This window comes from Plantibacter sp. VKM Ac-2876, assembly GCF_015350715.1.
GTDB lineage: Bacteria > Actinomycetota > Actinomycetes > Actinomycetales > Microbacteriaceae > Plantibacter > Plantibacter auratus.
Genome location: NZ_JADKSI010000001.1, coordinates 1058987 through 1173580, shown reverse-complemented (window position 1 = coordinate 1173580; position 114594 = coordinate 1058987). Strand labels below are relative to the sequence as shown.

Annotated in this window: 109 protein-coding genes and 3 tRNA genes (2 of these 112 only partly in view); 71 read left to right on the top strand and 41 right to left on the bottom strand. The window is 68.1% G+C overall.

Features of this window, described 5'->3' with window-relative positions; all coding sequences use genetic code 11:
* On the bottom strand, positions 1-34 hold the 5' portion of the coding sequence (locus ITJ62_RS18955; protein ID WP_228497837.1) for an efflux RND transporter permease subunit. The gene continues 3563 nt to the left of window position 1, outside the view; 34 of the gene's 3597 nt are visible here — the first part of the coding sequence; the start codon lies at positions 32-34; its stop codon lies beyond the left edge, outside the window.
* 256 nt (positions 35-290) lie between these two features.
* Here ITJ62_RS18955 and ITJ62_RS05615 point away from each other — a divergent pair, with 256 nt between their 5' ends.
* Positions 291-671 (top strand): hypothetical protein, encoded by a 381-nt coding sequence (locus ITJ62_RS05615; RefSeq protein WP_064294055.1) that lies wholly within the window; start codon positions 291-293, stop codon positions 669-671.
* A 19-nt stretch (positions 672-690) separates the two neighbouring features.
* On the opposite strand, the gene ITJ62_RS05610 is transcribed toward ITJ62_RS05615, so the two are convergent.
* The 3 genes from ITJ62_RS05610 to ITJ62_RS05600 form a co-directional block, all read right to left on the bottom strand.
* Positions 691-1263, bottom strand: a complete 573-nt coding sequence (locus ITJ62_RS05610) for a hypothetical protein (protein ID WP_194600015.1) — start codon at positions 1261-1263, stop codon at positions 691-693.
* Between the two features lie 9 nt (positions 1264-1272).
* Positions 1273-3315, bottom strand: a complete 2043-nt coding sequence (locus ITJ62_RS05605; protein WP_194600014.1) for a primary-amine oxidase — start codon at positions 3313-3315, stop codon at positions 1273-1275.
* Positions 3316-3376: 61 nt separating this feature from the next.
* Positions 3377-4855 (bottom strand): APC family permease, encoded by a 1479-nt coding sequence (locus ITJ62_RS05600; RefSeq protein WP_194600013.1) that lies wholly within the window; start codon positions 4853-4855, stop codon positions 3377-3379.
* A 212-nt stretch (positions 4856-5067) separates the two neighbouring features.
* On the opposite strand from ITJ62_RS05600, the gene ITJ62_RS05595 reads away from it, so the two are divergent.
* The 7 genes from ITJ62_RS05595 to trxA all read left to right on the top strand — a co-directional run bounded on the left by ITJ62_RS05595 (position 5068) and on the right by trxA (position 14647).
* A complete protein-coding gene (locus ITJ62_RS05595) occupies positions 5068-6558 on the top strand; it encodes an APC family permease (RefSeq protein WP_194600012.1) in 1491 nt (496 codons plus the stop codon).
* Positions 6555-7280, top strand: coding sequence for a helix-turn-helix domain-containing protein (locus ITJ62_RS05590; protein ID WP_194600011.1), 726 nt, complete (start codon positions 6555-6557; stop codon positions 7278-7280). Before ITJ62_RS05595 ends, ITJ62_RS05590 begins: the two co-directional genes overlap by 4 nt.
* 76 nt (positions 7281-7356) lie before the next feature.
* A complete protein-coding gene (locus ITJ62_RS05585) occupies positions 7357-9036 on the top strand; it encodes a DHA2 family efflux MFS transporter permease subunit (RefSeq protein WP_194600010.1) in 1680 nt (559 codons plus the stop codon).
* Positions 9037-9170: 134 nt separating this feature from the next.
* Complete coding sequence (locus tag ITJ62_RS05580; RefSeq protein WP_194600009.1) at positions 9171-11510, top strand: DUF6049 family protein; 2340 nt, start codon at positions 9171-9173, stop codon at positions 11508-11510.
* Entirely contained in the window at positions 11503-13119 is a 1617-nt protein-coding gene (gene murJ / locus ITJ62_RS05575; RefSeq protein WP_194600008.1) for a murein biosynthesis integral membrane protein MurJ, read from the top strand. The genes ITJ62_RS05580 and murJ overlap by 8 nt, the downstream gene beginning before the upstream one ends.
* Before the next feature lie 151 nt (positions 13120-13270).
* On the top strand, positions 13271-14281 hold the full coding sequence (trxB, locus tag ITJ62_RS05570; RefSeq protein WP_194600007.1) for a thioredoxin-disulfide reductase: 1011 nt from the start codon (positions 13271-13273) through the stop codon (positions 14279-14281).
* Between the two features lie 45 nt (positions 14282-14326).
* Entirely contained in the window at positions 14327-14647 is a 321-nt protein-coding gene (trxA, locus tag ITJ62_RS05565) for a thioredoxin (protein ID WP_064294045.1), read from the top strand.
* A gap of 251 nt (positions 14648-14898) precedes the next feature.
* On the opposite strand, the gene ITJ62_RS05560 is transcribed toward trxA, so the two are convergent.
* From ITJ62_RS05560 to rpmH, 8 genes are all read right to left on the bottom strand, one after another.
* Positions 14899-15957, bottom strand: a complete 1059-nt coding sequence (locus ITJ62_RS05560) for a ParB/RepB/Spo0J family partition protein (protein WP_194600006.1) — start codon at positions 15955-15957, stop codon at positions 14899-14901.
* Complete coding sequence (locus ITJ62_RS05555; RefSeq protein ID WP_079704317.1) at positions 15957-16937, bottom strand: ParA family protein; 981 nt, start codon at positions 16935-16937, stop codon at positions 15957-15959. Before ITJ62_RS05555 ends, ITJ62_RS05560 begins: the two co-directional genes overlap by 1 nt.
* 2125 nt (positions 16938-19062) lie before the next feature.
* Positions 19063-19704: a 16S rRNA (guanine(527)-N(7))-methyltransferase RsmG gene (gene rsmG / locus ITJ62_RS05550; RefSeq protein ID WP_192019790.1), complete on the bottom strand. Its 642-nt coding sequence runs from the start codon at positions 19702-19704 to the stop codon at positions 19063-19065.
* A 30-nt stretch (positions 19705-19734) separates the two neighbouring features.
* A complete protein-coding gene (locus ITJ62_RS05545; RefSeq protein WP_064294041.1) occupies positions 19735-20238 on the bottom strand; it encodes a R3H domain-containing nucleic acid-binding protein in 504 nt (167 codons plus the stop codon).
* A gap of 8 nt (positions 20239-20246) precedes the next feature.
* Positions 20247-21230, bottom strand: coding sequence for a membrane protein insertase YidC (gene yidC, locus ITJ62_RS05540; protein ID WP_064294040.1), 984 nt, complete (start codon positions 21228-21230; stop codon positions 20247-20249).
* A 9-nt stretch (positions 21231-21239) separates the two neighbouring features.
* A complete protein-coding gene (gene yidD, locus ITJ62_RS05535) occupies positions 21240-21551 on the bottom strand; it encodes a membrane protein insertion efficiency factor YidD (protein ID WP_192003999.1) in 312 nt (103 codons plus the stop codon).
* Entirely contained in the window at positions 21548-21910 is a 363-nt protein-coding gene (gene rnpA / locus ITJ62_RS05530) for a ribonuclease P protein component (RefSeq protein ID WP_194600004.1), read from the bottom strand. Before rnpA ends, yidD begins: the two co-directional genes overlap by 4 nt.
* 7 nt (positions 21911-21917) lie before the next feature.
* Positions 21918-22055: a 50S ribosomal protein L34 gene (gene rpmH, locus ITJ62_RS05525; protein WP_056010217.1), complete on the bottom strand. Its 138-nt coding sequence runs from the start codon at positions 22053-22055 to the stop codon at positions 21918-21920.
* A 327-nt stretch (positions 22056-22382) separates the two neighbouring features.
* Between rpmH and dnaA the strand changes: the two genes are divergently transcribed.
* The 11 genes from dnaA (at position 22383) to ITJ62_RS05470 (ending at position 34298) form a co-directional block, all read left to right on the top strand.
* On the top strand, positions 22383-23804 hold the full coding sequence (gene dnaA / locus ITJ62_RS05520; protein ID WP_064294038.1) for a chromosomal replication initiator protein DnaA: 1422 nt from the start codon (positions 22383-22385) through the stop codon (positions 23802-23804).
* Between the two features lie 468 nt (positions 23805-24272).
* Positions 24273-25424: a DNA polymerase III subunit beta gene (dnaN, locus tag ITJ62_RS05515; RefSeq protein WP_194600003.1), complete on the top strand. Its 1152-nt coding sequence runs from the start codon at positions 24273-24275 to the stop codon at positions 25422-25424.
* A gap of 17 nt (positions 25425-25441) precedes the next feature.
* On the top strand, positions 25442-26332 hold the full coding sequence (gnd, locus tag ITJ62_RS05510) for a phosphogluconate dehydrogenase (NAD(+)-dependent, decarboxylating) (protein WP_064294036.1): 891 nt from the start codon (positions 25442-25444) through the stop codon (positions 26330-26332).
* Between the two features lie 160 nt (positions 26333-26492).
* Positions 26493-27713, top strand: a complete 1221-nt coding sequence (recF, locus tag ITJ62_RS05505) for a DNA replication/repair protein RecF (RefSeq protein WP_194600002.1) — start codon at positions 26493-26495, stop codon at positions 27711-27713.
* Positions 27706-28230, top strand: a complete 525-nt coding sequence (locus ITJ62_RS05500) for a DUF721 domain-containing protein (protein WP_137242931.1) — start codon at positions 27706-27708, stop codon at positions 28228-28230. Before recF ends, ITJ62_RS05500 begins: the two co-directional genes overlap by 8 nt.
* 123 nt (positions 28231-28353) lie before the next feature.
* Positions 28354-30363 (top strand): DNA topoisomerase (ATP-hydrolyzing) subunit B, encoded by a 2010-nt coding sequence (gyrB, locus tag ITJ62_RS05495; RefSeq protein WP_079704323.1) that lies wholly within the window; start codon positions 28354-28356, stop codon positions 30361-30363.
* A 127-nt stretch (positions 30364-30490) separates the two neighbouring features.
* Positions 30491-33115 (top strand): DNA gyrase subunit A, encoded by a 2625-nt coding sequence (gene gyrA / locus ITJ62_RS05490; protein ID WP_079704324.1) that lies wholly within the window; start codon positions 30491-30493, stop codon positions 33113-33115.
* Positions 33105-33512 (top strand): DUF3566 domain-containing protein, encoded by a 408-nt coding sequence (locus ITJ62_RS05485; protein WP_056010202.1) that lies wholly within the window; start codon positions 33105-33107, stop codon positions 33510-33512. Before gyrA ends, ITJ62_RS05485 begins: the two co-directional genes overlap by 11 nt.
* 87 nt (positions 33513-33599) lie before the next feature.
* A tRNA-Ile gene (locus ITJ62_RS05480) sits at positions 33600-33673 on the top strand.
* Between the two features lie 55 nt (positions 33674-33728).
* A tRNA-Ala gene (locus ITJ62_RS05475) sits at positions 33729-33801 on the top strand.
* A gap of 74 nt (positions 33802-33875) precedes the next feature.
* On the top strand, positions 33876-34298 hold the full coding sequence (locus ITJ62_RS05470; protein WP_079704326.1) for an NUDIX hydrolase: 423 nt from the start codon (positions 33876-33878) through the stop codon (positions 34296-34298).
* A 70-nt stretch (positions 34299-34368) separates the two neighbouring features.
* Here the strand turns inward: ITJ62_RS05470 and ITJ62_RS05465 are convergent, their stop codons facing one another.
* The gene (locus ITJ62_RS05465; protein ID WP_079704327.1) at positions 34369-34893 is read right to left on the bottom strand and encodes a hypothetical protein; all 525 of its coding nucleotides are present in this window, start codon (positions 34891-34893) and stop codon (positions 34369-34371) included.
* A 104-nt stretch (positions 34894-34997) separates the two neighbouring features.
* Here ITJ62_RS05465 and ITJ62_RS05460 point away from each other — a divergent pair, with 104 nt between their 5' ends.
* Together ITJ62_RS05460 and ITJ62_RS05455 are read left to right on the top strand one after the other, a co-directional pair.
* Positions 34998-35555 (top strand): peptidylprolyl isomerase, encoded by a 558-nt coding sequence (locus ITJ62_RS05460; protein WP_064294028.1) that lies wholly within the window; start codon positions 34998-35000, stop codon positions 35553-35555.
* Positions 35556-35720: 165 nt separating this feature from the next.
* Positions 35721-36413, top strand: a complete 693-nt coding sequence (locus tag ITJ62_RS05455) for a rhomboid family intramembrane serine protease (protein ID WP_228497834.1) — start codon at positions 35721-35723, stop codon at positions 36411-36413.
* Positions 36414-36758: 345 nt separating this feature from the next.
* Here ITJ62_RS05455 and ITJ62_RS05450 read toward each other — a convergent pair whose 3' ends face one another.
* The gene (locus tag ITJ62_RS05450; RefSeq protein WP_064294026.1) at positions 36759-37004 is read right to left on the bottom strand and encodes a cell division protein CrgA; all 246 of its coding nucleotides are present in this window, start codon (positions 37002-37004) and stop codon (positions 36759-36761) included.
* A gap of 78 nt (positions 37005-37082) precedes the next feature.
* Here ITJ62_RS05450 and ITJ62_RS05445 point away from each other — a divergent pair, with 78 nt between their 5' ends.
* From ITJ62_RS05445 to ITJ62_RS05435, 3 genes are read left to right on the top strand one after another with little or no spacing between them, the layout of a single operon-like run.
* Positions 37083-37889 carry a class E sortase gene (locus tag ITJ62_RS05445; protein ID WP_138945750.1) on the top strand — a complete coding sequence of 269 codons (807 nt, stop codon included), beginning with the start codon at positions 37083-37085 and terminating at the stop codon, positions 37887-37889.
* Between the two features lie 2 nt (positions 37890-37891).
* Positions 37892-38053, top strand: coding sequence for a hypothetical protein (locus ITJ62_RS05440; protein ID WP_194600000.1), 162 nt, complete (start codon positions 37892-37894; stop codon positions 38051-38053).
* Positions 38050-38685 (top strand): aminodeoxychorismate/anthranilate synthase component II, encoded by a 636-nt coding sequence (locus ITJ62_RS05435; RefSeq protein ID WP_194599999.1) that lies wholly within the window; start codon positions 38050-38052, stop codon positions 38683-38685. Before ITJ62_RS05440 ends, ITJ62_RS05435 begins: the two co-directional genes overlap by 4 nt.
* A 114-nt stretch (positions 38686-38799) precedes the next feature.
* Here ITJ62_RS05435 and pknB read toward each other — a convergent pair whose 3' ends face one another.
* The 7 genes from pknB to ITJ62_RS05400 all read right to left on the bottom strand — a co-directional run bounded on the left by pknB (position 38800) and on the right by ITJ62_RS05400 (position 47729).
* Positions 38800-40491 carry a Stk1 family PASTA domain-containing Ser/Thr kinase gene (gene pknB, locus ITJ62_RS05430; protein ID WP_194599998.1) on the bottom strand — a complete coding sequence of 564 codons (1692 nt, stop codon included), beginning with the start codon at positions 40489-40491 and terminating at the stop codon, positions 38800-38802.
* Positions 40492-40593: 102 nt separating this feature from the next.
* Positions 40594-42345 (bottom strand): protein kinase, encoded by a 1752-nt coding sequence (locus tag ITJ62_RS05425; RefSeq protein ID WP_194599997.1) that lies wholly within the window; start codon positions 42343-42345, stop codon positions 40594-40596.
* The gene (locus tag ITJ62_RS05420; protein ID WP_194599996.1) at positions 42342-43817 is read right to left on the bottom strand and encodes a penicillin-binding protein 2; all 1476 of its coding nucleotides are present in this window, start codon (positions 43815-43817) and stop codon (positions 42342-42344) included. Before ITJ62_RS05420 ends, ITJ62_RS05425 begins: the two co-directional genes overlap by 4 nt.
* Positions 43814-45211, bottom strand: coding sequence for an FtsW/RodA/SpoVE family cell cycle protein (locus ITJ62_RS05415; protein WP_194599995.1), 1398 nt, complete (start codon positions 45209-45211; stop codon positions 43814-43816). The genes ITJ62_RS05420 and ITJ62_RS05415 overlap by 4 nt, the downstream gene beginning before the upstream one ends.
* Positions 45201-46445 carry a Stp1/IreP family PP2C-type Ser/Thr phosphatase gene (locus ITJ62_RS05410; RefSeq protein WP_194599994.1) on the bottom strand — a complete coding sequence of 415 codons (1245 nt, stop codon included), beginning with the start codon at positions 46443-46445 and terminating at the stop codon, positions 45201-45203. Before ITJ62_RS05410 ends, ITJ62_RS05415 begins: the two co-directional genes overlap by 11 nt.
* A gap of 4 nt (positions 46446-46449) precedes the next feature.
* Complete coding sequence (locus tag ITJ62_RS05405) at positions 46450-46986, bottom strand: FHA domain-containing protein (RefSeq protein WP_194599993.1); 537 nt, start codon at positions 46984-46986, stop codon at positions 46450-46452.
* Positions 46983-47729: a DUF3662 and FHA domain-containing protein gene (locus ITJ62_RS05400; protein WP_079000378.1), complete on the bottom strand. Its 747-nt coding sequence runs from the start codon at positions 47727-47729 to the stop codon at positions 46983-46985. The genes ITJ62_RS05405 and ITJ62_RS05400 overlap by 4 nt, the downstream gene beginning before the upstream one ends.
* 238 nt (positions 47730-47967) lie before the next feature.
* On the opposite strand from ITJ62_RS05400, the gene ITJ62_RS05395 reads away from it, so the two are divergent.
* The 6 genes from ITJ62_RS05395 to ITJ62_RS05370 all read left to right on the top strand — a co-directional run bounded on the left by ITJ62_RS05395 (position 47968) and on the right by ITJ62_RS05370 (position 51704).
* Positions 47968-48054, top strand: a tRNA-Leu gene (locus ITJ62_RS05395).
* A 207-nt stretch (positions 48055-48261) separates the two neighbouring features.
* Positions 48262-49338 (top strand): ABC transporter permease, encoded by a 1077-nt coding sequence (locus ITJ62_RS05390; protein WP_194599992.1) that lies wholly within the window; start codon positions 48262-48264, stop codon positions 49336-49338.
* Entirely contained in the window at positions 49335-49757 is a 423-nt protein-coding gene (locus tag ITJ62_RS05385) for a hypothetical protein (RefSeq protein ID WP_194599991.1), read from the top strand. Before ITJ62_RS05390 ends, ITJ62_RS05385 begins: the two co-directional genes overlap by 4 nt.
* Positions 49754-49978, top strand: a complete 225-nt coding sequence (locus ITJ62_RS05380) for a helix-turn-helix transcriptional regulator (RefSeq protein ID WP_194599990.1) — start codon at positions 49754-49756, stop codon at positions 49976-49978. Before ITJ62_RS05385 ends, ITJ62_RS05380 begins: the two co-directional genes overlap by 4 nt.
* Positions 49975-50934 carry an ABC transporter ATP-binding protein gene (locus ITJ62_RS05375; protein WP_194599989.1) on the top strand — a complete coding sequence of 320 codons (960 nt, stop codon included), beginning with the start codon at positions 49975-49977 and terminating at the stop codon, positions 50932-50934. The genes ITJ62_RS05380 and ITJ62_RS05375 overlap by 4 nt, the downstream gene beginning before the upstream one ends.
* Positions 50931-51704, top strand: a complete 774-nt coding sequence (locus ITJ62_RS05370; RefSeq protein WP_194599988.1) for an ABC transporter permease — start codon at positions 50931-50933, stop codon at positions 51702-51704. Before ITJ62_RS05375 ends, ITJ62_RS05370 begins: the two co-directional genes overlap by 4 nt.
* Positions 51705-51727: 23 nt before the next feature.
* Here the strand turns inward: ITJ62_RS05370 and ITJ62_RS05365 are convergent, their stop codons facing one another.
* Genes ITJ62_RS05365 through ITJ62_RS05355 form a run of 3 tightly spaced genes read right to left on the bottom strand, consistent with a single transcriptional unit; the run spans position 51728 to position 54976 of the window.
* A complete protein-coding gene (locus ITJ62_RS05365; RefSeq protein WP_370581836.1) occupies positions 51728-52909 on the bottom strand; it encodes a low temperature requirement protein A in 1182 nt (393 codons plus the stop codon).
* 7 nt (positions 52910-52916) lie between these two features.
* Positions 52917-54296 (bottom strand): HAMP domain-containing sensor histidine kinase, encoded by a 1380-nt coding sequence (locus ITJ62_RS05360; RefSeq protein WP_228497832.1) that lies wholly within the window; start codon positions 54294-54296, stop codon positions 52917-52919.
* Positions 54293-54976, bottom strand: coding sequence for a response regulator transcription factor (locus ITJ62_RS05355; protein WP_194600292.1), 684 nt, complete (start codon positions 54974-54976; stop codon positions 54293-54295). The genes ITJ62_RS05360 and ITJ62_RS05355 overlap by 4 nt, the downstream gene beginning before the upstream one ends.
* A gap of 86 nt (positions 54977-55062) precedes the next feature.
* On the opposite strand from ITJ62_RS05355, the gene ITJ62_RS05350 reads away from it, so the two are divergent.
* A complete protein-coding gene (locus ITJ62_RS05350) occupies positions 55063-57021 on the top strand; it encodes a glycoside hydrolase (RefSeq protein ID WP_194599986.1) in 1959 nt (652 codons plus the stop codon).
* Between the two features lie 62 nt (positions 57022-57083).
* Here ITJ62_RS05350 and ITJ62_RS05345 read toward each other — a convergent pair whose 3' ends face one another.
* On the bottom strand, positions 57084-58049 hold the full coding sequence (locus ITJ62_RS05345; protein WP_194599985.1) for a LacI family DNA-binding transcriptional regulator: 966 nt from the start codon (positions 58047-58049) through the stop codon (positions 57084-57086).
* 154 nt (positions 58050-58203) lie between these two features.
* Between ITJ62_RS05345 and ITJ62_RS05340 the strand changes: the two genes are divergently transcribed.
* The 6 genes from ITJ62_RS05340 to ITJ62_RS05315 all read left to right on the top strand — a co-directional run bounded on the left by ITJ62_RS05340 (position 58204) and on the right by ITJ62_RS05315 (position 64778).
* The gene (locus tag ITJ62_RS05340) at positions 58204-59721 is read left to right on the top strand and encodes a mannitol dehydrogenase family protein (RefSeq protein WP_194599984.1); all 1518 of its coding nucleotides are present in this window, start codon (positions 58204-58206) and stop codon (positions 59719-59721) included.
* On the top strand, positions 59718-60722 hold the full coding sequence (locus ITJ62_RS05335) for an L-idonate 5-dehydrogenase (RefSeq protein ID WP_194599983.1): 1005 nt from the start codon (positions 59718-59720) through the stop codon (positions 60720-60722). The genes ITJ62_RS05340 and ITJ62_RS05335 overlap by 4 nt, the downstream gene beginning before the upstream one ends.
* A 63-nt stretch (positions 60723-60785) precedes the next feature.
* Positions 60786-62177, top strand: a complete 1392-nt coding sequence (locus ITJ62_RS05330) for an MFS transporter (RefSeq protein ID WP_194599982.1) — start codon at positions 60786-60788, stop codon at positions 62175-62177.
* A 30-nt stretch (positions 62178-62207) separates the two neighbouring features.
* A complete protein-coding gene (manD, locus tag ITJ62_RS05325; RefSeq protein ID WP_079704346.1) occupies positions 62208-63449 on the top strand; it encodes a D-mannonate dehydratase ManD in 1242 nt (413 codons plus the stop codon).
* Between the two features lie 58 nt (positions 63450-63507).
* Positions 63508-64413: an EamA family transporter RarD gene (gene rarD, locus ITJ62_RS05320; RefSeq protein ID WP_194599981.1), complete on the top strand. Its 906-nt coding sequence runs from the start codon at positions 63508-63510 to the stop codon at positions 64411-64413.
* Between the two features lie 86 nt (positions 64414-64499).
* Positions 64500-64778: a hypothetical protein gene (locus ITJ62_RS05315; RefSeq protein ID WP_194599980.1), complete on the top strand. Its 279-nt coding sequence runs from the start codon at positions 64500-64502 to the stop codon at positions 64776-64778.
* A 12-nt stretch (positions 64779-64790) separates the two neighbouring features.
* Here the strand turns inward: ITJ62_RS05315 and ITJ62_RS05310 are convergent, their stop codons facing one another.
* The gene (locus tag ITJ62_RS05310; RefSeq protein WP_194599979.1) at positions 64791-65405 is read right to left on the bottom strand and encodes an amidase domain-containing protein; all 615 of its coding nucleotides are present in this window, start codon (positions 65403-65405) and stop codon (positions 64791-64793) included.
* Positions 65406-65610: 205 nt separating this feature from the next.
* Between ITJ62_RS05310 and ITJ62_RS05305 the strand changes: the two genes are divergently transcribed.
* Positions 65611-66258: a hypothetical protein gene (locus ITJ62_RS05305; RefSeq protein WP_194599978.1), complete on the top strand. Its 648-nt coding sequence runs from the start codon at positions 65611-65613 to the stop codon at positions 66256-66258.
* 5 nt (positions 66259-66263) lie between these two features.
* On the opposite strand, the gene ITJ62_RS05300 is transcribed toward ITJ62_RS05305, so the two are convergent.
* Complete coding sequence (locus ITJ62_RS05300) at positions 66264-67286, bottom strand: LacI family DNA-binding transcriptional regulator (RefSeq protein WP_194599977.1); 1023 nt, start codon at positions 67284-67286, stop codon at positions 66264-66266.
* A 151-nt stretch (positions 67287-67437) separates the two neighbouring features.
* On the opposite strand from ITJ62_RS05300, the gene ITJ62_RS05295 reads away from it, so the two are divergent.
* The 5 genes from ITJ62_RS05295 (at position 67438) to ITJ62_RS05275 (ending at position 74764) form a co-directional block, all read left to right on the top strand.
* The gene (locus ITJ62_RS05295; protein WP_194599976.1) at positions 67438-69447 is read left to right on the top strand and encodes a beta-galactosidase; all 2010 of its coding nucleotides are present in this window, start codon (positions 67438-67440) and stop codon (positions 69445-69447) included.
* Positions 69444-70388, top strand: a complete 945-nt coding sequence (locus ITJ62_RS05290; protein ID WP_194599975.1) for a carbohydrate ABC transporter permease — start codon at positions 69444-69446, stop codon at positions 70386-70388. Before ITJ62_RS05295 ends, ITJ62_RS05290 begins: the two co-directional genes overlap by 4 nt.
* Positions 70385-71254 (top strand): carbohydrate ABC transporter permease, encoded by an 870-nt coding sequence (locus ITJ62_RS05285; protein WP_079704354.1) that lies wholly within the window; start codon positions 70385-70387, stop codon positions 71252-71254. The genes ITJ62_RS05290 and ITJ62_RS05285 overlap by 4 nt, the downstream gene beginning before the upstream one ends.
* A gap of 77 nt (positions 71255-71331) precedes the next feature.
* Positions 71332-72654 carry an ABC transporter substrate-binding protein gene (locus ITJ62_RS05280; RefSeq protein ID WP_138945772.1) on the top strand — a complete coding sequence of 441 codons (1323 nt, stop codon included), beginning with the start codon at positions 71332-71334 and terminating at the stop codon, positions 72652-72654.
* Positions 72655-72661: 7 nt separating this feature from the next.
* Positions 72662-74764 carry an alpha-galactosidase gene (locus ITJ62_RS05275; protein ID WP_370581834.1) on the top strand — a complete coding sequence of 701 codons (2103 nt, stop codon included), beginning with the start codon at positions 72662-72664 and terminating at the stop codon, positions 74762-74764.
* 85 nt (positions 74765-74849) lie between these two features.
* On the opposite strand, the gene ITJ62_RS05270 is transcribed toward ITJ62_RS05275, so the two are convergent.
* Entirely contained in the window at positions 74850-75263 is a 414-nt protein-coding gene (locus ITJ62_RS05270; protein ID WP_194599974.1) for a peptidoglycan-binding protein, read from the bottom strand.
* 182 nt (positions 75264-75445) lie between these two features.
* The gene (locus ITJ62_RS05265; RefSeq protein ID WP_194599973.1) at positions 75446-75985 is read right to left on the bottom strand and encodes a hypothetical protein; all 540 of its coding nucleotides are present in this window, start codon (positions 75983-75985) and stop codon (positions 75446-75448) included.
* Between the two features lie 215 nt (positions 75986-76200).
* Here ITJ62_RS05265 and ITJ62_RS05260 point away from each other — a divergent pair, with 215 nt between their 5' ends.
* The 5 genes from ITJ62_RS05260 (at position 76201) to ITJ62_RS05240 (ending at position 82381) form a co-directional block, all read left to right on the top strand.
* Positions 76201-77106 (top strand): carbohydrate ABC transporter permease, encoded by a 906-nt coding sequence (locus tag ITJ62_RS05260; protein ID WP_228497828.1) that lies wholly within the window; start codon positions 76201-76203, stop codon positions 77104-77106.
* Entirely contained in the window at positions 77103-78041 is a 939-nt protein-coding gene (locus tag ITJ62_RS05255) for a carbohydrate ABC transporter permease (protein WP_083397394.1), read from the top strand. Before ITJ62_RS05260 ends, ITJ62_RS05255 begins: the two co-directional genes overlap by 4 nt.
* Before the next feature lie 94 nt (positions 78042-78135).
* Positions 78136-79470, top strand: a complete 1335-nt coding sequence (locus tag ITJ62_RS05250) for an ABC transporter substrate-binding protein (protein WP_192018876.1) — start codon at positions 78136-78138, stop codon at positions 79468-79470.
* Positions 79471-79509: 39 nt separating this feature from the next.
* On the top strand, positions 79510-81414 hold the full coding sequence (locus ITJ62_RS05245) for a BNR-4 repeat-containing protein (protein ID WP_194599972.1): 1905 nt from the start codon (positions 79510-79512) through the stop codon (positions 81412-81414).
* Positions 81415-81487: 73 nt separating this feature from the next.
* Positions 81488-82381 carry a LacI family DNA-binding transcriptional regulator gene (locus ITJ62_RS05240; protein WP_194599971.1) on the top strand — a complete coding sequence of 298 codons (894 nt, stop codon included), beginning with the start codon at positions 81488-81490 and terminating at the stop codon, positions 82379-82381.
* Between the two features lie 61 nt (positions 82382-82442).
* On the opposite strand, the gene ITJ62_RS05235 is transcribed toward ITJ62_RS05240, so the two are convergent.
* A complete protein-coding gene (locus tag ITJ62_RS05235; RefSeq protein ID WP_194599970.1) occupies positions 82443-83264 on the bottom strand; it encodes a DeoR/GlpR family DNA-binding transcription regulator in 822 nt (273 codons plus the stop codon).
* Between the two features lie 95 nt (positions 83265-83359).
* Between ITJ62_RS05235 and ITJ62_RS05230 the strand changes: the two genes are divergently transcribed.
* The 4 genes from ITJ62_RS05230 to ITJ62_RS05215 all read left to right on the top strand — a co-directional run bounded on the left by ITJ62_RS05230 (position 83360) and on the right by ITJ62_RS05215 (position 85765).
* The gene (locus tag ITJ62_RS05230) at positions 83360-84358 is read left to right on the top strand and encodes an acetylxylan esterase (protein ID WP_194599969.1); all 999 of its coding nucleotides are present in this window, start codon (positions 83360-83362) and stop codon (positions 84356-84358) included.
* A gap of 12 nt (positions 84359-84370) precedes the next feature.
* Positions 84371-84892, top strand: coding sequence for a GNAT family N-acetyltransferase (locus ITJ62_RS05225; protein WP_194599968.1), 522 nt, complete (start codon positions 84371-84373; stop codon positions 84890-84892).
* 2 nt (positions 84893-84894) lie between these two features.
* Complete coding sequence (locus ITJ62_RS05220) at positions 84895-85323, top strand: hypothetical protein (RefSeq protein WP_194599967.1); 429 nt, start codon at positions 84895-84897, stop codon at positions 85321-85323.
* 109 nt (positions 85324-85432) lie between these two features.
* Positions 85433-85765: a hypothetical protein gene (locus tag ITJ62_RS05215; RefSeq protein WP_194599966.1), complete on the top strand. Its 333-nt coding sequence runs from the start codon at positions 85433-85435 to the stop codon at positions 85763-85765.
* A 66-nt stretch (positions 85766-85831) separates the two neighbouring features.
* On the opposite strand, the gene ITJ62_RS05210 is transcribed toward ITJ62_RS05215, so the two are convergent.
* Entirely contained in the window at positions 85832-87181 is a 1350-nt protein-coding gene (locus ITJ62_RS05210) for an MFS transporter (protein WP_194599965.1), read from the bottom strand.
* A gap of 105 nt (positions 87182-87286) precedes the next feature.
* On the opposite strand from ITJ62_RS05210, the gene ITJ62_RS05205 reads away from it, so the two are divergent.
* The 4 genes from ITJ62_RS05205 (at position 87287) to ITJ62_RS05190 (ending at position 92348) form a co-directional block, all read left to right on the top strand.
* Positions 87287-89692: an FAD-dependent oxidoreductase gene (locus tag ITJ62_RS05205; protein WP_370581832.1), complete on the top strand. Its 2406-nt coding sequence runs from the start codon at positions 87287-87289 to the stop codon at positions 89690-89692.
* Positions 89693-89745: 53 nt separating this feature from the next.
* Positions 89746-90528, top strand: coding sequence for an IclR family transcriptional regulator (locus ITJ62_RS05200; protein ID WP_194599963.1), 783 nt, complete (start codon positions 89746-89748; stop codon positions 90526-90528).
* Positions 90529-90569: 41 nt separating this feature from the next.
* Positions 90570-91538, top strand: coding sequence for an acetylxylan esterase (locus ITJ62_RS05195; protein ID WP_194599962.1), 969 nt, complete (start codon positions 90570-90572; stop codon positions 91536-91538).
* A gap of 78 nt (positions 91539-91616) precedes the next feature.
* Positions 91617-92348 carry a YoaK family protein gene (locus ITJ62_RS05190; RefSeq protein ID WP_194599961.1) on the top strand — a complete coding sequence of 244 codons (732 nt, stop codon included), beginning with the start codon at positions 91617-91619 and terminating at the stop codon, positions 92346-92348.
* A 38-nt stretch (positions 92349-92386) separates the two neighbouring features.
* Here ITJ62_RS05190 and ITJ62_RS05185 read toward each other — a convergent pair whose 3' ends face one another.
* Positions 92387-93199 carry an endonuclease/exonuclease/phosphatase family protein gene (locus tag ITJ62_RS05185; protein ID WP_194599960.1) on the bottom strand — a complete coding sequence of 271 codons (813 nt, stop codon included), beginning with the start codon at positions 93197-93199 and terminating at the stop codon, positions 92387-92389.
* A gap of 77 nt (positions 93200-93276) precedes the next feature.
* Between ITJ62_RS05185 and ITJ62_RS05180 the strand changes: the two genes are divergently transcribed.
* The 3 genes from ITJ62_RS05180 (at position 93277) to ITJ62_RS05170 (ending at position 97858) form a co-directional block, all read left to right on the top strand.
* The gene (locus tag ITJ62_RS05180; protein ID WP_194599959.1) at positions 93277-93756 is read left to right on the top strand and encodes a hypothetical protein; all 480 of its coding nucleotides are present in this window, start codon (positions 93277-93279) and stop codon (positions 93754-93756) included.
* A gap of 131 nt (positions 93757-93887) precedes the next feature.
* Positions 93888-95300, top strand: coding sequence for a 3' terminal RNA ribose 2'-O-methyltransferase Hen1 (locus ITJ62_RS05175; RefSeq protein ID WP_194599958.1), 1413 nt, complete (start codon positions 93888-93890; stop codon positions 95298-95300).
* The gene (locus ITJ62_RS05170) at positions 95297-97858 is read left to right on the top strand and encodes a polynucleotide kinase-phosphatase (RefSeq protein WP_194599957.1); all 2562 of its coding nucleotides are present in this window, start codon (positions 95297-95299) and stop codon (positions 97856-97858) included. Before ITJ62_RS05175 ends, ITJ62_RS05170 begins: the two co-directional genes overlap by 4 nt.
* 19 nt (positions 97859-97877) lie before the next feature.
* Here ITJ62_RS05170 and ITJ62_RS05165 read toward each other — a convergent pair whose 3' ends face one another.
* Positions 97878-98309, bottom strand: coding sequence for an Lrp/AsnC family transcriptional regulator (locus tag ITJ62_RS05165; RefSeq protein WP_064293981.1), 432 nt, complete (start codon positions 98307-98309; stop codon positions 97878-97880).
* A gap of 168 nt (positions 98310-98477) precedes the next feature.
* Here ITJ62_RS05165 and ITJ62_RS05160 point away from each other — a divergent pair, with 168 nt between their 5' ends.
* The 3 genes from ITJ62_RS05160 to ITJ62_RS05150 all read left to right on the top strand — a co-directional run bounded on the left by ITJ62_RS05160 (position 98478) and on the right by ITJ62_RS05150 (position 102327).
* Positions 98478-99506, top strand: a complete 1029-nt coding sequence (locus ITJ62_RS05160) for an ornithine cyclodeaminase (RefSeq protein WP_194599956.1) — start codon at positions 98478-98480, stop codon at positions 99504-99506.
* A 7-nt stretch (positions 99507-99513) separates the two neighbouring features.
* Positions 99514-100491 carry a citrulline utilization hydrolase CtlX gene (gene ctlX / locus ITJ62_RS05155; RefSeq protein WP_194599955.1) on the top strand — a complete coding sequence of 326 codons (978 nt, stop codon included), beginning with the start codon at positions 99514-99516 and terminating at the stop codon, positions 100489-100491.
* A gap of 177 nt (positions 100492-100668) precedes the next feature.
* Positions 100669-102327: a cell wall metabolism sensor histidine kinase WalK gene (locus ITJ62_RS05150; RefSeq protein WP_194599954.1), complete on the top strand. Its 1659-nt coding sequence runs from the start codon at positions 100669-100671 to the stop codon at positions 102325-102327.
* A 17-nt stretch (positions 102328-102344) separates the two neighbouring features.
* On the opposite strand, the gene ITJ62_RS05145 is transcribed toward ITJ62_RS05150, so the two are convergent.
* A complete protein-coding gene (locus ITJ62_RS05145; RefSeq protein ID WP_194599953.1) occupies positions 102345-103007 on the bottom strand; it encodes a GNAT family N-acetyltransferase in 663 nt (220 codons plus the stop codon).
* A 135-nt stretch (positions 103008-103142) separates the two neighbouring features.
* Between ITJ62_RS05145 and ITJ62_RS05140 the strand changes: the two genes are divergently transcribed.
* Entirely contained in the window at positions 103143-104132 is a 990-nt protein-coding gene (locus ITJ62_RS05140; RefSeq protein ID WP_194599952.1) for an aldo/keto reductase, read from the top strand.
* Here ITJ62_RS05140 and ITJ62_RS05135 read toward each other — a convergent pair.
* Complete coding sequence (locus tag ITJ62_RS05135; RefSeq protein ID WP_194599951.1) at positions 104120-104848, bottom strand: NAD(P)H-binding protein; 729 nt, start codon at positions 104846-104848, stop codon at positions 104120-104122. The genes ITJ62_RS05140 and ITJ62_RS05135 overlap by 13 nt on opposite strands.
* Before the next feature lie 63 nt (positions 104849-104911).
* Here ITJ62_RS05135 and ITJ62_RS05130 point away from each other — a divergent pair, with 63 nt between their 5' ends.
* Positions 104912-105547, top strand: coding sequence for a TetR/AcrR family transcriptional regulator (locus ITJ62_RS05130; RefSeq protein ID WP_194599950.1), 636 nt, complete (start codon positions 104912-104914; stop codon positions 105545-105547).
* Between the two features lie 150 nt (positions 105548-105697).
* The gene (locus ITJ62_RS05125; RefSeq protein WP_228497824.1) at positions 105698-106171 is read left to right on the top strand and encodes a hypothetical protein; all 474 of its coding nucleotides are present in this window, start codon (positions 105698-105700) and stop codon (positions 106169-106171) included.
* 605 nt (positions 106172-106776) lie between these two features.
* Here the strand turns inward: ITJ62_RS05125 and ITJ62_RS05120 are convergent.
* Entirely contained in the window at positions 106777-107238 is a 462-nt protein-coding gene (locus ITJ62_RS05120; RefSeq protein WP_228497822.1) for a putative immunity protein, read from the bottom strand.
* 123 nt (positions 107239-107361) lie between these two features.
* Here ITJ62_RS05120 and ITJ62_RS05115 point away from each other — a divergent pair, with 123 nt between their 5' ends.
* Positions 107362-108153 (top strand): alpha/beta fold hydrolase, encoded by a 792-nt coding sequence (locus tag ITJ62_RS05115; RefSeq protein ID WP_194599948.1) that lies wholly within the window; start codon positions 107362-107364, stop codon positions 108151-108153.
* A gap of 11 nt (positions 108154-108164) precedes the next feature.
* Positions 108165-108596, top strand: coding sequence for a GbsR/MarR family transcriptional regulator (locus ITJ62_RS05110; RefSeq protein ID WP_370581829.1), 432 nt, complete (start codon positions 108165-108167; stop codon positions 108594-108596).
* Positions 108597-108739: 143 nt separating this feature from the next.
* Here ITJ62_RS05110 and ITJ62_RS05105 read toward each other — a convergent pair whose 3' ends face one another.
* Positions 108740-109105 (bottom strand): hypothetical protein, encoded by a 366-nt coding sequence (locus ITJ62_RS05105; RefSeq protein WP_194599947.1) that lies wholly within the window; start codon positions 109103-109105, stop codon positions 108740-108742.
* 124 nt (positions 109106-109229) lie between these two features.
* Between ITJ62_RS05105 and ITJ62_RS05100 the strand changes: the two genes are divergently transcribed.
* Both ITJ62_RS05100 and ITJ62_RS05095 read left to right on the top strand, forming a co-directional pair.
* A complete protein-coding gene (locus ITJ62_RS05100) occupies positions 109230-109763 on the top strand; it encodes a hypothetical protein (RefSeq protein WP_194599946.1) in 534 nt (177 codons plus the stop codon).
* 213 nt (positions 109764-109976) lie between these two features.
* Entirely contained in the window at positions 109977-110477 is a 501-nt protein-coding gene (locus ITJ62_RS05095; RefSeq protein ID WP_194599945.1) for a GNAT family N-acetyltransferase, read from the top strand.
* Here ITJ62_RS05095 and ITJ62_RS05090 read toward each other — a convergent pair.
* The 4 genes from ITJ62_RS05090 to ITJ62_RS05075 all read right to left on the bottom strand — a co-directional run bounded on the left by ITJ62_RS05090 (position 110405) and on the right by ITJ62_RS05075 (position 112845).
* Positions 110405-111232, bottom strand: coding sequence for a MerR family transcriptional regulator (locus ITJ62_RS05090; protein WP_194599944.1), 828 nt, complete (start codon positions 111230-111232; stop codon positions 110405-110407). The two genes, ITJ62_RS05095 and ITJ62_RS05090, sit on opposite strands and share 73 nt — an antisense overlap.
* Positions 111233-111278: 46 nt before the next feature.
* Positions 111279-111608, bottom strand: coding sequence for an SH3 domain-containing protein (locus ITJ62_RS05085; RefSeq protein ID WP_370581828.1), 330 nt, complete (start codon positions 111606-111608; stop codon positions 111279-111281).
* A 111-nt stretch (positions 111609-111719) separates the two neighbouring features.
* On the bottom strand, positions 111720-112202 hold the full coding sequence (locus ITJ62_RS05080; RefSeq protein ID WP_194599942.1) for a hypothetical protein: 483 nt from the start codon (positions 112200-112202) through the stop codon (positions 111720-111722).
* Between the two features lie 61 nt (positions 112203-112263).
* Complete coding sequence (locus ITJ62_RS05075; RefSeq protein ID WP_194599941.1) at positions 112264-112845, bottom strand: uracil-DNA glycosylase family protein; 582 nt, start codon at positions 112843-112845, stop codon at positions 112264-112266.
* Between the two features lie 39 nt (positions 112846-112884).
* Between ITJ62_RS05075 and ITJ62_RS05070 the strand changes: the two genes are divergently transcribed.
* Together ITJ62_RS05070 and ITJ62_RS05065 are read left to right on the top strand one after the other, a co-directional pair.
* On the top strand, positions 112885-114441 hold the full coding sequence (locus tag ITJ62_RS05070) for a deoxyguanosinetriphosphate triphosphohydrolase family protein (protein WP_194599940.1): 1557 nt from the start codon (positions 112885-112887) through the stop codon (positions 114439-114441).
* A gap of 142 nt (positions 114442-114583) precedes the next feature.
* Positions 114584-114594 carry the 5' end (the start) of a hypothetical protein gene (locus ITJ62_RS05065; protein ID WP_079706140.1) on the top strand. 322 nt of this gene lie beyond the right edge of the window, so only the first 11 of its 333 coding nucleotides appear in the window; it begins with the start codon at positions 114584-114586; its stop codon lies beyond the right edge, outside the window.

Genomic DNA, 114594 nt, shown 5'->3' with positions numbered 1-114594 from the left:
GATTGGCGAGGCTGAGCCTCGTGAGGAATGACATGGAAGGACGGGCCTCTCGGTCGCGGAGTGGGCGCTGTCCGCCCCACTCCACGCTATGGAGCGCGGCCACCGACCACATCCGCATGAGGATGGACCTGATGCGACCCCGGCATCCGCCGATCGGACGACATCGGTGGTCCTGCGGTACCAGCCTCGGGCGCGAGGGAGCTGCGCCTTGACGGCACGGTCCATCGATACCGGGCGTACCCTTGATACCCGAGTGCGCGCCGCGGGGTGCGCCGGAGCGAGGAGGGTACGTGGATCTGCAGGCCGTCGACCTCCCCAGGTTGCGCCGCGACGCACAGCTCGAGCGCGAGGTGATCATCGAGCACCGCGCCCGCGACGGCGAGGACCCCTGGGACTTCCTGCCCTCGATGCCGACGGTCGACGAGCTCGTCGTCGCCGTCCTCCGGGACGACGCGCTGCACGCTCGGGGTCTGGCCGCCCAACACGCGATGGCACGGCTGGCCGGGTACTCGTCGCTCGATGACGCCCAGGACCACCGCGACAACGCGGACCACCTGGAGTACGAGGTGCTCCGTGAGATCGCCCGCGTGCACCCTGAGCTGACCCGAGCGGTGTGGCGGATGTCCGGCAAGGTCGCCCGGCCGCCGTGGGAGGGCGACGACGCCGAGTGAGTCGACGCCGCCGCCCGGGTCACATCGCTACGGCGAGCCCCATGGTGACGACGGAGGCCGTCATACTCGCAACCTCGACGACCACCACCCGCTCGCGTCGTCGAGCCGCCTCGACGGCCAGCCGCGTGGACAGGATGACGAACCCCGCGATGCCGCCCGCAAGCAACACTACTGGGAGGGCATCCGTCCCGATCCGATGTCCTGCCGGGTGCATGCCCGATCCTGCATATATGTTCCCGGCGGCATGACCCGCCATGCTGCACACGAGACCCGCCATGATCACGAGGCCGCTCGAGGTGTGCACGGTCATCGCCGCACGATGTCGTGTGGCGGCCAGCGCGACGGCGTCGTCGACCGGGGCCGGCAGGCCGGCGATGGACCGAAGCCGGACCGCCGAGGCGACGGCGAGGACGATCAGGACGACGGCCCAGAGCAACGGATGCAGGATCCCGACACCGGTCGCCAGGTCGAGCATCGCCGCGAGCATGACGATCGCGGCCACGAGGTCGAGGGGTCCGCGTCGGCCGCCGACGGTGCAACAGGCGCCGACGGCGGCCGGGACGAGCGCCCCGAGATGGAGGACCTCGCTCATCGCCGCGACCTAGTGCCCGTGGCCACAGTGCTCCTCGGCACCCTGGTCGTGACCGCCGTGTCCCACGTGCGCGGCACCGGTGTCGTGCGAGCAGTGCCCGACCGCTTCATTCGGCGGGACGTTCAGGGTCGGGTTCTTGCCGAAGAAACCGTAGGGCTTGAGCGTGAACCGGGCGTAGTCCACCGGCATCACCGGCCAGTCCTCTGGACGGGGGAAGTGCGTCGGCCCGAAGGTGTGCCAGAGCACGATGTCCTCGCCGTCGATCGACTCGTCGCCCTCGATGAACCGCGTGATCCCGTCGCCACCCGGGTTCTGGTGGACGAAGTCGCCCGCCGCGTATCGTTCAGCCGGGTCGTACTTCGTCACGAAGAGGTGCTTCGTCGCGAACTCCGCCCGCTTGGCGATCGACGACGACGCATCGGCCATGAGCGTCGGCGACTCCTGCGGGTACAGCACGTACCCCGTCGGGCGTCCCATCCGGTTCGTCTTCTCCGTATTGACGATGTGCCAGGCTCGAGCGGCCGAACCGTCCGCCACGCGCCCGGACCCCGCTTCCGTGCTGAGCCGCGTGACCCGCTTCGTGAAAGCGTTGCCGTGCTCGTTCCCCGGCCCGATCGGCACCCGGACCGCGTCCACCTCCTCGACCGCGTTCGACAGACCGTCCACCATCATGTCGAGCCGGGCCGAGAAGAGGTGCTGGTGGTACGGCCCACCGAGACCGGGCGCGACCTCCGAGGCGTACGGGTAGTCGGCGCCCTCCGCGTCGAGCCCGGGGTACGCGGAGGTGAACAGGATGCCCGTCAGCTTCGACTCGCACTCGATGGTGCCGTCGAGGTACAGGTACCAGTAGAACCCGTAGTCGTAGTTGCCGACGGTCGTGAAGAACGAGATGACCAACCGACGCGACCGCCGGACCTCGTTGGAACCGGTGTACAGGTCGGAGTGCTTCCAGAGGGTGCCGAAGTCCTCCTCGTGCATGCAGATCCCGTTCTCGATCGTGAACGGGTTGCCGAGCTCATCGGCGAGCACCGCGTCGAAGTACTTGATCTCGCCCACGCAGTCGCACCCGAGCGCCAAGGAGTTCGTGAACCGGCCGAACAGGTACTCGCCGGTGTCGAAGTAGTTCTGCCAGAAGCGCACGGGGGAGGGGTCACCGTAGGGGACCAGCATCTCGTTGATCGACGCCCGGTAGATGATCGGGCGTTCCTCGCCGGCGTCGTCGAACGAGAGCTGCCGGAGGACGAGGCCCTCACGGACGTCGAACCCGACCTGGAACCGCCAGTTGCCCCACTCGACGAACTCGCCGTCGACCTGGAAGCTCGGACCCTCCGGCTGGGTGATGACGATCGGCTTGAGCGAGGAGAGCGGAGCACCCTGGACCGCCGGGTCGTCGAAGTTCCCGGGCTCCGCCGGGATCGCCAGGGCGGTCGCGTCGATGAGGCGGGTGATCCGCCGCGCCGCGGTGTCGACATAGGCGCTCAGCCCGTCGACGGGGTGGGCCCACGGGTGGTCGGCCGGGTAGTCCTGACGGAACGCGAGGACCCGGACGATCCGGCGCCCGACCTCCTCGGGATAGTCGTAGAAACCTGCGGACAGCGGGACGACCTTCACCTCGTCGACCGTGCAACCACGGGCGGCGAGGGCGGCGACCCACCCCTCGTCCTCCGCCACGATCTCCGCGATGGCGTCGAACTCCTCGATGAGGATCGGCAGCTGGCCGCGGGAACCGTCCAGGACGACCGTGCTGAGCCGGGACCCGCTGTCGACGGACACGACGTTGTCCGTCGATCGACCCGTGGCCATGTCGAGCAGCATCACGCGGGCGAGGCGTTCCGGCAGGGGACCGTCGCCGGCCTGCCAGGCGAGCACCGCCCGCTTGTGGGGCTCCTCGAGCCCGACGTAGGCGAACCGGGTCGTCTCGGTGAAGTCGTCGAAGCCGGTGACGACGTCGCGGATGCGGTCGAACTCCGGCGCGGACAGGCTGGCGAGCGGGTGCTGGACGGGCGTGTCGCCGTCGGTGCTGCGCAGGGTGGTGGGGTCGGTGATGGTCATCGTGATGCTCCTGGTTCGGTGATGCGGGTGGTCGCGGGTGGCGAGGGGAAGGGTCGGATGGTCAACCGCCGATGGCGTCCATGACGTCGGCGTAGGCGGCCGGGCGACGACGACGCAGGTACGCGGCCTGCAGGAGGCCGACGACGGGGCAGACCGCGATGAGGGCGAGGAGGACGGCGCTCACGGTTCCGAACACGGGGTTGCCGCCCGCATCCACGTCTCCCACCAGCATCGGGAAGTAGACGACGATCACGACGGCGGAACCGACGAGTCCGATGAACCCGAGGCCGGGTGCGACGACCGTGTTCCACACCCGCCGATCCTGCTTCGTGCGAGCGAAGTACACGATCACCGCGAGGCTGGTGACCGCCATGAGGATCGCGATCGCGAGGGTCGCGACGCCGGCGAACCAGGTGAACACCTGCAGGACGGGGTCGAGACCGAGCACGGCGAAGACGACGATCAGGATCGCCGCGGTGGCGCTCTGGACGAGCGACGAGGTGTGCGGCGAGAGGTGCTTGGGGTGGACGCCGCCGAGTCGGCCCGGCAGGACGCCGGCGTTCGACATCGTGTGCTGGTACCGGGTGATGACGTTGTGGAAGGACAGGACGCAGGCGAACATGCTCGTGATGAGGAGGACGTTGATGACGAGTTCTCCGACCGGGCCGAGGTAGAGCAGGGTGGTGCGGAGGATCATCGCGCCGGGATCCTCACCGGCCACGGCGAGGACGTCGTCCGGGCCCCAGGCCATGACCAGCGCCCAGGAGGCGAGGGTGTAGAACAGGCCGATCCCGATCACCGCGATGTAGGTCGCCCGCGGGATCGTGCGAGACGGGTCCTTCGCCTCGTCTCGGAAGATCGCGGTCGCCTCGAAGCCGATGAACGCCGCGATCGCGAACATCAGTCCGACACCGGGCGACCCGGAGAACACCTGCTCGGGCATGAACGGCTCGGCCGACAGCCCGTCGGCACCACCGGTCACGATGACCGCCCCTGCGAGGACGAGGACGATCCCGACCTCCGCCACGAGCAGGACGCCGAGGACCTTCGAGCTGAGGTCGATGTGGCGGTAGCCGAGCAGACCGACCACGGCGATCGACGCGAGCGAGTAGAGGTACCAGGGGATCTCCGGAGCGCCGAGACCGGCGAAGGTCACGCTCAGCAGGTAGCCGATGTAGCCGTACACCGACACCTGGATGGTCGTGTAGGTCAGGAGGGCGAGGAACGCCGACGCGAGGCCGGCCGGTTTGCCGAGCCCGTATCCGACGAAGGTGAAGAAGGCACCCGGCTTGGGGACGTGCCGCGTCATGGCCGAGAGTCCGACGGCGAACAGCAGGAGGATCACCGCGGACACGACGTACATGCTCGGGAAGCCGACCCCGTTGCCGAGCAGGATGCCGAGCGGTGCGGCTCCACCGACGACCGTCAACGGCGACGCCGCGGCGACGACCATGAAGACGATGGCGGTGACGCCGAGCGATCCCTTCAGGGATCGGGTGGGCTGTCCGGCATCGGTGGCCGGACCTTTCGTGACGGTCATGGACACTCCTCGAGCAATGCGGCGGTATCGGGACGAGGCCAGCATCCCGGTCTCCTGTTGCCGCCTCGTCTCGTCGCCGTAACACCTGCTCGGCACCGAATGAGACCGGTCGACACCGCTGTCTCATTTGACGGTCATGAAGCCGAAACACGCCCGCCACGCCGGTGCAACGGGACGCGCCTAGCCTGAACGACGAGGAGGAGGTGAAGGACGTGACGGCTCTGGAACGTGCGATCAGCAATCCTCCGAGCGTCCGCGGTCTCGAGTCCCGGTCACCGGTCGACGGCCTCCAGCGGCGCAGTGTCGGGTTCGTCGACGTGTTCGCCCAGTCCGTCTCGGCGGTGGCGCCGTCCGCTGCTGCGACGACGATCCCGTTGATCGTCACCGTGACCGCGGGCGGGGCGACCATGTGGTCGCTCGCCATCGCGATGCTGCTGTCGTTGCTCGTCGCCACCACCGTGAACGTGTTCGCGAAGCGCATCGCCGCGACCGGCTCGCTGTACACCTTCGTCTCCAAAGGGCTCGGAACGGGTGCGGCCTTCGTCACGGGCGTCGCGCTGCTCATCGGGTACGGCTTCATCGCCATGTTCGCCCTGGCCGGTGCCGGGTACTACCTGTCGATCCTGCTGCACCGGTTCTGGCCCGGCATGCCGAGTTCGACGGGTGTCGTGTCCGTACTCCTCGTCTGCATGGCCGTCGTCTGCCTCGTCGTGCTCGTCCGCGGGATCCACCTGTCCACCCGGGTGACCCTGATCGTGGAGAGCGCCTCGGTCGCGACCATCCTCATCCTCGTGGGCGTGCTCCTGTCGCAGCTCGGACCGACGCCCGACTGGGCCGCGCTCGGGCTGGACGCCTCCCCGGAGCACCTTGCGGTCGGATCGGTCCTCGCCGTGACCGCCTTCGTCGGATTCGAGAGCTCCTCGACGCTCGGCGTCGAAGCCCGTCGGCCGTTCGCGAGCATCCCCCGGTCCCTGGTCTGGACCGTCGTCGGCGCGGGTCTCCTCTTCCTCGTCACCTCGTACAGTCAGCTGGCGGGCTTCGCGGCGTTGGGGGAGGACATCACCGCGACGCGGACGCCCATCAACGACCTGGCGCTGGCCTTCGGCGTCGAATGGATGGGGCTGCTGCTCGACCTGTCTGTCGCTGCGTCGTTCCTCGCCTGTGCGATCGCCTCCATCACGGCGTTCTCGCGGGTCGTGTTCTCGATGGGTCGAGAGGGGGTCCTCCCGTCGCGCCTCGGGACCACGCACGGCCGGTTCCGTACGCCCCATGTGGCGATCATCACGGCTCTGGCGATCGTCACGCCCGTCTCGGTGCTCGCGCTCGTGCTGACCGGAGGAGCCTGGGCGGCGATGCAGGTCCTCATCGTCGTGGCCGCGGCCGGGTACATCACCGCCTACGTCCTCGTCTGCATCGCAGCCCCGGTCTTCCTCTGGCGGATCGGGGAACTGACGCTCTGGCCGCTCCTGCGAGCGGTGGTGGCCGGGGTGTTGCTGTCCGTCGCGCTCGTCGTCTATCTGGTCGTCGAGAGCGCCGGCGAGCGGGCTGTCGGCGTCTGGGTGTTCCTCGTCACGATGGCGCTCGGCATCGCGATCTGGGCGATCCGGCATCGACGCCGACCGTGGCTGAGTTCGACCGTGGGGGTCTACGACGAGACGGTGAGCGCCGACGTGCTCGGCGGACCGTCCGCGGAGCCCCGGTGAGCGGCGCGGGCGAGCTCCGCGCCCGACAACCGAAGGCCGTGCACAGCGCGCTCTCCGTGCTCGAGGAGGTCGCGCGATGCGGTGCCGGTGTGACGGCGCAGGAGGTCTCGGCCGGACTCGACATGCCGAGGGCGACCACGTACCGACTCCTCAACCTCCTCGTCCAGGACGAATACCTCGTCCGCATGCCCGATCTCCGTGGATTCGCGCTCGGACGGAAGGTCGTCGAGCTCGCCCATCTCGTCGCTCCAGCACCACCCCCGCTCGCTGCGCGCGAGGTGATCGGACGATTGCGGTCGAGCGTGCGAGGCGGCGTCCACCTCGTACGGTACGAGGGCGATCGGATCAGGATCGCGGATGCGGATCCCGACTTCCCGTTGAGTGACGAGCAGCGGATCGTCAGGCGTCTCGACACCTCCGCGATCGGGCGTCTGCTCCTGCACGAGCTCGCTCACGGCGGATACGACTGGTCAGGACTCGTCCAGCGGCCGTTCCGGGACGCCGAGCCCTTGATCCACGACGTCGAACGACTCGGGTACGCACGGCAAGTGGGTGAGGTGACGCCCGGTCACGGTTGCCTCGTGGTCCCGATCCGGGACGACCGCGGCGGTCTCGTCGCGGGGCTGTCGCTCTCGGCACCGAGTGAGCGGATCGAGCGCCCCGCCGCACTCCTCGACCTCTTGATCGACGGCTCGCGCCAGCTGCAGCCGCTCCTCGTCTGACCGCCGGACGTCCGTGTGACATCAGCCTCGAGAAGGCGCATAATCAGAATATGCAGCCAGCTGATCGTTTCCGCGCATGACGGAGTCCACGCCTTCCGCGAAGCCTGAGCGCTCGCCGTCGGACCGTCGCAAATGGTTCGGTCTCGTCGTCATCAGCATCGCCGTCGCCCTCATCATCGTCGACTCGACGATCGTCAATGTGGCGATCCCGTCGATCGTCGACGACCTCGGGATCTCCTCGACCCAGGTGCAGTGGGTCCAGGAGTCCTACACGCTCGTCTTCGCCGCACTGCTCATCGTGTTCGGCACGCTCGCCGACCGGTTCGGCCGTCGTCGGGTGCTGCTCGTCGGCGTCGTGGTCTTCGGCGGAGCCTCCGTCTTCGCCGCCGTCGCGCCGACGGGCGACCTCCTGATCCTGTCCCGGGTCATCCAGGGCGTCGGCGGCGCGATGATCCTGCCGACGACCCTCTCGATCATCAACGCGACCTTCCGAGGCCGCGACCGTGCGATCGCCTTCGCGGTGTGGGGCTCCACGATCGGGGGCATGGTGGCGGTCGGTCCGCTCCTCGGCGGCTGGCTCACCACCGCTTTCTCCTGGCGCTGGGCGTTCGGGATCAACGTGCCGCTCGGTGTCCTCATCATCGTCGGACTGCTCCTGTTCGTGTCGGAGTCGCGGGAACCCGCGACCGACCGCATCGACGTCGTCGGAGCCGTCCTGTCGATCCTGACGAGCGCGTCCCTCGTCTACGGACTCATCGAGGGCCGGAGTCTCGGGTGGTGGCTCACGGACAACCCGCTCGTCATCGGGGACTGGACCTGGCCGTTCAGCCTCTCCCCGGTACCCATGGCACTCATGGTCACGGTCGTCGCAGGTGTCGCGTTCGTCCTCTGGGGACGCCACCGGATGCGCCAGGGGCGCAGCACGATCATCGCGTTCTCCCTGTTCTCGCTGCCGTCGTTCCGGAACGGCAACATCGCCGCCCTCATCGTCTCGCTGGGGGAGTTCGGCATCATTCTCTCGCTGCCGATCTGGCTCCAGTTCGTCCTCGGCTACAGCGCACTGCAGACCGGTCTGATCCTTCTGGCCCTCGCGATCGGTTCCTTCGTCGCGAGCGGGTTCGCCGGCGCGTTCGGCAACCGGGTCGCGCCCGTCCTGATCGTCCGCGTCGGCATCGTCGCGGAGATCATCGGTGTCGCGGGCATCGGGCTGGTCGTCGGGCCGGCGACCGAATGGTTCGCCATCGTGCCGTTCCTGTTCGTCTACGGCTTCGGCGTCGGTCTCGCCACCGCACAGCTGACGGGCGTCGTCCTGAAGGACGTGCCCGTCGAGCAGAGCGGCCAGGGCTCCGGGACGCAGAGCACGGCGAGGCAGATCGGCTCGGCACTCGGTATCGCCGTCCTCGGGACCATCCTCTTCGTGAGCACGGCGTCGGTCCTCGACGGACGACTCGAGGACGCCGGTGTGCCGACCGCCCAGCGCGACGCTCTCGTGACGAGCGTCGTCGACAGCTCGGGCGCCGCCATCGCCGGTCTCGACGCGAACCCGGCGACCGCGACGGTGGCCGAGGACGCCAGGATCGCCCTGTCGGACGGCACCCGCTTCGCGGCGTTCGCGGCCGCAGGATTCCTGGCGGTCGGCTTCCTCGCCACCCTGTCGCTCGGCGCCGGGCGCCGGGAGGATCGACCGGGCGAAGCCGGAGCACGAGTGGACGGGACGGACTCCTCCGAACGGTCCGACCCGACCTCGCGGACGTAGGGCTCGAGGCCGCCTCACACCCCGGCAACCTCCGCATCGGCGTCTCCCAGAACACCAGCACCCAGGTTCGACTGGGAGGCCCCCGTACAATCGTCACCGGACGACTCCGCCCAAGCGGACCGTCCCCACCGCCCATGACACGCCACCGCCACCGCCCACGCCTCCTCAGCGCCCTCGCCGCAGCCGCGCTGTCGTTCGCCGTGGTGTCCGCCGGCGGTTGGTCCACGGGGTCCAGCGCGATCGCCTCGCCCGAGCTGAGCGCGAACACGGCATCGACTCCCGACGGCCTCGTGTCCGTCGAGGTGAGCCCGAGCGACGGAGGAGCGGTCGAACCCTCGTCCCTCACCTCGTTCGGCATCACGCTCACGAACGGCACCGACGCCGACCTCCCCGCCGGCTCCGTGTCCGTGGCGGTCACCACGGCGAGGATCACCGGCACGGCGGCGCTCGACGCCTGGCTCGACACGACCGGGGCGGACGCCGCAGCGACGCCCGCCGGCACCACCGTGGTACGGACGATCGACATCCCCGAGCTCATCGCCGGACAGCAGTACGTCGTCAGCGGGCTCGACTTCACTCCTCCGGCGTTGGGGTTCGACGACACCGACGCGTGGGGTTCCTACGGCGTCTCAGCCGGCTACGTCGCGGGTGACACCGCAGCCGGAGGTCGGACGGCGCTGGTCTGGCGGGCGCAGGGCCAACCCACGTCAGCCACCGTCGCGCTCGTGGCGCCGCTCACCGTGCCCCTCAGCTACGGCGGACTCCTCGATGCGGACGAACTCGCCGAGCTCACGGCCGACGACGGTGCGCTCACGACGCAGCTCGACGCACTCTTCGGCGAGCAGATCGCGCTCGGGATCGACCCACGCATCATCGCATCCATCCGGGCGCTCGGCACGCGCGCACCGGAGAGCGCCGTCGCCTGGCTCGCCCGCCTCGAGGCCGCACCGAACGAGACCTTCGCGCTCCAGTACGGCGACGCCGAACCCGCTCTGCAGGCCGAAGCCGGCCTCGACCGGCTGCTGACCCCGAGTTCGTTCTCCTTCGCCCTGAACGTCGCCGACTTCCCCGTCGTGCAGCCGACCGAGACGCCCACCCCGACCGCGTCGCCGACCACCGGGCCCGACGACGTCCAGCCGACGCCGCAGGCCGGCTCCTCACCGGCCACGTCCACCGACCCGTCGGCGGCAGCCACTCCGTCGGAGGAACCGGCACCCACACCGAGCCCGTCCGAGACTCCCGGGCAGGCGGTGCCGACCGTTCCGACCATGGACGAGCTCCTCAGCTGGAGTTACTCGCTCCCCAGCATCGTGTGGGCGGGAGGCGCGGTGACCGATGCGGATCTCGCCGTCTTCGCCGCATCGGGCGGAACGGTCACGATGCTCGACTCCGCGAACACGACCGACACCGGACAGTCCGTGCGCGCCTCGGCGACGGTCGGCACGGCGCAGACGCTGCTGGCCGACCACGGCCTCGCCGAGTCGCTGGGCGACGCCGCCGCCGCCACGACGGACGCCGCGTTCGAGAGCGCCATCGCCGACGTGAACGCGCGGGCGGCCGCCATCGGCACCGAGGGTTCGTCCGGCGGAACGGTCGTCGCCGTGCTGCCTCGGGGAGTGGACGCGACCCTGCCCGCCCTCGCCGACACCGTGAACGCGCTCCGCTCCCTGCCGGCCACGGCGCAGACCTCCCTGGCGGCGACGCTCGCCGAGCCTCCGGCCGCGGTGACGCTCGGGGCGATGGCACCCGACAGCGAACGCGTCTCCGACGTGCAGGTCCTCCTCGACGAGGAACAGGACGTCACCGCCTTCTCCTCGGTGCTCGACGAACCCGAGCTGCTGACCGGACGGGAACGCGCCACCCTGCTCTCCAGCCTCGCGGCCGGCTGGCTGCGTGCGGAGGGCGACTGGGGAACGGCGGTCACCGCGCAGCAGGAACGGACGGACACGGTCCTCGCGTCGGTGCGCGTCACCGACAGCAGTCGCATCAACATGGTCGGCGGCGAGGTGTCCCTGCCGTTCGCCGTGCGCAACGACCTGCCCTATCCCGTCACCGTGGTCATGGAGGCCTCACCGAGCAACGGTCGGTTGAGCATCTCCGGTTCCGTGACGCAGGAGATCGCCGCGGACTCGCGCGCCACCGTGCTCGTCCCCGTGCAGTCACAGATCGGCAACGGCGACGTCACCCTCCGTCTGCAACTCTTCAGCACCAGCGGGCAGGCGATCGGTGAACAGTCCTTCGTGGGCGTGAACGTCCGCGCCGACTGGGAGGGCATCGGTGCCGTCGTCCTCGCCCTGCTCGTCGCCCTGCTGTTCGTCAGCGGTGTGATCCGCATGGTCCTCAGTCGACGAGCCAAGCGACGCGGCTCGGGTACCACGTCCGCCGCCCCCGCAGATGCTCCGGACAGCGGTCAGCCCCCCGGCGGTGAGCCCCCGGTAGAGTCGTCACCCGGACGACAGGAGACGAATGGCTGACGGCATCGGCAGGGCGAGCGCGCTCCTCGCCTCGGGAACCCTCGTCTCCCGACTGCTCGGCTTCGTCAAAGCGGTACTCGTGGCTCAGGCCATCGGCGTCTTGGTCATCGGCGACACCTTCGCGATCGCCAACCAGCTCCCGAACACGATCTACGTCATCATCGGTGGCGGCGTGCTGAGCGCGGTTCTCGTGCCGCAGATCGTCCGTGCGGGGATCCACGCCGATGGTGGCAACGCCTACATCAACAAGCTCGTCACCATCACCCTCGTCTTCATCGGCGGGGCAACCGCGCTCATCACCCTGCTCGCACCCGTGTTCGTGTTCATCGTCGCCGCGACGCTGTCGCCTGATCAATTCGCGCTCGCGACGGCGTTCGCCTACTGGTGCCTCCCGCAGATCCTGTTCTACGCGCTTTACACCGTCCTCGGCGAGGTCCTGAACGCACGCAAGATGTTCGGGCCGTTCACCTGGGCACCGGTGCTCAACAACGTCATCGCGATCGCCGGGCTGATCGCCTTCATCTCCCTGTACGGCCGCGGCGACCTCGCGGTCAGCGAGTGGACCGACGGTCGAACGGTACTCCTCGCAGGCTCCGCCACCCTCGGCGTCGTCGTCCAGGCCGCCTTCCTCATGCTGTTCTGGCGTCGAGCCGGGCTGCGTTTCCGACCAGACTTCCAGTGGCGAGGCGTCGGTCTCCGGGCCACCGGGCGGATCGCCAGCTGGACCTTCGGCATGCTGCTCCTGACGACCGGTGCGGGGATCATCGAGACCCAGATCGTCGCTTCCGTGAGCAAGCAGGGACCCTCGGTCGCGATCCTCAACTACGCCTGGCTGATCTTCATGCTCCCCCACTCGATCATCACCGTCTCGATCGCGACGGCCTATTTCACGCGGATGAGTGAGCACGCGCAGGGCACACGCGATCGGGGACGAGACGTCCCGCGACTGCAGGCCGACATCTCCGGAGCCATCCGCGTCGTGAGCGTCCTCATCGTCCTCGCAGCGGCCGTCATCATGGTGGTCGCCGTGCCGTTCGGCAGTGTCTTCGCCGAGACGTTCGAACAGGCGCAGGCGATGGGCGGCATCATCATCGCCTTCGTGATCGGACTCGTCCCCTTCTGCATCCTCTTCGTCCTCCAGCGCGCCTTCTACGCCCTCGGAGACACGAAGACGCCCTTCTTCTTCACCCTGTTCCAGACCCTCCTGTTCGTCCTCCTGGCGCTGATCGTGCTCCTGGTCCTCCCACGGCATCTGGTGGGTGCCGGCGTCGCGCTCGCCATCACGATCGCGTGCATCGCACAGACCGTGGTCGCCGCACTGTTGCTCCGGCGCCGGCTGGGCGGTCTCGACGGCCGACGCATCGTCCTGAGCCTGGTCCGGTTCATCGCCGCCGCCGTGCCTGCGGCCGTGGTCGGCGTCGTCGTGCTGCTGCTGCTCGGCGGTGTCAGCGAGGAGGGGTTCCCGACCGCCACGATCCCCGGCGCCATCGTCACCATGGCCGTCGTCGGGGCGGCGATGGCCGCCGTGTACCTCGCGGTGCTCGCCCTCCTGCGCACGCCGGAGCTCAAGGCCGCCTTGGCGCCCGTCCTCGCCCGCTTCGGGCGCTGACACCCACGCGTCGACACCACCTCGAGCACACCGGCTGAGAGCTGCCCGAGGCCCCTGGGGGAGCGGAATAGGGGCCGGTTAGGATGTGTTACACCACTCGGAACCCCGGAACCCACCTGGTCCGGGAGCCCACGAACCACTGAGGAGCATCGTGCGTCAGGTCATCATCATCGGATCAGGACCCGCCGGCTACACGGCGGCGATCTACGCTGCCCGCGCCTCGCTGCAGCCGCTGCTCGTCGCATCATCGGTCGAGGCCGGCGGCGAGCTCATGAACACCACCGAGATCGAGAACTTCCCCGGATTCCCCGAGGGCATCCAGGGCCCCGAGCTCATGATGAAGCTCCAGGAGCAGGCCGAGCGGTTCGGCACCGAGGTGCTCTACGACGACGTCACCGAGCTGAAGCTCGACGGCGACGTCAAGACGGTCACCCTCGGCAACGGACAGGTGCACGAAGCGCACACCGTGATCTTCGCCACCGGCTCCGCCTACCGCAAGCTCGGTCTGCACGACGAAGAGCGGCTCTCGGGCCACGGTGTGTCCTGGTGCGCCACCTGCGATGGCTTCTTCTTCAAGGAGAAGACGATCGCGGTCATCGGTGGCGGCGACAGCGCCATGGAGGAGGCCACCTTCCTCACGCGGTTCGCGTCGAAGGTCTACGTCATCCACCGCAAGGACACCCTCCGCGCGTCGAAGATCATGCAGGACCGCGCGTTCGCGAACGAGAAGATCGAGTTCGTCTGGAACAGCGAAGTCGCCGGCATCACCGGTGCCGATGCGGTCGACGGCGTGACCCTGCGCTCGACCATTGACGGCACGGAGACCCACCTGCCGCTCGGTGGCCTGTTCATCGCGATCGGCAACGACCCGCGTACGCACCTCATCCACGGCCAGCTGGAGCTCGCCCCCGAGGGCACGATCGCCGTCAAGGGCCGCTCGTCGAAGACCAACCTCCCCGGCGTCTTCGCCGCTGGCGACGTCATCGACCCCACGTACCGACAGGCCATCACCGCTGCCGGCAGCGGCACCATCGCCGCCCTCGACGCGGAGCACTACCTCGCAGACCTCGAGCAGGCTGCTGGGGAAGCGTCGGCCATCGGCGAAGCACAGACGGCCGGTCGTCCACAGCCGGCCGACCCCGTGCTCACCACCACCGTTTGATCGACGGCCAGGCTGTCGGCCTGGCCACCACGAAGGAGAACACTCATGTCAGATGCAGTCACCGAGGCCACGTTCGACGAACTGGTCATCAACAGCGACAAGCCCGTCCTCGTCGACTTCTGGGCCGCCTGGTGCGGTCCGTGTCGCGCGGTCGGCCCGATCCTCGACACGATCGGCTCCGAGAACAGCGACAAGATCACTGTTCTCAAGCTGAACGTCGACGAGAACCCGAACCTGGCCATGAAGTACCAGATCACCTCCATCCCCGCGATGAAGGTGTTCAAGGGTGGCGAGGTCGTGCAGACCGTCATCGGTGCCAAGCCCAAGGCAGCACTCGAGAAGGATCTCGCAGCTTTCCTCGCCTGATCAGGTTTTTCTGAACCAAGGAACCGCCCGGCTCATCTGAGTCGGGCGGTTCTTCGTTGTCAGGCCGTTTCACGTGAAACGTGGCGGAAATAGCCCGTGATCAGGTATAGACCGTTCCGTCCTAGCGGCGGTCCAGGCGCAGTCGTCCCGGAACCCACCAGGCAATTTCTCGACCATCTCGGTCCACGGAGCTTGTCGAAGGGCATCATGAGCCTCACGGCCGAATGGCCCATGTTTCACGTGAAACAGCGTCAGGAAGACTGACCGAATCCTGACTCGCCAAGCTCGCTCAGGATGCGGTTGAGGTCAGCGATGGTCGCGAACTCCACGACCATCTGCCCCTTCTTCGCACCGAGCGTCACCTTCACGCGGGTGTTCAGGCGGTCGCCGAGGCGGTCTGCGATCTCATCGAGTTGCCCACGTCGCGATCCGGCGATCGGCCGCGGCTTCTTCGCCTGAACGCCCTGAGCCGCCGCAGCTTCCGCGGCACGCACGGACAAGTCTTCGTTCACGATCTTGTCGGCCAAGCGCTGCTGGGCCTCAGGATCGGTCAGCGACAGGATGGCGCGAGCATGTCCGGCGCTCAGCACACCGGCAGCGACGCGCTGCTGCACGGCCGCCGGCAGCTTGAGTAGGCGGATCGTGTTGCTGATCTGGGGGCGGGACCGACCGATGCGGTTGGCAAGCTCGTCCTGGGTGATTCCAAAGTCGGCCAAGAGCTGCTGGTATGCAGAAGCCTCCTCGAGCGGATTCAGCTCGGATCGGTGCAGGTTTTCGAGCAGCGCATCGCGCAGCATGTCCTCGTCGGCGGTGTCCTTGATGATCGCAGGGATGCGGTCGAGACCCACCTCCTTCGACGCGCGAAGTCGACGCTCACCCATGATGAGCTCGTATCGTTCGTCGTCGCCAGGGATCGGACGGACCACGATCGGCTGCAGGACACCGACCTCGCGGATGCTCGTGACGAGTTCGGCGAGGTGGTCCTCATCGAAGACCGTGCGAGGCTGGTTGGCGTTCGGCACGATGAGTTCGGGGGAGAGGTACGCCAGCCGGGCGCCGGGAACGGCCACGAGCTGCGGCCCATCTGCCGTGGGAGCCACAGCGTCCGGTGCAGTGGGGGCGTCGGCTGCCGCGGCCTCTGCAGCGGCAGCGTCTGCAGCAGCGGTCGCCGCGTCCTTCGCCGCCTTCCGGGCAGTGCCCTGGTTGTCGGGGAAGAAGACGTCGACGGGACGGTTCGCCTGCGAGTCTGAACTCGTCGTCGGAATGAGTGCACCGATCCCGCGACCGAGTCCAGTTCGTTTCGTTGCCATCAGTGACTGACTCCCTCAGGGTGGTTCGTATCGGGTGTATCGGAGGAGCCTGCGGCCCATCGGTTGGCGATCTCCGCCGCTGCCTCGAGATAGGACACCGCGCCGAGCGACGTGGGGTCGTAGCTGATGACGCTCTGCCCAAAGCTGGGGGCCTCGGAGATGCGCACCGCTCGCGGGATGACGGACTCGAGGACCTGCCCGGTGAAGTGGTCTCGGACGTCTTGAGCCACCTGCTGCGCAAGGTTGGTGCGACCGTCGTACATCGTCAGGAGGATGGTGCTGACGGCGAGCCCTGGGTTCAGGTGCCGCTGGATTAGCTGGATGCTACTGAGGAGCTGGCTCAAGCCCTCAAGCGCGTAGTACTCGCACTGGATGGGGATGAGGACTTCCTTGGCCGCGACGAAGGCATTGATCGTCAGGAGTCCGAGGGACGGCGGGCAATCGATCAAGACGTAATGGAACGGCTCTTCGGCGTCCTGGATGAACTGTTCGAGCGCCGTGCGGAGTCGGTGCTCACGCGCAACCTGTGACACGAGTTCGATTTCCGCACCGGCGAGATGAATCGTCGAGGGAGCGCAGAACAGCGTGGGAAACTCGGGACTCTGCTGGACGACATCGGCCAGGGGGAAGTCGTCGATCAGGACGTCGTAGACACTCGGGACATCCGAGTGATGCTCAACGCCGAGTGCGGTGGACGCGTTCCCCTGGGGATCCAGATCGATCACGAGGACACGAGCGCCCGAACGGGCGAGGGCGGCGCCGATGTTGACGGTGGTCGTCGTCTTACCGACTCCACCCTTCTGGTTGGAGACCGTGAAGACCCGAGTGTGGTCGGGCGTCGGCAGGGTTGCGTGAGCCAAGGCTTTACGCCTCTCAGTCAGATGATGGAGCTCGCGAGCCAACGGCGTGGACGCGTCGAAGGCGCTACCAACGGAGTCGCGCTCGGGAGCCGCGGAATGCGTTGGTTCGGGTTGTTTCACGTGAAACCTTCTTGCTCGAAACGTGTCCTTCAACCGTACCAGCGTGGGCTGACGCCAGGGGAGCGATCTCCGACAGTGATCGGGGGAGTGCGCAATCACGGAGGCCCTCGAGCACTGTTTCGCGACACCCGCAGAGCGTCGAACGCCCCGAATGGTGCCCAGAAGGAACACCTCCCCCTCTTTCTTCCACAGGGTTATCCACAGGGCACCGGTTTGCCCGATCCCACGCAACCGCGCGCGCCTCGGGCGTGCAGATCGACGTTGATCAGATCTACCCGAGACGAGCCCGGCGGACGCATATTGACAACCCTGGGGGAGGTTCCTCTGTGATCAGGCGGAGATCCGCGTCTTTCCGCGGAAGTTCGCACCCGAACGACCCACTCCGGGTCCGGCACGTCCGGGCTCTTGCCCCGGTGTGAGTTGACCACGGTGCGGTGGCACGCGGGGTGGGGCCCGCTTCTTCGCGGAGGATCACCAGTTCCTGCGCTCACGCGCGAGAACTGTCCACAGAGTTATCCACAGGTGCCATCTCCACCCACTCGTGTGGTGGAGAGCTGTACATCTGGCACGAGTCCGCGCCAGCGTTTCACGTGAAACCTAGACACCGTGCACGCTGAGCCGCCGAGCGGTTCACATCGATAGGTGCCTTTTGCAGCCTTTGGCCACAGCGCTCTATCCACCTCACTGGTCTGATCCGACACTGGGGGAGCGGTAGCTACGAAGTGCCACGCAACCGGTCTCATCCCACACATGGTCCGTCGTACCCGACTGCTGTTTCACGTGAAACACTCCCGCCAGGACCAACGCACCGGATGGGTGTGATCTCGAGCGCAGCCCAAGCCCACGACCGCGCGCTGCGCTCATTGAACCGCAATTGGTCTCCGCCACCGCGTTGCAGCCGCGCAGGAGCAGACCGCCAGCCGTGTTCCACGTGAAACATCGAGCACCATTGCGGTCCGGCCATGAGGGTGTGCCTCGGGCATGCATCCACTGAGTGGACTGCGTCACACGATTGCAGGTCGACGGGAGCCGCTTGTGAGAACGAAGAGCTCAAGCGAGTGACACCGCTCTTACGTTCCACGTGAAACGTCGCGCGACCTCACCCGTCCGGCGGGAAGCGCCCTCCGCCGAGGCTATCTCGGCACAGAACCACTCATCGTGGTTCGGGAGTACTCCTCCTCCCGAACTCACGGGAGTCATGAGCACGAGCTCCATAGTGCCGCCGCATCTCGACACATCGTCACGCCGAATGGCCGCCAAGCACCGCAGGTCGCCGCCAGGTCGGGAGGAGCGCTCCGAGCAGCAGAAGCGTGCTCCGATATGACAGCGCCGTCCGGCGCCCCAGAAGCTTCAAGAACTGGACGCCTCCGACGCACGCGATAGCGACAGGCCGACCATCCTCTACTTCCCGGCCAGCAGCTCACCCAGCACCTCAGCCAGCACCAACCCGCCGGTGGACATGAGCCTGCCCACGGTCGGGCGCCAGTCGGCGCGCAGGCACCTGAGGAACTGGCGGAGTGCGCATCTCGCAGCAGGACTCCAACGAAACGTCTGCCACGTGATGCACCACCGCGAGTCCGTTGAACGTGTGGGACGGGGACGGGGCGACGCATCTTCCCTACAACCAAGGAACACCTCGGACCCACCCAGGATTCGAACGAAGACCACAGATCCCTGACAAGTCCGACCGGATCACCAAGCTGGGAGCTCCACGGTTGCCACCCGCACTCGTCCGTCATCCCCGAAGGGGCAGCTAGCTGGCCGGCCACGGCGCACAGCATCGACGTCTGAGTGCCCGACCACCGGAGCGCGGAGCATCGCTGCCGGTCGATGGCGGTGCAGGCGCCGCGTCATGAGACTGGGGCAACAGGCCACGTGAGGTAAATATATGAGATACCAGGAGCAACACTGCTCGCAAATGTCGGAAAACGCTCGAATGCGGACCGCCCAGCGCCCTAGATTCGTGTCCGAATGGACCGGAGAATCCTTCCTGACGAACTCAGGACCCCTGAACCGGCCGCACTTTGCGGGTTGGTTCGTCAGGAGCCATTCTCCCGGGAGCTCACAAACCGGCGAATATCCTCTGCGGTGACCCTCACGGCGGCCCGAGCGCCTCCGACTGGCCTCAGCCGCGGACGGTTCCCACGATCACTCGGGTCGGCTCCGCGAGAACGCCCTCGCCAAGCGTCCGAACCTCGACGCCGGAGACCCGGTACTTGCGAAGCTCCTTCGCCGAGGCGTCGACTTCCGCCTGCGCGCCGGCACCCTTCATGAGGACCAGCTCTCCGCCGTCGCGAAGCAGGGGAGCGGTGAGGGGGAGTAGCTTTCGCAATGCGCTGACCGCCCGCGCGGTCACCTGGTCGAGGGGCTCATCGAGGCGAACCTCCTCAGCGCGCGCTCGCACGACGGTGACGTTCTCGAGCCCGAGGACGCCGACCTGGTCGTTGAGCCAGGCGACCCGACGTTCCATCGGTTCGATGAGGACAAACTCGACATCTGGTCGCGCAATCGCGAGGACCAGTCCAGGCAGCCCCGCGCCTGTGCCGACGTCGCCGACTCGCCCGGGACGAAGGAGCGGAGCCACGATCACGCTGTTGAGGATGTGGCGCGTCCAGAGACGCGGAAGCTCCAGGGGACCGATGAGCCCGAGTGGCTCACCGAACTCCGCCAGGTTCGCGGCGAAGGCACGACCGACATCGATCCGGTCGCCGAACAACTCGGCTGCTTCCGCCGGTTCCGGTTCGAGTCCTGCAGGCACGTCAGTCATCGCAGTTTCACGTGAAACGATCAGGCCGCGTCAGCCGCGGGTGATGACGGTGTGACGGTCGCGGCCTTCGCCGTGCGACTCGGACACGAAGCCGCGAGCCGAGACGATGTCGTGGACGAGCTTGCGCTCGTAGCTCGACATCGGGGGGAGTGCCGCCTCGGTGGAACCGGCCTCGATGCGCTCGACCGCGCGCTCCACGAGGGCGCCGAGCTCCTGCTGACGCGCTTCGCGGGATCCGCCGATGTCGAGGATGAGCCGGGAGAAGCCACCGGTCCGGTTCTGAACAGCCAAGCGGGTCAGCTCCTGCAGTGCGTTGACCGTGTCGGGACGCGACAGGAGACGCAGGTTGCTCTCCGTGGGGGAGTCGATCGACACGTACGCACGACCGTTGCGGGCATCGATGTCGATGTCACCATCGATGTCGCAGATGTCGAGGAACTCCTCGATGTAGTCCGCTGCGACGTCGCCCTCTTCTTCGAGCTGCGTGATGGTGGGTGCTTCGTCCTGGGCCGGGGCCAGTTCCTGGTCAGTCACCGATACTCCTACTTGTCTCGTCCGTCGGTCTGCTGCTTCTTCGCACGCGCCTTGCCCATGGGCTGCTGGCGCTGCGTCGGGGTCTTCTTCTCGGGTACCGGCGCCTCGGAGATCGAGATGACGTCGCCGTTCGGCGTCATGAGCTTGCCCTTCCGCGCGAGACGCTCCTCACGAGCCTTCGCAGCGTCGGAACCAGGCGTCGGCATGTTCCGGATGACGAGGAACTGCTGCACCATCGTCCACGCGTTGGACGTCAGCCAGTAGAACATGACGCCGAGCGGGAAGGCGAAGCCGGAGAAGAGGAACACGAAGGGCAGGATGTAGAGGAGGATCCGCTGCTGCTTGAACTGCGGGCTGGCCTTCGTCTCGGCCGACATGTTCTTCGACACGATCTGCAGCTGCGTGATGAACTGCGACGCGCACATGAGGATGACCATGACGGCGGCGATGATGACGACCGCCCAGTTGACCGGGTTGCCGGCGAGTGCCGCCTGCATGCTCGTGTGCAGCGGAGCGATCCCGAACAGGTTCGCGTCGCCGAACTGCACGGCGAGGGTCTCGTTCAGGGGACCGACGCCGGCCTTGCTCTTCTGGGCGTCGTTCAGCACGGAGAACAGGGCGAAGAAGATCGGCATCTGGACGAGCAGCGGCAGACATCCGCTGACGGGGGAGGTGCCGTGCTTCTTGTACAGCTCCATCGTCTCGCGGGACATCGCCTCACGGCTGGCCTGGTCGCGCTTGCCCTTGTACTTCTCCTGCACCTTCTTCATCTGCGGTGCGATCTCGAGCATCTTGCGCTGGCTCTTGATCTGCTTGATGAACAGGGGGATGAGGGCCGCGCGGACGACGAGGACGAGCCCGACGATCGAGAGCACCCAGGTGAGACCGGCCGCGGGGTCGAGTCCGATGGCCGTCCACAGCAGGTGCCAGCCCACGAGGAGCAGCTCGACCGCCCACTTGAGCGGCCAGAGAATTGTGCCGATGATGTCCATAGGTGCGGGTCAGCCCTTTCCGTGGCTCGGTTGCACGACAAATCCGTGAGAAGTGACGCTGTACCGGAAGTTCTTCTTGGGCGGTACCTCGTCGAAACGAGGTGCTGCCCAGGGGTGGCATCTCGCGATGCGCGCCGCTGCCATCGCCGAACCGACGACGACACCGTGTTGCTGCACCGCTCCCAGAGCGTACGCGGAACAGCTGGGGTAATACCGGCAGACGTCGCCGTACAGCGGGGAGATCGCGGCGCGATACCCGCGAAGCGCCAGCACCGCAGCATTGCGGGGCGCGAGGCAGGTGGCAGCGATGACGCCGTTCATCGGTGCGCGTCCGCAGCCTCGGCGATGACGCCGCGCTTGGAGAAGGCTCGATCGACCTCGGCATGGAGCGTGGCGAACGGAGCCGTCGCTGCAGACGGCAGCGCACGGATGACCACGTCAGCGCCACGGGCAGCGTGAACGACGCTGTCGTGGCAGATGGCCTTCAAACGACGTCTGACGAGATTGCGGGTCACTGCGTTTCCGACCGTTTTCGCAACGATGAACCCGAAGCGCGGCTGTCCGCCCTTCGGGTTCATGCGTACGTACGTGACCGTGTGCTCGCCGACGAACCGGGACCCGCGACGAACTACCCCTCGGTAGTCGTCGCCGGACGTGATCCGGCTCGCACGCTCGAGCACGACGGCTCTACGCGGAGAGTTCGGTGCGGCCCTTGGCGCGACGAGCCGACAGGATGCCGCGGCCGGCACGCGTGCGCATGCGCAGACGGAAGCCGTGCTTCTTGGCGCGACGACGGTTGTTCGGCTGGAAGGTTCTCTTGCTCATAATTACGATCTCCGGATCATGACCCACCACTGCACAGGTGGCAGCAGGGTACGGAAGGGTGCCCGTGGGCAGAAGTCAACTGATTAAACCTACGGTCTACTCGCGCGAAGGTCAAACCAGCGGCGCCCAAACGAATGATTATCCACAGGATTCTCAGAAATTGTAGCAGTGACACGCAGGGCGGCCGTACAGTGATTTGGGACTGGGGCGACGTGTTGTTAGCGTAAGCCCTCGGGTTATGCACAGCGTGTGGATAGCACCGCGCTCAGCCCCGAATACTCAGGGGAGAGCCTGTGGATGAACCTGTGAGTATGTGTGGGGAGAACTATGTCGGACGCCGACGATGCGATCGCTGAGACCTGGCAATCGGTACTCGAGATCCTCTCCGTCGACGACCGCATCACCCCGCCGCTCCGCGGGTTCCTCAACCTCATCGTCCCCAAGGGCATCATGGGCGGCACCTTCTACCTGGAGGTGCCCAACGAGTTCACGATGGGCATGCTCAACCAGCGCATGCGGGCACCGATCCTCGCCGCACTCGCGTCCATCGTCGACGGCGGCCCCGTCGGCAACTACGCGATCGTCGTCAACCCCGACATCGTCGAGGAACGGTACGAACAGACCGGCTTCCAGCACATCGACCCGGCACCGCTCGAGTCACCGCAGCCGCAGCTGACCCCGACGCCCACGCTGCCGGCTCGCGAGAACGACACCCGACTCAACCCGAAGTACAGCTTCGACAACTTCGTCATCGGTCAGTCCAACCGCTTCGCGCACGCGGCCGCAGTCGCCGTCGCCGAGGCGCCGGCCAAGGCCTACAACCCGCTGTTCGTGTACGGCGACTCCGGGCTCGGCAAGACCCACCTCCTCCACGCCATCGGCCACTACGCGATGAACCTCTACGCGGGGATCCGCGTCCGGTACGTGTCCAGCGAGGAGTTCACGAACGACTTCATCAACTCGATCGCCAACAACCGCGGCTCGTTCTTCCAGTCGCGGTACCGCGACATCGACATCCTGCTGATCGACGACATCCAGTTCCTCCAGGGCAAGGCGGAGACGCAGGAGGCGTTCTTCCACACCTTCAACACCCTGCACGATCACAACAAGCAGGTGGTCATCACCAGCGACCTGCCGCCGAAGGCGCTCACCGGCTTCGAAGAGCGGATGCGTTCACGCTTCGAGTGGGGACTCATCACCGACGTCCAGGCTCCCGACCTCGAGACGCGCATCGCGATCCTGCGCAAGAAAGCGCAGAACGAGAAGCTGCACATCCCGGACGAGGTCCTCGAGTTCATCGCCACCAAGGTGTCGAGCAACATCCGTGAGCTGGAGGGCACGCTCATCCGGGTCGTCGCGTTCGCGAGCCTGAACCGGACCGCCGTCGACATGACGCTGGCCCAGACGGTGTTGAAGGACGTCATCAGCCTCGACGACGACAACGTCATCTCGCCGATCGACATCATCAACACCACGGCCGACTACTTCAAGCTCTCGGTCGACGACCTGTACGGCTCGAGCCGATCGCAGGCCGTGGCGACGGCGCGGCAGATCGCGATGTACCTCTGTCGCGAGCTCACGAACCTCTCGCTCCCGAAGATCGGTCAGCTGTTCGGCAACCGGGACCACACGACGGTCATGTACGCCAACCGGAAGATCACCGACCTCATGCAGGAGAAGCGCTCGATCTACAACCAGGTGACCGAGCTCACGAGCCGCATCAAGCAGAACCTCCGCTACGGCGCCTGACGCGTCCTGGTGAACGTTTCCGGCCCCTCGACGCACTCGGTGCGCTCGGGGGGCCGATTTCGTTCATCAGGCGACGACGAGCGCTCATTCGACGACATGATCCGCGTCCGATCTGTCCACATTCCGAGCTCGCAGCCCTGTGGATAACCTGTGGAGAGATGTGGAAGCTCCGGGCGGGCTTGTGAGTGAACACCGTTCACCGACCTCCCCGTCCCACACCCTCGTGTCGTTCTCTCCACAGGCCGCCACCAAGTTACACACATGTAGTTCCCTGTGTTCGAGCGGGTTCGGCGGACTTATCCACAGTTTCCACACCGGTTAAGACTGTTAACCGTTAATTCAATGATCTCTCCGCCAAACAACCTTTCCCCAGGCTCGCTTCTCCACAGCACCTCGTCCCACTCGACCCCGGAAGCAGACCCACTAGCATTGGTGACGTCATCGAGAGCCAGAGACAGGGGACTTGTCGTGCGATTCAGCGTCAACCGGGATGTATTCAGCGAAGCCGTCTCGTTCGCAGTGAAGCTGCTCCCGCAGCGCCCGACGCTGCCGATCCTGAACGGCATCCTCATCGAAGCCAATGACGACGGTCTCATCCTCTCCTCCTTCGACTACGAGGTCTCCAGCCAGACCGGCATCGCGGCCGAGGTCGAGGAGGCCGGCACGGCACTCGTCAACGGCCGGCTGCTCTCGGAGATCGCCAGCCGCCTTCCGAACGCGCCCGTCCGGTTCAGCAAGGTCGAGAACCGCATCGAGGTCACCTGTGGTTCTGCCCGGTTCACGCTCGGTTCGATGCCCGTCGAGGAGTACCCGACGATCCCGCAGGTCGACGCCGACTTCGGCCTCGTGCCCGCCGACGAGTTCGCCACCGCAGTGAGCCAGGTCGCTGTCGCCGCAAGCCGCGACGACGTGACCCCGGTCATCACCGGCGTGCAGCTCGAGGTCTCCAAGACGAGCCTCAGCCTCGTCGCGACCGACCGCTACCGCGTCGCGGTGCGCGAGATCGACTGGGACTCGGGCCAGGGCGACGGTTCCAGCGAGACGATCACGGCCCTCGTGCCGGCCCGCACGCTCCAGGAGGTCGGCAAGACCTTCGGCCACAGCGGCAACATCAACGTGGCGATCACGAATCGCGACGACCGCGAGCTCATCGCGTTCCGGGCTGACCGCAAGACGGTCACCTCGCTGCTGATCAAGGGCAACTTCCCGCCGGTCAAGCGGCTCTTCCCCGAGACGACCGACAACTACGCGATCATCAACACCGCGGAACTCATCGAGGCGACCAGGCGTATGTCGCTCGTCCTCGAGCGCGAAGCGGCCCTCCGCTTCACCTTCACCATCGACGGCCTCACGCTCGAGGCCGTCGGATCCGAGCAGGCGCAGGCATCCGAGGGCATCGACGCCCTCCTCACCGGCGACGACATCGTGCTCTCCCTCAAGCCGCAGTTCCTGATCGACGGTCTGACCGCGGTCCGGAGCGAGTACGTGCGGTTCTCGTTCACGAAGACGGAGAACACGAACAAGCCGGGACCCATGCTCATCACGAGCCAATCCTCCAAGGATCAGCCGGGTGCCGACAGTTACAAGTACCTGCTGCAGCCGAACCTGCTGCTGCGCTGACACGCAAAGGATCCTCCATGCACATCGGTCTCGTCGGTCTCGGCAAGATGGGCAACAACATGCGCACGCGTCTGCGTGCGAACGGCATCGAGGTCACCGGTTTCGACCGGAACCCAGATGTCACCGACGTCGCGACGATCAGCGACCTCGTCGCTGCGCTCCCGGCACCTCGCACGGTCTGGGTCATGGTCCCCGCCGGGGCCATCACCGACTCCGTCGTCGAGGAGCTGAACGGCCTGCTCGAGGCCGGCGACCTGATCATCGACGGCGGCAACAGCCGCTTCACGGACGACTTCAAGCACGCTGAACTGCTGTCGGCGAAGGGCATCGACTACATCGACGCCGGCGTCTCCGGCGGTGTCTGGGGTGTCGACAACGGCTACGGCCTCATGGTCGGCGGTTCCAAGGAGCAGGTGGAGCGGGTCATGCCCGTCTTCGACGCGCTGCGTCCTGAAGGCCCGCGCGATGAGGGCTTCGTCCACGTCGGAGAGGTCGGCGCCGGCCACTACGCGAAGATGGTGCACAACGGCATCGAGTACGCGCTCATGCAGGCGTACGCCGAGGGCTTCGAGCTCCTGGACAAGCGCGAAGACATCATCAAGGACGTCCCCGGCACCTTCAAGGCCTGGCAGCGCGGCACCGTCGTGCGGTCCTGGCTGCTCGAGCTGCTCGTCCGCGCCCTCGAGGAGGACCCGGACTTCGAGCAGATCGAGGGCTACGTCGAGGACTCGGGCGAGGGCCGCTGGACGATCGAGGAGGCCATCGCGAACGCGGTGCCCGTCCCGACCATCTCGGCGTCGATCTTCGCCCGCTTCGTGTCGCGCCAGGAGGACTCGCCGGCCATGAAGGCGGTCGCGGCACTCCGCAACCAGTTCGGCGGACACGCGGTCAAGAAGGCCGACGACTGACGACACGACGTCTCCTGACGAACGAAATCGACCCTCCCGGAGCCTTCCGCTTCGCCGGAGGGTCGATTTCGTTCACCCTGCGTCGTCGTGACGGGCGCGCTCGGACGTCCGACGGCGCCCCGACCCGTTCGGCGTCGGGGCGAGGCGGTAGGGTGACGTGGTGATCGTGCGGCACTTGAATCTCACCGACTACCGCAACTACGCGGTGGTCGACGTGGCGCTCGAACCCGGACCCAATCTGTTCGTGGGTCGCAACGGCCAGGGCAAGACCAACCTCGTCGAGGCGATCGGATACCTCAGCAGCCTCGGGTCCCATCGGGTCTCCTCCGAACAGGCGCTCATCCGACACGGTGCCGACGCGGCGATCATCAGGGCGCGCATCGTGCACGACGGTCGTGAGCTGCTCGCCGAGGTGCAGCTCAACCGGGGTTCGGCCAACCGCGCCCAGGTGAACCGGTCCCAGATCAAGCCGCGCGAACTGCCGCGGTACGTGTCCACCGTGCTGTTCGCCCCGGAGGACCTCCTGATCGTCCGAGGCGACCCGTCGGCGCGCCGTCGGTTCATCGACCAGCTCCTCGTGCAGCGGATCCCCCGCCTGGCCGGCGTGATGGCCGACTACGACCGCTCCCTGAAGCAGCGGAACTCCCTCCTCAAGTCGGCGAGGGCGCGTGGGCTGAAATCCGGGCCCCTGGCGACGCTCGACCTCTGGGACGACCGACTCGTGCAGTACGGCACGGAAATCATCGCCGAACGTCTGCAGCTCCTGGCCATGCTCGGTGGGCCACTGCGTGCCGCGTACGAGGCCGTGGCCGGCGACGATCACCGACCGGTACTCCTGCCCGTGCTCAGTATCGCCGGCACCGATGCCGAGGACGAGTCGGCAGCCGCCGATCCCACGGAGGGCGTGGAGCCGGGCGCCCCTGTCGATCTGGCGCGAATCGCGGAACGGTTCCGTGCGGCGCTCGCGCAGCGCCGGTCGGCCGAGCTCGAGCGGGGCCTGACGCTCGTCGGACCGCACCGCGACGACGTGTTCTTCGGTCTCAACGGGCTGCCGGTCAAGGGGTACGCGAGCCACGGTGAATCGTGGTCGTTCGCCCTCGCCGCCAAACTCGCCTCAGCCGAACTCCTCCGGGCCGACTCGTCCCTCGGCGATCCGGTGCTCATCCTCGACGACGTCTTCGCCGAGCTCGACTCGCGTCGGCGGGAACGCCTCGCGGCCGCGGTCGCGGAGTACGACCAGGTCATCATCACCGCGGCCGTGTTCGACGACGTCCCCGAACGGTTCACCGCGCACGTCGTGCGCATCGAAGCCGGCCGGATCGTGGACGGTCCGGACGAGGCGGCCTCCGTCGTGAGCCCCGCGGAGTCGACGCATGACTGAGCCGCGGCGACTCGGACGGGACGCCGACCCGGCGGGGGAACTCTCCGCCACGGTGTACCTCCGGTTCAAGGAGATCTTCGGCGGCGAACGGGTCTCCCGTGATCGCAAGCGTCGCGAACGCTCGGCCGAGGGGCCGCAGGACTCGGTGCCGTACGGTGTCGGTCGCGACCCGAAGGGTCTCGGGACGGTCATCGATTCGCTGACCGCCGGACTCGGGTGGAACTCGCCGCTCGCCCAGCATGAGGTCCTCGGGAACTGGGCGGAGTTGTGCGGCGAGGACACCGCCAGATACTCCGAACCGGTGTCGATCGCGGACGGTGTCCTGATCGTCCAATGCCAGTCCACGGCCTGGGCGACGCAACTGCGGCACATGCGCCATGAGATCCTCGTCCGCATCGCCGAACGCTATCCCGACGCAGGTGTCGACACGATCCGTTTCCAGGGCCCCGGAGCACCCTCCTGGAAAAGAGGCCCCAGGTCGATCCCAGGGCGTGGTCCACGCGATACTTACGGCTAGGGAGGCAAATACGGCCTCCGGGCATGGAAAAGTGCCTCAAACGGGCGTTTTCTCGCGGCTTCACGGGGTCTGTTTGGTAGGATGGAACGGTCGAATCTCGACGGTTTGGAGCCCTCTTTTCCTATGACATCAGAACCCAACACGCACGCCCAAGACTCTGATTACGGCGCAAGTGCCATCCAGGTTCTCGAAGGTCTCGAAGCCGTCCGGAAGCGGCCCGGTATGTACATCGGGTCCACCGGTCCACGTGGTCTGCACCACCTGGTCTACGAGATCGTCGACAACTCCGTGGACGAGGCCCTCGCCGGCTACTGCGACACGATCCTCGTGACCATCCTGGAGGACGGCGGCGTCCGCGTCATCGACAACGGTCGAGGCATCCCGGTCGACATCCACCCGGTGGAGAAGAAGTCGACCGTCGAGGTCGTCCTGACCATCCTGCACGCCGGCGGTAAGTTCGGCGGCGGCGGGTACGCGGTCTCCGGTGGGCTCCACGGCGTCGGTTCGTCCGTCGTCAACGCACTGTCCACGCGCCTCTCCGTCGAGGTCCGTCGTCAGGGTTCGGTCTGGCGCCAGAGCTTCCAGCACGGTGTCCCCGACGCCCCGCTCCACGAGGACGAGCCGTCCTCCGAGACGGGCACCACGATCACCTTCTGGCCGAGCGCCGAGACGTTCGAGACGACGGAGTTCGACTACGAGACGCTCCGGACCCGCTTCCAGCAGATGGCCTTCCTCAACAAGGGCCTCCGCATCGAGCTCGCCGACGAGCGTCCGTTGCGCGACGCCATCGAGGCCGAGGACGTCGACGACAACTCGGCGGCACACTCGCAGCGCAAGGACGTCTTCTTCTACGAGCGTGGTCTCGAGGACTACGTCGAGTACCTGAACAAGGCCAAGCGTGCCGAGCTCGTCCACGACGAGATCATCTCCTTCGAGTCGGAGAACACCGAGCGCAAGATCGCGCTCGAGGTCGCGATGCAGTGGACGACGGCGTACAACGAGAGCGTCCACACCTACGCGAACACGATCAACACCCACGAGGGCGGCACCCACGAAGAAGGGTTCCGTGCGGCGCTCACCACGCTCGTGAACCGTTACGCACGTGAGAAGGGCATCCTCAAGGAGAAGGACGACAACCTCTCCGGCGACGACGTCCGCGAGGGCCTCACGGCCGTCATCTCCGTCAAGCTCTCCGAGCCGCAGTTCGAGGGCCAGACGAAGACCAAGCTCGGCAACACCGAGGCGAAGGCGTTCGTGCAGAAGGTCGTCAGCGAGCAGCTCAACGACTGGTTCGACCGCAACCCGAACCAGGCCAAGGAGATCATCCGGAAGGCGCTGCAGGCCGCGACCGCTCGTCTCGCCGCCCGCAAGGCCCGCGAGACGGCCCGTCGCAAGGGCCTCCTCGAGGGTGGCGGCATGCCCGGCAAGCTCAAGGACTGCCAGTCGAAGGACCCGTCACTGTCCGAGATATTCATCGTCGAGGGTGACTCCGCAGGCGGCTCCGCCGTGCAGGGTCGCAACCCGGAGACCCAGGCGATCCTCCCGCTCCGCGGCAAGATCCTCAACGTCGAGAAGGCACGCCTCGACCGCGCGCTCGCGAACAACGAGGTCCAGGCCATGATCACGGCCTTCGGTGCCGGCATCGGTGAGGACTTCAACCCCGACAAGGTGCGCTACCACAAGATCGTGCTCATGGCCGATGCCGACGTCGACGGCCAGCACATCACGACGCTGCTGCTGACCCTCCTGTTCCGCTACATGCGCCCGCTCGTCGACCTCGGATACGTGTACCTCGCGCAGCCTCCGCTCTACCGCTTGAAGTGGTCGAACGCCGACCACCAGTACGTGTACAGCGACCGCGAACGCGACGCCCTCCTCACCGACGGTGTCGCCTCGGGTAAGCGCATCCCGAAGGAGAACGGGATCCAGCGCTACAAGGGTCTCGGCGAGATGAACTACAAGGAGCTGTGGGAGACCACGATGGACCCGCAGACGCGGACGCTCCTCCAGGTCACCCTCGACGACGCCGCGGCTGCCGATGAGATCTTCTCCACGCTCATGGGCGAGGACGTGGAGTCCCGCCGGACCTTCATCCAGAAGAACGCGAAAGACGTCCGCTTCCTCGACATCTAGCCGCGCCCGGTCACTGAGCTTGTCGAAGTGCGACAGCCTCGAGGACCGTCCGGCCCCGACATAGCCCCTCGACACGCTCGGGGAGCGAAGATCGTTCAGCTCCGCAATCGAAAGAGTCAGTAGACACATGGCAGACGAAACCAACGACGAGATCACGGTCCCGGACGAGGACCACGGCGTGCACGGACGGATCGACCAGGTCGACCTGCAGCTCGAGATGCAGCGCAGCTACCTCGACTACGCGATGAGCGTCATCGTCGGCCGCGCCCTGCCCGACGTCCGCGACGGTCTGAAGCCCGTCCACCGCCGCGTGATCTACGCGATGTACGACGGCGGCTACCGCCCCGACCGCTCGTTCTCCAAGTGCGCGCGCGTCGTCGGCGACGTCATGGGTCAGTTCCACCCCCACGGCGACACGGCCATCTACGACGCGCTCGTGCGCCTCGTGCAGCCGTGGAGCCTGCGGTACCCGTTGGCGCTCGGCCAGGGCAACTTCGGCTCACCGGGCAACGACGGCGCGGCAGCCCCTCGGTACACCGAGACGAAGATGGCCCCACTCGCCATGGAGATGGTGCGCGACATCGACGAGGAGACCGTCGACTTCCAGCCCAACTACGACGGCGAGTCCCAGGAGCCGGTCGTCCTGCCGGCGCGCTTCCCGAACCTCCTCGTCAACGGTTCCGTCGGCATCGCGGTCGGCATGGCCACGAACATCCCGCCGCACAACCTCCGCGAGGTCGCCGACGGTGCCCTCTGGCACCTGGCGAACCCCGAGGCCAGCCGGGAAGAGCTCCTCGAGGCGCTCATGCAGCGCATTAAGGGGCCGGACTTCCCGACCGGCGCGCAGATCCTCGGTATCAAGGGCATCCAGGACGCCTACCGCACGGGACGCGGTTCCATCACGATGCGGGCCGTCGTGAACGTCGAGGAGATCCAGGGTCGGACCTGCCTCGTCGTCACCGAGCTCCCGTACCAGGTGAACCCCGACAACCTCGCGCTGAAGATCGCCGACCTCGTCAAGGAGGGCCGCCTCGGCGGCGTCGCCGACATCCGCGACGAGACCTCCGGTCGTACCGGCCAGCGGCTCGTCATCGTGCTGAAGCGCGATGCGGTCGCGAAGGTCGTCCTCAACAACCTCTACAAGCACACGCAGCTGCAGGACAACTTCGGCGCGAACATGCTCGCGATCGTCGATGGCATCCCGCGCACGCTGCCGCTCGACGGGTTCATCACCAACTGGGTGACGCACCAGGTCGAGGTCATCGTCCGCCGCACCGTGTTCCGACTCCGCAAGAAGGAGGAGCGCGCACACATCCTCCGCGGCTACCTGAAGGCGCTCGACGCACTGGACGAGGTCATCGCGCTCATCCGTCGCTCGCCGTCCGCCGACGAGGCGCGCACGGGCCTCATGGACCTCCTCGAGATCGACGAGCTCCAGGCCAGCGCGATCCTCGACATGCAGCTGCGTCGTCTCGCCGCCCTCGAGCGTCAGAAGATCATCGACGAGGCAGCCGAGATCGAAGCGCAGATCGCCGACCTCAAGGACATCCTCGCGAAGCCGGTCCGCCAGCGTGAGATCGTCAGCGAGGAGCTGACCGCGATCGTCGACAAGTACGGCGACGACCGCCGCACCGAGATCATGTTCGGCTTCGACGGCGACATGAACATGGAAGACCTGATCCCCGAAGAGGAGATGGTCATCACGGTCACGCGCGGCGGGTACATCAAGCGCACGCGCAGCGACAACTACCGTCAGCAGCACCGCGGTGGCAAGGGCGTCAAGGGCGCCCAGCTGCGCGCGGACGACGTGGTCGACCACTTCTTCGTGACGACGACGCACCACTGGCTCCTTTTCTTCACCACGAAGGGCCGCGTGTACCGCGCGAAGGCCTACGAGCTGCAGGAGGCCGGCCGCGACGCCAAGGGCCAGCACGTGGCCAACCTGCTCGCCATGCAGCCCGACGAGGAGATCGCCGAGATCCTCGACATCCGCGACTACGAGGCCGCGACGTACCTGGTCCTCGCGACGCACGACGGCCTCGTCAAGAAGACGGCGCTCTCGGAGTACGACACGAACCGCTCGGGCGGCATCATCGCGATCAACCTGCGCGAGGGCGACGAGCTCACCTCCGCGCTGCTCGTCGAGAACGACAGCGATGTCCTGCTGGTGTCCCGCAAGGGCATGTCGATCCGCTTCACGGCGAGCGACGAGACCCTGCGGCCGATGGGACGCGCGACGAGCGGCGTCATCGGCATGCACTTCCGCGACGACGACAAACTGCTCTCGGCGTCGGTGCTGCCGTCAGTCGAGGGTGAGGAACGCGAGGCGTTCGTCTTCGTCGTGACCGAGGGCGGCTACGCGAAGCGCACCAACATCGACCAGTACCGCGGCCAGAACCGCGGTGGTCTGGGCATCAAGGTGGCCAAGCTGAACGACGATCGAGGCACGCTCGCGGGCGCGTTGATCGTCGACGAGAGCGACGAGGTCCTTGTGGTTCTTGCCAGTGGCAAGGTGGTAAGGTCTGCCGTGGCCGAAGTTCCAGCGAAGGGGCGCGACACGATGGGCGTCGTCTTCGCACGTTTCGCGGAGAGCGACCGAATCATCGCGCTGGCCAAGAACAGTGACCGAAACCTTGAGACCCAGGATGTTCCGGAGACGGTTGCAGACGCAGCCGCCACGGAGGGTGCAGAACCCGAGGCATCCGTGCCGGACGAGACTCCGGCGATGAAGGAAGAAGTAGATGAGCAGTAGCGTCGCAGAGAAGTTGGCCAAGAAGTCGACCAAACGCACCAGCACCAAGCAGGTGCGCCTGAAGCTGGTGTACATCGACTTCTGGTCGGCGGTGAAGCTGTCGTTCCTGGCGGCGATCGCGGTCGCCGTGGTCATCGTGGTGTTCTTCTTCCTCGTCTACACGGTGCTCAACACCACCGGTGTCTTCACGAAGGTCGGTGGCCTGTTCACCGACATCGCCGGCCCGGGGAACAACATCCTCCAGTACGTCAACCTGCCGCAGGTCATGGCCTTCGCCGGCATCGTGGCGCTGCTCAACCTCATCGTCATCACGCTGATGGGAGCCCTTCTCGCGGGGCTCTACAACCTCAGCGTGAAGATCACGGGTGGCCTCCTCGTCGGGTTCACCAACAACTGATGCTCCTTCGGGTCGGCGCCGCCCCGTGCGGCGCCGCTCGATTATGAGTTGCGGCGGGAATCGGGTAGTCTCAACAAGGTTCAAAACGGGGCTATAGCTCAGGCGGTTAGAGCGCTTCGCTGATAACGAAGAGGTCCCAGGTTCAAGTCCTGGTAGCCCCACCCTGCACGACCAGCAACACACCGATTGGATCGGATCTCCGGATCTGCTCCATCCGGGGCCTTAGCTCAGTTGGTAGAGCGCCTGCTTTGCAAGCAGGATGTCGGGAGTTCGATTCTCCCAGGCTCCACAGTCCAGAAACGCCCTCGGCAGACGCCGGGGGCGTTCTCCGTTGTCGCAGGGCCCGGCGGTTAGGCTGACGGCATGGATATCCGCGTCGCTGCATATGCCGTCATCGTCGACGAACGGGGCATGCTCCTCTCCCACTGGAACGAGAGCGGACACAGCGGATGGACGCTCCCGGGCGGCGGGATCGACCCCGGTGAGGACCCGGCCGACGCGGCGGTCCGCGAGGTGTTCGAGGAGACCGGCTACCATGCCGAGCTCGACGACTTGATCGGCGTCGACTCGCAGGTCGTGCCGGCGGAGCGTCGCCTCAGCACGACGGCCACCGGGCCGCTCCACACGCTGCGCATCGTCTACCGGGCGCACCTCACCGGCGGCACGCTGACCTACGAGGCCGACGGCAGCACCGACTACGCCGCGTGGTACCCGCTCGAGGAGGTCGGCTCACTCGACCGCGTCAGCCTCGTCGACGTCGGACGACGCTTCGCCGGCCTCATCTGAGCACAGCCGTCACAACACGAAGCCCCTCCCCGGTCGGAACCGGCGAGGGGCTGCGTCGTGCGAAGCGAGATCAGGAAGCGGCAGGCTCCTCGTCGGAGACCCACAGCTCGTCGTCTGCGCGGAACGTCTGCCAGACGGCGTAGGCGACACCGGCAGCGGCGAGGACGCCGAGGCCGATCGCGATGACGGTACCGGCGCTCGCGCCCTTCTTGGCGGGCAGCACCTGCTCGGGGACGTGGAGGCGACGGAGGGCGGCCTGCACGCGGGTGTCCTTGGCGATGTCGCCGATGCTCAGCACCGTTCCGACGACGCCACCCACAGCGGGGACGACGCCATCCGAGATGCCCTTGCGCACGCCGTCGACGGCGTTGCGGGAGACCTTGATCCCCCGGTCGACCGTCGGGACGACGCGGTGCTCGTAGGTGTCGCGCACGACGGGGACCACCTGCTCCTTCGAGAAGTTCCCGAGCTGACGGCTCACCTCACGAGCGACTTCGTTGGCGTGGTTCAGGACATCCTGCTGGGAGTCCCAGAGGTCGGCAGCGGAACCCTTGAGCTTCTTGAGCTCTTTCCGGCGCTTGCGTGACAGGCTCATGTGGTCATCTCCAATGATCGCGGCAACAACGTAACCTCCATCTTGCCACTTAGACCCCTGGATACCATCCGAGAGTCCCGAACCCTTGTGCAAGAATTGGGAGTATGTCAAAGCACACCGCAGTCGCCACGTTGCACACCAACCACGGTGAGATCAAGGTCAACCTCTTCGGGGACCACGCTCCCAAGACGGTCAAGAACTTCACCGACCTGGCGACCGGCGGGCGCGAGTGGACGGACTCGAAGACGGGCCAGACCCGGAACGACGCGCTGTACAGCGACCTCATCTTCCACCGCATCATCCCGGCCTTCATGATCCAGGGCGGCGACCCGCTCGGAACCGGCACCGGCGGACCGGGCTACAACTTCGACGACGAGATCCACCCGGAGCTCAACTTCGACGAGCCCTACATTCTCGCCATGGCGAACGCCGGCAAGCGCCGCAACGCCATCACGGGCGCCGTCGAGGGCACGAACGGTTCGCAGTTCTTCATCACGACCGTTCCCACCCAGTGGCTCCAGGGCAAGCACACCATCTTCGGTGAGGTCGCCGACGCCGAGTCCCGAGCGGTCGTCGACGCCATCCAGGCCGTACCGACCGGTGCCGGCGACAAGCCGATCGAGCCCGTCGTCCTGGAGAGCGTCACCATCTCCGAGGCCTAGACCCCGCTCGGAGGACAGACCGTGACCCTGCCCCGGGATCCGTCGGCCAACTTCTGCTATCGCCACCCCGACCGACAGAGCTTCGTGCTCTGCCAGCGTTGCGGTCGGACGATCTGTGGAGAATGCCAGACGCCCGGGGCAGTCGGTTTCATCTGTCCGGAGGACATGAAGGCGCAGCGACAGAGCGCCCCTCGCAACCGTCTCGGCGCGAGGATCAGCAACTCCTCCCCCATCGTCACGTACGCGATCATCGCCGTGACGGCGTTCGTGTTCCTGCTGCAGTGGATCCCCGGGCTCGGTGTCACGAACGCGCTCCTCTACGCCGGCGTGTACTCCGATCCGTCGTACGGTGCCTTCCAGCCCTGGCGGATGCTGACCGCCGTGTTCGTGCACTCGCAGGGGTTCATCTTCCACATCCTGCTGAACATGTACACGCTCTGGATCTTCGGCCGGATCCTCGAGACGATGCTCGGTCACTGGCGGTTCCTCGCGCTCTACCTGGTCGCCGGCTTCGCCGGTTCGGTCGGTGTCCTGCTCCTCGCCGACCCGAGGACGGCCGTGGTCGGCGCCTCGGGTGCGATCTTCGGGCTGCTCGGCGCGTTCCTCGTCATCCAGCGACGCATGGGTGCCGACACCCGCGGGCTGCTGGTGCTCCTGGGCATCAACCTCGTCATCGGTTTCATCCCCGGCGTGAACATCGCCTGGCAGGCCCACCTGGGCGGGCTCGTCGGCGGCGCCCTCGTCGGCCTCATCCTCGTCAACACCCGCAAGCGCACCCAGCAGCCGCTCCAGGCGGTCCTGATCGGCGCCTTGAGCGTCGTCCTCGTGGGCGCCAGCCTGCTGCCCGCCCTGCTCTGAGCGGCGCCGCACTTCGACAGGCTCAGTGACCGGATTCGGCTCAGTGACCACGTGCGGCGCGGCGACCCACGTCGACCAGTGTCGCGCTCAGCGAAGAGCTTCAACCATGCAGCAGACGTTGAAGGTTGACTGAGTTATCCACAGAGTTATGAACACTGGGGATAATTACACCGGTGTGGTTCCCCGTGTTTCCGGGAGTCCCCGCGGTTCTCCACACCGGTATGTGGATAACTCGGAAGTTCTCCACAATCCTGTGGAGAACTCGATACGCCGGATCCCGAGTACAACGAAACAGCGGGCCGTCCGAGAGGACGACCCGCTGTGCACGACGTGAAGTGAGAGAGGCTAGCGCCACCTGGTGGTCATGAGGAAGCCGATGAAGGCGATGCCGAAGCCGACGAGGATGTTCCACGGGCCGAGCGACTGGATCGGGAGCAGCGTGCCGCTCAAGTAGTAGACGACGATCCAGGCGAGCCCGAGGAGCATGAAGCCGAACATGACCGGCTTGAACCAGACCGCGTTCGGTGCGGGTTCGCCGCTCGTCTGCTCGGGTTCGCGGGACGGTTTGCTTCGTGACTTCGTGCGTGCCATGCCGACATTCTACCTGTTCACCCCAATCGGTGCCTTGGGGATCAGCCGATCCCGGGTTCTTCTCGGTAGAATCCATGCGTGACCGACGACCTACCTTCGCGAGCGAGCGCACGCGCCGCTGAGCGCAGAGCGCCGTCGAAGCACCGCATCAGCGTCTTCGGGGTGGCCGGCGAGCTGCTCATCACCGCAGGCATGGTCGTCCTGCTGTTCCTCGCCTGGCAGCTCTGGTGGAACGACATGATCATGGCCGGCAGCCAGGCGAACGCCGCGTCGAGCCAGTCGCAGGAGTGGATCAAGAACGCCGAGACCGCTCCGGCACCCGAACCGACCATCGATGCAACCGGCGCGCCGAACTACGGTGAGCCGCCCGTGACCGCCCGCCCCGCGCCGGGTGACCCGTTCGCGGTGCTCTACGTGCCGCGGTACGGCGCCGACTACCGCCGCGTCGTCGCAGAGGGTGTCGACACCGCGACCGTCCTCAACAGCTTCGACCTCGGCGTCGGTCACTATCCGAGCACCCAGATGCCCGGAGAGGTCGGCAACTTCGTCGTCGCCGGTCACCGTAAGGCCTACGGCGGCGCGATGACCCTGATCAGCGACCTGCAGATCGGCGACAAGGTCTACGTCCAGACGGCCGACGGCTACTACACCTACGTGTTCCGGAACATCACCTACGTGTTGCCCACCCAGGTGGACGTCCTCAACCCCGTCCCCCAGGTGGACGGCGTCGCACCCACGCAGCGCATCCTCACCCTGACCACCTGCAACCCGCTCTATTCGACGGCGGAACGCAGTATCGCTTACGCGGTGTACGAGTCCTGGCAGCCGCTGTCCGCCGGGCCGCCCGCGGAGATCGCCGCGTCCGTCGCGGCCGCTGGAGGCTGACGATGTACGGCGCACTCTGGAGGGTCCTGCCCGGACCCGTCTGGCTGAGGATCATCATCCTCGTCGTCCTATTGGTGGCGGTCGTGGCCGCCCTCTTCACGTGGGTGTTCCCCTACGTGGACTCGTTCATCGTCGATCAGAATGTGACCGTCGGCGACGAATGACCCGCGTCCTGGTCATCGACAACTACGACAGCTTCGTCTACACGCTGAACGGGTACGTCGAACAACTGGGTGCAGAGACCGTCGTCGTGCAGAACGACGGCATCGCCCTCGCCGACCTCGAGCAGCGGATCCGCGGGTTCGACGGCGTCATCGTCTCGCCCGGACCCGGTCGGCCATCCGACGCCGGAATCTCACTGGACACCGTCCACGCGGCGTACCGCACCGGGACACCGCTCCTCGGGGTGTGCCTCGGCCACCAGGCGATCGCCGAGGCGTTCGGAGCGACCGTGCACACCGCCGACGAGCTGATGCACGGGCAGAGCTCGCTCGTGGAACACGACGGGAGTGCCATCTACCGCGGGATCCCGCAGCAGTTCAACGCCACCCGGTACCACTCGCTGGCCGTCGTCGACGGCAGCGTTCCCGAGGAGCTCGTCGTGACGAGCCGGACGACCGGCGGCGTCATCATGGGGCTCCGCCACCGTGACGCCCCGATCCACGGCGTGCAGTTCCATCCGGAGTCGGTGCTCTCCGAGGGCGGCTACCAGCTCCTGGCGAACTGGCTCGAGACTGCAGGGCTCACCGGCGCGCATCAGCGGGCACGAGGGCTCAGCCCGCTCATGACCCGGTAGGCCCTTCGACAGGCTCAGGGACCGGAGAGCTGGCTCAGGGACCGGAGAGCTGGCTCAGGGACCGGAGAGCGTGCGCAGGGACCGCTCCTCGACAGGCTCTGGAACCAGCGGGGCCTATGGACCGGTGCAGTAGGTGAGTGTGATGACCGACTTCTGCGGGATGTCGCCTGGTGCGGGTGACATGGCCGTGACCGGGTCGCCGGCGACGGCCTTGCACTTCGCGTCGGCCTGCGGCTGCACGGTGAACTGCCTCGTCGCATCCTGCAGGTAGTTCGTCGCGTCGAGCAGCGGCTGCCCGACGACGTCGGTCAGCGTGACGTTCCCACTGGAGACCACGAGATTCACGGTGGAACCTTGGTCAACGGAGGTGCCCGCTCCGGGATCCATCCGCAGCACGACACCTGCAGGCACGGTGGGCGAGTTCTCCCGAGTCACGGAACCTTGCGTGAGACCGGCAGCGGCGACCGCGGCCCACGCGGCCTCGGAGGACTGGTTGATGACGTCGGGGACCTCGACCTGAGCACGGCCGGTCGACACGTAGACCTTGATCTGCGTGTTCTTGGTCACCGTGGTGCCGCCGGGCGGGTCGGTGCGGATGACGTGACCCGCCTCGTAGTCGCTGCTCGCTTCGTCGAACTTGGTGGGGACGAGTTCGAGCTGCTCGATCGTGCTGTTCGCACTCTCCCACGTGGCGTCGACGAGGTCCGGGACCTCTCTGGAGTCCGTGGAGATGCTCGTCGCGGGCGGAAGCTGCACCACCCAGAACACGAGCGAGAACAGGATGACGGCGATACCGGCGATGGCGGCCCAGATCCACACGACCGGTGGCCGGCGCTGGGTACGCGTCACGGTGTCGTCAGAGGTGAGCTGGCGGATCGCCTGCTCGGTGCTGGACGCCGCCGTCGGAGATGGGCCGAACAGCGAGTCGTGGTCGTCGCGTCGGACCGGCACATGGCCGGCTCCGGCTTCGTCGAGGTCCTCACGGAACTCGACGGCGCTCTGATACCGCTCGAAGCGATCCTTCGCGAGGGCTCGGAGGACGACCTGATCGAGCGCCGGCGACACCTTCGGGTTGATCGAGCTCGGCTTCACCGGGCGCTCGCTCACGTGCTGGTACGCGACGGCGACGGCGGTGTCGCCGCGGAAGGGCGCCTTGCCCGTCAGCATCTCGAAGAGGACGACGCCGGTGGAGTAGAGGTCGGTCCGGGCGTCGACCGTCTCGCCCTTGGCCTGCTCGGGCGAGAAGTACGCGGCCGTGCCGAGGATGGCGGTCGTCTGGGCGACCGTCGTGGACGAGTCGGAGACGGCGCGTGCGATACCGAAGTCGGTGACCTTGACGTCGCCGGCCGTGGTGATCATGACGTTGCCCGGCTTGATGTCGCGGTGCACGACACCGGCTCGGTGGGAGTATTCCAGCGCGGTGAGGATGCTGTGCGCGATGCGCACCGCCTCGTCGGACTCGACGGGGCCCTCGGCGATGAGGTCCTTCAGCATGCGTCCTTCGACGTACTCCATGACGATGAAGGGCTCGATGAGGTCGTGACCGGAGCCGTCCTTGACCCGTTCCTCGCCGGCGTCGTAGACACGGACGATCGTGGGGTGCGCCATCCGTGAGGCGGCCTGCGCCTCCTGACGGAAACGGGAGCGGAATGCGGGGTCGGTGGCGAGCGTGGACTTCAGGACCTTGATGGCGACGGTGCGACCGAGCTTGGTGTCCACGCCACGGAAGACGTTGGACATGCCCCCGCGACCGATGAGGTCGCCGACGACGTATCGACCTGCGAGCAGGCGTTGATCGTCAGCCACGTACCACCCCTGAATTCGCTTGGAGGACAAACACTAACAGCTTACTCGGGCACTCTTCGTGTGCTCTCAGGGATGCCCCTGAGAGCACACGAAGAGATGTGACTACTCGGTAGCCTTGACCACGTCGATCGGCGTCGACGCCGGTGATGCCGCCGACGTGCCGGTGCTGCATCGGACCGCGTATGACACGGTCAGCTGACCGGCTGCGTCGACCGTGATCGTGCCGCTGGTCGTGTTGGCGTCGAACTGACCCGATGAGTTGTTCTGGAAGAAACCGCCGCCGACCGTCACGGTGTAGCCGAGGAAGTCCGTGCCAGTCGGGCAGGCGTTCTGCACCGTAGCCCAGTCGACGGCGATGGTCGTCGACGTCGCGTCCTTCGGGATCTCAAGCTGACCGGCGTCGTTCAACTTGGACAGGTCGACCTTCGGCGCTTCGGTGGGTGGGTCGATGACAGCGATCTCGCCGTACACGGTGAGAGTGATGGCTGAACCCGTCTTCACGTTACCCGTCGGGTTGACGTCGTAGACCGTGTCGACCTGCTCCGGCGAGGTCGCTGCGTTGCCGACGTTCTTCGACACGCTGAAGTTGTACGGCGCCGCACTGAAGATGGCGTTGAGCTCCTCGAAGGACCGCCCCTGGAGATCGCTCAGGTTGATCGGGAACACCGTGGGCACCGGCGTGGGCGTCGGGGTCGGGGTCTTCGACGGGGTCGGCGAGGCCGAGGTCGATGTCGCCGACGGTGTCTTACCCCCGGCGTCGTTCCCCTGGTTGGCGAAGACGGCGATCAGCGAACCGACCAGCACGATGACGAGCAGGGCGACGAGACCGATGAGCGGCCAGGTCCACTTGCTGCGCTTCTTCTTCTCGTCCTCGCCCTCGACGTCGTCCTCGAGCTGGTCCGCCTCGGCGGCGGACAGCAACTGTGTGGTTGCGTCGTCGGCTGCCGGCATCCGACGGGTCTGGTCCATGACGGTGGTCGCGGCGTCGCCGGCCCCACCGAGGATCATCGGGACGGCAGCTGCCGCGGCGTTGAGGTCGCCCCGACGGAGCGCCTGGGCGGCGCGAGCGACGTGGGCGGACGACGCAGGTCGGTCGATCGGGTTCTTCGCGATCATCGACATGACGAACCGGCGGACCGGTTCGGCGATCGTGACGGGGAGCTCCGGCGGCTGCTCGTTGATCTGCGCCATCGCGATGGCGACCTGCGACTCGCCCGTGAACGGACGGCGTCCGGCGAGGCACTCGTACGCGACGATGCCGAGCGAGTAGATGTCCGTCGACGGCGAGGCTGGGTGTCCGCTCGCCTGCTCGGGCGAGAGGTACTGCACGGTGCCCATGACCTGACCGGTGGCCGTGAGTGGCACCTGGTCGGCGATGCGGGCGATGCCGAAGTCGGTGATCTTGACGCGGCCGTCCGGCGTGATGAGCAGGTTTCCCGGCTTGATGTCACGGTGGACGAGGCCCGCGGCGTGCGCGGCCTGGAGTGCCGACGAGGTCTGCGCGACGATGTCGAGCACCTTGTCGGTCGGCAGGACACGCTCGCGCTCGAGCACGGTGGACAGGGCCTCACCGGGCACGAGTTCCATGACGAGGAAGGCGCTGCCGTCCTCCTCGCCGTAGTCGAAGACGTTGGCGATGCCCTCGTGGTTCACGAGTGCGGCGTGCCGTGCCTCGGCACGGAACCGCTCGAGGAACCCGGGGTCCCCCATGTACTCGTCCTTGAGGATCTTGATGGCGATGGTCCGGCCGATGACCAGGTCAGTGGCCTGCCACACCTCGCCCATGCCACCGATCGCAATGCGAGATTGCAGTTCGTAGCGACCTCCGAAGGTCAGCCCGGCTGTCGGTCTCATTTGTTCAGCACCGCCTCTAGTACTTTCTTCGCGATCGGAGCGGCCACGAGGTTGCCGTAACCGTCCTGTCCGAGTCCACCGCCATCTTCAACAACGACCGCCACGGCGACCTTCGGGTCGTCCGCAGGCGCGAAACCGGTGAACCACAGCGTGTACGGATCGTCGGATCCGTTCTGTGCCGTGCCTGTCTTTCCAGCCACATCGACCCCATCTATTCTTGCATTAGTCGCAGCACCGCTCTGGACGCCCTGGACCATGATGTCCGTGATCTCCTTGGCCACCGAACTCGTGATCGGCTGCGACAGCTGCGCCGGTTCGAACTCCTTGAGCACGCTCAGATCGGGGTTCACGACGCGGTTCACCAGCTGCGGGTTGCAGACGATGCCACCGTTCGCGATGCCGGCCGAGACCATGGCCATCTGGAGCGCCGAGGCCCGCACGGTGTACTGCCCGAAGGCGGCCATGGCGGTCTGGTCGTCGCTCAGCGCGTTCGGGAAGGTGCTCGGCTGCATCGGCATGGGGTTGAGTCCCGTTCCGGTGATGTTGACGTCCATGTTGAAGCCGAAGCTCTGCGCCATGTCGCGGATCTTCTCGTAGCCGAGTTCGACACCGAGTTCCGCGAGCGGGATGTTGCAGCTGAGCTCGACGGCCGTCGCGATGGACACCGTCGCGCCGCCGCCGCAGCTTCCGCCTTCAGAGTTGCGGATGACGGTGCTCGTCCCGGGGAGCGTGTAGGTGGAGGGGTTCGGGAACTCGGACTCCGGCGTGTAGTCGCCTGACGCGAACGCGGCGGCCGCAGTGACGAGTTTGAACGTGGAACCGGGCGGATCGAGGTCGCCGTCGACGCCCTTGTTGAGGAGCGGCTGGCGGTCGTCGTCGTCGAGGGTCCGGTAGGCATCGAGCACGGCCGCGTTGTCGTGGCTGGCCAGGACGTTCGGGTCGTAGCCGGGGCTCGACACCGAGGCGAGGATCTTGCCCGTCTTCGGCTCGATGGCGACGATCGCGCCCTCCTGGTCGCCGAGTGCGTCGAAGGCCGCCTGCTGCACGACGGGGTCGAGCGTGACCTCGACCGCCGCGCCCTTCGGCGCCTGTCCGGAGATGAGCCGGTTGATGGAGTCGAGGAACTGGGAGTTCGACGTACCGCTGAGGAGGTCGTTGGTGGCCAGCTCGAGACCGGAGGACCCTTGCGTCGGCGAGAAGTAGCCGGTGACGGGCGCGTACAGCGGGCCGTTCGCGTAGACGCGCTGGTACTTGTACTCGTCGTCGCTCGCGACCGACGACGCGATGGCGGTGCCGTCCGACAGCAGGATGGGCCCACGCTCGGTCCGGTAGCTGTCGTAGAGCGTCCGGGTGTTGCGACCGTCGGCGTTCAGGGTGTCGGCCTGGAACATCTGGATGATCGTGGTCGACCCGAAGAGCGCCAGGAACATGGCCAGGACGACGATGCTCACCCGCTTGAGTTCGCGATTCATGAGACCACCGCCTTGGGCTGGGTTCGGACCGTGTCGGAGATGCGGAGCAGGACGGCGATGATGATCCAGTTCGCGACGAGCGACGACCCGCCGGCCGCCAGGAAGGGTGTGGTGAGCCCCGTGAGCGGGATGATGCGGGTCACGCCGCCGACGACGACGAAGACCTGCAGCGCGACGGTGAACGCCAGGCCGATCGAGAGGAGCTTGCCGAAGTCGTCGGTACCGGCGTAGCCGACTCGGAAGCCCCGCGAGACGAGCAGCAGGTAGAGCGCGAAGATCGCGAAGAGGCCGGCGAGACCGAGTTCCTCGCCGAGGCTGGCGATGATGTAGTCGCTCTGCGGGACGGGCGTGATCTCGGGCATGCCCTGGCCGAGCCCGGTGCCGAGGAGTCCGCCGTGGGCGAGGCCGAAGATGCCCTGCACGAGCTGGTAGCTGCCGCCGTCGCGGTCGAAGACCTCCGGGTTGAAGGCGTCCCACCAGTTGTGGAATCGACCGGCGACGTAGGAGAGGGTCTGGCCGGCGATGAACGCACCGGCGAAGAACATCGTCAGGCCGATGATGATCCAGCTGGCGCGGCTCGTCGCGACGTACAGCATGACGAGGAACATGCCGAAGTAGAGCAGACCGGTTCCGAGGTCGCGCTGGAAGACGATCACGCCCATCGCCATCGCCCACACCACGAGGATCGGGCCGAGGTCGCGCAGGCGGGGGAACTGGATCCCGAGGAACTTCTTGCCGACCATCGAGAGGCTGTCGCGCGTGCGTACGAGATAACCGGCGAAGAAGACCGCGAGAGCGATCTTCGCGATCTCACCGGGCTGGAAGGTGACCGCGTCGCCGATGCCGATCCAGACGCGGGCGCCGTTGACCTCGCGACCGATGCCCGGCAGGAGGGGCAGCAGGAGGAGGACGAAGGCGAAGAGGCCGGCGATGTAGGTGTACTTGAAGAGGACGCGGTGGTTGCGGATGATCAGCACCACGGCGATGGCCCCGGCGATCGCGATCGCACTCCACACCATCTGTCGGACCGCGGCGCTCGCCCAACCGGAGTCGCCGAGGGCGATGTCGATCCGGTAGATCTCGGCGATGCCGATGCCGCCGAGCACGGTGGCGATCGGCAGCAGGAAGGGGTCGGCCTCCGCCGCGGTGTAACGCAGCACGATGTGGAAGGCGAGGACCAGGAGCGACAGGCCCGAGCCGAAGGTGATCAGGGCGAAATCGAGGTGTCCGAGGGCACCGAGCTGCACGAGCATGACCGCGACCGCGTTGATGGCGAACGCGAAGATGAGGAGCGCGAGTTCGAGGTTCCGGAGCTTCTTCGGCAGCCGGAGTCGGCGCATCGTCTTGATGACGCCGGTGTCGGCTTGGATGGGGGAGGCGACGTCACTGGTCATCGGTCACCCGCAATCGCTTCACGATGTCGAGGGCCTCGGTGAACGAGGACGCGCTGATGGTCTGGTCGACGGCCTGGCGATCGAAGTCGGAGAGCGAGCCGAGCGGGATGCCGGTGTCCTCCTTGACGCTCGACAGCTGGATGGGGCCGACGTCCTGCTGGATGCCCTGGTAGATGACGACGGTGTCGTCGTCGCCGCCGACGAAGTAGCGGGTCTGGGTCCACGCGTATCCGAGCACGACACCACCGACGATCGCGACGATGACCACGATGAGGCCGACGAGCCAGGTGATGCGCCGACGTCTCGCGCGACGCTCGTCCTCCTCGATGAGCTCGTCGAGGTAGTCCTCGGAGGCCGGCTCGAAGTGGGAGTTGCCGAGTGAGGTGACGCGCCCGGGGTGCAACCAGCTGTTCGGGATGAGTGAGGGCTTCTTCACCGACGGGGTGAGCGCGAAGGCCACCGGCTTCGAGGCCGAACCGACGACGACGGGCTCGCCGTCACTCACCGGCTCGTCGACGATGTCGACGACCACGACGGTGACGTTGTCCGGGGCACCGCGGTCGAGGCTCTGCCGGACGAGCTTCTCGGCAGTGCGCTGTGCTGACAGCTGCTCGGTGAGGGTCGCCGTGATGTGCGTCTCGTCGACCACACCCGACAGACCGTCCGAGCAGAGGATCCAGCGGTCACCCGGCTGCGTCCCGAGCGTCATCGTGTCGATCTCGGGGGAGGCGTCGACGTCGCCCAGGACGCGCATCAGCACCGATCGGCGGGGATGGACCATCGCTTCCTCGGCCGTGATCCGGCCGGAGTCCACGAGGCGCTGGACGAAGGTGTGGTCGACCGTGATCTGGCTGAGCTCGCCCTCGCGGAAGAGGTAGATGCGGGAGTCGCCGATGTGGGCGATGGCGACCTCGTTGCCGATGACCGCGAGCGCGGAGACCGTGGTGCCCATGCCCGTCAGCTCGCGGTGCTTCGAGACCGTGTCGCCCAGGATGGAGTTCGCCGCGAGGATCGCCGACTGGAGCGTCGCCTCAGCCGCCTCGGAGGACGGGTATGGTTCGTCGGCTTCGATGATGCGGTTGAGTGCCATCGCCGAGGCGACGTCACCGCCGGCGTGTCCGCCCATGCCGTCGGCGACCACGAACAGGTGGTGCCCGGAATAGCCGGAATCCTGGTTGTTTGAGCGCACTTTACCCACGTGGGAGAGCGCTGCGCCGGCGCCGCTGGTCGTCACCGGGTTACCGCCGCAACTCGAAACTGGTCTGGCCGACCTTGACGGGGGTGTCGAGTGGGATCTGGGTCGGGACGCTCACGCGCTTGCCGGCGAGGAAGGTGCCGTTGGTGGAGTCGAGATCCTGGACCATCCACTCGTCGTTCCAGAGCATGAGGCGTGCGTGATGCGTGGACGTGTAGTCGTCGCGGATGATGAGGCCGGAGTCCGCCGAGCGGCCGATGGTGATCGGCTCGCGGCCGAGGGGGAGCTCGGTGCCCTGCTTGGGCCCGGACACGATGACGAGGCGCGAGGTGTTGTCGACCGTGGCGCGCGGAGGCGTTCCGCTCGATCCATCGGCCGCGGGCCGACTGGGGGCCGGGGCGGTCGCGGCACGCATCGGCTGCGGCGGGGTGGCCGGAGCACCGCCCGACGTCTGCTGCTGCGGCTTCCGGACGCGCGGACCGAAGAGGTCGGTGCGGAGGGCGTAGACGATGCCGAAGACGAACGTCCAGAGCAGGAGCAGGAAGCCGATGCGGAGGACCAGCAGGGTCAGTTCGCTCACGCGCCGTCCCCCCACGAGTCGCCGAAGGACGACACATCGTGACGTCGGGTCGCGTCGCTCATCTGGCGATCGGATCCGCCGGCCTTGGCGACCACGCGGAACACGATCCTCGTGCGGCCGATCTCGATGACGGAGTCGGGGGAGAGGGCCGCCTGCCGGAAGGGCTGGCCGTTGAGCTTCGAGCCGTTCGTCGAGCCGAGGTCGCGCGCCTGACCGGCGTTGCCGTCCCAGAGGATCTCGACGTGCTTCCGCGAGGTGCCGGTGTCGGGGATCGTGATGTCGGCCTCGGTGCCGCGGCCGATGACCGTGCGGGCCTGCGTGATCGGGTAGCGCTTGCCGCCGATGTCGAGCACGGGCGCCCAGGTGACGGAGCCCTTGAGATTGACGCTGTCGATCTGGACGAGGCCGTCGGGGAGGGAGCGGTCGCCGGAGAGCTTGATGGTCACGGCACCGGGGAAGGAGTACCCCTGGCTCTTGGCGTGCTTCTGGACGAGCGAACCGAGCTCGTCGATGAGGGAGGGACCGATGGCGTCCATGCGCTCGAAGTCGGTGGGCGACATGCGGACGGTGAACTTGTTCGGCACGAGGATGCGGTCGCGGGAGACGACGGCGGCCTTGGTGTCGAGCTCGCGTCGGAGCGCGCTCGTGATCTCGACCGGCTGGAGTCCGGACTTGAAGGTCTTCGCGAAGGCGCCGTTGACGGCGCGCTCGAGTCCCTTCTCGAAGTTGTCCAGAATGCCCACGGTCTCTCGATTCGTGTCGGTGTCCAGGCAATGTTAGACGGTTTGCCTGCGCGCGAGGCCAATCGACGCGGGCGCCGACGCCAGGTGTTCACCCGCTCGGCAGCAGGAGATCAGCATCGGCACCGGACCGTCGGGGCCGTTTCGTCCTGCTCTGGCGCGGATCTCCAGTGTTCTGCCACCCGGGCTCCGCGTGCTATCCTCGATAAGTTGCCGCGAGAGCGGTGACGTCTGGTGTCTCGCGCGAGTGGCGGAATTGGCAGACGCGCTGGCTTCAGGTGCCAGTGCTCGAAAGGGCGTGCGGGTTCAAGTCCCGCCTCGCGCACCAGTGGATGTGACACGAAGGCCCCCGAGGAATCGGGGGCCTTCGTCGTTCCCGGCGTCGATCGACGAGTCGGCTCCCGGCGCTCATGGAGCGAGGTGGCGTCCGCCGCACTCTGACAAGGTCACTTGACATGTGATCGCATGACAAGCATGCTTGACCTATGTCAGGTTTCCTTGTCACGTCGGATCTCGCGGCCGAGGTGTGTCGCTGATGGCGGCGCTCACCGAGCGCGCGGGGCGCGGTGGCGCCGCGTTCCGGCGGCTGGCGTCGATGAGCGCTCGCGACGTGCTCAGGAACCCGCTCACCGGGATCTCGATGTGGTTCATGACCGGCATCATCCTCGTGATCTACGTCTCCATGTGGCTCGCGTTCGTCGTGCTGGGCCCTGCTCCGGTCACCGCGCTGGACACGGACGATCCTGGAGTCTCGTCGGCTCTGGAGCGGGCCGGCGTACGGGTGGTCGCCGACGACGCCCCCGATCGGAACGCGCGGGTGACCGTGCGCGAGGGGCGCGCCCTGGTCGTGCTCGACGCTGCGGACCAGGCTGCGTGGGACCCGATCTGGCGAGGGCTGCGCGACGCAGGCGTCCCTGCCCACGGGGTGACGGTGACGGACGACGAGGGCGACGTGAAGATCGACCCGCTCCAGGAGAACCTCGGCATCGTGGTCCTGGTCGGGGTCGCGAGCCTGGCATTCATCGGGACGACCGTCCCACTCGTGGCGATGCGGGAGCGCGGGCTGCTCCGGCTGCTCGGCGTGACGCCGCTCCGCCGGTCGACCTTCCTCCTCGCCCAGCTCCCCTTGCGCGCGCTGGTGGCGGTGGGGATCCTGGTGCTGACGACCGGGATCGCGGTCTGGCGCAGGTACGTCGACGGCGTGGACCTCCTGGCCTTGGGGGTCTCGTTCCTCCTCGGAGCGGCGATGCTGTTCGCTCTGGCGCTGGTGTTCGCCGCGCGATCGCGGAACGCCGAGGCGACGCAACAGACGATGGTGATGGTGACGATCGGGCTCGTGTTCGCATCGGGTGGGCTCCTGCCGCAGTCCATCCTCCCCGCCGTCGTGCAGGTCGCCATGAACTGCCTGCCCACCACCTGGTTCGTCGCCGCCGCGAGTGCCTCACTGACCGGGGCCGAACCGTTCCTCCCCGTCCCCGCGCTCTGGGGGCTCATGTCGCTCGTCACCGTCGCAGCAGGCGTGCTCGCCGTGCGGTGGTTCGAGTGGGATCAGTCCGAGCGCGACGGGCGGACGACCACGATGTCCGACACGCAACGAGAGGTGGCAGCATGAACGAGCGCACGACACGGGGGTCGACGCCGCAGGAGCGTCGTGCGTCCCGCAGGTACATGTGGGAGATCGCGGCCGGTGCCGTCGGGTTCCTCCTGACATTCCTCTTCCTGCCGGAGCTGTTCCCCACCGAGCCGGGATCGCCCGCAGCCGTCGTGGTCGCACTCGTCCCGCTCGTGCCGGTGGTGTGGATCGTGATCGCGCTCATCCGGCACGTGCGCCGTGTCGACGAACTGCAGCGCGGAGTGATCGTGCTGAGTCTCGCCATCGGGTTCGGTGCGGCGATGCTGATCAGCCTCGCGGTCGTGTTCCTGTCGACCGCCGGTGTCGTCGTCCCCCAGCCGGAATGGTGGGTGTTCATCGGCGGGATGGCGGTCTGGGGCGTGACCATCGGCGTCGTCTCCTTCCGGGCAACCCGATGAAGAACGACGTCCGCACCCTCCGTACCGAACGCGGCTGGACCCAGGTCCAGTTCGCTGAAGCACTCGGCGTCTCCAGGCAGACGGTGAACGCACTCGAGACCGGGCGCTACGACCCGTCCCTGCCGTTGGCGTTCCGGGTCTCCGCACTGCTCTCCCGCCCGATCGAGGAGATCTTCTTCCCGGGTGAACACGATGCCCCGCCGTCTGGAGGACGACGATGAACGAACCGGACCGAGTGGTCGTCACCGTCGACCGGCTGAGCAAGCGCTATGGCGACCGGAGCGTTCTGCGCGACGTCTCCCTCCGGGTCCACGCGGGCGAGGTGTTCGGCCTGCTGGGACCGAACGGCGCCGGGAAGACCACCACGCTCGAGACCATCGTCGGACTCCGCCGTCCCACCGACGGAACCGTCCGGGTGCTCGGACGAGACCCGTCCATCGACCGCCGATACGTGACCGAGCGGATGGCGGTGCAGCCGCAGGCCGCCACCCTGTTCCCGACGCTCACGGTCGCGGAGACGCTCGACCTCTTCGCGTCGTTCTACCGCGATGTGCGGCGTCCGGAGGAGGTCTTGGACGAGCTCGATCTGGGGGAGGCACGGCGCGTGCGCGTGAAGCACCTCTCAGGCGGCCAGGAACGTCGCCTGCTGATCGCCATCGCGTTGATCGGCAATCCCGAGATCGTCGTCCTCGACGAGCCGTCGGCCGGACTCGACCCGCAGGCTCGACGGAACCTCTGGGGCATCATCCGGCGCCAGCAGGAACGCGGGACCACGATCCTGCTCTCGACGCACCACATGGACGAGGCCGCCCAGGTCTGCGACCGTATCGCCGTCCTCGTGGACGGCTCGATCGCCGCCTCGGGGGAGCCGGAGACCCTGGTCAGGGAACACGCCGCCACGGCCACGGTGACCTTCGAGGTCCCCGGCCGGACCACCGCGGACGAACTGCGTTCCCACGACATCCCCGGCGAGATCACCGTGACGGCGAAGGGCGCCGTCAGCCTGGTCGGGATCGTGACCGACGACCCCGACGCCGTGCTGCGCCGACTCACCTTCTCCTCCGGTCTCAGACCGCGCGGGTTCCGAGTGGCGCACGGGTCACTCGAGGATCTCTTCATCGATCTCGCGAATCGGCCGACGTCTGCAGCCGAGAGCGACCGGGCCCACAGCCCATGAGTACGGTGCACCCGTTCCCAGCGCAGGTCCGGAGCTTCGCCGCAGCCCACGCGCACGACCTCGTCCGGGACCCGCGCTCGATCATCGCGCTCGTGGCGAGTTTCCTGGCCTTGATCGGACTGCTCTGGGGTGTGGACGCCCTCGTGGCGACGGTGTCCGGCACGCCTGCCGGTGTGCTGGAGCGCGGCCTCCCGCTCGTTTCGAGCACGGGATCGATGGCGATCGCGTTCATGCTCACCACGGTGCCGCTGGTCCGGCATCGCAGCACCGGCCTGCTGCGGGCGCTGTCGACCTCGCCGGCCCGTCGCGACGCGTACCTGCTCGGACATCTGCCGATCCGCGTGGGGTTGGTCGTCGTCGAGGCCGCGGTGATCATCGCCCTGGCCGCCTCGACGGTGCCGACCCGTCCACTCTCCGACCTCGTCGCGATCGCCGGCACGATCCTGCTCGGCGGCGCGATGCTGCTCGGCTTCGGCTATCTCCTCGCGGCGCGGTTGTCGAACCCGGACATCGCCATGCAACTCGCGTACCTCCTGCCGATGCTCGCTCTCGCCACGTCCGGTGCGCTCTTCCCGCTCGCGGTCCTTCCGGAGTGGGTCGCCGGTCTCTTCCGGCTCCTGCCCACGACCTGGATCGTCGGCGCGCTCGAGGCGACCATCTCCCACGGCCCTCAGCCCGTGCCGCTCGCAGTGGTCTGGAGCCTGATGGCGGCGTGCGCGCTCGTGTCGGGTCTCGCGGCCGCACGGCTCCACCGATGGGACGTCGGCTGATCGGGGAGCGGCTGTCCGCCGCGTCAGTCCCGACGCGGGGGTGCCGTCGAGTCGCGCTCACGGACGCGCTGCACCTCCAGCACGAGAACGGCGAGCCCGACGGCGACCGCGGTCCCGAGGACGGTCACGATCGGCAATGCCGCCGATGCGAGCACGGCCGCGGCGGCCAGGAGGAAGAGGACCGAGGCCGTCGTCGAGATCCTGCCACGGAGGAGGACCACCCACACCGCGACCATGTACACCGACACGGGGACGGTCAGCGCGACCGACGCGTCAGAGGCGGTGAGATGCTCGCCCGCGTGGGTCAGGAGGTCGAGCTCCACCTCGATTCCCGCGGAGACCGCGCCCGCGGCGGCGAAGACGACGTAGTGGGCGTACCCGAAGGCGAACCCCTCGCGTGACGAGGTCAGCCGATCACCCCGCTCCCGGCTGAAGTAGATCCACCACATGCCGCCTGCGAGGACGATGCCGGCGACGGCCAGGCCGACGAGGCCATCGATCCGCTCGTCGCTGTTGGCCGCGTCGATGATGGCGTTCGCCGACCCCAGCAGGCTCTCGCCCAGCAGGATGAGGGTGAACAGCCCGTATCGTTCCGCGACGTGATGCGGATGCCAGGGGGTGCGATGGATGCGTTCGGCCCACACCGGCACGAGGACCTCGAGGAGCATGGCCGGCCAGAAGGTCCAGAACTGCCCCTCGACGGGCAGGGCGAGGCGGGCGACCCAGAGCACCTGGACGAGACTGATGCCGATGGCGAACCGGAGCGCGACCGCCCGCTGCTCGGGATCCGAGATCGCGAGTCGCACCCATTGCGCCACCATCGCCAATCGCATGATCACGTATCCGACGGTGATGATCGTCCACTCGCCGTCGACCATCGCATCGTGCACTCCGGCGGCGAGGACGAGGACACCCGCCATCTGCACGATGGTCGTGAGGCGGTACAGCCAGTCGTCGGTGTCGAAGGCGGAGGCGAACCAGGTGAAGTTCATCCATGCCCACCAGATGGCGAAGAAGATCATCGCGTAGGAGACGGTGGTCTCCGCCGCATGACCCTCGACGATCCCGTGGTGGAGGTTCTGCGAGGCCTGGGACACGGCGACCACGAAGACGAGGTCGAAGAGCAGTTCCAACGGGCTCGCCACCCGGTGACCCTCGCCGGGGTCGCGGCCGGTCATTCGAAGGAGGCCCAGTCGGTTCAGCACGATCCCATCATCCCGTGCGGGCGGAGCGGTGAGCGTGCGGTGCTCGGATCGGCAGGCGGATCGTGATCGTCGTGCCTCGTCCCGGGGCGCTGGTGACCTCCACCCCGCCGTCGTGTCGCTCCACGGTGCTGCGGACCATCGCGAGGCCGATCCCGGAGCCCGGCACCCGGCTGCCGGGTTCGCCGCGCTCATACCGCTCGAAGATCCGGGGGAGCTCCGTCTCGGCGATGCCCGGCCCCTGGTCGATCACCGAGACCCACCATGAGGTCTCGTCGGCCGACGATTCCAGCCGCACCTCGGAGTCCTCGGCACTGTACTTCATCGCATTGTCGAGCAGGTTCACGACGGCCCTGGTCAGGAGCTCGGGGTCGGCGGTGCAGGAAGCGTCGCCGAGGCGGGAGCGCACAAGCAGGGACCTGGTCGGCCACCGACGCCGGGTGACCGCGATGGCGTCGTCGACGATCATGCCCGGGGGCACCACGCGGGTGGTCAGTGGGCCGGCGTCCGCCCTGGCGAGGTCGGTGATGTTGACGACGAGCGTCGCCATGTCCATGGCCTCCTCCTTCATGCGGGTCAGCAGCTCCCGCCGCAGCGCCTCGGGCAGGTCCGGCCGCTCGAGGACGGAGAAGTTCGTCAGCAGCGCGGTCAGCGGACTGCGGAGGTCGTGCGAGGCGTCCGAGATGAGGTCACGGCGCGCGGTCTCGGCCGCATCGAGCCGGTCGAGCATGTCGTCGAACGCGACGGCGAGACGCCCGACTTCGTCGGGGCGATCGATCGTCGTCCTGCCCGCGGGGTCGCGAACGGACACGAGGTGTTCGGCCCGCTCCGTGAGCTGCAGCAGCGGACGGGCGATGCGGTGCGCGACGACGGCGCTCGTCATCGCCGCTCCGAACACCGTGATCGCACCGGCGACTGACAGGACGAGGAACAGCATCGATGCTGCACGATCCGTCCCGGCGCTGCTGGAACCGGTGATGAGCGCGCGACCGTCACCGAGCGGCACCGTCACCACGCGGATGCGCGTGGACCCGATCGAGTCGTCCGAGAAGTACGGGCGCCGGTCGGTCGAGGACGCGTCGGTCACCGCGAGCTGGGCGGGCGTGATGTGCAGGCCGCTCGACGATCGCCCTGCCGGGGTCCGTGTGTCGATCACCTGCGTGCAGGCCGGACTCGACGCGAACTCGCAGTATCCACTGCCGACCCAGTCGGTTTGCGCGCGGACGAGACTCGCGACCCGGGAGGCCTCTCGGAGGAGCGCGGTGTCCTGCGTCGACCGCAGGAGCTGTGCACCGACGAATCCCACCGTCAGGGTCAGGACGAGGACCGCGCCGGCGACGATCCCACCGACCGCGAGGACGAATCGTCGGCGGATCCCGGAACGCATCATCCGACGAACCGGTAGCCGACGCCCCGGACCGTCAGGATCATCCGCGGCCCGCCGGTGCCCTCGAGCTTGCTGCGGAGCGAACTGACGTACACCTCGAGGGAGTTGGACCGGGGAGCGACCGTGCCTCCCCACAGTGCCTCCGACAGGACGGACCGCGGCACCACCTGCCCGGCGTTGACCGTCAGGCAGGCGAGGAGGGCCGTCTCCAGAGCGGTGAGCTGGATCGTCGCCCCGTCGAGGACGACGCTCCGCGATGCGGTGTCCAGATGTATCCGCTCGTGCGTCGAGGCGCCGGTGGCCGGGAGGCGACGGGCGAGTGCCCGCACCCTGGCGGTGAGCTCCTCCAGGGCGAACGGCTTCGAGAGGTAGTCGTCGGCACCGGCGTCCAAACCGATGACCCGATCCTGCAGGCCGTCCCTCGCGGTCAGCATCAGGATCGGCACGGGGTCACCGGCCGCGCGGAGGGTGCGGCACACGCTCAAACCGTCGCGACCACCCATCATCAGGTCGAGGATGAGGAGGTCCGCGTCCCAGTCGACGAGGACCCTGAGCGCATCGTCACCGTCGGCTGCTGTCGCCACATCGAAGCCGTCGAGGGTCAGTGCCGTCTCGAGCGACCGCCTGATCTGTAGATCGTCGTCGACGACGAGCACACGCGTTCGGGGAGGGTTCACGTTCATCACGGAGGAACTGTAGGTGTCCTCCGCTGGCATACCTCTGTGAAGGACTTCAGTTTCGCTTCATGATCCGGCGACAGCATGCCGCCATGAACATCTCACGCATGCGAGGGCCGGCGCTCGCCGGAGCCGTCGCCTCCTTCCTCCTGCTCGGTTCGGCCTGCTCGGCGGAACCGAGGCTCCCGTCCGCCATCGAGTGGGACGGGTCCGTCATCCGGATCCCGGTCGCCGGTGGGGCCGCGGTCGTCGATCCGGCGACGCTCGCGGTCGACTACACCGCGGCGACCGGCCGGACGCGTTCATGGTCCGGGCCGGTCGACGAACCACTCGGCACTCCCTCCGTGCCGGTCGTCGACGGGGACTCGGTCTCCTGGACGTACGCAGACCGCGGCCTCGACGTCCGGATGTCGCAGGGCGATCGCCTCGACGTGGACGTCTCATCGACCGACGGCGAGCTCGCCTGGCCGGTCTCCGCGGCCGACACCGACACGCGGTCGGTCGAGTTCCCGAACGGTGAGGGTCAGTCCGTCCCGGTCGACGACCCGTTCTGGCTGTCCGAGGAGGCCGGCCTGGCCGGCAGTTCCTGGGACTTCGCCGGTGGACTGACCATGCCGTTCTGGGGGACGAGTACTGATGACTCGGGTGTGAGCTACGTCGTCGAGACCGACATCGGAACCAGCTTGGACTTCTCTGCTGAAACCGGCCGACTGCGGGCCACCGCGACACACCGGTTCGACGCGGGCCGTGACACCGGCACCTACTCCGTGGCGATCGCCCCGACGGATGGGAACCCCGTCGCGGCGGCCCAGGACTACCGTGCGCAGTTGCTCGCCGTCGACGGGATCACGACCCTCGACGAGAAGATCGCCCGGAACCCCGAGGTGGCGAAGCTCGTCGGAGCACTCCACGCGTACACCTGGGGTGACGGGCGTGACGCCGCGATCGTCGGCAGGCTGCAGGAGCTCGGCATCGAACGGGCCTGGCTCGGGTACGACGCCGACGGTGCGCCGATGGACCCGGCGGCGGTCGCTGCAGCCGAGCAGGCGGGGTTCCTCGTCGGGCCCTACGACACCTGGGACAACGCGCAGGACCCGGCGGACGCTGACACCGAGTCCTCCGTCTGGCCGGGTGACATCTGGCCGGCCGGCTGCGTCACCGACGAGGCCGGTGACCCCGTGGGCGGTTTCGGGGGTCGCGGTTGCTACGTCAGCACCGCAGCGCTCGATGCCGCACAGGAGGCGTCCGGAGTGCTTTCGGGTCGAGTCGCCGACTTCACCGCGAACGGTGCGGATTCGTATTTCCTCGATGTGGACGCCGCGGGTCAGCTCTTCCGGGACTTCTCACCGGCTCACCGTCAGACGGAGGCCGAGGATCGCAACCGTCGGCTGAACCGGATGCTGCGGCTGAGCGAGGGTGCGTACTCCGGTGGGGTGCCGCTCGTCCTCGGCTCGGAGACCGCAGCCGCCTGGGCGAATCCGGCGCTCGCGTACTCCCACGGGTCCAGTACGCCGCTGACCGACTCGATCTGGGCCTTCCAGAAGGACCGGGAGCAGTACGGGGCGTACTGGCCCGAGGAGCGCCCAGCGTTCTTCTTCAAGCCCGCAGAGCTGCCGGAGGCCCTCGCCAGGGCGATGTTCGACCCGCGCTACCGCGTGCCGCTCTACGAGACCGTGTTGCACGATTCGGTGGTGTCCACCGACCGTTGGGAGATGGGGCTCTTCAAGTTCCGCGGTCTCATCGCCGACCGGATGCTCACGGGACTCCTCTACAACACGCCGGCACTCGTCGCGTTGGATGAACAGGTGCTGGATGAGCGCGGAGCGGAACTGGCCGCGCTGCAGCAGACCTTCGCGTTCCTGCAGGATGCTGCCGGGACGAAGCCCCTCACCTCGTTCGAACGTCTCAGCGGGTCCGTGCAGCGGACCGTGTTCGGCGACGGAGCGCTCACCGTGACCGCGAACTTCGGCGACGGCGAGGCCGAGGGGGTGCCCGCGGGTTGTCTGGTCGCGACGACCATGGACGGCGATTCGCGGTCGTTCTGCCCGTGAGGCCGGTCGGTGGGGTGCCGGGGACCTCCGGCGCCTCACCGCGTGCGGGGTGTCGCCGGACGTCAGTCCCGACGCGGGGGTGCCGTCGAGTCGCGCACGATGAGCTGCGAGTCGAGACTCGCGACCGAACGGGGCGACCCTCCGGCCATGGCCTGGAGGAGCACCTCGACCGCCAACGACCCGCACCGGTTGATCGCGAGCCGCACGGTGGTGAGACCGGGCTGGCGGATGGACGCCATCTCGATGTCGTCGGTGCCGATGATGCTGAGGTCCTCGGGGCAGCGCTTGCCCATCGACGTGATGCCGGCGTCGATGCCGAGGGCGACGAGGTCGTTGTAGGCGATGACCGCCGTCGCACCACTCGCCACGATGGTGGCCGCTGCGGCGAGGCCGCCCTGGATCGAGGCCGCCTGGTGGCCCAGGCGGGTGAACTCGATGTCGAGCTGTACGCATGCCGCCGCGACCGCGTCGCCACGGCGGAGGTCCGCCCAGGAGTGCTTCGGACCGGCCGCGTAGGCGATGTGTCGGTGACCCAGTGCGGCGAGGTGCTCGACCGCCTGCCGTGGCCCGCTCTCGGTGTCCATCACGACGTAGGGCAGGCCGTCGATGATGCGGTTGACCACCACGACCGGGGTGTCGCCCACGAGCGCGCGGATCTCGTCGTCGGGGAGCCGTGGCGAGCAGAGGAGCATCCCGTTGAGCTTCCGCGCCAGTTCGAGCTGCTCGTGCTCCCGATGCAGGTCCTCATCGGTGTCGAACAACACCGGGCGGTGTCGTCCCTGCCAGGCCTGGGCGTGGACGCCCTTCAGGAGCGTCGCGTAGACCGGGCTGGCGATGTCGGGGACGATGACGCCGAAGGTCTTCTCGGCCGTCGAGCCGTTCGGGTTCGCGTACCCGAGGTCCGCCGCCGCCGTGAGGACCCGCTCGAGCGTCGCGTCGGCAAGGCGATCCGGCTCGCCGAACGCCCGTGACGCGGTGGCGATGGAGACGCCCGCGTGACGGGCGACATCGGTGAGGGTGGCGGTCACGGTTGATCCTTCGCGGGGTCGGGTGTACTCATGATGCGGCATCGTGCTGCCATGAAACTACTTGACAAACTTTGTACAAACCATTCAGAATCGCTTTCATGATGATCGACGCGGATCTCCTCCAGCCGACGACGCAGTGCCCCGAGGCTCGGCGATGACGGCCCTGCCGCCGCGACTGGGCGCTGGTTCGGGCCCGCGTCCGGAGCACCCGGCACCGTCCGCCGCCGGCATCCTGCACCTCGGCCTCGGCAACTTCCACCGAGCGCACCAGGCCGTCTACACTGCGGCTGCGCTCAGCGCGGGCAGCGATGAATGGGGCATCGTCGGTGTCGCATCCCGGTCCCGAGCGGTCGTCGACGCCATGCAGGCGCAGGATCTCCGCTACACGGTCGCCGAGATCACACCCACCGGGGCCTCGTTCTCCGTGCCTGCCGTGCACACCGACGTGTTCGTCGCGGCGGAGGATCCGGAGCGCGTGGTCGGCACCCTCGCGGACGACCGCATCCGGGTCGTCACGCTGACCGTGACGGAGCACGGCTACAGCGCCTCGCCGTCGACCGGCCTCCTCGACCTGAACGACCCGCTGATCGCAGCCGACCTCCGCGGAGGCGCGCCGCAGACGACCATCGGTCAGCTCGCCCGCGGTCTGCAGCGTCGGGCTTCGGGTAGCGGTGCCCCGATCACGATCTTGAGCTGCGACAACCTGAGCGAGAACGGCGTGCGCACCGAGGCACTCGTCCGCGCATTCCTCACCGAACTGCGCGGCACCGAGGGCGCGGAAGCGCTCGCCTACCTCGACAGCGCGGTCGCCTTCCCGTCCAGCATGGTCGACCGCATCGTCCCGGCGACGACCCCGCGACTGCGCGAGCTCGTGGCCGCCCGCCTCGCCGTCCGGGACGACGCACCGGTCTCCGCCGAACCGTTCACGATGTGGGCGATCGAGGACCGCTTCGCCGCTGCGCGTCCCGCCTGGGAGGTCGGAGGCGCCGTGTTCACCGACGAGGTGGGGGCGTACGAGCAGATGAAGGTGCGGCTCCTCAACGGGACGCACTCGCTCATCGCCTACCTCGGTGCGCTCCGCGGGGTGGCCACGATCTCGGAGTCGATCGCCGACACCGCCGTCGAATCCGCCGCACTGGCGATCCTCCGCGACGAGTACGAACCGTCGGTGCGGTTCCCGTCCGGCGTCGACGTCCGCACGTACGAGGGGCAGCTCTTCGAACGCTGGGCGAACCACGCCCTCGGTCACCGCACGGCGCAGGTGGGCACCGACGGATCGGTGAAGCTCCGGCAGCGCATCCCGGAACCCGCCCTCCGTCTGCTCGAGGCCGGATCCGTTCCGCACCTCATCGCCCTCACGGTCGCGGCCTACCTGTCCTGCATCGCCCCGATGCCGGGGTTCGATCCCGGTCCGCACGCGCGCGCCATGGTCGATCCGGCCCGTGAGGAGCTCGCCCGGCTGGCGGACACGTCGACGGACGGTCGGCATCTCGCGCAGCGGGTGATAGCGGAGCTGCACCTCTTCGGGCAGGACCTCGCCGAGCAGCCGACCTTCATCTCGCGGGTCGGCGAACTGATCGACACCATCCGCCGACACGGCGTCGACGCCGCCATCCGCGACAGCATCTCCGCCTCGCAGGCGACCATGACCACGACAGGAGCCCACCGATGAAGACGCTCGCGATCCACGGCGCGGAGGACATCCGCTGGGAGGACACCCCCACGCCGGAACCACGCGACGGCGAGCTCCGCCTCCGGGTGCGGTACGTCGGTATCTGCGGCTCCGACCTGCACTACTACTTCCACGGAGCGAACGGCGAGTACGTCATCCGCGAACCGCTCACCCCCGGCCACGAGCTCTCGGCCGTCGTCGACGTGGACCCCTCCGGGCGGCTCGCCCCCGGCACCCGGGTCACCGTGCACCCGGCGCGCTACGGCCCGAGCCTGCCGGGGCTCGAGGACCGCCCACACCTGCGACCTGGCGGCGACTACCTCGGGAGCGCCGCGGCGAACCCGCACCGACAGGGTGGGGCCTCGGAGTACCTGATCGTCGAACACTCGATGGTGCGCGTCCTGCCCGACGGGCTCCCGCTCGAGCGGGCGGCGCTCGCCGAACCCCTCGCGGTCGCCATGCACGCGGTCGGGCTGGCAGGCGACGTGCGCGGTGCGCGGGTCCTCGTCATCGGTGCCGGGCCCATCGGTCTGCTCGTGATCGCCGCGGCCGGCCGGGCCGGTGCAGCGACGATCGCGGCGAGCGACATGCGCGAACAGGCACTGGAACGCGCTACGACCGTCGGAGCCGGTGAGCTCCTCCTCGTGGGTCGCGACGCCGTCGCCGACGAGTCCTACGACGTCGTCTTCGAATGCTCGGGCGCGCCGGTCGCCCTGACCCAGGCGGTCCGGGCCGCGAGACGAGGCGGGTCGATCGTCCAGGTCGGCATGCTCCCCGACGCCGACAGCCCGATCAACCTCGCCCCCATGCTCGCCAAGGAGCTCACCATCCGCGGCGCGTTCCGCTTCTCCACCGAGATCGACGACGCGATCGCGTTCCTCGCCGAGGGCGATCTCCTCGACGCCGTCGTGACCCAGGTCATCCCAGCCGAGGAGGCGGTCGGCGCCTTCGCCGTCGCTCGGGACTCGTCCCGCTCGGCGAAGGTGCTCCTCGCCTTCTGAGCCACCCGCCGCACACTCCCACCCCCACTTCCGCTGCATCCCGTAGGTCCGAAGGAGTACCTCATGTCAGAACCCGAATCGTCCGTCGTCACCGGCGACCCCACCGCGAACCGATCCGTCCGCGACCTCGTGAGAGCCGCCATCTCCGGGTGGCTCGGCACCGCGCTCGAGTTCATGGACTACCAGCTCTACTCGCTGGCCGCCGCGCTCGTGTTCGCCGACCTCTTCTTCTCCAACGAGGACCCGGCCATGGCCGTCGTCGCCGCGATGGCGACGTACGGGGTCGGCTACGTCGCCCGTCCGGTCGGCGCGTTCTTCTTCGCCCGGCTCGGCGACAAGACCGGCCGGACCAAGGTCCTCTTCTACACGATCCTGCTCATGGGCCTGTCGACGACGCTCATCGGATTCCTGCCGACCTACTCGCAGGTCGGCCTCCTCGCGCCGATCCTGCTGGTCCTCCTGCGGATCGCGCAGGGCTTCGGAGCCGGTGCCGAGATCTCGGGCGCCGGCGTCATGCTCGCCGAGTACGCCCCGGCCAAGCGACGCGGCATCATCGCGTCGCTCGTGGCGCTCGGGACCAACTGCGGCACCCTGCTCGCCTCCGCGCTGTGGGCCGGTCTGCTCCTCGCGTTCAGTGAGGACGAGGTCATCGCCTGGGCCTGGCGCATCCCCTTCATCGGCAGCGTCGTGATCATGCTCTTCGCGGTCTGGGTCCGCTTCAACCTCAAGGAGAGCCCGGTCTTCGAGGAGCGCGACGACGTCGTCGACGGCAAGGCGCTCACCAAGCAGGAGACCATCGCCCTCGCGACCGAGACCGGCAACCTCCGCACGCTCGAGGCCATGAACCGCAAGCCGATCAAGGCGTTCAGCATCGCGCTCCTCCTGCGGTTCGGTCAGGCCGGCAACTCGGGACTCGTCCAGACGTACCTCATCAGCTACATCACCGTCGTCCTGCTGCTGGACCGGTCGATCGGGGTGAACGCCGTCATCGTCTCCTCGCTCGTCGCCTTCATCACCGTGCCGCTCTCCGGCTGGCTCGGTGACCGGTACGGACGGAAGCGCATGTACATGGTGTGGGCGATCATCGCGCTCATCATCATCGTGCCGACCATGCTCATGATCCACAGCAAGGACACCGTCCAGGTGTTCGTCGGCTACGTCGTCCTGCACAACCTGGCCGTGATGAGCTTCGCGTCGCTCGAGAACCTGACCCTGCCGGAACTCTTCGGCGCGCGGAACCGCTACACCTACACCGCGATGGCCCGGGAGATCGCCGCGATCGTCGCGACCGGCGCGGGTCCCGTCATCGCCGCCGCCTGGGTGTCCGCCGCCACCGGTTCGTTCATCCCGATCATCATCATGCTCGGCGTCTTCACCCTCTGCGCCCTGGTCGCGTCCATCTGGATGCCCGAGGTCGCCGGTCGGGACCTCACCGACCCGCGCGACGCCATCTGACCGGCACCCGACCTCCTCGAAAGGAACCTCATGAGCATCGAACGCGCGGACGTCATCGTCACGAGTCCCGGCCGGAACTTCGTCACCCTGAAGATCACCACCAGCGACGGTGTCGTGGGCTGGGGCGACGCCACCCTCAACGGGCGTGAGCTCGCCGTCGCGTCGTACCTCGGCGACCACGTCGCGTCGATGCTGATCGGCCGTGACGAGGACCGCATCGAGGACACCTGGCAGTACCTGTACCGCGGACCCTACTGGCGGCGCGGACCCGTCACGATGGCGGCCATCGCCGCGGTGGACATGGCGCTCTGGGACATCAAGGCCAAGAAGGCCGGGGTGCCGTTGTACCAGCTGCTCGGCGGCGCGAGTCGATCGGGGATCCGGGCGTACGCCCACGCCTCGGGGACGGACTACCAGGCACTCGCCAACGCGATCACCGGGTACCAGGAGCTCGGGTTCACCGCGGTGCGCGTGCAGACCGGTGTGCCGGGGCTCGGGCAGGTGTACGGGGTGTCCGCCTCAGGGCCCGGCGTCCGCTACGACTACGAGCCGGCGAAGCGAGCGGCGGACGGCTCGGCGGCCACGGCACCGACCGAGGAGTCCTGGGACACCGCCGGCTACCTCGCGCACATGCCGGGCGTCTTCGAACGGATCCGCGAGGACTTCGGGACGGGCCTCCGGATCCTGCATGACGGACACCACCGCATGTCGCCGATCGAGGCCGCCCGGTTCGCGAAGGACATCGAGCCGTACAAGCTCTTCTGGCTCGAGGACTGCACACCGGGGGAGGACCAAACCGCCCTGCGACTCGTCCGCCAGCACTCGACCACGCCGCTGGCCATCGGCGAGGTCTTCAACTCGGTGTACGACTACCAGACCCTCATCACCGAGCGCCTCATCGACTACGTCCGCTCGGCGGTGACGCACACCGGTGGCATCACGGCGATGAAGAAACTGCTCGACTTCGCGGCCATCTATGGAATCCGTTCCGGCATCCACGGCCCCACCGACATCTCGCCCATCGGGATGGCCGCAGCGTTGCACCTCGACCTCGCGATCCACAACTTCGGGATCCAGGAGTACATGCCGCACAACGAGCAGACCCTCGAGGTGTTCCAGACCTCCTTCACCTTCGACGACGGCTTCCTGCACCCCGGCGAGCAGCCCGGCCTCGGCGTCGAACTCGACGAGGACGCGGCGGCCGCATTCGAGTACACGAAGGCGTACCTGCCGGTGAACCGGCTGACGGACGGCACCGTCCACGACTGGTGAGTGGTGGCGGCGTCGCATCGGCCAGGCCGGGGTCCCGCCGACGATAGGGTGAGGACCCGTGACGGCCGCCCTTCCCCCTGAGCAGCGCGAGACGACGCCCCGCGGGGTCCTCGTCTCCGTCGTCGCCTCGTTCCTGTTCGCGGCGCTGTTCTTCCTGCCACCCCTGCTGGAGCCGTTCGGGGCGAACGAGATCTTCGCCTGGCGCGTGATCGCGACGGTGCCGGTGCTGGCGACGCTCATCGCCGTGTTCGGGTGGTGGCGGGACGTCCGCGACATCGCGGTCCGTCTCGCGCGTCGTCCGCTCCTCGTCCTCGTGGTCGTGCTCGACGGGCTCCTGCTGTCCCTGCAGCTCTGGCTCTTCGGTTGGGCACCGCAGACGGGGCACGGGCTCGAACTCGCGCTCGGCTACCTCCTGATGCCACTGGCGATGGTCGTGGTCGGCGTCGTCCTGCATCGGGAGCGACTCGCGCCGCTCCGGATCGCTGCGGTCGCCGCAGCCGCCATCGGCGTCACCGCCGCGATCGTCGTGGCCGGTGGGCTGTCCTGGGCGACCATCGCGGTCGCGGTCGGCTACCCGGTGTACTTCGCGATCCGGCGCCGAGCCGGGCTCGACTCGATCGGTGCGTTCTGCTTCGAGCTGGCGGTCCTCGTCCCCGTCGCGATCGTGCTGGCGCTGCAACCGTCCTCACTCGCCATCCTGGCCGCGCACCCGCAGTTGGGCTGGGGGATCGTGCTCCTCGGGGTGATCGGTGGCGTCGCCCTCGTGCTGTACCTCGTCGCGAGTCGCCTGCTGTCGTTCGGCGTCTTCGGACTGCTCAGCTACCTGGAACCGGTGCTGCTGGTCCTCGTGGCGGTCCTGCTCCTCGGCGAATCCCTGACGCTCGCCGACGGGTTCGTCTACGGCCAGATCGTGGTGGCCCTCGTGCTCTTGGGGCTCGAGACCGTGCGACGCCCGTCGCGCTGATCGTCCGCCTGCAGCCCGGCGCGTCGCCGCGAACCTGTGAAGTCAAGCCTCGGGACGCGTTCCGCGAGCGCGCCTAGCCTGATGGCATGGTTACGAAGCATGCTCCAGCACTGTCGCTCGAGTCGCCGTTTCCTCCAGCGCGAGACTCGTCCGAACGGCACCACGTCGTCCCGATCGGTGCCCGGCAATGGCGGATCTCGAACGACGCCGATCCCTCCTCACCCGAATGTTGTCTCGCGTACGTCGAGGCACAGGGCGCCGGTTACGACGTCCTCATCGTCGCGCCCAGCCCGCCTGAATGGCTGCATGTGGACACCTTCGACGAGGCCAAGCGCGCCGCGATCCGACGGCCGTCGCACTCCTGACGGAGGAGGAGCTCAGCTCGCGGGCGCTGCGAGGTGCCAGTAGGTCACTCGCGCTCCCGGATAGGTCTCGGTGATGGCGTTCGTCACGGAACGGTAGTGGCTGTCGAGCGTGTGGCCGGCGAAATACACCTGCCGGTCGGTACCATCGCCCACGATCCTCGACACGATGCCGGTGTGATCCTCATCGCCGGAGTCATCCCAATCGAACTGGACGAGGTCGCCGAGCTGCAACGCACCGAGGTCGGTGGCGGCGACTTCCGTCGCACGTTCGGGGTGGGACCGGAGATAGCGCTCGAACAGCGTCGAGCTCACCCACGCGTCCGCGTACTCGGGGTCGCCGTCGGCATCGGTATCGAACCACCAGTCGTCGTCCATCTGCCAGCCGCGAGCGATGAGTGACTGACTGGCGAAGTTGACGCAGTCGGAGTCCGGCAGCGCGCCGTACTCCGCTTCGTTGTAGGAGTTCCAGTGCGCGTGCACGTAGTCGAGCTGCGCCTGGATCGACGCGTTGTCCGAGCGCTGCTCGATCTGCTCGGGCGAGCATCCCGACAGGCCGATCGCCGCGGCCGCCACGGTGACCGCTGCAAGGGTGGCGCGGAGGCGCCGCGTGATTCCCGAGCCGATCATCAGACCAACGTTAGGCGTGGTCCGCTGGGGGAATCGTGTGGGGCGGTCCGCTCGACCTGATGGCGCGGGGTCGCCGATCGGTCACGCCGAAATCTGAGATCATGCACTGTCACCTCGACGGCGCGATCCGTCGTATCGCGTTCCGACGCACGACGCGGTTGCCTGCCCCGGGAGCAGTCGCGTGACCCAGTCCCGGACGAAAGGGATGTCCGTGATCCAGAACCCGCAGTCGTCCACGAAGCGACTTCCGCTCGGTGGAGGCCTGGTGACGTTGATCATCGCGGCGTTCGTGCTGCAGATCGTCGGCTACGCAGCGCCGCTCGCGATGGCGATCGGTGCCGGCGCCGCGCCGTTCGCTGCGGCCGTCGAAGCCGAGCTGAACGCTGAGGGGTTGACCGGTGAAGACCTGTTCGAGGACGGGCTCCGGGACGACGACTCGATGCCGTCGAGAGCGGAGGCTCGTGCTCTTGCGAACGCCACGCTCACAGCGGCCGCGTCGCTCATTCCGTTCGACACGATCATCAGCGAAGAGGGTGATTGGGAGGAATTGGCCTGCTCATCGGCTGCCTGGGATGGGAGCGAGGTCTACTTCGCGCGCTCGAGTAAGACGCTCGAGGTCCTCCCGGGCACGAGTGAGTCGACGGAGCAGACGATCGCCGACTCGTTCGCAGACGAGGGCTGGGTGGTCTACGTCGGTGGCGCCGACGAGCCGACCTGGGTCAGCTTCGACTCCTCAGAGTCGGCCGATGACATCGACCTGCAGAGTTACGACGATGCCCTCGGCGTGCAGGCGTACACCGATGGGGCCCGCGAGTACGTGACGCTGATCTCCGACGAGGGTTGCTACCGCTGACGGGTTCAGACGCTCCCGCGGCGCACGATCGACGTGGGGACGAACGAGCCGACCGGTGAGATCGTCTCACCCCGGAGCTGTGCGAGGAGCACTTCCGCCGCGCGCTGACCGACGGCCGCCGCCGGCTGGTGGACGGTGGTGAGCGGCGGATGGCAACGGAGCGCCCAGGCCGAGTCGTCGAAACCGACGACCGACACGTCCTCCGGCACGCTCCGCCCTGCTGCTCGGAGGGCTTCGAGCGCTCCGGCCGCGACGGCGTCCGAAGCCGCGAACACGCCGTCCACGGCCGGCTCCCGGCGGAGCAGCTCCGACATGCCGGCGAAGCCGTCCTGGTGCGAGTAGAGCGGGACCTCCACGACGAGTCGTTCGTCGAAGCGGCCGCCGAGCGCGTCACGGAATCCGGCGAGTCGGTCGGAGCCGGAGTCCCGGTCGAGGGCTGCCGCGATCATGCCGATGTGCTGCCGGCCGGCGCCGATCAGCTCACCGGTGATGTCGACCGATGCCGACCGGTTGTCGATCCCGACGAACGGAAGTTCACGGAGGTCGGGTGGGTGGCCGACGAAGGTCGCCGGGAGGCCGAGGCGCTCGATGACGCGCGTGATCGGGTCGTTCTGACGGGCGGAGACCATGATCACCCCGTCGACGAAGCCACCGGAGAGGTAGCGGGTGATGCGGTCGGTGTCGCGCTCGGAGTCGACGACCAGGCAGACGAGCTGGTGGTCGGCCTGTGACAGGGCCTCGTTCGCCCCGAGCAGGATGTTGCCGATGTTGGGATCGTCGACGAACAGGCTGTGCGGCTCGTGGACGACGAACCCGACGGCCTGGGTGCGCTGCATGACGAGGTTCCGGGCGGCCGTGTTCGGCACGTAGCCGACCTTCTCGATGGCGGCCTCGATCGCCTCGCGCGCTTCAGCCGACACGTAGCGCTCACCGTTGACGACCCGGCTGACCGTGCCACGGGAGACGCCGGCTTCGACGGCGACATCGTGCACCGTCGCTCGTTTGCGTCGGGTCGGCGGAGGGGTCACGGCTCCACCCTAGCGCCGGTCCGGGCGGCCTTCGGCGGGCTCCGTGTTGACAGATTCCGAAACGCACGCCTACTCTGTGTACGTTCACAGACTCTCAACGTGGAGTTGTCGCTCTTCGATCTGTGCACGTTCACAGATCGCGGAAGGCACCATGAGCACGACCCCCACGTTCAGCCACGACGGCATCGCCTACGGCTGCGACTACAACCCCGAGCAGTGGGATCGGTCCGTCTGGCGCGAAGACGTCGCCCTCATGCAGGAGGCGGGCGTCGATCTCGTCGCCCTCAACATCTTCGGCTGGTCGCACCTCGAGCCGCGGCCGGGGGAGTTCGACTTCGCCGGGCTCGACGAGATCCTCGACCTGCTCCACGAGGCCGGCATCCGGGTCAACCTCGGGACCGGCACCGCATCGGCCCCACCGTGGCTGACGTTCCGGCACCCGGAGATCCTCCCCGAGACCGAGGACGGGACGATGCGCTTCCCCGGCGGTCGCCAGGCCTGGTGCCCGTCGTCCGCGGTCTTCCGTCGCTACGCCCTCGAACTCGTGGAGCGCGTCGCCGTCCGTTACGGCGAGCACCCCGCCGTCGAGCTCTGGCACGTGTCGAACGAACTCGGCTGCCACAACGCGCTCTGCTACGACGACGAGAGTGCCGAGGCCTTCCGGGGCTGGCTCCGCGCCCGCTACGAGACGATCGAGCGTCTGAACACCGCGTGGGGCACGTCGTTCTGGAGCCAGCAGTACAGCGACTTCGCCGAGATCCTGCCGCCGCGCCTGACCCTGTCGAGCCGGAACCCGAGCCAGGTCATCGACTTCCACCGCTTCTCCTCCGACGAGCTCCTCGGCTACTACCGGGCCGAGCTCGAGGTCCTGCGCCGCCACAGCTCCGTGCCCGTCACGACCAACTTCATGGTCACCGCGCACATCCGGAACCTCGACTACTGGCAGTGGGCGCCCGAGATGGACGTCGTCGCCAACGACCACTACCTCGACAACCGCCTCGCGGACCCCACGGCCGAACTCGCGTTCGCGAGCGACCTCACGCGCGGTCTCGCGGGTGGCGGTGCGTGGTTGCTCATGGAGCAGTCCACCGGAGCGGTCAACTGGCAGCCGCAGAACCTCGCGAAGGCACCGGGCGAGATGACCCGGAACTCCCTCACGCACGTCGCGAAGGGCGCGGAGGCGATCTGCTTCTTCCAGTGGCGCGCGTCGCTACAGGGCTCGGAGAAGTTCCACTCGGCCCTCCTGCCGCACGCGGGCACCGACTCCGACGTGTGGCGCGAGGTCGTCGAGCTGGGCGGCACGCTCGACCGACTCGACGAGATCACCGGCACGCGCGTCCAGGCCGACGTGGCGCTCCTGTTCTCCTGGGAGAACTGGTGGGCGGCCGACGGCGAGAGCCGCCCGACCCACGCGATCGACCACCTGTCGCAGGTCCACGCGGTCCACGCGTCGCTGCGTCGCCTGGGTCACACCGTCGACGTCGTGCGTCCGGGCGCCGACCTCTCCGCCTACCGGCTCGTCGTCGTCCCGAACCTGTACCTGGTGCGCGACAGCGAGGCCGCGGTCGTCTCGGACTTCGTCGCGGCCGGTGGGCACGCCGTCGTCACGTTCTTCAGCGGCATCGCCGACGAGGAGGACCGGGTCCGCCCCGGCGGCTACCCCGGTGCGTTCCGCGAGCTGCTCGGCGTCAACGTCGAGGAGTTCGCCCCCGTCCTCCCAGGCCAGGTGCTGACGCTCGCGTCGGGCCGGACCGCGACAGCATGGTCCGAGCGGACCCGCGCCCGAGGTGCCGAGGTCGTCGACTCCTTCGCCGACGGCCCGTCGACCGGTCGCCCGGCCATCACACGCAACCGCATCGCGGGTGGCGGCGACGCCTGGTACCTCGCGACGAACCTGGACGCCGACGCGCTCGACGAGGTGCTCCGCGACGCAGCCGCGGGGGCCGGGGCGCTGCCACAGGGTGATCCGGACCAGCCGGGCCTCGAGGTCATCCGCCGCGCCGATGAGGGACGGAGCTACCTCTTCCTCATCAACCACTCGACGAACGACGTCGAGCTGCCGGCCAGCGGGCGCGAGCTCGTCACCGGCGAACCCGTCGACTCCATCGCACGCGTGCCAGCCGGCGCCGTGCGCGTCATCAGAGAGGACCGCACGCGATGAGCGTCAACATCGAGACGGCCGGGGCGACGTCGCCACGGCCCGTCCGCCCGCCGAGGGCGGCCAAGTTGCCGAAGGCGGTGGTGCAGCACAAGCGGGCGATCGCCATCTTCATCGTCCCGTTCGCCGTGCTGTTCACGCTGTTCTACCTCGTGCCGATCGGGTACGCGGTCTACCAGTCGCTGCTCGTGATCGAGCGTGACGGCACCTTCGGTCAGGCCCGGGAGGTGTTCGGCGGACTGGCGCAGTACGTGCAGGTCTTCCAGAACGGCCCGTTCTGGCAGTCCGTCGGACGGGTGCTCCTGTTCGGCGTCGTCCAGGTGCCGGTGATGCTCGGGCTCGCGCTCCTCTTCGCGCTGCTGCTCGACTCACCGCTCCTGCGGGGCAAGCGGTTCTTCCGCCTCGCGTTCTTCGTCCCGTACGCGGTGCCCGGCGTGATCGCCGCCATCATGTGGGGCTTCCTCTACTCGCCGAACCTGTCGCCGTTCACCGCGATCACGCAGAACGTGGACTTCCTCTCGGCCGACCTCGTGCTCTGGGCCATCGCGAACGTCGTCACCTGGGTGTTCGTCGGCTACAACATGCTCATCATCTACTCCTCCCTGCTCTCCATCCCCACGGAGATCTACGAGGCCGCCCGGCTCGACGGCGCCGGTCAGGCACGCATCGCCTGGTCGATCAAGATCCCGCTGGTGATGCCGGCGATCGTGCTCACGGCGATCTTCTCGATCATCGGCACGCTGCAGCTGCTCGCCGAGCCGCAGGTGTTCCGCACCTTCAGCTCGGCCGTCAGCAGCACCTTCACCCCGAACCTCACGGTCTACACCACCTCGTCCATCCCGAACGTGAACCTCGCAGCCGCCTTCTCGGTCGTGCTCGCGTTGGCGACCTTCGTCCTCTCCTTCGGGTTCCTGAAGTTCACGCAGCGAAAGGAAGGCAAATGACCGCCATCCTGTCCACCGGCCGCGGCCCGCAGGAGAGCCGCCTGTCGCGCGCCGGCGCGCTCATCGTGATGCTCGTCTTCACGCTCTACTTCCTCATCCCCATCTGGTGGCTGTTCATCGCCTCGACGAAGTCGTCGGCGCAGTTCGGCAACTCGGCTCCGCTCTGGTTCGCGGACTTCAACCTGTTCGAGAACATCGGCCAGCTCGTCGCCTACCGCGACGGCGTCTATCTCAAGTGGATGCTGAACTCGGTGCTGTACGCCGGCCTCGGCGCACTGCTCGGCACGCTCTTCGCAGCCATGTGCGGCTACGCCCTCGCGAAGTACCGGTTCCCGGGACGCGACCTGATCTTCAACGTCGTCCTCGGCGGTGTGCTCGTCCCCGCGACCGCACTCGCGCTCCCGCTGTTCCTCATCTTCAGCCAGGTGGGCCTCACGAACACGTTCTGGGCGGTCTTCCTGCCCTCGCTGGTGAGCCCCTTCGGGGTCTACCTGACGCGGATCTTCGCGGCGTCGAGCGTGCCCGAGGAACTCCTCGAGGCATCGCGTCTCGACGGCGCCGGTGAGATCCGGACCTTCTTCACCATCTCCGTGCGACTCATGTTCCCGGCGCTCGTCACCGTGTTTCTCTTCCAGTTCGTCGCCATCTGGAACAACTTCTTCCTGCCGCTCATCATGCTGCGCGACGAAGCCCTGTTCCCGGTCACCCTCGGGCTCTACTCGTGGAACTCGCAGGTCAACCAGATCCCCGAGCTGCGCCTCTACGTCCTCGTCGGCGCATTCCTGTCGATCATCCCGCTCGTCATCACCTTCCTCCTGCTCCAGCGGTTCTGGCGCTCCGGCCTCGGTGCCGGCGCCGTGAAGTAGTCGGACCGACGAGCAGGCGTCTTCTCCATCCCGCACCAACACCCATCCCGCACCATTCACAGAAGAACGGATTCGCTATGAACCTCAAGAGAACAGCGGTCGCCGCAGCGGTGCTGTCGGCCGTCGTCCTGAGCGGCTGCTCCTCCACCGGGTCGGAGGGCGGCAGTGCTGCTGCCTCCTGCGCCCCGGCCGAGGGCAAGGTCGACCTCAGCTTCACCTCCTGGATCCCCGGCATCGAAGAGGTCGTCGACGTCTGGAACAAGGAGAACCCCGACATCCAGGTCAAGGTCCAGACCGGCCCGAACGGCAACAGCGGTACGTACCAGAACTTCTTCAACCAGCTGAAGGCCGGCAACGCACCCGACCTCGGCCAGATCGAGTACGACGCCCTCCCGAACTTCCGCGTGCAGAACGGTCTCATGGACCTCGGTGCGTGCGACGACGTCATGGCCGCCAAGGACGACTTCGTCGACTGGACCTGGGGTCAGGTCTCGCTCGGTGAGTCCGACTCGGTCTACGCCGTCCCGCAGGACTCCGGCCCGATGGCCATGTTCTACCGCGCGGACCTCTTCGAGCAGAACGGGATCGCCATCCCGACGACGTGGGCGGAGTACAAGGAGGCCGCCAAGAAGGTCCGCGCCACCGGTGCCTACATCACCAACTTCTCGCAGGGTGACATCAACCAGTTCGCCGGCTTCGTCTGGCAGGCCGGCGGCAGCTGGTTCGACAACGACGGCTCCGACTGGACCGTCGACCTGACCGACCCCGCCTCCAAGAAGGTCGCCGACTACTGGCAGGACCTGATCGACGAGGACCTCGTCTCGACCGTCCCCACCTGGACGACCGAGTGGGACAACGCCTACAACTCCAGCGCCGCCTGGACCTGGAACTCCGCCGTCTGGGGTGCGAACTCCATCGCGTCGGGTGCTCCCGACACCGCCGGCAAGTGGGCCGTCGCGAAGGCTCCGCAGTGGGAGGCCGGCGACTCCGCGGCGGGCAACTGGGGCGGTTCCTCGACCGCCGTCTTCACCGGTTCCAAGCACCCCTATGAGGCGTCGAAGTTCGCGCTGTGGCTGAACACCTCCGACGAGGCGCTCACCATGCTCAACAAGAGCGCCAACATCTACCCCGCGACGAAGGAGGGCCTGAACCTGCCCGTCCTCAAGGAGGGCGTCGACTTCTACGGCGGCCAGCCGATCTACGATGTCTTCGCGGAGGCTTCCTCCGAGGTGTCGGAGGACTTCGCCTGGGGTCCGACGATGACGCAGACGTACAACGACGTGTCCGACGGCTTCAAGGCAGCGGTCTCCGGCGACGGAACCCTGCTCGACGCCCTCACCAAGGGCCAGTCGGCGACGATCGACGCCCTCAAGGCGCAGTCCATCCCCGTCAAGGAGTGACAGAGCAGTGATCCACCACCTTCGTGCCGCGGGCGTCAGCCTGATCGTCGACGCCCGCGGCACGGAGGTGCCCACCATCCTCCACTGGGGAGCCGATGTCGGCGAACTCGCCGCCGACTCCCTCATCGTCGTCGCCGACGGGCTGACGCCGGCGATCCCGCCCTCCTCCATCGATGCCCCGCCGCGCCTCAGCCTGCTGCCCACCGTGTTCGACGGTTGGAGCGGCCGCCCCGGTGTCGGCGTGCACCGGCCGGGCGGGACCGACGCGTCGAACCTGCTCGCGCTGCGGCTGATCGACCAGCAGGCCACCGACACCTCGCTGATCCTGACGACGTCCGACGAGCGCGCCGCGGTGACGGTCGTCTCGACGATCGAGCTGACGCCGCAGGGTGTCCTCCGGGTGCGACATGCCGTTCGGAACGACGCCGAGGTCGACCGACCGCTCGCCGTCGACGCCCTCGCCGTCGTGCTCCCGGTTCCCGACCGCGCCTCCGAACTCCTCGACTTCACCGGTCTCTGGACGCACGAGCGCACGCCGCAGCGCCACCGCCTCGGGCAGGGCGCCTGGACGCGCGAGCACCGTCACGGACGACCCGGCCACGACGACGCGTTCCTGTCCGTCACGGGCGCACCCGGTTTCGACTTCCGCAGCGGCGAGGTGTGGGCGACCCACCTCGCGTGGAGCGGCGACAAGGTGATCTGGAGCGAGCGCTCGCCACTCGGTCCCGTGGTCACCGGCTCCGGTGAACTCCTCGTGCCCGGCGAGGTCACGCTGGAGCCGGGGGAGACTTACGAGTCGCCGTGGACGGTCGCCGTCTACTCCGACGCTGGTCTCGACGGCGTCTCCGCGCGACTGCACCCCTGGATCCGCTCGTGGAGCACGATCACGAAGCCCCGCCCGGTGGTGCTGAACACCTGGGAGGCCGTGTACTTCGACCACGACCTCCCGACACTGCTCACCCTCGTGGAGCAGGCGAAGCGCGTCGGTGTCGAGCGGTTCGTCCTCGACGACGGCTGGTTCACCGGTCGCACGGACGACCGCCGTGCGCTGGGCGACTGGTTCGTCGACCCGGAACGCTGGGCGGGCGGGCTGTCACCACTCATCGACGCGGTCACCGGTGCCGGCATGGACTTCGGGCTATGGGTCGAGCCGGAGATGGTGAACCCCGACTCGGAGCTCGCGCGCGCGCATCCCGATTGGGTCCTCGGGCATCCGGACGCTCCGACCTGGCGCTTCCAACGGGTGCTCGACCTGGACAACCCGGACGCCTTCGCGTACCTCCTCGGACGACTCGACGCGTTGCTGACCGAGTACGACATCGCGTTCCTCAAGTGGGACCACAACCGCGACCTCCTCGGCGGCTCGGCGCACCGGCAGACGAAGGCGCTCTACCGACTGCTCGACGAGGTGCGTGCCCTGCATCCCGGTGTCGACATCGAGTCGTGCGCCTCAGGTGGCGCGCGGATCGACCTCGGCATCCTCGAACGGGTCGAACGGGTGTGGACGAGCGACACGAACGACCCGCTGGAGCGGCAGTCGATCCAGCGCCACACGGGGCTTGTGATCCCACCGGAGTACCTCGGCGGTCATCTCGGTGCGGCCCGCTCGCACACCACCTGGCGCACCTCGGACCTCGCGTTCCGCCTGGCCACGGCCCTCTTCGGGAGCGCTGGTATCGAGTGGAACCTCAACGAGGCGAGCGAGCCGGAACTCGAGTTGATCGCGGCGTGGATCGCGCACTACAAAGGCCTCCGCCCGCTGCTGCACACGGGCGAGGTCGTCCGCATGGACAGCGCCGACCCGGCACTGCACGCGCACGGGGTGATCGCCCAGGACCGCTCGTCCGCGATCGTCGCGCAGGTGGCGCTCGCCGCACCGCTGACGGCGATCCCCGCGCCGTTGCGCGTGCCCGGCCTCGATCCCGAGCGTCGGTACCGGGTCCGCCCGCTCGACCTCGGCGCGCCCGCCCGGTCGATCCAGGACGTGCCGCCACTGTGGCTGACCGAGGGCTCGGTCGTGCTCACCGGCCGTGCGCTGGCCGAGGTCGGGGTCGCGATGCCGCTCCTCGCTCCCGAGCAGGCGCAGCTCTTCACCCTCGACGCGGAGTAGCCGCCGCGTTCGTTCGCCCGTTCCCGGGTGAACGAGAACTCCCTCGCCCGAACATGGGCGAGGGAGTGTCGTCGTGCGGGTCCGGTCAGATGTTGCAGCCGGAGGCGCGAGCCGCGTCGTACGGGTACCACGAGATCGGGCCGGGGCCCATCTGCGGCCCGCAGAGGATGTTCCAGGTCTCGGCGCCCACGACGCCGTCGACCTGCATGCCCCAGTAGGTCTGGAAGGCGACGACGGCTGCTCGGGTCTGGTCGCCGAACTGGCCGTCGACCTCCAGGTTGGACACACCACCCGGGATCCTCGGTCCGAAGGCGTTGAGCAGGGTCTGGATGTTGGCGACGCAACCACCGTCGCCGCCGGCGGAGTACTGGTAGTCGACGCATTGGCCGGCGGCTGCGGCCGGTGCGGCGGTCGCCACGCCGCCGACGGAGCCGGCGATGGCGAGACCGAGGGCGGCCCCCGCGATGGTGATCCTGTTGCGCATCGTTCGTGTGGTCATGTCATGTTCCTCTCGGTCGACTGCTCGGACCCCACGAGCGTAGGTCGAGCCGCTCGAACCCTGAATGGGCAGTGGTGCCCATGCCCGGGTTCAGTCCGTGAGGAGATCGGGCGGGGTGTTCGTTCGCCCATCCTCGGGCGAATGTGTGCTCGTTCGCCCAGGTTTGGGCGAACGAAGCACGGTCAGTCGATGCCGATGTCCTCGCCGACGACGGTGATCTGGGCCGGGACAGGCCAGGGGTGGTCGCCGACGGGGGCGAGACGGACGAGTTCGGTGACCCGGGGCGCCGGCGCACCAGCGGAACCGATGAGCCAGCCGCCCACGAGGAAGGTGGTGCCGGGGACCGACCAGACGGCGATGCCGGTCACGCCGAAGTCGCCGTAGGCACCGTCGGAGAACCGCACCGTGACGAGGTCGCCGTGTGAGAGCTCGGCGAGCTGAGCGGCGACGGCACCCGGGTCGGGGTCGACGGGGTCCAGTTCGGGAATCGTCTCGAGCACCTGCAGCGGCTTCGTCGGCTTGCCGTTCTGATCGAGTGCCGTGCCGGCCAGGAGGAGTCCGCCGATGATCGGCGAGCGGCGAGCCCGGCCGACGAGGTCGAACACGCCGTAGCGCGGAACGCTCAGACGCGCTTGCAGTGAAGCAGCGTCCTCGGCCGACTCGATGGCGGCCGTGAGGCCTTTGATGTCGCGGCGAGCAGGGGCGCTGAGGTCGTAGTTCACCCATCAACTCTCCCATGTCCACTCTGGCAGCGGACAGACGCTTTAAAGCTACAATTTCAATCAAGTATGAACAGTCCGTTATGGAACCGTGACCAGCGTGCGTTGACCTGTCACGCGGACACCGGGCATGCTGAACAACACTTGGCCGCTGATATAGGCGCCGCCGCCCCAGGAAGCCCCGCACGCAGCGGAATGCTCCTCACAAGGATGTGAGTATGACGACTTCACAGTTGACAACAAATTCAAACAAACCGAGACGGATGCCGGACGGGATGTTCGCGTTCGTCCTCGTCCTCCCCGGACTCGCGCTGCTCGTCGCGGTCGTCGCCTATCCGCTGCTGACCGCTCTCGTCACGGCGTTCTTCAAGCAGAGCCTGGTCGTGCCCGGCCGCGAGTTCGTCGGATTCCAGAACATCATCGACGTGCTGCAGGGTGACTTCCTCAAGCTGCTCGGGCAGACGATGGTCTTCACGCTCGGCACGACGATCGCCCCCTTCGTCATCGGTTTCGCACTGGCCCTCGCGCTCAACACCCGCATCCGCGGTGCCAAGGTGATGCGCGGACTCATGCTGATCCCCTGGCTCGTTCCCGGCGTCGTCGTGTCGTTCCTCTGGATGTGGATCTTCAACGCGAACTACGGAGTGGCGAACGCCATCCTCGGTCTGTTCGGAATCGACGCGCAGGCGTGGCTGGCACAACCCCAGACGGCCATGTTCGCGGTGATCGTCGCGAAGACCTGGCAGTCCTTCCCCTGGATCATGGTCATGCTGCTCGCCGGCCTGCAGACCGTGCCACAGGAACTCCACGAGGCGGCCGAGATGGACGGCGCCGGGACCATCCGACGCTTCTTCTCGATCACGGTCCCGCAGCTGAAGGGCATCATCGGCCTCGTCCTGCTGCTCGAGTTCATCTGGAACTTCCAGCACTTCGACATCATCTACGTCCTGACGGGTGGCGGTCCGGCTGGGAGCACCCAGACCTTCGCCACCGCCGTCTACGAGACCGCCTTCCGCGGCTTCGACCTCGGCCACGCGGGCGCCCTCGGGCTGCTCTGGCTCATCCTCCTGATGGCGCTCGTCGTCGTCTACGTCCGATTCTCGGAGAAAGGCGAGCAGAAATGAGCGTCTCCACCGCCCCGCCTGCACCGCAGGACACCACGCCGGACCCGCAACCGCCGTTCGTCGCGACCGAGCTCGGCACGCTGCGACGCCGACCGTCGCTCTTCCGCTCGGAGAGCCGGGCGGTCCGGATCAGCGCTTGGGTCGCGGTGATCGTCTGCGGCGGCTTCGGGCTGCTGCCGGTGTACTGGTTGCTGGCCACCTCGCTGACCCCGCGAGCCCAGGTCTTCTCCTACCCACCGAAGCTCTTCCCCACGGAGATCAGCTTCGAGGCCTACACCGCGCTCGCATCGAACCCGGACCTGTTCGGTTACCTGCGGAACAGCATCATCGTGTCCGTCATCACCGCCCTGCTGTCCGTGATCGTCTCGGCCTACATGGGCTACTCGTTCTCGAAGTTCCGCTACCGCGGGCGTCGATCACTCATGTACTTCGTGCTCGCCTCGCAGATGTTCCCGCAGGCGCTGCTGCTGATCACCCTGTACTCGGTGTTCAGTGCCTACGGGCTCCTCAACACCTATGCGGCGCTGGTGCTCTCGTTCACGACGTTCACCCTGCCGCTGTGCGTCTGGATGCTGAAGGGGTTCTTCGACACGATCCCGGACGAACTCATCGAGGCGGCTCGCGTCGACGGGGCGTCCCGACTGCGGATCATCCACTCCATCGTGCTGCCGCTGTCCGCACCCGGCCTGGTTGCGGCGGGCCTGTTCGCCTTCGTCCGCGGGTGGAACGACTTCATCTTCGCGCTCACGCTGGCGGGACCCGACAAGCAGACCCTCCCGCCCGGCCTCGTGAACACCTTCGTCGGTGAGGCGGCCACGGCTTGGCCCGAGCTCATGGCCGCATCGCTCGTCGTCTCCCTACCCGTGGCGATCGCGTTCATGGCCCTGCAGCGTCACCTCGTCGGCGGACTGACCGCCGGTGCCGTGAAGGGCTGAGCGCAGCACACCGAACCGGCCCGCCGCAGGCCTCCCCACAATCCGTTCCACCAACCCAGACACGTCCCACCAGGATCACGCTCGAGGAGGAGCCATGTCCCACACCACCCCGTCCTTCGCCACCGCCGCACAGCAGACCGTCATCACCCGCCGCCGTGCCCTGCAGTTCCTCGGGATCGGCGTCGCCGCAGCCACCCTCGCCGGATGTGCGCCCACCGGTGCCGCACCCGGAGCGGGATCCATCCCGAAGGCGACCGCCGGCGGCACAGCGACCGACTTCGACTTCGCGAGCTGGTCGCTCACCGAGAAGGCTTCGGCACCCGCCATCCAGAGCCTCCTGCAGAAGTACGAAGGCAAGGCCAAGATCGACGTCGGTGAGGTGTCCTTCCCCTACAACGAGTACATCAACCAGCTCATGCTGCAGGTCCGCGGCGGTCAGTTCTCCGGTGTCGCCCACGTCGACGTCGCTTGGCTCGGCTCACTGGCGAGCCTCGGCAAGCTGCAGGACGTGTCCGGGCTGACCGAGGGGCGCGGATACACGAAGGCCGGACTCACGGCCGCGACGTTCGACGGCGTGCAGTACGGCCTCCCGTGGACGATCGGCGCGATCGGCCTCGTCACCAACCAGGCGATCCTCGACCAGGCAGGCATCGGCGAGTTCCCCACGACGATCGACGAGTTCGAGGGCTCACTCAAGCAGCTCAAGGGCCTCGGCAACGGCATGATCCCCTACGCGGCGTCGACGAAGGCCGCGCAGCTGAAGGACATCCTCATCTGGATGCAGACCTTCGGCAGCCCGCTGGTCGACGGGGACACCGTCACGATCGGCGACGACGCGAGCATCGAGGCGGTCACCTGGTACAAGAGCCTGTACGACCAGGGCCTCATCGCAGCAGACGTCGACCGCTTCGACGCACGCTCCCTCTTCGCGCAGGGCCGCACCGCGATCTACGACGACGCGATCGTCGGACGGAGCGCGGTGACCGGCGAGTCACCCGACCCCGACTTCGCAAGCAAGCTGCAGCCGGTCTCACGGCCGGTCCTCAAGCAGGGTGACACGCCGCGTGCGCTCGTGTGGGGCGGGGCGCTCGCCGTGGTCGACGGTCCGGCCGCCGGCACCGCAGCGGACTTCGCCCAGTGGGTGACGTCCGACCCGGAGACCGTGCTCGAGGACTTCGCTGCCCGTGGTCTGCCGCCGGCGACCGAGGACGCGCTCAACTCCGACGCCGTGAAGAACGACTCGTTCGCCACGAACTTCAGCGACCGCATCACCAAGACGAGCTCGACGAACCCGTTCTGGAAGTTCGTCCAGTACTCGCAGATCGAGACGAAGATCGCGGAGAAGGTGCAGGCGGTCCTCGTCGGCCAGGAGAAGCCCGCTGAAGCCATGAAGGCCGCCGGGGCAGCCGCGCAGAAGCTCGTCGGCTGAGCCGCGGATCGGACGATCGTGACCGGCACCGGGAGAACCATGCGACGCAGCTCATCGAACACCGTCCGCGCGCTCGCCGCGGCCGCGCTCACGGTCCTCGCGCTGGGGGTGACGGCGCCGGCGGTCGCCGCTCCCGGAGGACCGGCGATGAGCGACGGGGGCGGGAGTACGGCGACCGACTCGGTCGAGACCGTGCCCGTCACCGTCGACACGTCGAACCAGGCCGGCTGGTGGCGACCGCTCGACGTCGTCGACGGTGTCTCCTACTTCGCCTTCAATGCGCCGGCGTCCACCGTGTCCAAGCACGAGGTGCACCTGGCCTCGCGGGGCGCGGACGGGACATGGACCGAAGGGTGCCTGCGTTCGACGGCCGGCGGTGCCTGCGTGACCTTCACCGACGACAACGGTCACAACCAGCCGTCGATCGTGGTCGACGGCGACGGCATCATCCACGCCTTCGTGTCGATGCACAACGAGCAGTGGAACGTGTTCCGGTCCACTGCACCGGGCGACGTCACCTCGCTCGTGGAGACGACGACGTCCATGCCCGACCTCGACGCGGCGATCACCTATCCGGTGACGGCGCGCGGGCCGGACGGCGACGCCTGGGTGCTCGTGCGCGTCGGGACGGACGCGCAGGGACGACGAGAGGGGCGGCTCTACCGGTACGACCTCGACACCGGTGTCTGGGAACGGGAAGCGGTGGTCGCCGCAGCGACCGGCTACTCCTTCTATCCCGACGACCTCGAGGTGGACGCCGACGGCCGCGTCCACGTGCTGTGGGAATGGGGCCCATTCCCGGCGGACCCTGCGCGGCACCTCGGGTCGTACGCGACATACGACCCGTCCGACGGTTCCTTCGCCGATGTCGCGGGGACCGCGCTCACCGGACCGATCACCCCGACCACCCCGGGATCCGTCGTCTGGCGCCCCTTCGGTGCCGGTGAGGCCATCGGCAGCTACACGCCGGCGCTGCAGACCGCGAAGCTCGCCCTCGACGGCACGGAGCTCGCGGGGATCGTCTACCGGTTCGTCGAAGCCGATCAGACCGCGTACGACGTGCGATACACCTCGTGGGACGGCGGCGCTTGGAATGACGAGTCGCTCATCGACGCCTCCGCGCTCGGTTCCGGCGTCTCGACCGTCGCCGCGATCGACACGACGAGCGCCGGCGGGGTCGACCGCGTCTACGCGGTCCTCGCCGTGCAGGTCTGCGGCGAGAACCGCAGCCAGGTGGTCCGGCTGGAGCGGGAGACGGACGGCACCTCGTGGGCGGCCCGCACGGTCGGCTCCGATCAACTCGGTCAGCAACGGCTGCGGGCGGAGACCGTCGACGGCACGGATGTGCTCTACCTGAGTGCGCCACTCAGCGAGACCACACGCGGCACCGTCCGGTACGCGGCGATCCCGCGAGCGGCGTCGGCTGAGACCGGCGGGACCTCGCTCCAGGACATCGTGTCGGGCCTTCGTGGCGAAGCGTCCGGCACGAACGTGGCACTCGGTGCGACCGTCAGCGTGTCGTCGTCGCTCGGCGCCGACACCGGCGGGGCGCTCGCCGTCGACGGCGTGTGCACGGACGCGAGTCGCTGGATCTCCGCGGTCGGCGACACGGCGCCCACGATCACGGCCGCCTGGCAGGCCCCGACGGCGCTCGCCGAGGTCAGGGTCAAGAGCGGCTACGCCGGGGGAGTCTCGACCGATTCGGTGCTCCGTGACTTCACGATCGAGGTCCGGACGGGCGGTGCCTGGGTCGAGGTCGGACGGTTCGACGACAACACCGCAGGCACTGTCACCGCGCCCGTGGACGGACTGGTCGTCGACGCGGTGCGCCTGCTCATCACCGACCCGTCCGCCTCGGCGACCGACGTCGCGCGGGTGTTCGAGATCGAGGCGATCGCGGCACCGGCCACCGAATCCGCGAGGAACGACGATGTCCCGAGATAGCGTTGTGCTCAGTCGGGACCGCAACGGTCCCGAGCGGCCGGGATCCACCCGGCCAGCAGTGAGGAGCAGCACCATGTCGGACGCCGCCTTCGGCTCTCAGCGGTCGGCACCGGTGCCTCGCCGTTCGCGTACGGGCATGGTGGCGCTCGCCGTCCCGAACCTCGACGAACCGTACTTCGCGGAGCTCACGACGCTCCTCGTCCGCGGTGCCGACGAGCGTGGACTGTCGATCCTCATCCAGCACACCGAGGGCGACCACGACCGCGAGGTCGACATCGCCAACGGGGTGGGCCTGCCGCTCACGGACGGACTCATCCACATCCCCCGCTCGCTGACGGTCGGCGACCTCACGCGGCGGACCTCCCCGGGGCCCCTGGTGCTCCTCGGCGAGCACATCCAGGTGAGCCCGTTCACGCACATCTCGATCGACAACCGGGCGGCCGCCGACGCCGCGACGACCCACCTCGCCGAGGTCGGCTGCTCCCGCATCGCGTTCATCGGGCCCAGGGACGAACGTCCGTCCGACGCGGCGGATCAGCGGTACGCCGGGTATCGGGACGTGGTCGCGCGACTCGGGCTCGCGCAGGAGCCGTCGCTCATCGGGCACGTCGACGCGTTCACCCCCGAGGAGGGACGCCGCGTGATGCGTCGGATGACCGCCGAGGGCGTCGAGCTCGACGGCGTCGTCTGCTCCAACGACTCGATCGCCTTCGGCGTGCTCGCGGCCCTCCACGAAGCCGGCCGACGGGTGCCCGAGGAGGTCGCGGTGATCGGCATCGACGACGTCCACGCCGCCCAGTTCTCGACCCCGTCACTCACGACGGTCGCTCCCGACTACGACGCGATCGTGCGCGCGGCCTTCACCGAGCTCGAACGCCAGATCGCCGCCCCGCCCGGTGCCGACACCCCGGTCCGGCACGTGGTCGTCGACGCGCGGATCGTCGTGCGGGACAGCACGGCACGCTGAGGTCCATGAGCGGCAGGGCAGGCCGACGCTCGGCTATGGCGGTGTGCTGGAGGTGGCGCGGTCAGGCGTCGGTGCGGTCGTCGTCGACCGAAGCGGAGGCGACCGGCGCGAGCCAGACCTCGCCGAACTGCGCGCGGAGCGTGGTCTCGACGTCCTCGGCCACGTCGTCGTCCATGACGAGGTGGTCCACCTCGCGGAGGTCGACGATCGTCGTCAGTCCGACGGCGCCCCATTTGGAGTGGTCGGCGAGCACGACGGAGCGACGCCCGGCGCCGACGAACGCCCGGTTGGTCTCGGCCTCGAGGAGGTTCGAGGTCGTCAGCCCCGCCTGCAGGTCGATCCCGCGGACGCCGAGGAAGACGACGTCGCAGTGCAGGGACTCGATCGCGCGCACGGCGACCGGACCGACCAGGGCGTCCGAGGGGGTGCGGACGCCGCCGGTCAGCACGACCGTCTGGGTGTACGGCTCGTCGGCGCGGTCGGGCCGTGCGAACACGTCGGCCACCGGGAGGGAGTTCGTGACGATGGTGAGCTCCGGGATGGCTCGCAGCTCCTGCGCGAGGGTCCAGGTGGTGGTCCCGCCGGACAGGCCGACCGACATGCCGGGCTCGACGAGGATGGCCGCGCGACGGGCGATGGCGCGCTTCTCGGCCAGCAGTCGGCGTGCCTGGCTGGGAAAGCCCAGCTCGGCACGGTCGGGCAGCCGGGGCGTGGTGGCGCCACCACGGACGCGGTCGACGAGGCCCTCCGTCGCGAGTTGCTCGATGTCGCGTCGCACGGTCATCTCGCTGACGCCGAGTGCGGTCGCGAGGTCGACGACGCTCGCCGCACCATTGCGGCGCACCTCCGACATGATCTGCGATCTGCGTTCCGCACCGAGCACAGCATCCTCCTTCGACCCGGTTGCCAGTCTGGCACGCGCGCACGGCGAACCTCGGCACCGGCGATCCACGACGACGAGACGGAGGCGGACAACGCATGCGTGAGGTACGACATCGGGACTGGTTCGGCGACGAGGTTCGCGACGGCACCTACGGCTACGACCTCGAGGCGCTCCTGGCGGTCGAACCGGTCGTGCCGCCGGCCGGATTCGAGGAGCTGTGGCGCGGGTGGTACGCGGCGGCACGTGAGGTGTCTCCGGATCCGGTCTTGACCCCGATCGGCCGACAGGGTGCGCACGAGGTCTTCGTCGTCGAGCACACGGTCTCCGACGGCCTCCGCCTCCGCGGATGGCTCGCGACGCCGGCGGACGGACAGGCGCGCTTCGGGATGGTGCACGGGCACGGCTACGGCGGGCGGGACGCGCCGGACTGGTCCCGCGTCCCGGACGAGGCCGCCGTCATCTTCCCGATCGCCCGCGGCCAGGGCGTCTTCAACGCGGGACTCGGAGCGCCGACACCGGAGGACGGGCATGTCCTGTTCGGCATCGACAGCGTCGAGCGGTACGCGCTCGGCCGCTGTGCCGTCGACCTCTGGCACGCGGCGTCGGCGCTGCTCGACGTCGTCGGACCGCTCCCGCTCTACTTCGTCGGTGAGAGTTTCGGCGGTGGGATCGGTGCGCTCGCCCTGCCGTGGGACGGCCGCTTCGTCGGAGCGACGCTCGTGGTGCCGAGCTTCGGTCAGTACGACCTGCGTCTGCGCCTGCCGTGCGAGGGGAGCGGGGAGCGTGTGCGACACCACGTCGCCGAGCACCCGGAGGCGCGCGAAGTCCTGCGGTTCTTCGACGCCTCGACGGCCGCGGGGTTCATCCACGTGCCGGTTCGGGTGGAGGCCGCGCTCTGGGACGGACACGTGCCACCACCCGGGCAGTTCGCCGTCGCCAACACACTCGAAGACCTCGAGCTGAGCGTCCTCCCCGCCGGACACATCGAGTATCCGGGGCTCGATGCGGTACTGGCGGAGTCGTATGCGGCGACGAGGGCGCACGCACTCCGGGCGGTCGCGCTGGCGGTGGACGGATCGACGATCGAGAGGTGAGAGGGTGGATGGATGATCGCTGCGCTCACGCTCCCCGTCGCCCTCACCACACCGGGGCAGGAACTGCTGCTGCGCCGGGCTGACCTGGCCGACCTCGACGCGCTGATGGCGCTCCTCGCCGACGACCCGATCAGTGCGTCCCGCGGTGACCTGGCGAAGGAGAGCGATCTCCCCGCCTACGAGCGTGCGCTCGCGGACCTCGTCGACGACCCGGCGAACGAGATCCTGCTGGTCGTCGACGCGACGGAGGCCGTCATCGCGACGATGCAGCTGACCCGCATCCCCGGGATGGCCCGTCGCGGCTCGACACGGCTGCTGGTCGAAGCGGTGCGTGTGTCCTCGAGCCTGCGCTCCGGTGGTGTCGGATCGGCCATGATGCGCTGGGTGACGGACGTCGCCGCTCCGGCGACCGGTTCGTCGATCGTGCAGTTGACCTCCGACGAGGCCCGGGTCGATGCCCACCGCTTCTACGAACGACTCGGCTTCGTCGGCTCGCACCGCGGCTTCAAGTACGCCGTGACGGCTGCGAGCTGAGGATGGGTATTGTCCGCACACTCGCCCGCTGGCTCCTCGGAGCGGCTCTCGTCTTCGCGGGTACCGGCCACCTCACCTTCGCGCGGCAGTCCTTCGTCGCCCAGGTGCCGCAGTGGCTGCCCCTGCCGGTCGACGTGGTCGTCGTGGCGTCGGGAGTCGTCGAGATCCTGCTCGGCCTCTCGCTGATCCTGCTCGCCCGGTACCGCGTCGCCGTCGGTTGGATCGTCGCCGCGTTCTTCGTCGCGGTGTTCCCCGGCAACATCGAGCAGTTCGTCCGCGGCACCGACGCCTTCGGGCTCGACAGCGACGTCGCGCGCGGTGTGCGGCTGGTCTTCCAACCCCTCCTCGTCGTCTGGGCGCTCTGGTCGACGGGAGCGTGGCGAGCGTGGCGGACCAGCCGCCGCGGGTCGTCCTCGGCCGAGTCCGGCTGAGGAGCTGCCTAGTCATCCGGCCCCACCGGGTGTCAAGGGGCCTGAGCTTCCAGGCATGATCCGGCAGGGTTGATGCATGCGATGCATTACATACGCGGGTGAGAATGTTGTGACGACCGACGAGGTCGCGGCGCTGCTGGTCGAGCTGACGGCGGAGCTTGCGAAGCGTGGACGCGCTGAAGCGGTCACCATCCCGATCGTCGTGGACTCCGATGTCGACGACGCGTCTGCCCAGCTCGTGATCGGTCTGGGCAACGACGTGCTGTCCGTGCCGCACGCCTGGGGCCAGGACGTGCCGGACTTCAGTGAGGCCGAGTCGCGTCTCCAGGCCTACCTCGAAGACCTCCGCCCGTCCACGACGGCCTACGAGCCGCGCGACTCCATCGAGACCTCGGACGTCCTCGAAGACCCAGACCTCGACCTGCGCGACTTCGCCCGCTGAGTCGGGCCCGCACGACTACGCCGGCGTCGAACCCCTCGGGTCGACGCCGGCGCTCGTTCAGGTCGCTCAGCGCGGGAGCGGCAGCTTGGCCGTCTCTCGCGCCCGCAGTACGACGATCAAGGTGATGAGCGCGGCCGCCATCACGTAGAACGCGGGAGCGAACCGGTTACCCGTCGAGGCGATCAGGAACGTCGCGAAGTAGGGCGTGATCCCACCGAACACGGCGACCGACAGGTTGTACGCGATCGCCATCGAGCCGTAACGGATGCTGGTCGGGAACAGCTCGGCCATCGCGGCACTCGATGCGCCGTCGTAAGCCGCCATGAAGACGCCGAGGATCACCATCGCGACGGCCGCCGCCGCGAAGTTGCCGGCACTCATGAGCATCAGCGTCGGGTAGGTGAGGACCAGGAACCCGACGCACCCGGCGATCATCACCGGCTTCCGTCCGATGCGGTCGCTCAGCAGGCCCATGAACGGGACGAGCATCGCGATCGCGAGCAGCCCGAGCACCGTGACCCCGTAGCTGAGCGGCTGCGAGTAGCCGAGGTCGGTCTGCAGGTACGACGGCATGAAGGTCTGCAGGATCCAGTGGCCGACGGCCTTGATGACGACGAAGCCGACGCAGAAGAGCAGCGCCTTCCACGAGGTGCGCAACGAGGTCCGCAGCGGTGACTTCGAGACGGCCCCCTTCGCTTGGATCGCCTGGAACTCAGGGGTGTCCTCGAGCTTGTTCCGCAGGTAGAGGCCTGCGAGGCCGAGGGGCAGGGCGAGGAAGAAGAGGGCGCGCCACCCCCACTCGTTGAGTGCATCGGTGCCGAGCGTCGAGGTGAAGAGGAGGACGAGGCCGGCGCCGACGACGAAGGCCGCGAAGCCGAACACGTCGATGAAGCTCGTCACGAAGCCGCGTCGGTTGGACGGGGCGTATTCGGCGAGCAGCGTGGTGGCGCCGGAACTCTCGCCACCGGCGGCGAAGCCCTGCACGAGTCGCACGATCACGAGCAGGATCGGCGCCCAGAGGCCGACGAGGTCGAACGTCGGCAGGAGGCCCATCACGACCGTCGCTCCGGACGTCACGAGGATCACCGTGGCGAGGACGGTCTTCCGGCCGATGCGATCACCGAGCGAGCCCCAGAAGAGGCCACCGAGGGGGCGCATCACGAAGCCGGCGCCGAACACCGCGAACGCAGACAGGAGGGCCGCCTGCGTGTTGCCCTGCTGGAAGAAGTTGAGGCTGATGACGGTCGCGAGCGTGCCGTAGAGGCCGAAGTCGAACCATTCGACGAAGTGACCTGCCCCGGCGGCCCAGATGACCTTCCGCATGCGGCGTGATCGCTCCGCGTCGTCGTAGGGGGTCTGTGCGCTGTGCGCGGCGGCTTCAGCCAGGGCTGCAGCCTGGGTCCTGCTCTCGTTCATCGGTCCTCACATCGTTGTCGGGGTGCTTCGAGGTTCACCTGCCGAAGAATCTTACCCACTGAATGGGAAAGTCGTACCGCTGAATGGTAGCGTGGCACTCGTCTGGTGGTCGACACCTGTTCGACGGCTTCCAGGATCACGCATCACGAAGGAGTGTCATCCATGCAACACCGCACCCAGACCGCAGACGTCGTCGTCATCGGCGGTGGCCTCGCGGGTGTGTCAGCAGCCGTCGCCGCTGCCCGCCTCGGTTCCCGGGTCTCGCTCGTCACCAATCGCCCGGTGCTCGGTGGCAACTCGTCGAGCGAGGTGCGGGTGTGGGTCGTCGGTGCGACTGCGCACGGCCACCAGCGGTTCGCGCGGGAGACCGGGATCATGGGCGAGCTCTTCCTCGAGAACCAGTACCGCAATCCGGAGGGCAACCCGTTCTATTGGGACCAGACCGTCCTCGACCTCGTGCGCGCCGAGCCGAACCTGCAGCTGCACCTCAACACCGACGTCCGCATCGTCACGATGGAGGAGCCGGCGGACGGTGAGGAGTCGCCGTCGCCGCGGATCGCGTCCGTCACCGGATGGACGATGGGCAGCGAGATCGAGACCGAGTTCGTCGCCCCCGTCTTCATCGACTGCACGGGAGACGGGCTGGTGGGTCATCTGGCGGGTGCGACCTCCCGCATCGGTCGCGAGGGCCGCGCCGAGCTCGGTGAGCCGTGGGCGCCCGAGGTGGCGGACGACGAACTCCTCGGCAGCTCGATCTTCTTCTACACGAAGGACGCCGGACGCCCCGAGCGGTTCGTCGCCCCTGACATCGCGCGCGACATCCGCGACACCCCGATCCTCACCAACCGGATCATCCGGACCGGCGACAACGGCTGCAACTACTGGTGGATCGAGTGGGGCGGCGAGCTCGACACCGTCGCTGAGAACGAGCAGATCCGCGACGAACTGTGGAGCGTCGTCTTCGGGATCTGGGACTACATCAAGAACTCCGGCGAGTTCGACGCCGACACCCTCACGCTCGAGTGGGTCGGATCGATCCCGGGCAAGCGCGAGTACCGCCGGCTCCTCGGAGACCACACCCTCACGCAGAACGACCTGCTCGACCAGGTCGACTTCGAGGACACCGTGGCCTTCGGAGGGTGGTCGATCGACCTGCACCCTGTCGAGGGCGTCTACGCCGAGACCGCCGGTGCGCAACAGCGGTTCAGCAACGGCACCTACGGGATCCCCTTCCGCAGCCTGTACTCGCGGGACGTCGGCAACCTGCTGTTCGCCGGACGCAACATCTCCGCCTCCCACGTCGCGTTCGGGTCCACCCGCGTCATGGCGACCTGCGCCACGCAGGGTCAGGCGGTGGGGACGGCTGCGGCGCTCATCGCCCGCGATGGACTGACGCCGCGGGAGCTCGCCGGGCAGGCGCTCCCGCTCCTGCAGCGCACGCTCCTCCGCGAGGACGCCCCGGTCATCGGCATCACCACCGACGACCCCGACGATCTGGCCGGGCGCGCGACGGTCTCCGCCTCGAGCGCGCTCGACGCGATCTCCACGCTGGAGCACCTCGGCTCCGGCGAGCGGTTCCCCCTCGACCGCGACGTCGCGATCCTCGTACCCGTCGCTCCGTCACTCGACCAGATCACCCTGCTCGTCGACGCCGCACGCGACACGACCCTCCGCGTCGAACTGTGGAGCACCGGCAAGCGCCAGAACGCCGTGCCGGTCGAGCACCTCCTCGATGGAGCCGCGGAGATCGCTGTCGGGGTCGGCGTGTCGGCCACCGTCCGCTTCGGATGGACGCCGGAGATCGAGCAGAACGCGGTGCTCGTCGTCCGCGCCAACCCGGACATCAGCCTGCTCCTCACTGAAGGCCACCCCTACGGGCTCCTCGTGCTGACCGCCAAGCACGCTTCCGACGAGGTGTTCGACGACCACATCCCCGAAGAGCAGGACCAGGCGATCCTGGACTGGAACGCGCGGAAGCTGCGCGGCCGGAGCGTCGCGCTGACCGTCGGTGGGGACACCACGGCGTACCGCCCGGAGCGGATCGTCGACGGCTACCAACGTCCCTACGGCGGACCGCACCTGTGGTCCTCGGAGCGACTCGAAGACAACCGTGATCTGGTCGCCGAGCCCGAGGTCCTCACCCTGCACTGGGACGAGCCGGTCGATGTCGCGTCCGTCCGGATCGTGTTCAACGACGACGTCGACGTGGACCTCATCAACCTGCACCACCACCGCACCGACTTCGATGCGGTTCCGGAGCTCGTCGCCGACTACCGGCTCGAGGGGAGACCGGCGGGTGCGGCTGAAGGGACGTGGACGGTGTTGGCCGAGGTCGAGGGGAACCGCCACCGCCACCGGATCCACGATGTCGAACCCGTGCGGGTCGACGCCCTCCGTGTCGTCGTCACGGCCACGAACGGGTCGCCCTATGTGAGTGTCGCGAGTGTGAAGGTCTTCGAGCAGCCGAGCGGGCGCACCACCCGGCCGCGCCGAGCCCGACCGCTACGCTGAACACGGCCTCCGAGGCCGGACATCCGAACCGACACCGACACCGTGGAGGACCCGTGGCAGGTGAGATCCAGCAGGGCATCGGCCGTGCGGCATCCGTGCTCGCCGTTCTCGGCGCATCGACCACCGGACCGTTGCGGGCCTCCGACATCGCCCGTGCGACCGGTCTCGGCACTTCGACGACCGCACGCCTCCTCGGCACGCTCGAGGAGCTCGGCTATGTGACGAAGGTGGCCGACAGTCCGTCCTACGCCATCGGCGCGGCCATCCTGGCGCTCGCAAGCGAGGGGCTCAACCAGAACCCGGTGCACCGGGAGTCGCGTGCTCCCGCTCAGGAGCTCGCGCAGCGGATCGGTCTCAGCGTCAACGTCGGCGTCCTCGACGGCTCGAGCCTCATCTACCTCTGCCACTTCGAGGGAGCCCTCGCACCCAAGTCGCACTCGATGATCGGGCTGCGCCAGCCGCTGCACGCGTCCGCGCTCGGCAAGTGTCTGCTCCTCGACCTCGACGCGGACGGCCTCCGTGCGCTGCTCGGTGACGAGCCGCTCCCGCGCTACACGGCCAACACCATCACGGAGCACGCGGCGCTCGCCGCCGAGCTCGCGGTGGCGCGGGAACGCGGCGTCTGCATGGAGGACCAGGAGCTCGCGTTGGGTCGTCTCGGGATCGCGGCGCCGATCCGCGACGCGAACGCCAGAGTCGTGGCGGCGATCTCCATCTCGGGTCGACTGAGCCTGATGCGTGAGCGCGACCTCGACGTCCTCACCGAGGACCTCATCGAGGTGGCCGACCGCATCAGCGTCGGTCTCGGACTCATCTCCGCGATCCCGTCCTCCTGACCCGTCCTCCCGCATCCGATCTCACGAACCGAAGGTGACCAGTGGCGCAATTCGACCTCCCCCTCGCCCAGCTCCAGCAGTACCTGCCCGACCGCGAGGAGGCGCCGGACTTCGACACCTTCTGGGCGGACACCCTCGCCGAAGCCCACGCCCTCGCCCAGCCGACGGTGCGTGAACGATCCAACCCTGAGCTGACGGGTCTCGTCGTCGAGGACGTCACGTTCTCCGGGTTCGGTGGCGACCCGATCAAGGGTTGGTTCATCCGACCGGCCGGCGCGACCGAGCCGCTCCCGTGCATCGTGCACTACATCGGGTACAGCGGCGGTCGTGGGCTCGCCCACCAGTGGACGATGCACCCGTCCGCGGGCTACGCGGTGTTCGTCATGGACACCCGTGGTCAGGGGAGCGCGAACCTGCCGGGCGCGACGGCCGACCCGTTCGGGAGCGGTCCGCAGGTCGCCGGCAAGATGAGCGCCGGGCTCGACAGCCCCGAGACCTACTACTACCGTCGGGTCTTCACGGACGCGGCGCTCGCCGTGGACGTGGTGCGCAGCTTCCCCGAGGTCGACCCCGCCCGGGTCGTCGTCGCCGGTGGCAGCCAGGGCGGCGGCATCGCGCTCGCCGCGGCTGGGCTCTGCGAGGGACTCGCGGCGGCGCTCGTCGACGTCCCGTTCCTGTCGCACTTCCGTCGTGCCTTGCAGATCACCGACGCGAGCCCCTTCGCCGAGCTGAAGACGTACCTCATCAGCCGACGTGGTCACGAGGAGGAGGTGTTCCGGACGCTCTCGTACTTCGACGCGACGAACTTCGCAGCCCGCGCGACCGCCCCCGCACTGTTCTCCGTCGCGCTCTGCGATGCGGTGTGTCCGCCCTCGACGGTGTACGCGGCGTTCAACCACTACGCGGGCACGCAGAAGGACATCGCCGTCTACCCGTACAACGGGCACGAGGGTGGCGGGCCGGTGCAGCAGCAGGCGCAGCTGACCTTCCTCGCGGACCTCCTCGTCTGACGCTTCGTTCGCCCATCTCGGGGCGAGCGGGCTCCCGTTCGCCCCGAGATGGGCGAACGGGCGTGGGACGATGTGCACGTGACTGAGACCGGCGGCACCGACCCGACCCTGACGACCACCCGGCGTCGGACGCGTGCCGGCATGATCGCGGCGATGGCGCTCGTGCTGTCGTTCGCGGCCGGGGCGACCGACGCCTTCGCGTTCCTGCAGCTCGGCGGCGTCTTCACCGCGAACATGACCGGCAACTTCGTGCTGGCCGGACTCACGAGCCGGCCGGACTTCGCCGAGGTCCTGCTCGGGGCGACGGTCGCCGTGCTGCTGTTCTCCGTCGGGACGTTCCTGGCCTTCCGCTTCACGAGGCTCGTCGCCACCGCTGACAGACCGACCCCGGAGGCGCCGCAGCACCGGCTCGTCCTCGTGCTCGGCGGTGCGGTGGTCGCGCAAGCGTGTGTCCTCATCGGATGGATCGTGTCTCCCGAGACGCGCACGACGCCCGTGATCTGGGTCCTCATCGCGCTCTCCACGCTCGCGATGGCGGGGCAGACGGCCGTCGCGCGTCGCATCGAACGCTCAGGCGTGACCACCACCTTCGTGACCGGTACCCTCACGAGTCTCATGCAGAGCCTCGCCGACGGTGTCCACGACCACCACCTCATCCGCATCGGCGCGATCGTGCTGCTCGTGGCGGGCGCCCTCTGCGGCTCGCTCCTCATCGGCGTGGACCCGGTGTTCGGTGCGGCGCTGCCCCTCCTCCCGTCGATCGTCGGGCTGGTCCTCCTCCGGCTCGCGCCGACGGCCGCCAGAGACTGACGTGCAGTACCGCCCTGGTGTGGTGGGTCGGATCGCCGTCAGTGGGTGAGCTGCGCCCGGATGAGGATGGGGAAGTGGTCGCTCGCCTCAGACGTGGGTTCCTGCTCGTCGACGAGGGCTTCGATCGGTTCCAGTCGGGCGTGCGGAGCGACGCTGCCTGAGCGGCCGAGCACCCAGTCGATGCGCGCGTTCCCGGGACGCTGCGGACCGTAGCCCTGGAACGTGCCGATGCCGTCGCTCTCGATCGGTGACAGGTCGACGAAGCCGGCGCGCTCCAGAGCTTCGTGCGCCGCCGATCCACGCTCGGTGTTGAAGTCGCCGGTGAGGAGGACGGGGACGTCGACCTCGGAGAAGCGGTCGGTGATCAGCTTCGCACTGCGCGTCCGGACGTCGTCGCCGTGGGGTGAGCTCTCGTGGTCGAGGTGGGTGTTGGCGAAGACGAGCTCGTCGCCGGTGCGTCGCTCACGGAGCCGGACCCAGGTGACGAACCGCGCGTGCAGCGACGGCCAGGTGTTCGAGCCCGGCTCGTCGGGGGTGTCCGACAGCCAGAACTCGCCGGCGTCGAGCTGTTCGAACCGCGAGCGGCGGAAGCACACCGGGCCGTACTCGCCGGCCGATCCGCCGTCACGGCCCTGCCCGAACCAGTCGTACTCGGCGAGGCCCGGGAGCAGGTCGTTCAGCTGGTGCTCGCGGACCTCCTGCAGCCCGAGGAGGTCGGGCGCGTTGCGGGCGATGACCTGTGAGACGAGCGGTGCACGGTCCACCCACTCGTGACCGGGCTGGGCGACGGCGGTGCGGATGTTGTAGCTCATGACGGTCAGGACGTTCTGGGTCAGGATGGATTCGCTCACCCGGCCAGCGTAGGGGAGCCGGGTGACGGGGAGCTGTCCCCATGTCGCCGGGCGGTCCGTCTGCCTAGACTCGCCCCATGACCTTCGACCTCCGCGACGCCCAGGCCCGGATCCTCGCGCTCAACAGCGAAGAACTCCCCTTCATCTACGACCCGACACCCGACGGCGTCGTCGCGCACTGGCGGTACGCCGACCAGCGCTGGCTCGGCTTCATCGGCGCCGGGATGTTCAGTGCCGAGTACGAGCTGCGGGTCGAGCTGCACCCCGAGGACGGGGAGTGGGAGTTCCACGAGCAGTCGTCCTCCTCGAAGACGACCGTCGGTCTCGGCGGCCTGTCGACGAAGCGCACCTGGCAGTCCGGCCCGCAGAAGTCCTTCTCCTTCGGGCGGAGCGTCGCGCCGATCTCGCAGTCCACCGACCGCGATGGCACGACGACCGGCCAGTTCATGGGCTACGAGTTCACGACCGACGAGGTCAAGCAGCCCGTGATCGACGCCCTGACCGCCGCCGGCTGGAAGCCGCGCAAGGGGTTCTTCGGCAAGCTGTTCGGAGGCTGATCAGCCAGCCCTGAGTCGCCCGGAACTGCACGGAAATCGCTGGATTCCGTGCAGATTCGGGCGACTCACGCACGCGCGACGACCGCCGCTAGGCTTTCAGGAACCTCGCCGCCGACCGGACGGATGGACCTGTGCTCGTCACCATCACCTCGACCGCGCCCTCGGCCGCCGACCTGGGGCACCTCGTCCGCAAGCATCCCGCGCGGGCGCAGAGCTTCGACCTCAGCGTCGGGCGCGCTCACGTGTTCTACCCGGAGGCGACCGACGAGCGATGCACCATCGCCCTGCTGCTCGAGGTCGACGCGATCGCGCTCGTCCGTCAGAAGCGCTTCGGCGGCGGTGACAGCGCGTCGCTCTCGCAGTACGTGAACGACCGACCGTACGCGTCGTCGTCGATGGTCGCCGTCGCGATCGGGCAGGTGTTCCGCAGCGCCATGACCGGCCGCAGCGACTCCCACCCGGAGCTCGCCGCTGCAGCGCTCCCGCTGACGATCACCGTCGCCGCGGCGCCGTCGCGAGGGCTGGAGCAGCTGGCGACCCGACTCTTCACCCCGCTCGGCTGGACCGTCGTCGAACGGGCGATCCCGCTCGACCCGACGATCCCCGCGTGGGGCGACTCGCGATACGTCGACCTCGAGCTGACCGGTGACCTCCGCCTCGCGGACGCGCTCCGCCAGCTCTACGTGCTGCTGCCCGTCCTCGACGACGCCAAGCACTACTGGGTCTCCGACGACGAGGTCGGCAAACTCCTCCGCGCCGGCGAGGGGTGGCTGGCCGACCACCCCGACCGGGACCTGATCACCAAGCGGTATCTCGCGCACCAGTCGCGGATGGTCACCGATGCGCAGTCGCAGCTGGACCCGGAGGCGCCGGCGGACGGTGGAGCGGGGGAAGGCGGAGACGACGCGGTCACCGCGTCACGGACGAAACGCGCCCCGGCCCTCGCCGGCCTACGCGCCGAGGCGGTCCTGCAGGCGCTCGCCGACCTGCGGGTGCGGTCGGTCGCCGACGTCGGGTGCGGCGAGGGTGCCCTCCTCACGCGATTGCTGGCGGATCCCCTCGTCACCTCGGTGATCGGTACCGACGTCTCCGCACGCGCGCTCGCGTCCGCGTGGCAGCGGCTCGGGCTCCGCGACGCGAGCGATCGCGTCCGAGAGCGTGTCCAGCTGCTGCAGTCCTCGGCGACCTACGCGGACACCCGGCTGCGCGGACTCGATGCGATCGTGCTCATGGAGGTCGTCGAGCACATCGACGCCGAGCGCCTCGATGCACTCGAGGCCTCGATCTTCGGTGCTGCGGCTCCCGAAGCGGTGATCGTCACGACGCCGAACCGCGAGTACAACGGGTTGTACCCCTCGTTGCCGGCGGGCTCGTTCAGGCACCCTGACCACCGGTTCGAGTGGGATCGTCAGGAGTTCGCGACCTGGTGCACCACTGCGGCCGAGCGGTATGGCTACCGCGTCGAGCACCGCACGGTCGGCGACGTCGACCCGCAGCTCGGCTCGCCGACGCAGCTCGCCATCTTCCGGAAGGCCATCTCATGAGCGACCTCGCGCAGACCCCCGCCGCCCTGCCGATCCCCGAACTGTCGCTCGTGGTCCTCATCGGGGTGAGCGGGTCCGGCAAGTCGACCTTCGCCGCCACGCACTTCGGCCGGTTCGAGACCCTGTCGAGCGACTTCTTCCGGGGGCTCGTCTCCAACGACGAGAACAACCAGGCCGCCAGCGCCGACGCCTTCGCCGCACTCCGCGATGTCGCCGCTCGCCGCCTGGACGCCGGGCTCCTGACGGTCATCGACGCGACCAACGTCCAGCCAGCCTCGCGCAAGTCGCTCATCGACCTGGCACGCAACCACGACGTCCTCCCCGTCGCCGTGGTGCTCGACGTCCCGGAGCGCGTCTGCATCGAGCGCAACGAGGCCCGCGAGGACCGCTCGTTCGGCGCGGCGGTCATCACCCGGCAGCAGGACCAGCTGCGTCGGTCGATGCGGCACCTGAGCAAGGAGGGCTTCCGGAAGGTCCACGTGCTCTCCGGGGTCGAGGCGATCGCGCAGGCGTCGTTCGTCCGTGAGCCGCTGCTCAACGACCGCCGTCAGGAGCGCGGTCCCTTCGACGCGATCGGCGACGTGCACGGGTGCCGGAGCGAGCTCGAGACGCTGCTCACGAAGCTTGGCTACGTGATCGAGCGCGACGTGGAGGGTCGACCGATCGACGCCGCGCACCCCGAGGGACGCCGCGCGATCTTCCTCGGCGACCTCGTCGACCGCGGGCCCGACACCCCTGGCGTGCTGCGACTGGCGATGGGGATGGTGGGCGCCGGGCATGCCTTGGCGGTGCCCGGGAACCACGAGTCGAAGCTCGTCCGTGCGTTGCAGGGGAAGCGGGTGCAGACCAGTCACGGGCTCGCCGAGTCGCTTGCGCAACTGGCCGAGGAGCCGGAGGAGTTCCGGACCGAGGTCGAGAGGTTCTGTCGCGAGCTCGTCGCACACCTCGTCCTCGACGACGGGAAGCTCGTCGTCGCGCACGCCGGCCTGATCGAGCAGTATCACGGACGCGCCTCCGGGCGGGTGCGGTCGTTCGCGCTCTATGGCGACACCACGGGGGAGACCGACGAGTACGGCCTGCCCGTGCGGCTGCCGTGGGCGGAGGACTACCGCGGCAAGGCGACCGTCCTCTACGGCCACGTACCGACCCTCGACGCCGAGTGGGTCAACAACACGATGTGCCTCGACACCGGCTGCGTCTTCGGCGGCAAGCTGAGTGCCCTACGGTGGCCGGAGCGCGAGGTCGTCGACGTCCCGGCCGAGCAGGTCTGGTACGAACCCGTCGTGCCACTCGGCCGCCCCACCGGTCCCGCCGGTGAGCAGCGGGATCCCGGGCTGCTGCGCATCGACGACGTCCTCGGCAAGCAGGTCGTCGAGACCCGCGTCTCGGGCCGGGTCGGCATCCGCGAGGACGCGGCGGCCGGCGCACTCGAGGTCATGAGCCGGTTCGCGATCGACCCGCGGCGCCTGGTCTACCTGCCGCCGACGATGAGTCCGCCGAGCACCTCGCAGCGGAAGGACCTCCTGGAGCACCCCGCCGAGGCGTTCGAGGCGTATCGCCGGGAGGGGCTCGACCGGGTGGTCTGCGAGGAGAAGCACATGGGCTCGCGTGCCGTCGTGCTGCTCACGCGGGATCCGGCACCCTTCGGTGCTCCCACGGGGTGGCGTGGCACCGTCCACACCCGTACCGGCCGGCCGTTCTTCGACGAGGAGACGACGCAGACGCTCCTGACCCGGCTCGACGCCGCCGTGGAGCGAGCCGGTCTCTGGGAGGAGCTCGACGCCTCCTGGCTGCTCTTCGACAGCGAGCTGCTGCCGTGGTCGGTGAAGGCGGAGAGCTTGATCCGCGACCAGTACGCGTCGGTGGGAGCTGCCGCGACCGCTGCGCTCCCCGCGGCCGTGCGCGTGCTGGAGCAGGCGGCGGCGACCGGTGTCGACGTCTCGGAGCTGCTCGAGAGGACGCGTCGACGGGCCGATGCCGCCGACGCCTACGTCGCGGCCTACCGCCCGTACACCGCGCCCTCGAACGGCTTGGAGGGCGTGCAGCTCGCGCCGTTCCAGCTGCTCGCCTCGACCGGCACGAGCCACCTGGGCCGCGACCACGCCTGGCACCTCTCGGTCGCGGACCGCCTCGCGGACGCCGACCCGGAGCTCATCCGCCGGACCCGCTCGATCGAGGTCGACCTCACCTCGGCGGCCTCCGAGGAAGCCGCGACCACGTGGTGGGAGGAACTGACCGGTGCGGGTGGTGAGGGCATGGTGGTGAAGCCTGTGGCCGGTCTCGTCCGCGGTGAGAAGTCGCTCGCGCAGCCCGGTGTCAAGGTGCGGGGCCGTGAGTACCTGCGCATCATCTACGGTCCCGACTACACGGAGCCGCACAACCTCGAGCGCCTGCGCGATCGGGACATCGGCCACAAGCGGTCGATGGCGCTGCGCGAGTACGCGCTCGGCGTCGAGGCGGTCGAACGGTTCGTCGCCGGTGAACCGACCTGGCGGGTGCACCAGGCCGTCTTCGGCGTGCTCGCCATGGAGTCCGAGCCGATCGACCCGCGCCTCTAGCGTCGACCCTGGCGGGTCGTCAGCGCAGGACGGAACTCAGCAGGAGGCTCGTCTCGCTGTTGACGACGCCCTCGATGCGTCGGATCCCGCCGAGCACGCGGTCGAAATCGGTCAGCGTCTCGGTGCGGAGTTCCGCGACGAGGTCCCACCCGCCGTTGGTGGTGTGGAGTGCGCTGATCTCCGGGAAGCCGCGGAGCTGGCGGATGACGTGGTCGGTGGTGCGACCCTCGACCTCGATGAACGCGATCGCGCGGATGGTGCCGGGGTCGAGCTCGTCGCGCACCCGGACGGAGAACCCGACCACCGTGCCGGAGGAGATGAGGCGCTCCAAGCGGCTGTTCACGGTCGCCCGGGCGACGTCGAGCGACCGGGCCAGGCTCGCGACCGATGCACGGCCATCGGCTCGGAGCGCAGCCAACAGCCTCCGGTCCAGATCGTCCAGCGCAGCCATGCACATAATGTACAGCCGAGTTACTCACATTGTGCATAACCTGTGCACAAATCGCGCATCTCTGGAATGGAAAGTGCAGATCGTCGAAACCTAGGCTCGAAGCAACCGCGAGTGGTCTGCTCCGGTCGGCTCCGAGCCCGAGCCCGAACTCGTCTGGAAGGGAACGTCATGACGCGTTTCGTCGATGTCCGCAACATGGTCCGCTGGACGGCCGACCGAGGTCCCGAGCGCATCATCGCCGGCATGATCGACTACCTCGAGGCCGACTTCCGCCGCTGGCCTTCGTTCGACAAGAGCCCGCGCGTCGCGAGTCACACGCCCTTCGGCGTCATCGAGCTCATGCCGACGAGCGACCACGAGACCTACGCCTTCAAGTACGTGAACGGCCACCCCTCCAACCCGGCCCGGGGCTACCAGACGGTCACGGCCTTCGGCGTCCTCGCCGACGTGCACAACGGCTACCCCACCTTCCTCGCCGAGATGACGCTCCTCACGGCACTCCGGACCGCCGCGACGTCGGGCATGGTCGCGAAGCACCTCGCCCGTCCCGACTCGAGCGTCCACGCCCTCATCGGCGCCGGCAGCCAGGCCGAGTTCCAGGCCCTTGGCATGCGTGCCGCCCTCGGGATCAACACGGTCCGGATCTGGGACGTCGACCCGCTCGCGATGGACAAGTTCGCGCGCAACCTGGAGCCGCTCGGATTCGAGGTCGTCATCGGGACGAGTGCCGCCGACGCCGTGGCGGGCGCGGACGTCGTCACGACCTGCACGGCCGACAAGGCGCTCGCGACCGTGCTCACGAACGACCTGGTCGAGCCCGGCATGCACCTGAACGCCATCGGTGGCGACTGCCCCGGCAAGACGGAGCTCGAGGCGTCGATCCTCGATCGTGCCGAGGTCTTCGTCGAATTCCCGCCGCAGACCCGCATCGAGGGTGAGATCCAGCAGATGGCTCCCGACTTCCCGGTGATCGAGTTCTGGCAGGTCCTCACGGGTGCCGTCCCCGGCCGCAGCTCGCGGGAGCAGATCACGCTCTTCGACTCCGTCGGTTTCGCGATCGAGGACTTCACCGCGCTGCGCTTCCTCCGCGACTCCGTCGACGGCAGCGAGTACTTCGAGGAGATCGACCTCGTCGCCGCCCCTGACGACCCGAAGGACCTCTTCGGACTCGTCGGCGCGCTCTCTCCCGTCGGCTGAGTCCGACATGTCCGTGCAGGCGCCGTCGGCCGTGGTGCTCATCCGGCCGCACCGGTTCACGCCGAACCCGCTGACCGCGGCCGACAACGTCTTCCAGGTGGCGGACGGCGTCCCGTCGGCGTCCGTGGCCGGAGTCGCTCACGCGGCGTTCGACGAGGTCACCGCCGTGGCGCAGGCCCTTGATGCGGCGGGCGTCCGTGTCCACCTGTTCGACGACGAGGACCCGGACCGCCCCGACAGCGTCTTCCCCAACAACTGGTTGTCCACCCATGCGGGCGGGCACCTGGCGGTCTATCCGATGTATGCGGTGAACCGCCGACGCGAGCGCCGGTGGGACATCGTCGAGATGCTGAAGCGCGAGTACCGCGTGCAGGACGTCATCGACTACTCGGGGCTGGAGCTGGACGACGTGTTCCTCGAGGGCACCGGTGCCATGGTGCTCGACCACGCGGCACGGGTGGCGTTCGTCGCGCGATCCCACCGGGCCGACCCGATCGCCCTCGAGCGGTTCTGCACCAACTTCGGCTACGAGCCGCTCGTCTTCGACGCGGTCGACCCGCACGGGGTCCCGATCTACCACACCAACGTCATGATGGGCGTGGCGACCGAGTTCGCGCTCGTCGGTCTCGACCTGATCGCCTCGCCGGCGCGACGTGATCAGGTGATCGAGCGGCTCACGGGCCATGGGCGGACGATCGTCGACCTCGACTACGGACAGGTCTGCGACTTCGCCGGCAACGCGATCGAGCTGCGGTCGGCGACGGGGGAGCGTCTCCTCGCGATCTCGAGCCGGGCCGTCCAGAGCCTGCGGACGGATCAGTTGGCGGTCATCGAGCGCAGCTGCCGGATCCTGCCTCTGGACGTCCCGACCATCGAGCTCGCCGGGGGTTCCGTCCGCTGCATGATCGCGGGGATCCATCTGGACCGGCGGCCCGCGGTGACGGCTTCCGATCCGGCACCGACCCCTCAGCTCGCCCGCTCCTGATTCCACTGATCGATGATCCGATTAACGCAAATCCATCCGTCAGACGCGATGGCTGAGCGCTCCAGGCCTGCGACGATGGCTGTCCGCGTACGCATGGGTTAGATTGACGTCGATCAGCTGATCGACGTGGAATCCGGCCGACGTCCTCTCTGACCGAGCTGCAGAGAGTGGGCGATCATGCCGCTGTTGGAACATGAAGCCTCTCGACGCGGCCGACTCCGGGTGTTCGCCCGCGCACAGCTCCCGTTCGCGATCGCCTTCGGCATCGTCGCCGTGCTGGTCGCGGTCGTGTTGCCTGAGCGATTCTTCACGGTCCCAGTGCTCGCGGGTACCGCGCTCGCGGCGGTCAGCACCCTGCTGGCGGGCTTCCTGCCCTGGGAACGCTGGCCGACGCACGCGATGGCCGTCATCGCCGTCCTCGACCTCCTCGCCGTCGCGAGCATCCGGCTCGAGCTCATCAGCGTGACCCCGGGCGCGAGTCTCCTCTGCATCTTCCCCGTGCTGTGGTTGGCGTTCGGGTTCACCCCGCGGATGATCATCCTGGCCGTGGCGGGGACCCTGTTCATCAGCAGCGCTCCCTACGTCCTCCGGGCTCGCACGCCGGAGACCGCTGTGGACTGGCTCAACGTCGCCCTGCTGCCCATGCTCACCATCGGTATCGCGGTCGCCGTGAACATCGGAGCCCGCCAACTGCGACGGAGCCGACACGCCATCCAGGAGCAGGCCGCGCAGCTCGAACGCTCGCTCGCCAGGGCGCTCGACGCGGAGGCGCTCGCCGAGTCGATCCTCGAGACGGTGGACGCGGGCGTGGCCTTCTACACGGCGGACGGCACCCTGGGCGTCGCCAACGCGCACGCTGCCGACATGGTCGCCGCCGTCGGGTTCCGGCTGGACACCCCGCCGTACGCCGGGGAACACGTCCTCCAAGCCGATCGTCGGACACCCATCCCGTTCGACGAGCAGATCATCCCCAGGGCGCTGCGGGGCGAGCTGCTCTCGAACCATCTCGAATGGGTGGGGGAGGCCGGGCAACAGCGTGCCATCCTCGCCAGCTCCACGCGGGTCATGCGCAACGGCGACACGCACCTGGGAACGGTCATCGTCGCGCACGACGTCACCGAACTCGCCAACGCGATCAACGTCCGTGAGGCGTTCCTCACGACGGTGTCGCACGAGCTGCGCACACCGCTCACCTCCATCCACGGGTATCTCGAACTGATCATGGACGACGCCGAGGTCGACGCCCCCGGTCTGCTCCCGGCGCTGCGGGTGGTCCAGCGCAACGCGGTCGAGTTGGAGCGGCGGGTGCAGGAGCTGTTGACCGCGTCGGACTCGACGGTCCAGATCACACCGAGCCGCATGGACCTCAGGGACGTCGCCGCGCGCGCGATCGAGACGGCGACCGAGGGAGCCACGGGTCCGGTCGTCCGACTGCGCGCCGATGCGGCGGCGGTCGTCTCAGCGGACCCCGAGCAGGTCCACCGCGCCATCACGGAGCTCGTCGTCAACGCCGTCAAGTTCACGCCGGCAGCTGGGACGGTCGACGTGGTCGTCGAGCCCGGTGCCGGGCACGTCGAGGTGACCGTCACCGACACGGGCGTCGGGATGAGCGCCGACGAACTCCGTCAGGCCTTCGACAAGTTCTACCGGGCCGACTACGCGCGGGACCAGGCGGTGCAGGGCGTGGGGCTCGGCCTGCCGGCTGCACGGGCGATCGCCGACGCGCACGGCGGTTCCGTGACCCTGCGGAGCACCCCTGCTACGGCCAGCGCCCCCGGTGCGACCGTCGCGACCCTCGTCCTGCCGCTGGAGCCGTCGGTCATCCCATCACGATGACGCGGACACTGGCGCCCTCAGTCTGCTGACGGCTCGCCGAGGAGCGCCGACCGTGCCGCATCGAGGCCGGTGACCTCGGCGGTCCAGTCGGGTCGCACGAACTCGTCGCGGTGCAGCCGGAGGCCCTGCGACTCGACGAGCTCGCCTGGCCGCCCGATGAAGCGTTGCAGGCCGTTGTCCCGATAACCGAGCCGACGCGAGACGCCCAGCGATGCGCCGTTCCAGACGGCCGCGTCCGACACCGCGACCTGCGCGTCGAGGTGGTCGAAGGCGAACTGGAGCATGCCCGCGCGCATCTCGATGCCGAGCCCCTTGCCCTGCTGTGCCTGTGTCAACCAGGAACCGCTCCCGACCGTCCGGGTGACGGCGAAGTCGCGGGCGGCGATGTCCTGCAGACCGATCGGCGTCCCGTCCAGGAGGATCGCGAGGTTGAGCGTCCAGGACGACGGCGTCGCTCCCGCGCGCTGGGTCCAGAGGTGCCGTGCGGTCTCGCGGATGAGTTGTTCGCGCGGCTGGTCGGTCCACGGCGTGGAGAACGGCATGACGGCGGGGTCGTGGACGCCGGCGAGGGCGGCCTCGATCAATCCGGGGAGGTCTTCGTCGCGCACGAGGCGCAGGACGAGTCTCGGCGTGCGGATCTCCAGGCCGAAGAGCGGCCAGACGTCGGTGAGGCTGAGCATCAGGCCACGGTATCGCCTCGGGCTGTAGCCGGTCGAGGCCGCCCTGTCGAGCCGGGGGTGTGGCGGGCGGCTTCCGTGCCACACTCGACGCGCCGCGGGATCGCGGCCCGGTTCGACGATGAGAAGGGCTCCACGATGAAGTACACCCACCTCGGCCGCACGGGGACGACGGTCTCCCGGATCGTGCTCGGCACGATGAACTTCGGCGACCGGACCAGCGAGGAGGACTCGTTCGCGATCATGGACCGGGCGTTCGACCTCGGCGTCAACTTCTTCGACACGGCGAACGCCTACGGCGGGAGCGCCGGTCGCGGAGCGACGGAGGAGATCATCGGCCGCTGGTTCGCAGCCCGCCCCGGCGTCCGTGACGACATCGTCCTGGCGACGAAGGTCCACTCGCCCATGGTCGCCCCGAACGACGACGGCTCGGACGTCGTGAACGCGCGTGGCGCGTCGGCCTGGCAGGTCCGTCGTGAGGCGATCGCGTCGCTCGAGCGCCTGCAGACGGATCGGATCGACCTGTACCAGTTCCACCACATCGACCGGTACATCTCCTGGCAGGAGCTGTGGCAGGCGATGGAGGTGCTCGTCGCTCGCGGCGAGGTCGTCTACACGGGCAGCTCGAACTTCGCGGCCTGGAACATCGCGCAGGCCAACGAGGTCGCCTCGCAGCGCCACTTCCTCGGTCTCGTCAGCGAGCAGTCGCTCTACAATCTCGCCCAACGCTCGATCGAACTCGAGGTCATCCCGGCGGCGCAGCACTACGGCCTCGGCATCCTGCCGTGGTCGCCGCTGTCCGGTGGTCTGCTGAGCGGTGGTTCCTCCGACAAGGGCGCTCGGTCGGGCGAGTCTCGCATCACCGAGGCCCGAGCCAAGCAGCAGGACCAGCTCGAGGCCTACGACCGCTTCGCGGCCGAGCGCGGCTGGACCTCGGCGTCACTCGGGCTCGCGTGGCTCCTGCACCAGCCCGGCGTCACCGGCCCGATCATCGGACCGCGCACGATCGAGCAGCTGGAGTCCGCGGTCGCAGCAGTCGACATCGAGCTGAGCGCCGACGACCTCACCGCTCTCGACGAGCTCTTCCCCGGCCCCGGTGGTCAGGCCCCGGAGGCCTACGCCTGGTAAGCGCGTGCGACGCGGCCGACCGCCTCGGTGATGGCGGTCGGCCCGACGTTCACTTCGAGGATCCGCCGGCTGATGGCCGGCTCGAAGACGAGCGCCTCGAGAACGGCAGCCACGTCGTCGCGTGTGATTTCGTCGTGGAGCTCGGCGGGTCCCAGGGCGACCGTCCCCCGGCCCGGGTCGTCGGTCAGCAGGGACGGGCGGAGGATGACCCAGTCGATCGGCAGACGGGTGAGGGCGACCTCTGCGCGCTTCTTGACGGCGAAGTAGTGCTCTTCGTCGTCGCTCAGCTGGCGCTCGCGCCAGGCCTCCGGCAGGACGGACAGCAGGATGAGGCGCTTCCCCGGCATCGCAGCGACCGAGTCCGACACGCGCCGGAGAGCCGCGTCGTCGATGTCGTCCGTCACGGTCTGGGCTCCGGCGTTCGACCCCGCCGCGAAGACGATGACGTCCCAGTCCGAGATCATCGCCGAGATCTCCTCCGTGGTGGCGATCCGGAGCTCGCCCGTGACGCTCGTAACTCCCTCGGCTTCGAGGGTGGGGTCCGGCAGTGACGACCTCGTGAGGCCTGAGACGATGACACCTCTGGCGCGGAGTCGGGCGGCGAGGAGTCGGCCGACCCTGCCCGTGATCCCGAAGATGAAGACGCGCGTTGAGGATGCGATTGAAGCCTCCTCTGTTGAACCTTCGGTGGCGGCGATGGTGTCTCGTGACGTCATGGGTGATCCTCTCGATCTCTTACTTACCGATAGTAACTTACTGAGAGTAGATAGGATCGGGGGATGGAACCCACTACGGATGACAGCCTGAGGTCGGCACCGAGACGTCGCCTCTCGTGGGATGCGCGCCACGCGCAGTTACTCGATGCGTTCCGCGACCTCATCCGCACGCACGACCTGTCGGACGTCACGCTGGCGCGGGTGGCTGCGCACGCCGGCGTGACGAAGCCCGTGGCCTATGACCACTTCGGCGATCTGTCGGGCTTGCTGTCCGAGGTCTACCGGGCCTTCGAATCGCATCAGCGAGACGCCCTGGGCGCGGTGCTCGCGGGTGCACCGCTGGATCTCACCGCCGTCGCGGACCTGGTCGCCGAGGCCTACATCGGCTGCTGCATCGCGGAAGGGATGGAGCTTGCAGCCGTCGTGTCCGCACTTCGCGGATCGACGACGTTGAATGCCCTCCGATCCGAGGCGGAGCTGGCGTATCTCGAGATCTGCCGCGAGGCGCTGGAACCATGGACCGGCGCAATCGACCCGGCGCCGTTGAGTGCCATCCCCGGCGCCGGGGACGCCCTCGCCCGAAGCATCCTGTCCGGAACGCTCTCGACTGCTCGGGCCTCTGTGACACTCGCCGAGGTCGTCCGAGCGGTCGCGGTCGCTGCTGCTGTTCCTGGTTCGGCTGGGGAGCTCGCGACCTGAATGAGGGTTCCGACGGCGCAGGTGCCTGTCGAGTGCGGTCCGCGGGTGACGTTGTCCGTGCGGGGCATGCGCGCATAGCGTTGAGCCATGGCATCGGACACCTTCGGTATCTTCCTCAACGGTTCATACGGGGTGGGGAAGTCCTCGGTCTTGGATCATCTCGGCGACCGCTTCGCCGAAGAAGAGCTCCCGTTCAGCTTGTTCGACGTCGACTGGTTCCATCGGTCCTGGCCGAGCGCTGCTGATGACCCGGCGAACGTGCTCACCGAAGCGAAGAACATGCGGGCGGTTTGGAACAACTACCTGGAGACCGGTCCGCGGACACCGATCGTGGCCGGAGTGATCGAGTCCGTTGAGGACGCCCGCCGATACGAGGAGGTGTTCGGTCGTGAATTGCGAATCGTCCACCTGGTGGCTTCGCCGGGGGTGGCGGAGCAGCGTCTCCGGCGTCGTTATGACGCCGGCCGTGCTGACGCCTTGAACTGGCATCTCGCGAACCATCGACGGCTCGTGGCCGTTCTGGCTCATGCCGACTGGCATGCGCTCACCGTCGACACGGACGGCTTGACGCCCGCTCAGGTGGCCGCAGCGGTGTTCACTGCCCTCGATCCTGTTCGCGGTTGAGGCAGTTGAATGCGCGAGAGCCCGCAGAACCACCGGAGAAGCTCGCCGCAACGTGAACATCGCCGACGGACCGACGTACCTCCCGTCGGATGCGTTCGACGCCGCGGTCGCCGCGCTTCAGGGAGCGTGGGAGTCGTTGAACCCCTCCGCTTGATCGGTCGTCGTGGTCGCGATTCACGGCTGGTCCGCGAACGTTCATGCATACCCTCATGGCAAACCGTCGTTTCCGGCCGGCATGCCCGTTCACGCCGCGGCCTCCCATCTCTCCGAGGTTGAGTTCCATCCCGGTTTCACAGTCGACACCGGGGCGTTGGACCCGGCGTACCGCGGCTCGGAGTATGTGACTTTGGCCGCAGGCTTGGCCGGAACGCTGACGCCCGACGTTCTCGGTGATACGGCACGCTCGGGGCGATATGGCCCGCAATCACTCAAGAAGGTGTGGCACCTCCTCGCGAGGTACGGGCGCGTTGTCGACACCTTCGAGCAAGGCCCGCCTGCGACCAAACTGCCGCGGACAGGACGCCGGCCGCCTGCAGAGGTGCGGCGGAATGCGGCGGGGCCGCCATGAGACGGGCGCTTCCCCGTGTCTGAAGCGACGGTGTCGGCTAGAGCCCCTTCGGGAATCCGATCGAGCGCAGCTCGGGTGCCAGTTCCTCCCACTGGCAGGCGCGCTCAGCTTCCAGAGAGGCCGTACCGTCTCCGCCGAGGCCCACGGCTTTCGCGGCGTAGGTCGCTGCGTGCGGAGCGTGGTCGAACATGTGGGCTACCGCGCATGCCTGACCGGCTGCACGAGCAGCGGCCACGGCGGCGGCGGCCACTCCTGCCTCCGTCGCATCGCGTGCGGCCGCGTGCGCTGCGAATGCAGCGGTGCGGCACGCCGTCATCGGAAGTTCACCTCGTTCCCAAGCTCGGAGTGCCACGATCGCTGCGCGTGGTCGATCGTCACCTGGGCGCTGTTGTTCGAAGATCGGTAGAGCTCGCTCCGCGCAGGTCGCCGCCCACAGCGCGATCGCGTGATGGATCGCCGGCTCAGGGTTTGCCCACTTCGGTTTCGTCTCTTCGCTCACTCCTCGATCGTCTCAGGGATCAAACGGAGAAAGATCGGCCCGCCGCAGGTTGCCATCCGGGTGAGCGCGCGTACGTCAGAGGGGCGGCCTGGATGCGCTCATCAACGTTGCTATATTCAGCACATGGTGAATCTGGATGCGAAGCTACCGCTCGCTGGGTGCTCCGTGGCCTATCGCGACTCAGGGCCGCCCGGGCCGGCGGTCCTGTTTCTGCATGGCGCAGGAGCAGACCACGTGTCGTTCGAGGAGCAAGCTCGCGCCGTGGTGGGCTCAGGTCGCCGTGCCGTCGTGTGGGACATGAGGGGGCACGGGTTGTCGAGGCCCAACACCTCGCCCATCACCGCAGATCAGTTCGTCGCCGATGCTGAAGCGGTCATATCAGGACTCGGCCTGGGCCGGCCCGTGCTTGTCGGTCACTCCTTGGGCGGGAACATGGCGCAGGAAATGGTCAGACGACGACCAGAGGCATACGCAGGTCTCGTCGTCGTCGACGCCACCTGGAATGCCGGGCCACTCGGGTGGATGGAGCGGCGACTTCTTCGCCTCGCGGCTCCTGCGCTCGCCCTCATCCCTGCGCGCACCCTTCCGGGCTTGATGGCCCGGGCCTCCGCCGTCACCGACGCCGCTCAGAAGGACTTGGCACGGGCGTTCTCACGTGTGCCGAAGCATGACTTCCTCGCGATCTGGCGAGCGACCGTCTCGTTCGTCAGTCCCGCTCCGCGCTACCGCACTCCGATCCCGTTGTGCCTCATTCGTGGCGCTCAGGATCGAACAGGCAACATCGCGAAGGCGATGCCCGCCTGGGCTGAGCACGAAGAGATCGGTGAAGTGGTGATCCCAGACGCGGGACATGTACCGTCACAAGACGCTCCAGACGTTGTGACGACAGCGCTACTGCGCTTTCTGGATTCGTGAGACGAGGACCAGTGAACAAAGACAACGACTTCATCAATGCCGTCGGCGACATGCTCGCTTCCTGGAACCTCTCGCGCGCGACTGGACGTGTCTACGGCGCTCTCCTTCTCGAAGATGCACCAGTCTCTCTCGACCATCTCGGGACCACCGTCAAGCTCAGCAAAGGCCAGGTCAGCACCTCCAGCCGGGAACTGGTGGCCTGGGGGCTCGCGCGCACGATCCCGCAACCAGGGAGCCGACGGGTGCTCGTGGAGGCGACGACAGGTCTGGAAACACTCCTTGAAGCGTCGCAGCGCCGAGCGCGCGCCCTCGTCGATGCGCTCGCCAGTGGGCGGGAACTCATCGCCCACGACTCGCACGCCGGCCAGCGACTCGAGGACGTCATCGCCCTCTTCGACGGCTACGTGCGAGCGGGAGACCAGATCCTCCATCCCCGAACCTGAGAATCCCAATCACCCGTCTCGCGAATGACGATGGTCTCAACTGGTCAACGTGCCACCAAGGTTTTACCTGGAGGTTCGTGTGTTCACGAAGGATCAGGTCAACACGTTATGGAAAGCGCTCGGCACCAACGCGACAGCTGTGCTCACACAGCGGACGGCCGAGGACGGGAACCATCCGTGGCCAACGCGACGATGTGCTCGGCCCACGCGACGGCCAACGCCGCGCACCCGCTCCACGCGAGCGCCGTGGGGAGCGGCCCCAGCGCCGCCGCGAGGCCGACGGCCGTCAAGACGACCGTGAGGACGAGAACCGGAACCGCCGCGCGTGAGGGCGCGACGCGGCTGCTGGAGCGCCAGATCTCATAAAGCGCTCCCAGCGTGACGACCGCGAGGACAAGGGACAGCCACCACATCGACACCATCACGCTCAGCGTGACGGACGCCCCGATTGCACCGAGGATGAGTGCGGCTGTCCTCGCCGATCGGGGCGATTTCGTTGTGTCGGTCATGAGTGGGGCTCCTCTTCGGTCTCGCTCTGTGCCCGCACACCGTAAACCATCAAGTTCGGGTGATTGCCGAACCAGGGAAACGCAAGCTCGTCAGATGATCAGAGGCGACCACTAACCTCGACGAGTGACGAAGGCTCCAGATACTGCGCAGGTTCGAACCGTTCTCGTCGGTGGTCTTTCTCACGGCGAGCTGCTGGCTCGATTCACCGAGATGGGCGTTCTGCTGAACGCACACGCCGAGACACTCCTAGCCGAAGCACTGGGCGGGGGTGCCTCCGAGGCGGAGGCGGTATCGATTGTCGAGCGCTCGGTGCGGGACCTTGGCCTACCAGAGGGCGGGATGCTACCCGAGATCTACGACCACGCAAAGAGTGAGGGGCTGCGCCTCTGCCCTTCCGTCACAGCGGCCCACCTGCGACTTGTGACTGCGGATCAGGCGTCTGCTCCCGACAGTGTGCTGAGTTCCGGTCGCGCTCCGTCCGGGTCGCTCACCGTCGCCTCGCCCCGCCTCAAGGAGGACGACGACTTCCCAGCCGGCCTCTACCTCAGGGTGATCGACGACCAATTATGGCTGCGGGGATACACGTGTGACGACCAGCACGTGTGGTCGGCCGACGACAGGTTTGTGTTTCGGACGGGCGACGAAGCGCTGATTTGACGGCCACGGACTACATCCTCGACGATCTGCCGGTCGACCTGCCCGCTCACGAGCGGCTCGCATTGGACGCCCTGCGCGAGGGGCGCAGGTCAGCGGTCCTCACGTACGGGTTCTGACCAGCTGAGCCGTTCCGAGTCCGGGCAGCGCCGTGCAGCTGCCCTCACCGACGAACAGCCATAGACGCCCACCGACCACCCTGGCAGACTGTCTTCGATGAGGCTGCAACCCACGTCCGCGGACGATTTCGACGCGCTGCGTCGTCTGTTCGATGACCCCTCCTTCCATGGCTGGGGAGGACCGGGACAGCTGTCCGACGAGCTCATCCGCGCCAAGTACCTGGGCGCACGACTCCCCGCTGTCGAGTGCTTCCTCGTCCTGCTCGATGACCATGCGGTCGGACTCGTCCAGCTCCATACCGACGGCGCGGAGGGTGCCGGGATCGACCTCATCCTGTCGCCCTCCGCGCGAGGCCAAGGCACCGGTCGACGGGTGGTCGAAGCCATGCTGTCCCGTGCGCGAGCCAGGAACATCGCTCGACTCACCGTCGACCCGGAGGTCCGGAACGAGCGCGGCGTCCGGTTCTGGCGAGCCGTCGGGTTCGAGCCGCGTCAGACGGTCACCGACCACGCTGGACGAGCGCCCTATGTGGTGCTGTCGCGCAGCACCGAGGCGGCAGCGATCGGCTGCTGCAGTTCCGTGACCCAGTCGGACTGATCCTCCGACACCGCCCGCACGTACAGCTCCCGGCAGGGCCCCGACGGCACGAACCCCCGGGCGATGATCTCGGCGTGGATCGACTGCCAGCTCTCGGCGATCCGGTCCATCGACCCGAGATGGATGCCGCAGATCGCCAGGTGCTCGGCCGGCAGCTCGATGACCTCGAAGCCTTCGCGGGGCGCGCCGTTGTAGGCGTAGCCGACGACGACCTTGGTGCCGTCCTCGCTCGCGCTGTATTGCGCGATCGGCGTGGTCAGCGAACCGCTCTCGTCGCCGATGATGGACGCGACCGCGTCGAACGAGGGTCCGACGAAGTCCGCGATGTCCGGCTGGGAGGGGACGACGCCACGACGGGCGGCCAGGCGAACGGCGGGCAGGGGCTTCTCGATGATCTCGATCTCTGACATGTGATGCTCTCTTTCGATGAGGTGGAGCCGCCGTTCCACATCGACGAGTCGTGCGGCCGCGACGCGATGCTCGCGTTCGACCTCGGCTCGACGCACCTGCAACAACCGGGCGATGCGCGCGGCATCCACCCCTTGGTCGAGGATCAGGGCGACGTCCTCGAGACCGAAGCCGAGATGGCGAAGCGCCACGATCCGATGCAGTCGTTCCAACTGCGAAGGATCGTACGAGCGGTAGCCGCTGGACTCATCCACATGGGCAGGCACGAGCAGACCTGCGGTGTCCCAATGCCGGAGCATCCGGTGGGTCACCTGGCCGATCTGCGCGAACGCTCCGATGGACAACATGTCTCAGTTCTCCCTCCTCACACGGTGTCAGAGTCAAGCATCTCGATCACTCCACCGTGAGCACGCGGTGGGGAATCCACCCCTCGCGACCGTCGGCGTTCCGACACCAGGACCAGCCGCTTTCCGGATCGTCCTCGACGACGTCGACGGTGTCGCCGGTGACCGCGGGGAGCTCTGTGGTGTCGTATCCGGCGCGGACGACACCCACCGACCCGTCGATGTCGAGGTGGCGGGCGGGCACCCAGCCCGTTCCGTGTGACGCCGTCACGAACACGAACGCGGGCCACTCCGTGTCCCGGTCCCCGACCTGAACGACGTCGCCGGGCCTCACCACCAACGGGTCACGCTTGGGAATCTCATGATCAGCAAGCAACACGCATCGCACAGCGTCAATCCTCCCGTCAGTGCGGTTCTCCGCCGCCGGGATACACGCCATGGAGCTACCGCGGGAAGCGGTCTCGCGGACGAGCTCGGCGGCGGAGCGTTCTTAGTTCCCGCTGATGACGCTCACCGCTTGGAGGCCGACCACGATGGCGTTGATCGGTACGGCGATGATGAGCACGACGACGGCGCCGATGACGGCGATGATCGAGTGTCGAGGCGTTCGCTTGTGGACCCGCGCCTGCAGGATCAGCACGACGATGGGCGACCCGATCGCGATCGCGGCGCCGAGCATGAACCCGGCGAGCATTCCGCCGCCGCTGAGCCGGTCCTCAGACGGACCGAACTCGCCCTGCAGTGCGAACGAGAGTTGGACGAGCCAGCTCACGACCAGCAGCCCGAACAGGAGCAGCGTGATGCCGACGCCGGACACTCGCCCGGTGACCGGTCCGTCCTGGTCGGCTGCTCCGGTTTCGGCGGCTGACACGGATCCGGGGTCCGACACGGCGGGCACTGTGGTCGAGCTCGGCCCTGACGGCGGATCGACCGGCGGCCGCAGTCCATCGCCGGTGATCGGTTCGTCGCTCACGACGTGCCCCTCGTTCGTTCGACCAGACGCCGATGTCTCGGCATCTTCATCAGCCTATTCGTCACGACGTGAGCGCCGCCCGCACCTGCGCGGCGAGCAGGGGAACCGTCTCCTCCTGGAACCAGGGGTTCTTACTGCGCCAGCCGCGTGCGAGTGGCGACGGGTGCACGATCGGGAAGAGCGGGAGGTGCGTCTCTGCGGCCCGGACGTTCTCCGTCAGGGTGCGTCCGGCTCGCGGTCCGAGGTAGGCGCGCTGGGCGTAGGCGCCGATGAGGATCGTCAGGCGCACCTCGGTCAGCTGCTCGAGCAGGCGCGGATGCCAGCGCGGCGCGAAGTCCCGGCGCGGCGGCAGGTCGCCGCTCGTCCCCTTGCCCGGGAAGTAGAAGTCCATCGGGATGATCGCGACGTTCGCCGGGTCGTAGAACTCCTCGGGCGTCACACCCATCCAGGAGCGGAGGAGGACACCGCTCGGGTCGTTCCACGGGATGCCCGACTCCTGCGCCAGGCGACCAGGCGCCTGACTGATGATGAGCACGCGGGCCGCGGGGGAGGCGATGAAGAGCGGTTCCCACCCGAGCTCGGTCGCCCAGGCGTTCGACTCGTGCGCGGCGACCTCGGCTCGGAGTCGATCGATCGGATGCATCCCTGCAGTCTCCCACCCGCCGCGCAATACAGTGAGGGGATGGACGACGACCAGCGGCGACGGCGACTCATCCCCGAGCCGGTGGACCGGTTCGCGACCGGCGAGGAGTACCCCGAGTACCGGGTCGACCTCGAGCGCATCCGGTTCTCCCCGTACTTCGCGCGGTTGTCCGCGGTGACGCAGGTCGTCTCGCCCTCCGGCGTCGGCCAGGTCGTCCACAACCGGCTCACGCACTCCATCAAGGTGACCGCGGTCGCCCGTGCCATCGCGATGCAGCTCACCACGACGGATCCCGAGCAGAACGCCATCGTCGAGCGCCTCGGCGGTTGCGACCCGGTCGTCGTGCAGGCCGCCGCCTCCGCCCACGACCTCGGCCACCCGCCGTTCGGCCACCTCGGCGAGCAGGTCCTCGACCGCCTGGCCCGCGAGCGGCTCGGCCTCGCGGAAGGGTTCGAGGGCAACGCGCAGTCGTTCCGCATCCTCTCCGCGCTCGACGTGTGCGAGACGGTGAAGGAGGGCCTCAACCTCACGGCCGCCTCCCGCGCCGCGGTGCTCAAGTACCCCTGGGGTCGCACCATCCACCGCCCCGACCTCGACCCGGCCGATCCGACGAGGATGCCGCGCGGGTCCACCGCCAGCCGCTGGGAGACCGCGCCGCCGAAGTTCTCCGCGTACACCCTCGACCTCGACGACATGCTCGACGCCCGCAGTGCGTTCACGGCGATCGCCCCCTGGCAGCAGACCGTCGAGTGCTCCGTGATGGACGTCGCCGACGACATCGCGTACTCCCTGCACGACCTCGACGACTTCTACCGGGCCGGCGTCCTGCAGCAGGCGGCGGTGGCGGTCGAGTTCCGCACCTTCCTCCGCGATCAGCACACCCTCGCCGCGCTCGACGCCGAGGAACTCTGGAGCCGCGCGCCCGGCCACTCGCTCGAACTCCTGCGTCGGCGGATCGTCTCACGCGACCCGTGGATCGCCAGCGACGAGCACTTCCGGGCGTCGGTCCAGCGGGTCGCGACCGAACTCGTCGAAGGGCTCCTCGCGGTCCCCTTCGACGGTTCCAGCCGAACCGAGCGCGCCATCGAATCGTTCGTGTCGTCCTGGATCGGTCGCCTCCAGCGCTCCGTCCTCGTCGTCGAGGAGCCGAACGTGCGCTCCGGCCACGTGTCGCTCCTGCCCGAGGCCTGGCACGACGTCACCGTGCTGAAGTTCGTCCACACCCGGTTCGTCATCGACCGGCCGGACTTCGCCACCTACCAGCGAGGGCAGTCGCGGGTGCTCGACGTGCTCGTCAGCGAACTGGACAGCTGGCTCGACGACCCCCGCGACGGCCCGCGTGCGCCGCAGAAGCTCCTCGACTTCGTCGAACTCGCCACCGACGGCTACTTCCGACTCCGGGCGGACAATCCCGACTGGCTCCCTGCGGACCCCGAGTCCGACAGCGGGCGCCCGCAGAGCGACCCGCGCACCCTCGGTCGGCTCGGACGGGCCCGCGGCATCCTCGACTATGTCGCCTCGTTGACCGATGAACAGGCGACGGCGCTCGCCGCCAGACTGCGCGGCGATCGCGAGGCCTGGGCCTTCGGCAGCTGAGCGCAGCCTGAACGCCGACCCGGTTCCGGGCGATACCCGACGCATTTCGGATAGGTCAGAGCAGGGGATCGCTAGAACATCTAGCGTTATCAACGGCGCCGGGAACCAGCCCGGAACCGAAACAGAACGGATGGCGCGCCTCATGGGAAACCT

Coding starts and splice junctions, on each gene's coding strand:
- ITJ62_RS05610 (WP_194600015.1), bottom strand. CDS start 1,263: ATGAGCGAGGTCCTCCATCTCGGGGCGCTCGTCCCGGCCGCCGTCGGC.
- ITJ62_RS05605 (WP_194600014.1), bottom strand. CDS start 3,315: ATGACCATCACCGACCCCACCACCCTGCGCAGCACCGACGGCGACACG.
- ITJ62_RS05600 (WP_194600013.1), bottom strand. CDS start 4,855: ATGACCGTCACGAAAGGTCCGGCCACCGATGCCGGACAGCCCACCCGA.
- ITJ62_RS05585 (WP_194600010.1), top strand. CDS start 7,357: ATGACGGAGTCCACGCCTTCCGCGAAGCCTGAGCGCTCGCCGTCGGAC.
- ITJ62_RS05580 (WP_194600009.1), top strand. CDS start 9,171: ATGACACGCCACCGCCACCGCCCACGCCTCCTCAGCGCCCTCGCCGCA.
- murJ (WP_194600008.1), top strand. CDS start 11,503: ATGGCTGACGGCATCGGCAGGGCGAGCGCGCTCCTCGCCTCGGGAACC.
- trxA (WP_064294045.1), top strand. CDS start 14,327: ATGTCAGATGCAGTCACCGAGGCCACGTTCGACGAACTGGTCATCAAC.
- ITJ62_RS05560 (WP_194600006.1), bottom strand. CDS start 15,957: ATGGCAACGAAACGAACTGGACTCGGTCGCGGGATCGGTGCACTCATT.
- rsmG (WP_192019790.1), bottom strand. CDS start 19,704: ATGACTGACGTGCCTGCAGGACTCGAACCGGAACCGGCGGAAGCAGCC.
- yidC (WP_064294040.1), bottom strand. CDS start 21,230: ATGGACATCATCGGCACAATTCTCTGGCCGCTCAAGTGGGCGGTCGAG.
- yidD (WP_192003999.1), bottom strand. CDS start 21,551: ATGAACGGCGTCATCGCTGCCACCTGCCTCGCGCCCCGCAATGCTGCG.
- rpmH (WP_056010217.1), bottom strand. CDS start 22,055: ATGAGCAAGAGAACCTTCCAGCCGAACAACCGTCGTCGCGCCAAGAAG.
- dnaA (WP_064294038.1), top strand. CDS start 22,383: ATGTCGGACGCCGACGATGCGATCGCTGAGACCTGGCAATCGGTACTC.
- gnd (WP_064294036.1), top strand. CDS start 25,442: ATGCACATCGGTCTCGTCGGTCTCGGCAAGATGGGCAACAACATGCGC.
- ITJ62_RS05500 (WP_137242931.1), top strand. CDS start 27,706: ATGACTGAGCCGCGGCGACTCGGACGGGACGCCGACCCGGCGGGGGAA.
- gyrB (WP_079704323.1), top strand. CDS start 28,354: ATGACATCAGAACCCAACACGCACGCCCAAGACTCTGATTACGGCGCA.
- gyrA (WP_079704324.1), top strand. CDS start 30,491: ATGGCAGACGAAACCAACGACGAGATCACGGTCCCGGACGAGGACCAC.
- ITJ62_RS05485 (WP_056010202.1), top strand. CDS start 33,105: ATGAGCAGTAGCGTCGCAGAGAAGTTGGCCAAGAAGTCGACCAAACGC.
- ITJ62_RS05470 (WP_079704326.1), top strand. CDS start 33,876: ATGGATATCCGCGTCGCTGCATATGCCGTCATCGTCGACGAACGGGGC.
- ITJ62_RS05465 (WP_079704327.1), bottom strand. CDS start 34,893: ATGAGCCTGTCACGCAAGCGCCGGAAAGAGCTCAAGAAGCTCAAGGGT.
- ITJ62_RS05460 (WP_064294028.1), top strand. CDS start 34,998: ATGTCAAAGCACACCGCAGTCGCCACGTTGCACACCAACCACGGTGAG.
- ITJ62_RS05455 (WP_228497834.1), top strand. CDS start 35,721: ATGAAGGCGCAGCGACAGAGCGCCCCTCGCAACCGTCTCGGCGCGAGG.
- ITJ62_RS05450 (WP_064294026.1), bottom strand. CDS start 37,004: ATGGCACGCACGAAGTCACGAAGCAAACCGTCCCGCGAACCCGAGCAG.
- ITJ62_RS05440 (WP_194600000.1), top strand. CDS start 37,892: ATGTACGGCGCACTCTGGAGGGTCCTGCCCGGACCCGTCTGGCTGAGG.
- ITJ62_RS05435 (WP_194599999.1), top strand. CDS start 38,050: ATGACCCGCGTCCTGGTCATCGACAACTACGACAGCTTCGTCTACACG.
- ITJ62_RS05425 (WP_194599997.1), bottom strand. CDS start 42,345: ATGAGACCGACAGCCGGGCTGACCTTCGGAGGTCGCTACGAACTGCAA.
- ITJ62_RS05420 (WP_194599996.1), bottom strand. CDS start 43,817: ATGAATCGCGAACTCAAGCGGGTGAGCATCGTCGTCCTGGCCATGTTC.
- ITJ62_RS05415 (WP_194599995.1), bottom strand. CDS start 45,211: ATGACCAGTGACGTCGCCTCCCCCATCCAAGCCGACACCGGCGTCATC.
- ITJ62_RS05390 (WP_194599992.1), top strand. CDS start 48,262: ATGGCGGCGCTCACCGAGCGCGCGGGGCGCGGTGGCGCCGCGTTCCGG.
- ITJ62_RS05385 (WP_194599991.1), top strand. CDS start 49,335: ATGAACGAGCGCACGACACGGGGGTCGACGCCGCAGGAGCGTCGTGCG.
- ITJ62_RS05380 (WP_194599990.1), top strand. CDS start 49,754: ATGAAGAACGACGTCCGCACCCTCCGTACCGAACGCGGCTGGACCCAG.
- ITJ62_RS05375 (WP_194599989.1), top strand. CDS start 49,975: ATGAACGAACCGGACCGAGTGGTCGTCACCGTCGACCGGCTGAGCAAG.
- ITJ62_RS05370 (WP_194599988.1), top strand. CDS start 50,931: ATGAGTACGGTGCACCCGTTCCCAGCGCAGGTCCGGAGCTTCGCCGCA.
- ITJ62_RS05360 (WP_228497832.1), bottom strand. CDS start 54,296: ATGATGCGTTCCGGGATCCGCCGACGATTCGTCCTCGCGGTCGGTGGG.
- ITJ62_RS05355 (WP_194600292.1), bottom strand. CDS start 54,976: ATGAACGTGAACCCTCCCCGAACGCGTGTGCTCGTCGTCGACGACGAT.
- ITJ62_RS05350 (WP_194599986.1), top strand. CDS start 55,063: ATGAACATCTCACGCATGCGAGGGCCGGCGCTCGCCGGAGCCGTCGCC.
- ITJ62_RS05340 (WP_194599984.1), top strand. CDS start 58,204: ATGACGGCCCTGCCGCCGCGACTGGGCGCTGGTTCGGGCCCGCGTCCG.
- ITJ62_RS05335 (WP_194599983.1), top strand. CDS start 59,718: ATGAAGACGCTCGCGATCCACGGCGCGGAGGACATCCGCTGGGAGGAC.
- ITJ62_RS05330 (WP_194599982.1), top strand. CDS start 60,786: ATGTCAGAACCCGAATCGTCCGTCGTCACCGGCGACCCCACCGCGAAC.
- manD (WP_079704346.1), top strand. CDS start 62,208: ATGAGCATCGAACGCGCGGACGTCATCGTCACGAGTCCCGGCCGGAAC.
- ITJ62_RS05315 (WP_194599980.1), top strand. CDS start 64,500: ATGGTTACGAAGCATGCTCCAGCACTGTCGCTCGAGTCGCCGTTTCCT.
- ITJ62_RS05310 (WP_194599979.1), bottom strand. CDS start 65,405: ATGATCGGCTCGGGAATCACGCGGCGCCTCCGCGCCACCCTTGCAGCG.
- ITJ62_RS05305 (WP_194599978.1), top strand. CDS start 65,611: ATGTCCGTGATCCAGAACCCGCAGTCGTCCACGAAGCGACTTCCGCTC.
- ITJ62_RS05295 (WP_194599976.1), top strand. CDS start 67,438: ATGAGCACGACCCCCACGTTCAGCCACGACGGCATCGCCTACGGCTGC.
- ITJ62_RS05290 (WP_194599975.1), top strand. CDS start 69,444: ATGAGCGTCAACATCGAGACGGCCGGGGCGACGTCGCCACGGCCCGTC.
- ITJ62_RS05285 (WP_079704354.1), top strand. CDS start 70,385: ATGACCGCCATCCTGTCCACCGGCCGCGGCCCGCAGGAGAGCCGCCTG.
- ITJ62_RS05280 (WP_138945772.1), top strand. CDS start 71,332: ATGAACCTCAAGAGAACAGCGGTCGCCGCAGCGGTGCTGTCGGCCGTC.
- ITJ62_RS05270 (WP_194599974.1), bottom strand. CDS start 75,263: ATGACCACACGAACGATGCGCAACAGGATCACCATCGCGGGGGCCGCC.
- ITJ62_RS05260 (WP_228497828.1), top strand. CDS start 76,201: ATGACGACTTCACAGTTGACAACAAATTCAAACAAACCGAGACGGATG.
- ITJ62_RS05255 (WP_083397394.1), top strand. CDS start 77,103: ATGAGCGTCTCCACCGCCCCGCCTGCACCGCAGGACACCACGCCGGAC.
- ITJ62_RS05250 (WP_192018876.1), top strand. CDS start 78,136: ATGTCCCACACCACCCCGTCCTTCGCCACCGCCGCACAGCAGACCGTC.
- ITJ62_RS05245 (WP_194599972.1), top strand. CDS start 79,510: ATGCGACGCAGCTCATCGAACACCGTCCGCGCGCTCGCCGCGGCCGCG.
- ITJ62_RS05240 (WP_194599971.1), top strand. CDS start 81,488: ATGTCGGACGCCGCCTTCGGCTCTCAGCGGTCGGCACCGGTGCCTCGC.
- ITJ62_RS05230 (WP_194599969.1), top strand. CDS start 83,360: ATGCGTGAGGTACGACATCGGGACTGGTTCGGCGACGAGGTTCGCGAC.
- ITJ62_RS05225 (WP_194599968.1), top strand. CDS start 84,371: ATGATCGCTGCGCTCACGCTCCCCGTCGCCCTCACCACACCGGGGCAG.
- ITJ62_RS05220 (WP_194599967.1), top strand. CDS start 84,895: ATGGGTATTGTCCGCACACTCGCCCGCTGGCTCCTCGGAGCGGCTCTC.
- ITJ62_RS05210 (WP_194599965.1), bottom strand. CDS start 87,181: ATGAACGAGAGCAGGACCCAGGCTGCAGCCCTGGCTGAAGCCGCCGCG.
- ITJ62_RS05180 (WP_194599959.1), top strand. CDS start 93,277: ATGACCTTCGACCTCCGCGACGCCCAGGCCCGGATCCTCGCGCTCAAC.
- ITJ62_RS05170 (WP_194599957.1), top strand. CDS start 95,297: ATGAGCGACCTCGCGCAGACCCCCGCCGCCCTGCCGATCCCCGAACTG.
- ITJ62_RS05165 (WP_064293981.1), bottom strand. CDS start 98,309: ATGGCTGCGCTGGACGATCTGGACCGGAGGCTGTTGGCTGCGCTCCGA.
- ITJ62_RS05160 (WP_194599956.1), top strand. CDS start 98,478: ATGACGCGTTTCGTCGATGTCCGCAACATGGTCCGCTGGACGGCCGAC.
- ctlX (WP_194599955.1), top strand. CDS start 99,514: ATGTCCGTGCAGGCGCCGTCGGCCGTGGTGCTCATCCGGCCGCACCGG.
- ITJ62_RS05150 (WP_194599954.1), top strand. CDS start 100,669: ATGCCGCTGTTGGAACATGAAGCCTCTCGACGCGGCCGACTCCGGGTG.
- ITJ62_RS05145 (WP_194599953.1), bottom strand. CDS start 103,007: ATGCTCAGCCTCACCGACGTCTGGCCGCTCTTCGGCCTGGAGATCCGC.
- ITJ62_RS05140 (WP_194599952.1), top strand. CDS start 103,143: ATGAAGTACACCCACCTCGGCCGCACGGGGACGACGGTCTCCCGGATC.
- ITJ62_RS05135 (WP_194599951.1), bottom strand. CDS start 104,848: ATGACGTCACGAGACACCATCGCCGCCACCGAAGGTTCAACAGAGGAG.
- ITJ62_RS05130 (WP_194599950.1), top strand. CDS start 104,912: ATGGAACCCACTACGGATGACAGCCTGAGGTCGGCACCGAGACGTCGC.
- ITJ62_RS05115 (WP_194599948.1), top strand. CDS start 107,362: ATGGTGAATCTGGATGCGAAGCTACCGCTCGCTGGGTGCTCCGTGGCC.
- ITJ62_RS05105 (WP_194599947.1), bottom strand. CDS start 109,105: ATGACCGACACAACGAAATCGCCCCGATCGGCGAGGACAGCCGCACTC.
- ITJ62_RS05095 (WP_194599945.1), top strand. CDS start 109,977: ATGAGGCTGCAACCCACGTCCGCGGACGATTTCGACGCGCTGCGTCGT.
- ITJ62_RS05090 (WP_194599944.1), bottom strand. CDS start 111,232: ATGTTGTCCATCGGAGCGTTCGCGCAGATCGGCCAGGTGACCCACCGG.
- ITJ62_RS05075 (WP_194599941.1), bottom strand. CDS start 112,845: ATGCATCCGATCGATCGACTCCGAGCCGAGGTCGCCGCGCACGAGTCG.
- ITJ62_RS05070 (WP_194599940.1), top strand. CDS start 112,885: ATGGACGACGACCAGCGGCGACGGCGACTCATCCCCGAGCCGGTGGAC.